This window comes from Nocardioides sp. YR527 (genome assembly GCF_900101045.1).
GTDB lineage: Bacteria > Actinomycetota > Actinomycetes > Propionibacteriales > Nocardioidaceae > Nocardioides.
This window is the reverse complement of the sequence record NZ_FNFN01000009.1, coordinates 1-112,112: the sequence shown is the minus strand read 5'-3', so window position 1 is coordinate 112,112 and position 112,112 is coordinate 1. Positions and strand designations below refer to the sequence as shown.

General features: G+C 68.6%; 113 protein-coding genes (1 of these 113 running past the window's edge). 46 read left to right on the top strand and 67 right to left on the bottom strand.

Going from position 1 to position 112,112, the window contains the following annotated elements; genetic code table 11:
* Together BLT25_RS24475 and BLT25_RS24470 are read right to left on the bottom strand one after the other, a co-directional pair.
* Window positions 1-959, bottom strand: the 5' portion of a protein-coding gene (locus BLT25_RS24475) for a DEAD/DEAH box helicase (protein WP_176884231.1). The gene continues 880 nt to the left of window position 1, outside the view; 959 of the gene's 1,839 nt are visible here — the first part of the coding sequence; the start codon lies at window positions 957-959; the stop codon falls past the left edge of the window.
* A complete protein-coding gene (locus BLT25_RS24470) occupies window positions 959-2,365 on the bottom strand; it encodes a hypothetical protein (RefSeq protein ID WP_091051702.1) in 1,407 nt (468 codons plus the stop codon). The genes BLT25_RS24475 and BLT25_RS24470 overlap by 1 nt, the downstream gene beginning before the upstream one ends.
* Before the next feature lie 137 nt (window positions 2,366-2,502).
* Here BLT25_RS24470 and BLT25_RS24465 point away from each other — a divergent pair, with 137 nt between their 5' ends.
* Window positions 2,503-3,198, top strand: coding sequence for a hypothetical protein (locus BLT25_RS24465; protein WP_218131472.1), 696 nt, complete (start codon window positions 2,503-2,505; stop codon window positions 3,196-3,198).
* A gap of 126 nt (window positions 3,199-3,324) precedes the next feature.
* On the top strand, window positions 3,325-4,269 hold the full coding sequence (locus BLT25_RS24460) for a NaeI family type II restriction endonuclease (protein WP_091051697.1): 945 nt from the start codon (window positions 3,325-3,327) through the stop codon (window positions 4,267-4,269).
* A 48-nt stretch (window positions 4,270-4,317) separates the two neighbouring features.
* Here BLT25_RS24460 and BLT25_RS24455 read toward each other — a convergent pair whose 3' ends face one another.
* The 3 genes from BLT25_RS24455 to BLT25_RS24445 form a co-directional block, all read right to left on the bottom strand.
* A complete protein-coding gene (locus BLT25_RS24455; RefSeq protein WP_091051695.1) occupies window positions 4,318-4,764 on the bottom strand; it encodes a very short patch repair endonuclease in 447 nt (148 codons plus the stop codon).
* A 152-nt stretch (window positions 4,765-4,916) separates the two neighbouring features.
* Window positions 4,917-6,176 carry a DNA cytosine methyltransferase gene (locus tag BLT25_RS24450; protein WP_091051693.1) on the bottom strand — a complete coding sequence of 420 codons (1,260 nt, stop codon included), beginning with the start codon at window positions 6,174-6,176 and terminating at the stop codon, window positions 4,917-4,919.
* 275 nt (window positions 6,177-6,451) lie between these two features.
* Window positions 6,452-7,171 carry a TetR/AcrR family transcriptional regulator gene (locus BLT25_RS24445; RefSeq protein WP_256328769.1) on the bottom strand — a complete coding sequence of 240 codons (720 nt, stop codon included), beginning with the start codon at window positions 7,169-7,171 and terminating at the stop codon, window positions 6,452-6,454.
* A gap of 246 nt (window positions 7,172-7,417) precedes the next feature.
* Between BLT25_RS24445 and BLT25_RS24440 the strand changes: the two genes are divergently transcribed.
* From BLT25_RS24440 to BLT25_RS24415, 6 genes are all read left to right on the top strand, one after another.
* Entirely contained in the window at window positions 7,418-8,836 is a 1,419-nt protein-coding gene (locus tag BLT25_RS24440) for a helix-turn-helix domain-containing protein (protein ID WP_143033844.1), read from the top strand.
* Between the two features lie 22 nt (window positions 8,837-8,858).
* Entirely contained in the window at window positions 8,859-9,341 is a 483-nt protein-coding gene (locus tag BLT25_RS24435) for a TrmO family methyltransferase domain-containing protein (RefSeq protein ID WP_218131471.1), read from the top strand.
* Window positions 9,342-9,481: 140 nt separating this feature from the next.
* Entirely contained in the window at window positions 9,482-11,818 is a 2,337-nt protein-coding gene (locus BLT25_RS24430) for a DNA/RNA non-specific endonuclease (RefSeq protein ID WP_176884227.1), read from the top strand.
* The gene (locus BLT25_RS24425) at window positions 11,760-12,236 is read left to right on the top strand and encodes a hypothetical protein (RefSeq protein WP_091051687.1); all 477 of its coding nucleotides are present in this window, start codon (window positions 11,760-11,762) and stop codon (window positions 12,234-12,236) included. Before BLT25_RS24430 ends, BLT25_RS24425 begins: the two co-directional genes overlap by 59 nt.
* Before the next feature lie 457 nt (window positions 12,237-12,693).
* On the top strand, window positions 12,694-13,137 hold the full coding sequence (locus BLT25_RS24420; protein ID WP_143033843.1) for a hypothetical protein: 444 nt from the start codon (window positions 12,694-12,696) through the stop codon (window positions 13,135-13,137).
* The gene (locus BLT25_RS24415; RefSeq protein ID WP_091051681.1) at window positions 13,134-13,583 is read left to right on the top strand and encodes a hypothetical protein; all 450 of its coding nucleotides are present in this window, start codon (window positions 13,134-13,136) and stop codon (window positions 13,581-13,583) included. Before BLT25_RS24420 ends, BLT25_RS24415 begins: the two co-directional genes overlap by 4 nt.
* Window positions 13,584-13,589: 6 nt before the next feature.
* Here BLT25_RS24415 and BLT25_RS24410 read toward each other — a convergent pair whose 3' ends face one another.
* Window positions 13,590-13,946 carry a hypothetical protein gene (locus BLT25_RS24410; protein WP_091051679.1) on the bottom strand — a complete coding sequence of 119 codons (357 nt, stop codon included), beginning with the start codon at window positions 13,944-13,946 and terminating at the stop codon, window positions 13,590-13,592.
* Window positions 13,947-14,038: 92 nt separating this feature from the next.
* Window positions 14,039-14,914, bottom strand: coding sequence for a helix-turn-helix transcriptional regulator (locus BLT25_RS24405; RefSeq protein WP_256328766.1), 876 nt, complete (start codon window positions 14,912-14,914; stop codon window positions 14,039-14,041).
* Window positions 14,915-15,009: 95 nt separating this feature from the next.
* On the opposite strand from BLT25_RS24405, the gene BLT25_RS24400 reads away from it, so the two are divergent.
* From BLT25_RS24400 to BLT25_RS24375, 6 genes are all read left to right on the top strand, one after another.
* Complete coding sequence (locus BLT25_RS24400; protein WP_091051677.1) at window positions 15,010-15,699, top strand: class I SAM-dependent methyltransferase; 690 nt, start codon at window positions 15,010-15,012, stop codon at window positions 15,697-15,699.
* Between the two features lie 49 nt (window positions 15,700-15,748).
* On the top strand, window positions 15,749-17,506 hold the full coding sequence (locus BLT25_RS24395) for a DUF429 domain-containing protein (protein ID WP_091051674.1): 1,758 nt from the start codon (window positions 15,749-15,751) through the stop codon (window positions 17,504-17,506).
* Window positions 17,507-17,625: 119 nt separating this feature from the next.
* Entirely contained in the window at window positions 17,626-19,167 is a 1,542-nt protein-coding gene (locus BLT25_RS24390; RefSeq protein ID WP_091051673.1) for a molybdopterin-dependent oxidoreductase, read from the top strand.
* Window positions 19,168-19,245: 78 nt separating this feature from the next.
* Entirely contained in the window at window positions 19,246-19,887 is a 642-nt protein-coding gene (locus tag BLT25_RS24385; RefSeq protein ID WP_091051670.1) for a fasciclin domain-containing protein, read from the top strand.
* A 37-nt stretch (window positions 19,888-19,924) separates the two neighbouring features.
* Window positions 19,925-20,524, top strand: a complete 600-nt coding sequence (sigK, locus tag BLT25_RS24380; RefSeq protein WP_091051666.1) for an ECF RNA polymerase sigma factor SigK — start codon at window positions 19,925-19,927, stop codon at window positions 20,522-20,524.
* Entirely contained in the window at window positions 20,521-21,270 is a 750-nt protein-coding gene (locus tag BLT25_RS24375; RefSeq protein WP_091051664.1) for an anti-sigma factor, read from the top strand. Before sigK ends, BLT25_RS24375 begins: the two co-directional genes overlap by 4 nt.
* A 26-nt stretch (window positions 21,271-21,296) precedes the next feature.
* Here the strand turns inward: BLT25_RS24375 and BLT25_RS24370 are convergent, their stop codons facing one another.
* Window positions 21,297-22,073 (bottom strand): NPP1 family protein, encoded by a 777-nt coding sequence (locus tag BLT25_RS24370; protein WP_091051661.1) that lies wholly within the window; start codon window positions 22,071-22,073, stop codon window positions 21,297-21,299.
* Window positions 22,074-22,209: 136 nt separating this feature from the next.
* Here BLT25_RS24370 and BLT25_RS24365 point away from each other — a divergent pair, with 136 nt between their 5' ends.
* Window positions 22,210-22,656, top strand: coding sequence for a TY-Chap domain-containing protein (locus BLT25_RS24365; RefSeq protein ID WP_091051659.1), 447 nt, complete (start codon window positions 22,210-22,212; stop codon window positions 22,654-22,656).
* Here BLT25_RS24365 and BLT25_RS24360 read toward each other — a convergent pair.
* The 12 genes from BLT25_RS24360 to BLT25_RS24305 form a co-directional block, all read right to left on the bottom strand.
* A complete protein-coding gene (locus tag BLT25_RS24360; protein ID WP_091051657.1) occupies window positions 22,634-23,311 on the bottom strand; it encodes a hypothetical protein in 678 nt (225 codons plus the stop codon). The genes BLT25_RS24365 and BLT25_RS24360 overlap by 23 nt on opposite strands.
* A gap of 4 nt (window positions 23,312-23,315) precedes the next feature.
* Window positions 23,316-25,082 (bottom strand): M91 family zinc metallopeptidase, encoded by a 1,767-nt coding sequence (locus BLT25_RS24355; RefSeq protein ID WP_091051655.1) that lies wholly within the window; start codon window positions 25,080-25,082, stop codon window positions 23,316-23,318.
* Complete coding sequence (locus tag BLT25_RS24350) at window positions 25,082-25,453, bottom strand: hypothetical protein (protein ID WP_091051654.1); 372 nt, start codon at window positions 25,451-25,453, stop codon at window positions 25,082-25,084. Before BLT25_RS24350 ends, BLT25_RS24355 begins: the two co-directional genes overlap by 1 nt.
* Window positions 25,454-25,565: 112 nt before the next feature.
* On the bottom strand, window positions 25,566-26,012 hold the full coding sequence (locus BLT25_RS24345) for a hypothetical protein (RefSeq protein ID WP_091051652.1): 447 nt from the start codon (window positions 26,010-26,012) through the stop codon (window positions 25,566-25,568).
* On the bottom strand, window positions 26,009-26,434 hold the full coding sequence (locus tag BLT25_RS24340) for a hypothetical protein (protein ID WP_143033842.1): 426 nt from the start codon (window positions 26,432-26,434) through the stop codon (window positions 26,009-26,011). The genes BLT25_RS24345 and BLT25_RS24340 overlap by 4 nt, the downstream gene beginning before the upstream one ends.
* A 2-nt stretch (window positions 26,435-26,436) precedes the next feature.
* The gene (locus tag BLT25_RS24335) at window positions 26,437-26,799 is read right to left on the bottom strand and encodes a hypothetical protein (protein ID WP_091051647.1); all 363 of its coding nucleotides are present in this window, start codon (window positions 26,797-26,799) and stop codon (window positions 26,437-26,439) included.
* A gap of 7 nt (window positions 26,800-26,806) precedes the next feature.
* On the bottom strand, window positions 26,807-28,009 hold the full coding sequence (locus tag BLT25_RS24330; RefSeq protein ID WP_091051645.1) for a WXG100 family type VII secretion target: 1,203 nt from the start codon (window positions 28,007-28,009) through the stop codon (window positions 26,807-26,809).
* Entirely contained in the window at window positions 28,009-28,311 is a 303-nt protein-coding gene (locus tag BLT25_RS24325) for a hypothetical protein (protein ID WP_091051636.1), read from the bottom strand. Before BLT25_RS24325 ends, BLT25_RS24330 begins: the two co-directional genes overlap by 1 nt.
* 53 nt (window positions 28,312-28,364) lie before the next feature.
* On the bottom strand, window positions 28,365-30,377 hold the full coding sequence (locus BLT25_RS24320; RefSeq protein ID WP_176884225.1) for an MDR family MFS transporter: 2,013 nt from the start codon (window positions 30,375-30,377) through the stop codon (window positions 28,365-28,367).
* A gap of 72 nt (window positions 30,378-30,449) precedes the next feature.
* Complete coding sequence (locus BLT25_RS24315) at window positions 30,450-31,499, bottom strand: hypothetical protein (RefSeq protein ID WP_091051631.1); 1,050 nt, start codon at window positions 31,497-31,499, stop codon at window positions 30,450-30,452.
* 214 nt (window positions 31,500-31,713) lie between these two features.
* Window positions 31,714-31,974: a metal-sensitive transcriptional regulator gene (locus BLT25_RS24310; RefSeq protein WP_091051628.1), complete on the bottom strand. Its 261-nt coding sequence runs from the start codon at window positions 31,972-31,974 to the stop codon at window positions 31,714-31,716.
* Window positions 31,958-32,377: a DUF302 domain-containing protein gene (locus BLT25_RS24305; protein WP_091051626.1), complete on the bottom strand. Its 420-nt coding sequence runs from the start codon at window positions 32,375-32,377 to the stop codon at window positions 31,958-31,960. The genes BLT25_RS24310 and BLT25_RS24305 overlap by 17 nt, the downstream gene beginning before the upstream one ends.
* Window positions 32,378-32,485: 108 nt before the next feature.
* Between BLT25_RS24305 and BLT25_RS24300 the strand changes: the two genes are divergently transcribed.
* Both BLT25_RS24300 and BLT25_RS30035 read left to right on the top strand, forming a co-directional pair.
* Entirely contained in the window at window positions 32,486-32,875 is a 390-nt protein-coding gene (locus tag BLT25_RS24300; RefSeq protein WP_091051623.1) for a carboxymuconolactone decarboxylase family protein, read from the top strand.
* Between the two features lie 36 nt (window positions 32,876-32,911).
* The gene (locus tag BLT25_RS30035; protein ID WP_176884223.1) at window positions 32,912-33,082 is read left to right on the top strand and encodes a hypothetical protein; all 171 of its coding nucleotides are present in this window, start codon (window positions 32,912-32,914) and stop codon (window positions 33,080-33,082) included.
* Window positions 33,083-33,253: 171 nt separating this feature from the next.
* On the opposite strand, the gene BLT25_RS24295 is transcribed toward BLT25_RS30035, so the two are convergent.
* The 3 genes from BLT25_RS24295 to nrdR all read right to left on the bottom strand — a co-directional run bounded on the left by BLT25_RS24295 (window position 33,254) and on the right by nrdR (window position 37,480).
* The gene (locus tag BLT25_RS24295; protein ID WP_091051621.1) at window positions 33,254-33,811 is read right to left on the bottom strand and encodes a GrpB family protein; all 558 of its coding nucleotides are present in this window, start codon (window positions 33,809-33,811) and stop codon (window positions 33,254-33,256) included.
* A gap of 82 nt (window positions 33,812-33,893) precedes the next feature.
* Window positions 33,894-36,815, bottom strand: coding sequence for a vitamin B12-dependent ribonucleotide reductase (locus tag BLT25_RS24290; protein WP_091051619.1), 2,922 nt, complete (start codon window positions 36,813-36,815; stop codon window positions 33,894-33,896).
* Window positions 36,816-36,979: 164 nt separating this feature from the next.
* Complete coding sequence (gene nrdR, locus BLT25_RS24285; protein WP_091051617.1) at window positions 36,980-37,480, bottom strand: transcriptional regulator NrdR; 501 nt, start codon at window positions 37,478-37,480, stop codon at window positions 36,980-36,982.
* A 398-nt stretch (window positions 37,481-37,878) separates the two neighbouring features.
* On the opposite strand from nrdR, the gene BLT25_RS24280 reads away from it, so the two are divergent.
* The gene (locus tag BLT25_RS24280; protein WP_091051615.1) at window positions 37,879-38,778 is read left to right on the top strand and encodes a hypothetical protein; all 900 of its coding nucleotides are present in this window, start codon (window positions 37,879-37,881) and stop codon (window positions 38,776-38,778) included.
* A 114-nt stretch (window positions 38,779-38,892) separates the two neighbouring features.
* Here the strand turns inward: BLT25_RS24280 and BLT25_RS24275 are convergent, their stop codons facing one another.
* Window positions 38,893-39,270 carry a LysM peptidoglycan-binding domain-containing protein gene (locus tag BLT25_RS24275; protein WP_091051613.1) on the bottom strand — a complete coding sequence of 126 codons (378 nt, stop codon included), beginning with the start codon at window positions 39,268-39,270 and terminating at the stop codon, window positions 38,893-38,895.
* Between the two features lie 182 nt (window positions 39,271-39,452).
* On the opposite strand from BLT25_RS24275, the gene lexA reads away from it, so the two are divergent.
* The 3 genes from lexA (at window position 39,453) to BLT25_RS24260 (ending at window position 43,631) form a co-directional block, all read left to right on the top strand.
* The gene (gene lexA, locus BLT25_RS24270) at window positions 39,453-40,220 is read left to right on the top strand and encodes a transcriptional repressor LexA (RefSeq protein WP_091051610.1); all 768 of its coding nucleotides are present in this window, start codon (window positions 39,453-39,455) and stop codon (window positions 40,218-40,220) included.
* Window positions 40,221-40,307: 87 nt separating this feature from the next.
* Window positions 40,308-41,978 (top strand): alkaline phosphatase D family protein, encoded by a 1,671-nt coding sequence (locus BLT25_RS24265; protein ID WP_091051608.1) that lies wholly within the window; start codon window positions 40,308-40,310, stop codon window positions 41,976-41,978.
* A gap of 96 nt (window positions 41,979-42,074) precedes the next feature.
* On the top strand, window positions 42,075-43,631 hold the full coding sequence (locus tag BLT25_RS24260; protein ID WP_143033841.1) for an MXAN_6640 family putative metalloprotease: 1,557 nt from the start codon (window positions 42,075-42,077) through the stop codon (window positions 43,629-43,631).
* 27 nt (window positions 43,632-43,658) lie between these two features.
* Here the strand turns inward: BLT25_RS24260 and BLT25_RS24255 are convergent, their stop codons facing one another.
* The 9 genes from BLT25_RS24255 to miaA form a co-directional block, all read right to left on the bottom strand.
* Entirely contained in the window at window positions 43,659-45,653 is a 1,995-nt protein-coding gene (locus tag BLT25_RS24255; protein ID WP_091051603.1) for an ATP-dependent DNA helicase, read from the bottom strand.
* 10 nt (window positions 45,654-45,663) lie between these two features.
* Window positions 45,664-46,416, bottom strand: coding sequence for an SGNH/GDSL hydrolase family protein (locus BLT25_RS24250; RefSeq protein ID WP_091051601.1), 753 nt, complete (start codon window positions 46,414-46,416; stop codon window positions 45,664-45,666).
* Between the two features lie 87 nt (window positions 46,417-46,503).
* Window positions 46,504-48,012, bottom strand: a complete 1,509-nt coding sequence (gene hflX / locus BLT25_RS24245; protein ID WP_091051599.1) for a GTPase HflX — start codon at window positions 48,010-48,012, stop codon at window positions 46,504-46,506.
* Window positions 48,013-48,084: 72 nt separating this feature from the next.
* Entirely contained in the window at window positions 48,085-49,713 is a 1,629-nt protein-coding gene (locus tag BLT25_RS24240; protein WP_091051597.1) for a VWA domain-containing protein, read from the bottom strand.
* A 103-nt stretch (window positions 49,714-49,816) separates the two neighbouring features.
* Complete coding sequence (locus BLT25_RS24235; protein WP_091051594.1) at window positions 49,817-50,593, bottom strand: SDR family NAD(P)-dependent oxidoreductase; 777 nt, start codon at window positions 50,591-50,593, stop codon at window positions 49,817-49,819.
* Window positions 50,594-50,653: 60 nt separating this feature from the next.
* Complete coding sequence (gene dapF, locus BLT25_RS24230) at window positions 50,654-51,505, bottom strand: diaminopimelate epimerase (protein WP_091051593.1); 852 nt, start codon at window positions 51,503-51,505, stop codon at window positions 50,654-50,656.
* Complete coding sequence (locus BLT25_RS24225) at window positions 51,505-52,134, bottom strand: pyridoxamine 5'-phosphate oxidase family protein (protein ID WP_091051590.1); 630 nt, start codon at window positions 52,132-52,134, stop codon at window positions 51,505-51,507. The genes dapF and BLT25_RS24225 overlap by 1 nt, the downstream gene beginning before the upstream one ends.
* Window positions 52,135-52,186: 52 nt before the next feature.
* A complete protein-coding gene (locus tag BLT25_RS24220; RefSeq protein WP_091051587.1) occupies window positions 52,187-53,116 on the bottom strand; it encodes a helix-turn-helix transcriptional regulator in 930 nt (309 codons plus the stop codon).
* Window positions 53,113-54,045 carry a tRNA (adenosine(37)-N6)-dimethylallyltransferase MiaA gene (gene miaA / locus BLT25_RS24215; protein ID WP_091051584.1) on the bottom strand — a complete coding sequence of 311 codons (933 nt, stop codon included), beginning with the start codon at window positions 54,043-54,045 and terminating at the stop codon, window positions 53,113-53,115. Before miaA ends, BLT25_RS24220 begins: the two co-directional genes overlap by 4 nt.
* 119 nt (window positions 54,046-54,164) lie before the next feature.
* On the opposite strand from miaA, the gene BLT25_RS24210 reads away from it, so the two are divergent.
* Window positions 54,165-54,359, top strand: coding sequence for an antitoxin (locus BLT25_RS24210; RefSeq protein ID WP_091051581.1), 195 nt, complete (start codon window positions 54,165-54,167; stop codon window positions 54,357-54,359).
* A gap of 65 nt (window positions 54,360-54,424) precedes the next feature.
* On the opposite strand, the gene BLT25_RS24205 is transcribed toward BLT25_RS24210, so the two are convergent.
* Both BLT25_RS24205 and miaB read right to left on the bottom strand, forming a co-directional pair.
* A complete protein-coding gene (locus BLT25_RS24205; protein WP_091051578.1) occupies window positions 54,425-55,357 on the bottom strand; it encodes a zinc metalloprotease in 933 nt (310 codons plus the stop codon).
* Window positions 55,358-55,463: 106 nt separating this feature from the next.
* Window positions 55,464-56,966: a tRNA (N6-isopentenyl adenosine(37)-C2)-methylthiotransferase MiaB gene (gene miaB, locus BLT25_RS24200; RefSeq protein WP_091051575.1), complete on the bottom strand. Its 1,503-nt coding sequence runs from the start codon at window positions 56,964-56,966 to the stop codon at window positions 55,464-55,466.
* 123 nt (window positions 56,967-57,089) lie between these two features.
* Here miaB and BLT25_RS24195 point away from each other — a divergent pair, with 123 nt between their 5' ends.
* The 4 genes from BLT25_RS24195 to BLT25_RS24180 all read left to right on the top strand — a co-directional run bounded on the left by BLT25_RS24195 (window position 57,090) and on the right by BLT25_RS24180 (window position 60,474).
* Window positions 57,090-57,866 (top strand): amino acid ABC transporter ATP-binding protein, encoded by a 777-nt coding sequence (locus BLT25_RS24195; protein WP_091051573.1) that lies wholly within the window; start codon window positions 57,090-57,092, stop codon window positions 57,864-57,866.
* A gap of 76 nt (window positions 57,867-57,942) precedes the next feature.
* The gene (locus BLT25_RS24190) at window positions 57,943-58,761 is read left to right on the top strand and encodes a glutamate ABC transporter substrate-binding protein (RefSeq protein ID WP_091051571.1); all 819 of its coding nucleotides are present in this window, start codon (window positions 57,943-57,945) and stop codon (window positions 58,759-58,761) included.
* 109 nt (window positions 58,762-58,870) lie between these two features.
* Window positions 58,871-59,560 carry an amino acid ABC transporter permease gene (locus tag BLT25_RS24185; RefSeq protein ID WP_091051568.1) on the top strand — a complete coding sequence of 230 codons (690 nt, stop codon included), beginning with the start codon at window positions 58,871-58,873 and terminating at the stop codon, window positions 59,558-59,560.
* Complete coding sequence (locus BLT25_RS24180; protein ID WP_091051566.1) at window positions 59,560-60,474, top strand: amino acid ABC transporter permease; 915 nt, start codon at window positions 59,560-59,562, stop codon at window positions 60,472-60,474. The genes BLT25_RS24185 and BLT25_RS24180 overlap by 1 nt, the downstream gene beginning before the upstream one ends.
* Before the next feature lie 64 nt (window positions 60,475-60,538).
* Here BLT25_RS24180 and BLT25_RS24175 read toward each other — a convergent pair whose 3' ends face one another.
* From BLT25_RS24175 to BLT25_RS24160, 4 genes are all read right to left on the bottom strand, one after another.
* Entirely contained in the window at window positions 60,539-61,006 is a 468-nt protein-coding gene (locus tag BLT25_RS24175; RefSeq protein WP_091051563.1) for a hotdog fold domain-containing protein, read from the bottom strand.
* A gap of 49 nt (window positions 61,007-61,055) precedes the next feature.
* The gene (locus BLT25_RS24170) at window positions 61,056-61,322 is read right to left on the bottom strand and encodes a metal-sensitive transcriptional regulator (RefSeq protein WP_008362591.1); all 267 of its coding nucleotides are present in this window, start codon (window positions 61,320-61,322) and stop codon (window positions 61,056-61,058) included.
* Window positions 61,323-61,471: 149 nt separating this feature from the next.
* Entirely contained in the window at window positions 61,472-61,852 is a 381-nt protein-coding gene (locus BLT25_RS24165; RefSeq protein WP_091051561.1) for a VOC family protein, read from the bottom strand.
* Window positions 61,849-62,646, bottom strand: a complete 798-nt coding sequence (locus tag BLT25_RS24160) for a methyltransferase domain-containing protein (RefSeq protein ID WP_091051558.1) — start codon at window positions 62,644-62,646, stop codon at window positions 61,849-61,851. The genes BLT25_RS24165 and BLT25_RS24160 overlap by 4 nt, the downstream gene beginning before the upstream one ends.
* A gap of 108 nt (window positions 62,647-62,754) precedes the next feature.
* Between BLT25_RS24160 and BLT25_RS24155 the strand changes: the two genes are divergently transcribed.
* A complete protein-coding gene (locus BLT25_RS24155) occupies window positions 62,755-63,243 on the top strand; it encodes a MarR family winged helix-turn-helix transcriptional regulator (protein ID WP_091051555.1) in 489 nt (162 codons plus the stop codon).
* Window positions 63,244-63,360: 117 nt separating this feature from the next.
* Here BLT25_RS24155 and BLT25_RS24150 read toward each other — a convergent pair whose 3' ends face one another.
* Window positions 63,361-65,154, bottom strand: coding sequence for an ABC-F family ATP-binding cassette domain-containing protein (locus tag BLT25_RS24150; RefSeq protein WP_091051552.1), 1,794 nt, complete (start codon window positions 65,152-65,154; stop codon window positions 63,361-63,363).
* A 107-nt stretch (window positions 65,155-65,261) separates the two neighbouring features.
* Between BLT25_RS24150 and BLT25_RS24145 the strand changes: the two genes are divergently transcribed.
* Both BLT25_RS24145 and BLT25_RS24140 read left to right on the top strand, forming a co-directional pair.
* On the top strand, window positions 65,262-66,524 hold the full coding sequence (locus BLT25_RS24145; protein ID WP_091051550.1) for a TetR/AcrR family transcriptional regulator: 1,263 nt from the start codon (window positions 65,262-65,264) through the stop codon (window positions 66,522-66,524).
* Between the two features lie 219 nt (window positions 66,525-66,743).
* A complete protein-coding gene (locus BLT25_RS24140) occupies window positions 66,744-67,556 on the top strand; it encodes an IclR family transcriptional regulator (protein WP_091051548.1) in 813 nt (270 codons plus the stop codon).
* A 147-nt stretch (window positions 67,557-67,703) separates the two neighbouring features.
* Here the strand turns inward: BLT25_RS24140 and BLT25_RS24135 are convergent, their stop codons facing one another.
* The 3 genes from BLT25_RS24135 to BLT25_RS24125 form a co-directional block, all read right to left on the bottom strand.
* Window positions 67,704-68,606, bottom strand: a complete 903-nt coding sequence (locus tag BLT25_RS24135) for a 4-(cytidine 5'-diphospho)-2-C-methyl-D-erythritol kinase (protein WP_091051546.1) — start codon at window positions 68,604-68,606, stop codon at window positions 67,704-67,706.
* Window positions 68,603-69,472: a 16S rRNA (adenine(1518)-N(6)/adenine(1519)-N(6))-dimethyltransferase RsmA gene (rsmA, locus tag BLT25_RS24130; RefSeq protein ID WP_091051543.1), complete on the bottom strand. Its 870-nt coding sequence runs from the start codon at window positions 69,470-69,472 to the stop codon at window positions 68,603-68,605. Before rsmA ends, BLT25_RS24135 begins: the two co-directional genes overlap by 4 nt.
* 141 nt (window positions 69,473-69,613) lie before the next feature.
* Window positions 69,614-70,774, bottom strand: coding sequence for a resuscitation-promoting factor (locus tag BLT25_RS24125; RefSeq protein WP_091051924.1), 1,161 nt, complete (start codon window positions 70,772-70,774; stop codon window positions 69,614-69,616).
* 480 nt (window positions 70,775-71,254) lie between these two features.
* Between BLT25_RS24125 and BLT25_RS24120 the strand changes: the two genes are divergently transcribed.
* On the top strand, window positions 71,255-73,585 hold the full coding sequence (locus BLT25_RS24120) for an immune inhibitor A domain-containing protein (RefSeq protein ID WP_091051541.1): 2,331 nt from the start codon (window positions 71,255-71,257) through the stop codon (window positions 73,583-73,585).
* 71 nt (window positions 73,586-73,656) lie between these two features.
* Here BLT25_RS24120 and BLT25_RS24115 read toward each other — a convergent pair whose 3' ends face one another.
* Complete coding sequence (locus BLT25_RS24115) at window positions 73,657-74,478, bottom strand: TatD family hydrolase (RefSeq protein ID WP_256328761.1); 822 nt, start codon at window positions 74,476-74,478, stop codon at window positions 73,657-73,659.
* Window positions 74,479-74,528: 50 nt separating this feature from the next.
* Window positions 74,529-75,371, bottom strand: a complete 843-nt coding sequence (gene rsmI, locus BLT25_RS24110; RefSeq protein ID WP_091051539.1) for a 16S rRNA (cytidine(1402)-2'-O)-methyltransferase — start codon at window positions 75,369-75,371, stop codon at window positions 74,529-74,531.
* Window positions 75,372-75,404: 33 nt separating this feature from the next.
* On the opposite strand from rsmI, the gene BLT25_RS24105 reads away from it, so the two are divergent.
* From BLT25_RS24105 to BLT25_RS24095, 3 genes are read left to right on the top strand one after another with little or no spacing between them, the layout of a single operon-like run.
* A complete protein-coding gene (locus BLT25_RS24105) occupies window positions 75,405-77,186 on the top strand; it encodes a dolichyl-phosphate-mannose--protein mannosyltransferase (RefSeq protein WP_091051537.1) in 1,782 nt (593 codons plus the stop codon).
* On the top strand, window positions 77,177-78,301 hold the full coding sequence (locus BLT25_RS24100) for an N-acetylglucosamine-6-phosphate deacetylase (RefSeq protein ID WP_091051534.1): 1,125 nt from the start codon (window positions 77,177-77,179) through the stop codon (window positions 78,299-78,301). Before BLT25_RS24105 ends, BLT25_RS24100 begins: the two co-directional genes overlap by 10 nt.
* A gap of 23 nt (window positions 78,302-78,324) precedes the next feature.
* Window positions 78,325-78,744, top strand: a complete 420-nt coding sequence (locus tag BLT25_RS24095; RefSeq protein WP_256328760.1) for a DUF3054 domain-containing protein — start codon at window positions 78,325-78,327, stop codon at window positions 78,742-78,744.
* A gap of 160 nt (window positions 78,745-78,904) precedes the next feature.
* Here the strand turns inward: BLT25_RS24095 and BLT25_RS24090 are convergent, their stop codons facing one another.
* From BLT25_RS24090 to BLT25_RS24075, 4 genes are read right to left on the bottom strand one after another with little or no spacing between them, the layout of a single operon-like run.
* Window positions 78,905-79,657 (bottom strand): energy-coupling factor ABC transporter ATP-binding protein, encoded by a 753-nt coding sequence (locus BLT25_RS24090; RefSeq protein WP_091051530.1) that lies wholly within the window; start codon window positions 79,655-79,657, stop codon window positions 78,905-78,907.
* Window positions 79,654-80,265, bottom strand: a complete 612-nt coding sequence (gene cbiQ / locus BLT25_RS24085; protein ID WP_091051527.1) for a cobalt ECF transporter T component CbiQ — start codon at window positions 80,263-80,265, stop codon at window positions 79,654-79,656. Before cbiQ ends, BLT25_RS24090 begins: the two co-directional genes overlap by 4 nt.
* A 4-nt stretch (window positions 80,266-80,269) precedes the next feature.
* Window positions 80,270-80,602, bottom strand: coding sequence for a PDGLE domain-containing protein (locus BLT25_RS24080; protein ID WP_091051526.1), 333 nt, complete (start codon window positions 80,600-80,602; stop codon window positions 80,270-80,272).
* Window positions 80,599-81,291 carry an energy-coupling factor ABC transporter permease gene (locus BLT25_RS24075; protein ID WP_091051524.1) on the bottom strand — a complete coding sequence of 231 codons (693 nt, stop codon included), beginning with the start codon at window positions 81,289-81,291 and terminating at the stop codon, window positions 80,599-80,601. The genes BLT25_RS24080 and BLT25_RS24075 overlap by 4 nt, the downstream gene beginning before the upstream one ends.
* Window positions 81,292-81,451: 160 nt before the next feature.
* Between BLT25_RS24075 and BLT25_RS24070 the strand changes: the two genes are divergently transcribed.
* The 4 genes from BLT25_RS24070 (at window position 81,452) to BLT25_RS24055 (ending at window position 86,086) form a co-directional block, all read left to right on the top strand.
* A complete protein-coding gene (locus BLT25_RS24070; RefSeq protein WP_091051521.1) occupies window positions 81,452-82,678 on the top strand; it encodes an acetyl-CoA C-acetyltransferase in 1,227 nt (408 codons plus the stop codon).
* Between the two features lie 49 nt (window positions 82,679-82,727).
* Window positions 82,728-83,516: a CoA transferase subunit A gene (locus tag BLT25_RS24065; RefSeq protein WP_091051518.1), complete on the top strand. Its 789-nt coding sequence runs from the start codon at window positions 82,728-82,730 to the stop codon at window positions 83,514-83,516.
* A 3-nt stretch (window positions 83,517-83,519) separates the two neighbouring features.
* Complete coding sequence (locus tag BLT25_RS24060) at window positions 83,520-84,170, top strand: CoA transferase subunit B (RefSeq protein WP_091051517.1); 651 nt, start codon at window positions 83,520-83,522, stop codon at window positions 84,168-84,170.
* 92 nt (window positions 84,171-84,262) lie between these two features.
* The gene (locus BLT25_RS24055) at window positions 84,263-86,086 is read left to right on the top strand and encodes a CocE/NonD family hydrolase (protein ID WP_091051515.1); all 1,824 of its coding nucleotides are present in this window, start codon (window positions 84,263-84,265) and stop codon (window positions 86,084-86,086) included.
* Window positions 86,087-86,115: 29 nt separating this feature from the next.
* Here BLT25_RS24055 and BLT25_RS24050 read toward each other — a convergent pair whose 3' ends face one another.
* The 4 genes from BLT25_RS24050 to BLT25_RS24035 all read right to left on the bottom strand — a co-directional run bounded on the left by BLT25_RS24050 (window position 86,116) and on the right by BLT25_RS24035 (window position 88,881).
* A complete protein-coding gene (locus BLT25_RS24050; RefSeq protein ID WP_176884222.1) occupies window positions 86,116-87,336 on the bottom strand; it encodes an MFS transporter in 1,221 nt (406 codons plus the stop codon).
* Between the two features lie 69 nt (window positions 87,337-87,405).
* The gene (locus BLT25_RS24045) at window positions 87,406-87,879 is read right to left on the bottom strand and encodes a MarR family winged helix-turn-helix transcriptional regulator (protein WP_091051512.1); all 474 of its coding nucleotides are present in this window, start codon (window positions 87,877-87,879) and stop codon (window positions 87,406-87,408) included.
* Window positions 87,880-87,989: 110 nt separating this feature from the next.
* Window positions 87,990-88,523, bottom strand: coding sequence for a glutathione peroxidase (locus BLT25_RS24040; protein WP_091051511.1), 534 nt, complete (start codon window positions 88,521-88,523; stop codon window positions 87,990-87,992).
* Window positions 88,524-88,578: 55 nt separating this feature from the next.
* On the bottom strand, window positions 88,579-88,881 hold the full coding sequence (locus tag BLT25_RS24035; RefSeq protein WP_091051508.1) for a hypothetical protein: 303 nt from the start codon (window positions 88,879-88,881) through the stop codon (window positions 88,579-88,581).
* Window positions 88,882-89,067: 186 nt separating this feature from the next.
* On the opposite strand from BLT25_RS24035, the gene BLT25_RS24030 reads away from it, so the two are divergent.
* On the top strand, window positions 89,068-89,892 hold the full coding sequence (locus tag BLT25_RS24030; protein ID WP_091051505.1) for a metal-dependent hydrolase: 825 nt from the start codon (window positions 89,068-89,070) through the stop codon (window positions 89,890-89,892).
* A gap of 15 nt (window positions 89,893-89,907) precedes the next feature.
* On the opposite strand, the gene BLT25_RS24025 is transcribed toward BLT25_RS24030, so the two are convergent.
* The 3 genes from BLT25_RS24025 to BLT25_RS24015 all read right to left on the bottom strand — a co-directional run bounded on the left by BLT25_RS24025 (window position 89,908) and on the right by BLT25_RS24015 (window position 95,218).
* Window positions 89,908-91,965, bottom strand: coding sequence for a protein kinase domain-containing protein (locus BLT25_RS24025; protein ID WP_176884220.1), 2,058 nt, complete (start codon window positions 91,963-91,965; stop codon window positions 89,908-89,910).
* Between the two features lie 82 nt (window positions 91,966-92,047).
* Entirely contained in the window at window positions 92,048-93,655 is a 1,608-nt protein-coding gene (locus BLT25_RS24020) for a serine/threonine-protein kinase (RefSeq protein ID WP_091051500.1), read from the bottom strand.
* Window positions 93,656-93,745: 90 nt separating this feature from the next.
* Window positions 93,746-95,218: an AAA-type ATPase lid domain-containing protein gene (locus BLT25_RS24015; RefSeq protein WP_091051498.1), complete on the bottom strand. Its 1,473-nt coding sequence runs from the start codon at window positions 95,216-95,218 to the stop codon at window positions 93,746-93,748.
* Window positions 95,219-95,372: 154 nt separating this feature from the next.
* On the opposite strand from BLT25_RS24015, the gene BLT25_RS24010 reads away from it, so the two are divergent.
* Genes BLT25_RS24010 through BLT25_RS23990 form a run of 5 tightly spaced genes read left to right on the top strand, consistent with a single transcriptional unit; the run spans window position 95,373 to window position 99,043 of the window.
* Window positions 95,373-96,416 (top strand): amidohydrolase family protein, encoded by a 1,044-nt coding sequence (locus BLT25_RS24010; protein WP_091051495.1) that lies wholly within the window; start codon window positions 95,373-95,375, stop codon window positions 96,414-96,416.
* Window position 96,417: 1 nt separating this feature from the next.
* The gene (locus BLT25_RS24005) at window positions 96,418-97,188 is read left to right on the top strand and encodes an iron-sulfur cluster assembly protein (RefSeq protein ID WP_091051493.1); all 771 of its coding nucleotides are present in this window, start codon (window positions 96,418-96,420) and stop codon (window positions 97,186-97,188) included.
* Window positions 97,185-98,219, top strand: coding sequence for an NAD(P)-dependent alcohol dehydrogenase (locus BLT25_RS24000; RefSeq protein WP_256328757.1), 1,035 nt, complete (start codon window positions 97,185-97,187; stop codon window positions 98,217-98,219). The genes BLT25_RS24005 and BLT25_RS24000 overlap by 4 nt, the downstream gene beginning before the upstream one ends.
* Before the next feature lie 12 nt (window positions 98,220-98,231).
* Window positions 98,232-98,720 carry a DUF1097 domain-containing protein gene (locus BLT25_RS23995; RefSeq protein ID WP_091051490.1) on the top strand — a complete coding sequence of 163 codons (489 nt, stop codon included), beginning with the start codon at window positions 98,232-98,234 and terminating at the stop codon, window positions 98,718-98,720.
* Complete coding sequence (locus BLT25_RS23990; protein ID WP_091051488.1) at window positions 98,717-99,043, top strand: putative quinol monooxygenase; 327 nt, start codon at window positions 98,717-98,719, stop codon at window positions 99,041-99,043. The genes BLT25_RS23995 and BLT25_RS23990 overlap by 4 nt, the downstream gene beginning before the upstream one ends.
* Window positions 99,044-99,099: 56 nt before the next feature.
* Here BLT25_RS23990 and BLT25_RS23985 read toward each other — a convergent pair whose 3' ends face one another.
* From BLT25_RS23985 to BLT25_RS23940, 10 genes are all read right to left on the bottom strand, one after another.
* Window positions 99,100-100,107 carry a hypothetical protein gene (locus tag BLT25_RS23985; RefSeq protein WP_091051485.1) on the bottom strand — a complete coding sequence of 336 codons (1,008 nt, stop codon included), beginning with the start codon at window positions 100,105-100,107 and terminating at the stop codon, window positions 99,100-99,102.
* Window positions 100,104-100,718 carry a DUF2867 domain-containing protein gene (locus tag BLT25_RS23980; RefSeq protein ID WP_091051483.1) on the bottom strand — a complete coding sequence of 205 codons (615 nt, stop codon included), beginning with the start codon at window positions 100,716-100,718 and terminating at the stop codon, window positions 100,104-100,106. Before BLT25_RS23980 ends, BLT25_RS23985 begins: the two co-directional genes overlap by 4 nt.
* Window positions 100,719-100,793: 75 nt before the next feature.
* Complete coding sequence (locus BLT25_RS23975) at window positions 100,794-101,465, bottom strand: response regulator transcription factor (RefSeq protein WP_091051480.1); 672 nt, start codon at window positions 101,463-101,465, stop codon at window positions 100,794-100,796.
* Window positions 101,462-102,652, bottom strand: a complete 1,191-nt coding sequence (locus BLT25_RS23970) for a sensor histidine kinase (RefSeq protein WP_091051479.1) — start codon at window positions 102,650-102,652, stop codon at window positions 101,462-101,464. Before BLT25_RS23970 ends, BLT25_RS23975 begins: the two co-directional genes overlap by 4 nt.
* A gap of 67 nt (window positions 102,653-102,719) precedes the next feature.
* Window positions 102,720-103,673 (bottom strand): fumarylacetoacetate hydrolase family protein, encoded by a 954-nt coding sequence (locus BLT25_RS23965; protein ID WP_091051920.1) that lies wholly within the window; start codon window positions 103,671-103,673, stop codon window positions 102,720-102,722.
* A gap of 28 nt (window positions 103,674-103,701) precedes the next feature.
* On the bottom strand, window positions 103,702-104,826 hold the full coding sequence (locus BLT25_RS23960; RefSeq protein WP_091051476.1) for a VOC family protein: 1,125 nt from the start codon (window positions 104,824-104,826) through the stop codon (window positions 103,702-103,704).
* Entirely contained in the window at window positions 104,823-105,806 is a 984-nt protein-coding gene (locus BLT25_RS23955) for an amidohydrolase family protein (RefSeq protein WP_091051473.1), read from the bottom strand. Before BLT25_RS23955 ends, BLT25_RS23960 begins: the two co-directional genes overlap by 4 nt.
* Window positions 105,806-107,512, bottom strand: coding sequence for a bifunctional 3-(3-hydroxy-phenyl)propionate/3-hydroxycinnamic acid hydroxylase (locus BLT25_RS23950; protein ID WP_091051470.1), 1,707 nt, complete (start codon window positions 107,510-107,512; stop codon window positions 105,806-105,808). Before BLT25_RS23950 ends, BLT25_RS23955 begins: the two co-directional genes overlap by 1 nt.
* Window positions 107,509-108,504: a VOC family protein gene (locus BLT25_RS23945; protein WP_091051469.1), complete on the bottom strand. Its 996-nt coding sequence runs from the start codon at window positions 108,502-108,504 to the stop codon at window positions 107,509-107,511. Before BLT25_RS23945 ends, BLT25_RS23950 begins: the two co-directional genes overlap by 4 nt.
* The gene (locus BLT25_RS23940; protein WP_091051466.1) at window positions 108,501-109,355 is read right to left on the bottom strand and encodes an alpha/beta fold hydrolase; all 855 of its coding nucleotides are present in this window, start codon (window positions 109,353-109,355) and stop codon (window positions 108,501-108,503) included. Before BLT25_RS23940 ends, BLT25_RS23945 begins: the two co-directional genes overlap by 4 nt.
* Window positions 109,356-109,448: 93 nt before the next feature.
* On the opposite strand from BLT25_RS23940, the gene BLT25_RS23935 reads away from it, so the two are divergent.
* Window positions 109,449-110,090 (top strand): TetR/AcrR family transcriptional regulator, encoded by a 642-nt coding sequence (locus BLT25_RS23935; RefSeq protein WP_091051918.1) that lies wholly within the window; start codon window positions 109,449-109,451, stop codon window positions 110,088-110,090.
* Between the two features lie 74 nt (window positions 110,091-110,164).
* Here BLT25_RS23935 and BLT25_RS23930 read toward each other — a convergent pair whose 3' ends face one another.
* Window positions 110,165-111,175 (bottom strand): TerC/Alx family metal homeostasis membrane protein, encoded by a 1,011-nt coding sequence (locus tag BLT25_RS23930; protein WP_091051465.1) that lies wholly within the window; start codon window positions 111,173-111,175, stop codon window positions 110,165-110,167.
* 256 nt (window positions 111,176-111,431) lie between these two features.
* Between BLT25_RS23930 and BLT25_RS23925 the strand changes: the two genes are divergently transcribed.
* Window positions 111,432-111,962, top strand: coding sequence for a flavin reductase family protein (locus BLT25_RS23925; RefSeq protein ID WP_176884218.1), 531 nt, complete (start codon window positions 111,432-111,434; stop codon window positions 111,960-111,962).
* A 46-nt stretch (window positions 111,963-112,008) separates the two neighbouring features.
* Window positions 112,009-112,112: superoxide dismutase [Ni] (locus BLT25_RS23920; protein WP_218131477.1), on the top strand; the 104-nt coding region annotated here is incomplete at its 3' end.

Genomic DNA, 112,112 nt, shown 5'->3' with positions numbered 1-112,112 from the left:
AACAGTGGCCGGAGGGCACGGCTCGCCGCAGCGAGGTCGCCCCCAGCGACAGCGCGCACCACGCTTTGTCGCCCTGTTCCCGGCCATACGAACCCGAAGAGGTTCTCCAGATCCTTCACTCCGTTCGGCGCAGGCGTTCCGGTAAGGATCAGTCGACGCCTGGCACGGGTACCCAGCGCAAGACATGCAGCTCCGTAAGTACCTTCCGCACCGAGCTTCATACGGTGCGCCTCGTCGAGCAAGAGCATCGACGGGCGCTCAGTGAGCCAGCGCCCGATCATGTTGACGGTGCCCTGGACCCGCAACTTCTCGTAGTTAACGATTATGGCCTCGGCACCGCTCGATAAGGCTCCATCGAGGACCGCCAGGTCGAGTGGAGACCGGAGACAACTCTGGTTCTCCTCCTGCCACGCGCCGTAACTCGACTTGGGCCCTACCACCACAAGCCGCTCGAGGCCGGCCGTCTGACGAAGAGCCTGGAAAACGGCCAGGCCTACGCGGGTCTTGCCGGCTCCAGGGACCGAGAAGTTCGCACCGTGCCTCAGCGAGAGGAGCTTCGCGATGTCGCGCCTTTGGAACGACGTCAGGTCGCCCACCCACTCCGGTCCGAGCGTGTCACTGAGACTCCCTGGAGCGCTCTCCGCCCCTTGGGGCCCACTCAGCTGCGTGGAAACGGTCTGCGCATCTTGAAGCGAGTCGACGACCAGTGCCTGGAGCTGCTGGTCCCAGATCACGTCACCCTCACCTCGATACGGCCAGCTGTTCAGCGCTGCGAGGTTGGTGAGCAGGTCGTCAAGGTCAACCTCGACACTGGCCGGGGAGCGTTGTGCGCTCGACTGGAAGCCCAGTGCAAGGCGGCGCAGATCTCCTTCAAGACCTGTCTGTGCCTGAAGACGTGCCCGCGTGACGTCTGCTCCGAAGCCGATCGACAGGCTGGGAGCGCTCTGATCGGTATCCACTACTTGGTCCGAGCGGCCTCGAGAAGCCACGCGACGCCCTCACCTGGTGCCGTGAAAGCCCGCCCTGCCTGGCGCGCCAGCACCTCGAGACTCTCTCGGAGCACGATGAGAGCGTCGTCGAATGCTTCTTCGTCCAATGCACGCTTGGCCCTCGCTTCTGCGAACTCGCTGGCGCATTGGTTGACATAGTCCGCTGCGTCGGTGAGCCGCTCGGGAACGGCAGTCTGGCGCTTGACCAGCTCGGCGTTCTGCCCAGCTAGCTTCACCGCGACGTCGAAGGTCTCACGGGCCTTCTTCATTAGTGACGACGCCTTGAGGACCGCGTCCGGACTCGAGCTGGCCCCGTCGCTAGACACTGCCTTGGCACGAAGAAGCTGGTTCGTCAGTTCTTCGGCTGCGTGGGAGTCGGTGCTTGCGGCAGGCAGAGTTACGCCAGGGATCCCGACTATGCCCACCGGAGCCGAGGCGGAAGTGGTCGGCTTGAGCTCACTGGGGAGCCGCGCGTCAAGGTACCGAGAATGGAAGTCCTCTGCCGCGAGACGCAGCGACGTCTTGGGGTAGTCAAGCAGAACCATCGCAAGCCGGGACTGCATCAACCGGTTGGCAGCATCAGAGTCCGTCTTGGCGAGTTTCGTGTAGTCGCGGTGTAGCTCTCGTAGCTTCTCCTGGTGCTGCTCAAAGTCGATGAGGCGGAGAGCGGCCCCGCCCTCTGTCTTGCTGCGGTCGATCGCATTGAGAATCAGGCCATACACCCAGCGGTCGCGCTGGAGCGTGGCCAACTTGATGTTGAAGTCTTTGGCAACGTCCGTCTCGGAACGACCTCGTGCAAGTTCCTCGTCGACCGCGATCAGCCGGTTGATGTAGGAATAGTCACGACGGCGGTCCTTCCGAAGCTGGAGAGACAGCTCGACATTGTTGATGTCCTGCCGGGAAGTGTCGTCAGGCAGCACACCGACACGGATGTTTTGCTCCCCGAGGTCGCGGAGCGCCGCGGCGCGAGTGTTGCCATCCACGAGAATGCCGTACGGGCTCACGATCCCTGGCTCACGCTGGCCAACGTCGTCAAGCTCGTCCATCAACGCGGTGTAGTCCGGGTCGGTCTGGTCGGGATTCGACGGCCGCTGCCGGAGCAAGTCGTGGAGGTAAGACTGGGCGGATTCGCCCCACGGGTCTGCCTCGATGGCATGGTTGCGCTCAGGGTTGAGCGTGCGCTGGGCGCGAATCCGGTGGGTGTCGGGGTTGTAGTAGAGCATGTCCACCGGCATGGAGATCACGTAGAGGTGGCGGGGTTCGCCCCGCCAGTCGATAGTGACCTTCGCTCCGGCTTCGGCGATCGCCTGATTCAGACGCTGGCTGATGAGGGACTTGATCTCCTCGCCTTGAGGCGGGATACCGAACCCGGACATGGGGTTACGCTCCTTAGTTGGTGTCCTGTCTTGGGGGGTGAGGTAAAACACCCTTCGCGAGCATCATTGCACCTACCTCCGACACTTGTCGGAGCTTCACCTACCGAACGTCCAACTACCAGATGAGAGGCCAAAACGTGGACCTGCCTGCATGGAACGACCCAGCTTCGTCGGCCGGAACCATGATCCGAGGAGCACTGTGGCTGGTGCAGGTTGTGGGCGAGGGCAACACCTTCACAAAGAACCAGCTCAGAGAGGCGTTCCCTGGTGTTTCGCAGGTAGACCGGCGGATTCGGGACCTGCGCGACTTCGGGTGGGTTGTCTACTCGAGCGCCGAGGACGCGTCGCTTCTCGCCGAAGACCAGAGATTCGTCAAGATGGGTGTTCCGGTCTGGGACCCGAAGGCTCGCAAGGACGCCGCTCCGCAGAAGGCGATACCGAGCAAGGACCGACAGGCGATACTCGCTCGGGACGGATACATGTGCACGCTCTGCGGCATCTCCGGCGGCGAACCATACCCGGATGACGCCGTGATGACGGCGGTGCTCGCCGTGTCCCGCCGAACTGTGACCACCGAACATGGACACGAGAAAGTCGTCTTGGTGACCGAGTGCAAACGCTGTCGCGCCGGACACAACGACGCCCCGATACCGGCGTCCGAGGCCGTTGCCGCTGCCCTCGAGCTCGACTCTCGGGACCTCCGACGGCTCCTACGCTGGATTGAGCGGGGGCGACGCGGCACAACAGATCTAGATCGCGCTTGGGCTACCTACCGCCGCGTGCCGACTGACATGCAGGGCGAGCTTTTGGACCGCATCAAGATGGCCGAGTAGGCACACGGGGTTCTTAGCGGCCACGGCGGGCGGATTCGATGCACTGCCATGCAGCTATGCCCACAACCGTTGACATGATCTCGATGAACGGACCCTGGTTTGGCGCCGGTGCGCTAGCGTCGGCTTGTGTCTCCAAGAGTGCCGGTCGTCCAGCCCGGCTCAACATGCCAACCTGACACCCGCAAGGGAGTCGCGCCACCGGCCCACCAGATCGTACATCCGGACAACGACGCCGACCTTCAGGCCGTCCACAAGTGGCTACTCGCCCAGCCAGTCACCGACCTACTCCGCACCGCAACAGACGACGCAGTCCGGTATATCCTTGACGGGGCGCGCACCTGGAGATTCGACCTGTTGGATCCCAAGGTCGACTCAGACGAGCGTTCCGCCGTTGGCACCAAGCTCCAGTACCACATCATCGAGCGCCTCGGGTTGAAGAAGGTTCCACCACTCGATACCGAGATCGTCGACGTGGCCGTCGAGATCAAGGGGACCGTGCGCGACGGCTACGTGTGGATGATCCCGCGGGAAGGTCAATGCCAAGTCACCCTTCTTGTTCGGATTGACCCGAAGAACCACAGGTTCGCCGCTTGGCTCATGCGCACCCACCGTGTCTGGCTCACCGGCGGCGACGGCAATCAGGACAAGAAGCGCTCAACGCTCGCCGGACCCGTCCGTGCATTCGCTATGCCGGTGGTCAGTTGGACGGACTTACCACCGGAGCCCCTGAGGCTCCTCAACCTCGACCAACTCGAAGTGGTATTTGGAGACGCTGGTCTGCGTAAGCGTGCAACCGCGCTGTTCACATACCTGCCTGAGACAGTGATCCCCCGCTCCTCACTGGTTACGGTCGGAGCTGGTCTACATGACCCGATGAAGCGGATTCGTGAGGCCAAGGTTCCTCTCCGAAACGACCATGACCTCATCGTGCTGGTGGGCACGTGGGTCGACGAGCGGCAGACAGCACGAGCTTTCGGACACGATCTCGGCGAAGAAGGCTGGGTAGCAGTGCCCCGATCGCGCTTCGCTGAGGTTGGCGTCACCGTTCCACCATTGCGTACTCACGACTGACAACTTCACGGCGGGACTAAGCGAGACCGCGATGAACAGGGTCGCTACTCACTCGGGCGCCACGTGCTCCGCCGCCTTGGCTGTTCCGGCTGCCATGACCAGCGAAGCCGCGTGGGCCACGTCCTCACGGATGGCATGCTCCCAGACGCGTACTGCTGTCCAGCCGAGCGCTTGCGCCGTCTCAACCGCACGGCTGTCCCGTTCACGGGTCCGTTCCATCTTCGCTCGCCACATCTCGGCGTTGGGACCGGTGAACGGTTTGCTTCGCCCATGCTCCGGACATGAATGCCAGTAACAGCCATCGACCCATACGGCGACGCGCCGCCTAGGTAAAACGAAGTCGGGCGTGCAGGTAGGAGCGAGTTTGCGATGCAGGCGGAACCTTATCCCCCTGGCGTGCAGCTCACGCCGAAGCGCAAGCTCAGGAGCAGTGTTCTGACTCTTACGCCCGGAGAGGCTTGGACTCGACGCAGTTGGGACCCATCGCTCGGCCACAGTTGCAGGGTATCCGGTCGACCATGGAGTCGCGACGTGCTAGCCGGACTCGCGCCCACCGCACGTGCCTGTCGTTAGCCCGATCCCCCTGACCGAGCCGAGCCGCCGGGGAGTCCAATTTGGCCGAGCCGCAAAATCACGCAACGGGATGCTCAGCTGATGGTAGATCTCGCCGCTTGAAACGCGAGATGCCGGAGATGGTCCTCTTGCCCGACAAAGCCCTTGAATTCGCCGAGCACGTAGGTCCGCTCCTCCCCTTCGCCATCCTCCTTAATATGGAAGTCGCGCGAGAGTCGCCCTATACGCTGTTCGATCTCACGGGCATCAATCGCACCTCGTGACGACCGCACGATTTGCCTGATCGTCAGCGGCTTGGTCGCCTCTTTCAAGGCAACGTAGACCGGGTCGTGCATCACCTCGACGACAGTCTCGCTGAGATCACGGGGCGTACCCTCGTGATTGAGCGCGGCAGCGATGGCAGCACCGACCGCGCGAGCGACCGGAGGCGGGAAGGCATTGCCAATTTGCCGGTATCGGCTGGTTTTGCGTCCGGTGAACTCCCACCGGTAGTCGTCGCTCCCGTGCCACCCCTGGATCCTTGCGACCATTTCTGTCGTCAGTTTGGGAACGAAGTTCTCAGGGTAGTCAGCCTTTGGCGGCTCGTCAGCGACACCCATTGCGTCCACACCAAGTTCAGCCCATGCTCGCTTTGCTCGTGTTGGCCCGAGGTCTGCCCCGCCGTGCCTTTTGGAACCGCCAACGATGGTTGGAGCGATGCCGTTCGCGCGCTCAGCCCATGCATCGGCGCCGCGCCAGCCCCCTTGGGCCATCAGATCGCGGAGCGCTGTGCCTACCGTACCGGCGTAGGGCGTTGGCTCGGGCCAGTCGAAGTACCTAGCGTCTTCTTCGCGAAGACCAACCAGAATGAACCTCGGCCGAAGCTGTGCGACGCCAAAGTCTCGAGCCTCAAGCATCTTCCAGTCGGACCAGTAACCCAGTTCGGCTAGCCGATCCTTAACGTGCTGCCGGTACGCGGCGAAGCGCGGCATGGATAGGCCTCGGACGTTCTCCAGCAGTACAGCGCGCGGTTGCATGCGGCCCACAAGCTCAACAGCCCATGCGAAGAGGTCCCTCTCATCGCTTGCGCCCAACTGTTTGCCGGCGATTGAGAACGGCGGGCACGGTACGCCCCCGGCCAATAGATCGAGGCCCTCGGCGTACTCCATCGGCTCCCACACGGACGGATCAGCTACGTCGCCCACAGCAACTTCCCAATCCCGGTTTGCCTTGAGGGTTGCAGCAGCGTTCTCATCGAGCTCAACAGCCAAACGGTGCTGGAAGCCAGCCAGTTCGAGCCCAAGGGACTGCCCCCCGGCGCCCGCACAGATCTCAACAACCGTTAGATCGCCCATAGCAACACCTCACATACCTCAACTTACTGTGATGACCAGTTCGATCCGGGGCGCCACACCAAGCGGACCCCGAAAGGTTAGTAGACGGGCGACCCTGCAACCGCTTCGGCGGGAATCTCCTCACCGCGCACCGAAGTCTTCGGCCTATATTCGAACATTTGAACGAGTTTATGTCAAGTCCCACTTCTGACGTGCCGGCGCATTCCCAGCCGCGTTCCGGTAGAAGGTGATTGGCCCGGCCTGACCGCCGCCAAGGGAGCGGCCCGGCCGGGAGACTATGTGAACTGGCCGACCAAGTGCTCCGAGGCAAGGGCGGCGGTCCAGATCTGTTCTTCGGGTACATCGCAGATTCGGAGTGCGGAGGCTGCGATGGCGTGGCGTTTGATGTCGGTGAGTGTGTCGCCTGCGCGGCGGATGCTGATGACGACCTCTACAAGCTGGAGCAGCACGTTGCCCAGGTGGAGGTCCCGTTGGCGACGGTCGTCGGTGAGGTGTGAGGCAATCCGGTCGTAGGCGTCGATGAGCTGGCGTCGTACGGCCTTGGAGCGCTCGAACAGCGGCTGCCTTGTCACGTCGGGCAACCTCGGGAGCATGCCTGCATTGTGCGGAGCGACGGCGAGCGTGTGGACGTCGAGGAGGATGAGGACGTATAGGACGGTTGCCCAGTCGTGCTCGGCGGCGAGCCGTTCGATCTCCTCGACCTTGTCGATCGTGGGGCGGATCGTCTGCTCGAGCAGTTCGCTGAGGATCTCGCCTTTGTCTGCGAAGTGGTAGTAGAGCGAGGACTGCCGGATGCCGACGGCCTCGGCGATGTCTCGGGTGGAGGTGCCTGCGTAGCCGCGACTCGTGAACAGACGCGCGGCGTGGTCGAGGATGTCCTCGCGCGCCGATCCGGTTGCGATCTGGCCGGTGTGGCGGGGACGTCCAGGCCCTCCGGGCCTACCAGTGCGAGTCATGGTTGCTGGCATCTCGATCTCCGTGATCTGGCGCGGCATGGATGCCGCGGCTTGACCCGACCAGCGTGCTGGAGCAAGCCGGTCAGGCTCCCACGCGGAACGGCAACTTTCTGGACCGTGGCCTAACAGGCACGTGACCTGCGTATTTGGATGGTGGCTACTTGAGATCTTGTACCTGGATGCAAGTTTCTGCGCCGCGGTCGTGCATCGGTGGCTGCCTATCCGAACCGCGGATACGATCGCGTCAGATAGAGCCGCAGAAGACGATCGGGCGAGGTATTCGACGTGGCACGTAGCGAGAGGGCAGCGCGTGAGCAGCTGCGCATGCGCTTGGCCGCCGAGGATCGCTCGGTGGCGCAGATCGCTGCGCAGATGCAACAAGCTTTCGGCGACCGCCCGCGGCGGGCCTGGCGGGCAGCTCTGGGGTGGACGCAGTGGAAGGCGGTCCAGCAGTACCGGACGGTCAACCCGGATGCTCCGATCGATGACTCCCGGCTCTCGCGGTGGGAGAACTGGCCCCACGGGGGTTCGCGTCCCGCGCTGGAGGACCTCGCACGTCTGGCTCGCGCCTTCGGGAACGGCTGCACGGTCCTCGACCTTCTTGATGACGTCGATCACGAGCACCTGCCACCGGCTCAGCAGGACCTGCTTCGGCAGCTGCGAGCCCCAAGGGCTCCGACCGCTCAGCCGGCCCGGGACAATGGTGGCGTGGACCTGACTCGACGTGAGGCACTCGGTGCGGCCGCGGCAACCGTGGTGTCGTGGGGCTCGCCGCCGACAGCGGGGCGACGCTACGGCGCCACCGATGTCGCACGGGTCTACTCCACGGCCGCCGGGTTCGCTCGAGCCGACCAGAAGCACGGCGGCGGTAGTGCACTCGATCAGGTAACCGCGTACCTGATGAACGACGTGCAACGCATGGTCGCCGGAGTTTTTCCGAATGAGTCAGTCAGATCCGCGATGTTCGCGGCTGCCTCCGAGGTCGCCTACGTCGCAGGGTGGATGGCATTCGACGATGCCCGCCACGGCCAGGCACGTCGCTTGCTCACTACGTCGGTCAAGCTCGCTGACGAAGCTGACGACTCAGCACTCGCCGGTCATGCGCTACGGGCGCTCGCGCACCAGGCGATCGAGCTCGACAAACCCAACGACGCCCTCGCTCTCGCGGAAGCATCCGTAGACGGTGACCGCTACCGCACCGCATGCCCGCGCGAGCGCGCCCTGATCGGTGTCGTCCATGCTCGAGCGCTTGCAACCGCCGGACTCGGTGGTGCCTCCGCGGCGGCGCTGTTGCGCGCGGAGAAGGATCTCGCCGCAGCGAGCAGTGGCGACGAAGAACCCAGCAGGGTGTTCTTCTTCTCCCAGGCATCACTCGCCCACGAGACCGGCCGCACGCTCTATGCCAGCGGTGACCTGAACGGTGCCGAGACCGCGCTGACCCGCAGCGTCGAACTGCGTGGCAAGGAGTTCGTACGGACCCACGCAGTCACCCTCGGCTACCTCGGCGAGATCCAAGCTGCCCGCGGCCACCTCGACCGCGCCAGCGCGACCTGGTCGACCGCGTTGGACGCGACCACCGGCGTTCGGTCCGGCCGTGTACGCGACATGGCCGCGACCGTCCGCCAGGTTCTCCATCCTCTTCGCTCCACCAGCGAGTTCGCCGACCTCGACCAGCGCGCCGCCGCCTACCTCGCAACAGCCTGACCCCCGCACCCAAGGAGCATCCGTGGAAGCCATCCCCATGACCCCCATCGCCCAGGTCATCGGCGGCCGCACTGAGCCGACCGACGACTACTGGGGCGGCACCCAGGCGATCATCCGCTTGGACCCCGACGTGTACCCGGTCGAGGCGACCCAGGGTCTGGAGGAGTTCTCCCACCTCGAGGTGGTCTTCTTCTTCCACCTCACCGACCAGACCGACCTCAACCTCGGCCTACGCCGCGCTCGCGACAATCCCGGCTGGCCCGAAGTCGGCAACATCGGCCACCGCAACATGCGCCGCCGCAACTGGCTCGGCATCTCCCGCTGCAAGCTCATCAAGGTCGACGGCCTCGACCTCCACGTCGAAGACCTCGACGCCGTCGACGGCACCCCCGTCCTCGACGTAAAGCCATGGTTCGCCGAGTTCGGTACGCGAGGCGAGACCCACCAGCCGGCCTGGGTCACCGAGATGCTCGGCGACTACTTCGCCCCATCGACCGAGGCCTAGCCAACGAGACGGTAAACGGTGGCAGCCCTCGGCACCGTGGGCGAAACTGCTGTTCGGTTTCGGGAGCATCGGGGGACATGGAGTTGGGTGGTCGGGCACCACTTCGAATACGCCGAACGGGCGGGCGATCGCGCCTGCTCGTGGCGTTGCTCGCTCTGACCTTCGTCGTCATCGGATCGGTCGTGGCCGGTTCGCCGGCTCACGCGGCCGATCTCGCGTGCAACAACGACGACGCGCCCATTCCTGCCTCCCCGCACGGCGCGGGATCGTGGATCGTCCAGCTCGGCGAGAGCCCGAAGAACGATGATCCTTTCGACGACGACGGCGTGACCCTGGAATCGACCTACGGCACGACCCCGCAGCTGTGGACCTACGACAACGGTTGCACCGGCCAGTTCGTAGCAGGCGCAGGGACGGCGATCGGAAACATCCTGCTCCAGGTCTCCGGCACGATCCCGAACTGGACCCACGCGCTGCTCGACGCCGTCGTCGACCCGGACTCTCCGGTCCAGGCCCTAGACAACCCGGTCGTCGACGCCACCCGCGCCGTCACCGAAGGTGTCTGGCGCCCATGGATCACCATCGCCGTGCTTCTCGTCGCCGCGACCGCGATCTGGCGCGCACGCACCGGACACATCGCTGGATCTGCAACCGCCGTCGCATGGGCTGGTGTCATACTAGTTGCGACGACTCTGCTGATCTCCTACCCCGCCGAGTCGGTCCGCCTGGTCGATGACGGTGTACGCAACACGGTCACGCTGATCGCGACCGGGTTCGAGGACCACCCGGCTCCTGGCGAGGATCCGGCGGTGGCTGCGATCAACGGCCAGATGGACGAGCTCGTACGGTCCACCCAATACCGCACCTGGCTCACCGGCGCCCTGGGCGATGCCGACTCCGCCACTGCCCGCGCGCACGGACCAGATCTGTTCCGGGCGACCCACTTCACCTTCGACGAATACGAGACCTACCGGTCCGACCCCGAAGGTGAGGGCAAAGCGATCGTCGAAGAGAAGCAGGACGCGTTCAAGGCGATCGCCGAGCAGATCGACCGTGAAGACTCGGTCGCCTACGAATACTTCAAAGGTGAGCACTGGGGTCAGCGCGCCACCGCAGGCATCGTCAACCTGGTCGCGGTGATCGTGACCTGCGGCTACTTGCTGATCGCTGGATTGGCGATCCTGCTCGCGTTCGTGCTCATCCGCCTCATCGTCCCGTTCGCACCCGCGGCCGGGATCCTGTTCATGTTCGACCGCACCCGCGACCTTGCCGTGGGCTGGCTGCATCGCGTGATCGGCCCGCTGGTCATGGGGCCGATCTACTTCGTCGTGGCTCTGTGTCTGCTCCGGTTCTTCAGTGCAGTCCTGACCAGCGCCCAGGTGCACTACACCCTCAAGCTCGCCATCTGTGCCGTCCTCACCTACATCGCCTGGCGCTTCACCCGACCCGCTGCCTACGGAGTCGGTCACGTCTGGGGTGCTGCAGGGTTCGCTTGGGGGATGGCCACCGGTTGGCGTCGCCAAGTCGTACCCCACTCCGAACCGGCACCCCAAACACCTCCTGCCCTCGCCGGACCTACGCGCCAACCGCCCGAAGTGGCCCGACCTCGAGAGGTTAACCACCAAGTCGCCATCACGAAGCCCCCTGCGCTCGGCCCCGCTAGCCCATCCGCCTCCGCGCCAGGGATCGTTCCGGCAGCGGCGATGATTCCTGTTCCTGGGTCGATGTCAGCGATCCGCATCCAAGAACGATGGCCAGCGCCCGAGGTAGTCAGCCGTGTCGCGGTGGGACCACTCGGACCTCGAACGAAGTTCCCGCCACGAGGGCTGACTCTCGAACCCAACACCGCCTACGACGTCACCGGCCGGGGGACCTTCTTCACCGACGATGACGGCAAACTGACTCACATCGACACTGAGTACGGAGAGAAGGGCAGTCTCAATCCAGATCTCAACTCGCCAGTTCCCTCGGCGACCTTCGTCGTGAGCAACATCCACGTGTTTCGCACCGACCCACAAGCGCGAACAGTCGAAGCCAACGACCCCCACTTTGCACTCCGGGACGCCACCCGATCGGAGCATGTCCAGGGCGTCGTCGGTCGCTCCGGCGGCCCTGGCTACCAGGGAGGCCACCTGCTTCAAAAGGCGAGCGGAGGCGGCCCCGACCGAATCAACATCATCGCGATGCTCGCAGAACTCAACGAGTCGGTCGCTGCAGGACCCACGAAGGTGAGCGACAACTTCTACGATATGGAGAAGCAGCTCCGCGATTGGGTGGGCACCCACGCCGAAGACGGGAACCCTGCCTACGACATTGCCCTCAAGCTCGTTCCGAGGTACGAAGGGGACCAGAAGGTCCCGTCAAAGATCCATGCCGTCATGACCGTGAACGGCAAGCGCAGAGAGAGGACGTTCACCAATGTCCGCCCCGAACCCGCAGGGCCCGAACCTGACTCGCCAGGGGGAGCTGATCAGTGAGATCTCCGCGCTCATCCCGACCGAGGTCACCGGTCCCTGGCGCAGCCTGACCTTCAACCGCAGCGCCCTCTCCATGTTGTCCGAGCACGAACTCATCGTCGAACGACCCGACGGCACCATCGACGAGTCCGAGGGGGTCCCCTTCGAGGTCGATGACCTCCTCAACGAACTCCGCAAGGTCATGTACACCCCCGGCGCCGGTACCTGGATGTCAGCCCAATGGACCATCACCGACCTAGGCGACGGCCACGCCGACGCACGCGCGACGTTCAACTACGACGACGAGCCACGATGGAGCATGCCGGTCCGCGCGTTCAACTACGCCATCGACGTTCGCGACTTTCCGCGAGACGCCGAGAATGTCCCCGAGTGGCTCGGTAAGCGCCTCGACGAGGCCGCCCGCACAGCATCGGCGTGATGCCGCGTGTCCGATGGACGCCAATCGACAATCGTGACGAACCCCGAGCAGCGATGGGTTCCGGAGAACCGGAACGGTTCACTTCCCAAGAACTGTAGGCGGCATCTCTACAACTGCACCCACTTCTTCGAGAAGGTGGACAAGCACACCTACTCCGACCAAGAGATAGCGGCGCGGCTTTCCGCCGACCCGAACGACAAGGTCTCGTTTGTTCGCGAAGCAACACCCGACGAGATGCGACGAGTGCCGCCGTGTAGCAAGTGTGGCGTGGTCAAGGCGGAACCGACATTGGTTAGGCACTGTCCGCGTTGCTTCCGCCAACTGCCCGCCGCGGGCGAATGCGACTGTGACTCCTGAGGACGGTCGTCCATCCAATACCGACCTCGATCGGTAATGCCGGAGTGATGACCTGAGGGTCCCCACAGACGCCTCGACCATTGTTGCGCTTTCTGCACCCGTGCCCGCCGTGTGGGCGGTGAAGATAGACCTGACCATAGATATCCGGCCAGAAGAAGAAGGGAGACTCTCGACGATGACTGACGGCGCAATCGTCTACTCACCCGATGGCGTGCTCCCGACCTCACGCGACACGCTCATGGCAGCCGCTCGCCGTCAGTGGCCGAACGTCGAGGTCATAGACCTCGATGACGAGCTGACGCTACGCATCACCGACGGCGGCGGGCGCTTCCAGATCTTCGACCTCGGCGATGGCATGTTGTCCACCGACGGCAACCACAACCAGCAGCTCGAGTTCGCGGCTTGGGCTAGGACCCTGGCTCCCGAGGCAACGGCGGGCCGAGTCGTACTTCTCAACAAAGACGCCTCCGTCGCCGCCTACCTGCGTTCGGGGATGACACCTGAAGACATCGACGCCGCTTGGAATGCGGAGCCCCCAGAGTGACAGACACGACGGAGCGCAGACAGGGTGAACTGATCATCGAGATCGCCGGACTGGCCGCCGATGCTGTCCAAGGTGAGTGGACGATCTTGGTCTACGCCCCTCGAGTACTCACGATGTACGCCGAGATCGAACTGCTTGCTCATCGGCCAGACGGCACGATCGAACGCGTCCCGGGACCCGATGCACTTGATGCGATCGAGGAGCTTCGCGACGTCATGTATCGGCCCGGTGCCGGAACGTGGTTCTCATCGCGGTGGACCGTCACCAACAACGATGGACAGTGGGCCACAGAGGTCGAGTTCAACCACGACGCCGAGCCCGAGTGGAGCAGGCCCGTCGACCCGGGACTCTACGGGCTCGATCTGGAGGAATTCCCACGCCGCGATGACCTCATCCCCGACTGGCTCACTGCAAAGCTGGAGGAGGCCCGCGCTCGCGCAAAGTGAGCGCTGTCAGCGTTCGTAGGAGAGCGTGATCGGTCTGGTGGAAGTGACGACCACGCCGGGTAGGTGGGCCAGGGCCGCACAGACAAAGGAGGAGCGCTTCACGTTGAGGTCGTCGGTGGCGACGAGTTCCTTATACGTGAGTACGCGCCGAGCAGTCAGACGTTCCCAAGCCTTCGTCAGCATCTCGGCAGGAACACGCTCGGGATCGACACCACGGCCTCTGGAGCGCTCGGTCTCCACGTGGATCCCCTCGGGCGCGATCCTGATGATCCAGTTTGGTCGCTGCGAACCAAGCGTGTAGATCGCCTCGCCGAGTGGGAGATTGTCGGAGAGGAGCCGGAGTAGGCCGTCGTCGAGCGACATGCGATGAGCATCTCATGCATCGGCCTGGCTTGCAGACGCTCACGGAGCTTCTTCGCACCGACACCAGGAGCCAAGGGCGACCATCACGGTGCTCACGCCTCCCGGCGCCAGCGGTCGGGGGTGGTGCCGTACCGGGCCTTGAAGCGGCGTACGAGGTAGCCGGGGTCGGTGAGGCCGGTGCGGGTGGAGATGACCGACAGGGGCAGGTCGGTTTCGCGGAGGAGGCGGCGGGCTTCGGTGAGGCGGCGTTCGGTGAGCCAGTCAAGGAGGGTGCGGCCGGTGCGTTGGCGGACGACGGTGGTGAGGTGGCCGGGGGTGTAGCCCAAGGTACGGGCCAGGTCGCCGGCGGAGACCTTGGTGGCGTACGTCCTCTCGATCTCGTCGAAGACCCGACTGACCAGCGGGTCCGGGGCGATAGGAGCACTGGGAGCGAGACGCGCGGACGCGACGAGGAGCCGGGTGAGGATGGCGGTGACGGTGTCGTGGGAGCCGAGGCGTTCGGGGTGGCGTAGCTCGTCGTCGAGCTCGGTGAGCCAGGCCTGCCAGCGCGGGCGCTCGGCCTCGGGGACCACGGCGTGGCGAGCCTCGGTGGCAAAGAGGGCCAGCAGCGGATGGTGGGACCAGGTGAGCGGCGAGATGGAGGCGAGGGATGGGATGGCGTCGGGGGTGAACGCCACCGACCAGGCTCGGGCGTGGGTGAGATCGGCGACCGACTCGGCGGCCACGACCTCGCCGGGGGCCGCCGCGTGGACCTCGCCGTCGCGCAGCTCCACCTGCTTCCCGTCGAGGCCGACGGCGCCGCCGCGCTCGACGTAGGCCAGGACCCAGAAGTCGTGGGCGTGCCGGTTGTCGGGAGGCAGGTGCTCGCCCTCGCAGTCGGGGTCGAGGGGGACGACCCTGACCGGAGGTACGCCGGGGCGCTGGTCCCAGCGGTAGACAGGGGTGCCGTCGGCGCGCACCGTGCGCACCCGGCGCGTGTCAACCGAAGCCGAATCCGAAGAACGTCCCATGGTGACCGACTTCCCTCCCACCGCTGATCCGCAAGATGTCCCATCGTGGATGTATGACCACCATACAGATCATCGACGGCCGCGCCGAGAGCGATCGGGGCCGCGACTTCCTTCCCGGCATGGGCCGCACCTGGCTCCTCCCCCTCTACGACCTCTTCACCCGGTTCGCCCGCGTTCGCGCACTCCACGAGCGGACGGTCGAGCTCGCCCGCATCGAGCCCGGCCAGAGCGTCCTCGACGTCGGCTGCGGCACCGCCAACCTCTCCTTCGCGGTGCTCCGGTCCGTCCCCGGGGCCGTCGTCACCGGGCACGACCCGGACGCCGGCGCGTTGCGGATCGCCGCCAGGAAGGCGGGCCGGAGGGGCGTACGTCTCTCGCTGGTGCAGGGGTACGCCGACCGGTTGCTCCCCGAGGACGGCAGCGTCGACCACATCGTCTCCTCGCTCGCGCTGCACCACGTCGACGACGCCGGGCGCGAGGGGTTCGGACGGGAGGCCCACCGGATCCTCCGGCCCGGCGGGCGGGTGACCATCGTCGACTTCGGCGCCCCCGACCACGGCCCCGGAGGACACGGACACAGTCACGAGGGCCACCGGCACCGCGGGATGAACACCTACACCGAGCGCAACCTCGACAACGCGATCGTCAGCCTCCTGACCGACGCCGGGTTCACCGACGCCCGCGAGATCGAGCACATCGAGCACCGGTTCGGGCCGATCACGATCGTGCAGGCGACTCGCTGAGGACCTCGGGGGTTGGTCCTGCGCCTCCCGGACCGGGCAGTCTGACCCCATGTACTTCATCGGAGTCGACCTCGCCTGGGGCGTTCGCAGGCCCACGGGCCTGGCCGTCCTGGACGAGGAGGGCCGTCTCGTCCACGTCTCGGCCGCGAAGACCGACGACGAGATCGTCGCCGCCCTGGAGCCGTACGTCGCCGACGACTGCCTGGTTGCGATCGATGCTCCCCTGATCGTCACCAACCCCACCGGGAACCGGCCGGCCGAGGCCGCGCTCAACAAGGACTTCGCTCGCTTCGACGCGGGCGCGCACCCCGCCAACACCAGCAAGCCGGAGTTCAGCGAGCAGCCTCGCGGCGCCCGGATCGCGGCCCGCCTCGGGCTCGACCTGAATCCTCGGTCCGGCCGGCGGCGCCGGGCGATCGAGGTCTACCCCCACCCCGCGACGGTCGCCCTCTTCCGTCTCGGCCGGACGCTGAAGTACAAGCACAAGTCCGGGCGTGACATCGACCAGCTCCGTGCCGAGCTGGTCGTGCTGCTCGGCCTGCTCGAGGGTCTCGCGAGCGCCGACCCGCCGCTGCTGCTCGACGACCCCGCCTGGCTCGCGCTGCGAACGGCCGCCGAGAGTGCCGTACGCAAGAGTGAGCTGCGCGTCGTCGAGGACCAGGTCGACGCGGTGCTGTGCGCCTACATCGGCCTGTTCGCGACCCGCGCACCGGACCGGACCACCACCTACGGAGACTTCGCCACCGGCTACATCGTCACGCCCACGCTGCCCGACGACCTCCGCCCGACACCGCGTGGGCGTGCCGGCGCGAGGATCCAGGACCCGGCGAGCGCGGTCCGTGAGTACGCCGCGATCCAGCCGATCCTGCAGGAAGCAGCCGAACAGTACGTACAGCTGGTGACCTCGATCCTCGACGACGCCGGCATCAACTACCTCACCGTGACCTCGCGCGCGAAGTCGGTCGCGTCGTTCGCGGCCAAGGCGGCGCGCACTGTCGATGGCCGGCAGGTCTTCACTGACCCGCTCCGCCAGATCACCGACCAGATCGGGCTGCGGGTGATCACCTACGTCCACAGCGACGTCCAGGCCGTCGCCGACCTCCTCGACGACCAGGTGGTGGTCCTCGACGACCGTGACATGGGCGAGGAGACCGCGAGCGAGGGCCGGTTCGGGTACGCCAGCCGCCACCTGCTCGTCAGTCTCGACCCCGCGCGGGAGGGCCAGGCGGCGTACGAGCTGCTGCGGGGCCGCCAGGCGCAGATCCAGATCCGCACCGTGCTGCAGCACGCCTGGGCCGAGTTCGAGCACGACATCCGCTACAAGGGCACCATCCCCAGCGAGCACGTCCCCGACTTCGACCGACGGTTCACGCTCGCCGCCGGGCTGCTCGAGCTCGCCGACCGCGAGTTCTCCACGATCAGGGATCGGCTTCGGCAGGGTGTGACCAGCGCCAGCACCGAGGCCGTCGACGACGACCCGCGGATCAGCCCCCGTGAGCTGGCGGCATTCCTGGCCGGGCAGTACGCCGACGCCGGCTGGTCACGCACCGACCACTACGGATGGATCTCCGGCGTCATCCTCGAGCTCGGCATCACCTCCCTGACCGAGCTCGGCGACGCGTTGCGCTCGGTCGACGAGGAGACCCTCATGGCACGGATGGACTACCGCTACCCGCCGGGCGCCGTGCGGCGGCTCGACGACGCACTGCTCTGGGTCTACGGCGACACCTATGTCGAGCTGCGTGCCAATGCGCACCGTGCGCCCGGGCTACGGGCCAGGCTCGCCAGGATGCGCGACTCCGACTGAGTCGATCGCCCGTGTAACACGCTGTTCGTAGGACTATCCGGTCGTTCTCATAGGGCGAGTAGTCCTACGAACAGCGTGTTACACGAAATCCGCTCCGTCTCCGGACGCGAACCACCCCCATGAGACGTCTGGATCGTCACACCCTCGCCCATGCCGCCGCCGGTGTACTCGCCGGAGCGGTCGGCATGTCCGTCGCGCACCTGACGGCCGCGCTGCTGACACCGGCCTCGTCCCCGGCGCTCGCGGTCAGCACCGCGGTCATCGACGCGACGCCCACCCCGGTCAAGGAGTGGGCGGTACGCGAGCTCGGCACCGCGGACAAGCCGATCCTGATCGGCAGCGTGCTGCTGGTCACGATCGGGTTCGCCGCAGTGATCGGCGTCGTGGCCCGCAGACGCCTGAGACTCGGCGTCGGGCTGATGGCGGGCCTGGTCCTGCTCGCCGGAGCCGCCGTGGTCCGGCAGCCGCTGTTCAAGATCACCGATCTCGTACCCACCGTGGTGGCGCTCGTCCTCGGACCCGGCTTGCTGGTCCTGCTGACTCGCGCTCTGACCGCTGAGCGAACACCGCGCGACCGGCAGGACGCCCCGAGCGAGGGCGCGGCCACCCGCCGGAGCGTCCTGATCGGGTTCGGGGCCCTGGCCCTGCTCTCCGCCGCGGCCGCGACCGGCGGGCAGCTGATCGTGCGCGGCCGTACGGCACTCGCCGACATCATGCTGCCGCGCGTCCGCGACCCGTTGCCGGCGTTGCCGGCGGGGCTGGAGGAGACCCACCAGGGGATCTCCCGGTTCATCACCCGCAACCGTGACTTCTACCGGGTCGACACCAAGCTGGCCGTCCCGATCGTCGACCAGAACAGCTGGTCGCTGACCATCGACGGGGACGTCGAACGCGAGCTCACCTTCAGCTACGACGACCTGCGCGAGCGGGGAAACGTCGAGCACGACATCACCCTGACCTGCGTCTCCAACGAGGTCGGTGGCAAGCTCGTCGGCGCGGCGCGCTGGACCGGCGTACCTCTCCGGGCGTTGCTCGAGGAGGCCGGAGTCGGGAAGAACGCCGACCAGATCCTCTCGACCGACGTCGAGGGCTTCACGATCAGCACCCCGCTCGAGGCCGCGATGGACGGTCGCAACGCGATCATCGCCCTCGGGATGAACGGCGAGGTCCTCCCCCGCGCCCACGGCTTCCCGGCCAGGCTGGTGGTGCCCGGCCTCTACGGGTACGTCGGTGCCACCAAGTGGGTCACCAGGCTCACCCTGACCCGCTACGACGAGGCGACGGCCTACTGGACCGACCGCGACTGGGCCATCGACGCCCCGATCAAGCTGTCCAGCCGGATCGACACACCCCGCCCGCTGAGCAACATCCCCTCCGGCCGCACCGTGATCGGCGGCGTCGCCTGGGCCCAGCACCACGGCGTCGCCACGGTCGACGTACGCATCGACGGCGGCCGTTGGCAGCCGGCCGAGCTCGGCCCGGACGCCGGGATCGACTACTGGCGCCAGTGGTTCCTGCCCTGGGACGCCCAGCCCGGCAGCCATCAACTGGCCGTTCGGGTCGTCGATCGCGACGGCAACGTGCAGAGCGCGGAACGGGCCACCCCGTTCCCCGACGGGTCCAGCGGCATCCAGGAAATCGTCGTCACCGTCACCGAATGAAAAAAGACGAAATCCGATACGACCACCGTGCCGAAGCCCTCATGACAGCAAGAGACCAACCCTCGAAAGGCTCTCCCAATGAAGCTCAACACGATCACCCGCACCGGCAGCGTCGCCGCGTCCATGGCGCTCCTGCTGGGTCTCGGTCTCTCGGCATGTGGCTCCGAGGACACCGCTTCCGGCAGCGAAGGCGGGTCCAGCACCTCCGAGTCGACCGAGGCCGCTCCGGAGGAGGACATGGAGGCCGGTGCGCAGACCTTCGGTGAGGGCTGCAAGCTGATCCCCGCCGACGGCGCCGGCTCGTTCAACGGCATGTCGACTGCGCCGGTCGCCTCCGCTGCGAGCGCCAACCCGCTGCTCAAGACGCTGGTCTCGGCCGTCGGCCAGGCCGAGCTCGTCGACACCCTCAACAGCGCCGACGCGCTGACCGTCTTCGCCCCGACCGACGACGCCTTCGCGAAGATCCCGAAGGCCGACCTGGACGCCGTCCTCGCCGACAAGGAGACGCTGACCAAGGTCCTCACCCACCACGTGGTGGCCGGTCAGCTCGGCCCGGACGAGGTCGCCGGTGAGCACGAGACCCTGGCCGGCGACATGATCACCGTCGAGGGCGAGGGCGAGGAGTTCACCGTCGGCAAGGAGAACGCCAAGGTGCTGTGCGGCAACATCCCGACCGCCAACGCCACGGTGTACGTCGTCGACACCGTCCTGATGCCCTGATCGGGACATCGGACCGGATATCCGCGAGGATCGATACATGAGACCGCTCAGCTCAGTCCCCTCCGGCGACTCGTCGCCGGAGGGGGCCGGGTCCCCGGGGCTCGCCGAGCTCCTCCGTCGCGTCGCCCGAGGCGACGAGGCCGCCTTCGCCAGCCTCTACGACGCGACCGCCGCCCGTGTGCACGGACTCGTGCTGCGGGTGGTGCGTGACCCGGCTCAGGCCGAGGAGGTCACGCAGGAGGCCTTCCTCCAGGTGTGGCGCCAGGCCAGCCGGTACGACGAGAGCCTGGGCAGCGCCCATTCGTGGCTGCTGACACTGGCCCATCGTCGTGCGGTCGACCGGGTCCGATCCGCGGAGTCCGCCGGCCGCAACGACACGGCCTATCACGGGACCACCCAGACCCCACCACATGACACGACGGCCGAGGCCGTGGAGACCTCCCTGGAGGCTCGCCGCGTCCACGCCGCCCTCGAAACCCTGACGGCAGTTCAACGCGAGGCGCTACAACTGGCGTACTTCGGCGGTTACACCCACACTGAGGTCGCCGCCATGCTCGATCTGCCGATAGGCACTGCAAAGACCCGTATCCGGGACGGACTGATCCGGTTGCGCGACGCGATGGGAGTGAGCCGATGACCGCGCATGACATTCACGCCCTCTCCGGCGCCTACGCCGTCGACGCCCTCGACGACATCGAGCGCGCCCGGTTCGAGGAGCATCTCGCCGTCTGTGCCGACTGCCGCGACGAGGTGGCCAGCCTGCGCGACACCACCTGGATGCTCGGCGGCCTGACCGACACCGCTCCCTCGCCGGAGCTGCGCGACCGCCTGCTCGCCGGCATCAAGGAGATCCGCCCGCTCCCGCCCGAGACCACGACGATCCGCGAGAACGCTCCAGTCCCGTCGGACGCGTCATCCAGCAGTCGACGGTTCGGGTGGCGTACGTTCGCCGCCGCTGCCGCGGTGCTGGCCGTCGTCGGCACCGGCACGGTCGCCGCCGTCGAGCTGATCGGCGACGACTCCAGCCAGACCATGACGACCGCGGAGCGGGTGCTGAGCGCGAAGGACGCCACGACCGTGGCCGTCGACCTGCCCGGAGACGCCCGGGCCCGCGTGGTCCGCTCGGTCTCGGAGAACAGGGCGGTGCTGGTCACCTCCGACATGCCGGCCGCGCCGGACGGCAAGGTCTACGAGCTCTGGCTCCAGCACGACGACGTCATGGTCCCCGCCGGCCTGATGCCCGCCGGCAGCGACCAGACCGTCGTCCTCGAGGGTGACGCCGGGGATGCGAGTGCGGCCGGGATCACCGTCGAGCCCGAGGGAGGCTCCGACGAACCGACCTCGGCCCCGATCGCGCTGTTCGACTTCGCGCAGGCCACCTGACCTGCGCGAACGGGAGGCCGGCCGGCTCAGGCGTAGGGGTCGAGGGAGACCCCGGCCGGCTTCCCGGTCGCCAGTGCGTTGCCGAAGCGCGCGTCGGTGAGCTTGAAGGTGGCGGCGCCGAAGTCGGCCGCGACGAGGCGGTCGCGGATGCCGGCCGGGTAGTTGTCCCAGCCGACCAGGCCCTTGACCTGCCAGACGCCCTCGTGGTTCTCGGGCGGCTCGTCCCCGCCACCGGTCTTGGGGAAGCGGAAGCAGTGGGTGCTGCCGCCGTCCTTGTGATAGACGGCCTTGGGGTGCGTACCGCCCTCGAACTGCAGCTCCGACTCGGGCTTGATCTGGTAGCCGGAGTGCTGGGAGACCGACATGTAGCGCGCGTGACCGTCCTGAACCCACACGATGATGTGCTCCCAGTCGTGCCGGTGGCCGGCCGAGCCCGGACCCCACGAGACCTGGTCCTTCTCGAAGTAGTAGCCGTAGAGGTACGCACACCAGCCGTTGTTGCACTTCGAACGGGAGTAGACGTTGGTGCTCTGCAGGTCGGAGAGGTCGCGGCACTGGCCGTTGACCGTGCCGCCCATCGCCAGGCCGCCGTTGAGCGTGCCGTCCGGGCCGATCGCCGGGGTGCTGTAACAGCCGTCGGTGTCGAAGTCGAGCGCCGGCTGCCAGGTGCGGTCGGCCTCCGGGGCCGCGGCCGGCAGCGCCGGGGGCGGGGCGGCCCAGGCGGCCGCCGGGACGAGGGAGAGAAGTGCGGCGAGCGGAAGCGCGAGGGCGAGCTTGCGCGTGAGTCGTTTCCCGAGAGTCATGTGGGGTCCCTTGATCGTGGGGGAAGGGCGTGCACCGATGGAACCAGTGCCACGATCGCGTGACAACCCCTTGCGTGTGAACGCACCGGTAACGCCGCTCGCCGACCCTGCGCGTCGGCCCTGGTTGGATGGACCGGTGGACGCAACGCAGTGGCAGGAACGGATCACCTCCGAGCTCGCCGGCCTCGGTCAGCAGGAGTTCGTGATCATCAAGGAGCCGGAGCCTTCGGTGCCGGAACCGACGGGCTTCCTGGCCCGGCTCAGGGCGAAGTCGTCACGGTCGGCCGCGCCGTCGCGCTGGGGCCAGGTGCTGTGCGTGGACGAGGTGCTCTCCGCCGAGTTCGCGGGTACGCAGCACATCGGCGGCTCCTGGGAGGCCTCCGCCGAGCAGCACGAAGCGCTTCGCGCGGCCGGCTGGTTGACCCCTGACGAGACCGACCCGATCGCCCCTGCGCCGGGGTTGCCGCACTACTGGCGGACCGTGCCCCAGGCGGAGGCCGAGCTCGTCGCCGGGCTCCTCGTCGACGCCTTCCGCATCCTCGGCGCCGACCTCGCCACCCTCACCCTCGAGCGGGATCGGTAGCCAGCGGCTCGGTCCGGCTGCAGAACAGGTGCTGTGCCTCGTGCGCGGCATTGCCGTGCGCGAAGGTGAGCGCTCCCGCTCCCGCGTCCTGCGTCTGCAGCGCGGGCGGGATCGGCGAGGCGGTGACGCCGAGGCAGAAACGTACGGCCACCGGGTCCTCGGGCAGCGTGATCTTCCCGTGGCCCAGGTCGTCGCCGAACGGCTGGTTGCGGGTCGCCGGGAGGTCGACGCCGGTCTCGACCGTCACCGTCTCGCCAGGGGCGAGCAGCTGACCACCACCGGTGGGCGCGACGGCCAGGTTGATGCCCGGCGGCCACGGGAACGCCCGGTGCGACAGCACCAGGACCGGACCGTCCTCGCCGTTCTCGGCCGTGACATAGGGGGCGGTCGACAGCTTCGTCCCCGCCCCCGACGGCACCAGCGTACGGTCGGCGACGAACACGTCCGTCGGCTCGTTGTTGGTGACCGTGTAGGTCACCGTGACCGAGTCCGCGGTGGCCGCGACGTCGGCCGAGAAGTCGACCGCCGGAGCGGTCGCCGACGGGCTCGGGTCGGGCGGCTCGCCCCCGTCCTCGAAGTCGGGCACGGCCGACCCGCAACCGCTCAGCGCGGCGACGAGGGCGGCGATCATCGAGCACATCTGCAGCTTCCTCATCGGCTCAGTAGTGCGGCCTGTTCGGCGCACCCATCTCCTCACGTAGTCCGTTCTCCGTCAGATCGTAGGAGTGGTCCGGGTCGATCCGCTCCGGGGTGCTGGGGTCGTTGTCGTGGTCGACCGGCAGGCCCACGGCCACCCGCTCGCCCTGCTCGACGCCGTGGTTGGCCGTGTCGTCCCCGGAGTACTCCGTGCGGTCGAACTGGTCGTGGCGGAAGTCGTACGCGTGGGCCATCTCGTGGAACAGCACCACCACCGGCGGCCCCTCCTCGATCCAGTCGATGCGGGGTGAGTAGTTGATCCGCTCGCCGCTGGGCTCGGCGGTGCTGTTGCTGTTGTCGTCGTACTCCGCGATCGTCAGGCCCTGCTTGTTGAAGCCCAGGAACCCGGAGTCGTCGTACGTCCTCTGGAAGTCGGCCAGCATCTGCTGCCCGCGCGGGGAGGCCGCCAGCAGCTCCAGATCGGCCCGCACCCGGGCCTGGAACTCCGGGCTTCCCTCGATCTTGATGAACTCGGGGATCTCGTCGATCTCCACCTTCACCGTCTTCTCGGTCCCGGTGCCGGTGTCGCCGCTCTCGGCGTAGGCGGTGTCGTCGCCCGAGCCGCCGGCGATCGTGTCCGAGCCCGTTCCGGCGTACGCCACGTCGTCGTCGCCACCGCCGGTGATCCGGTCGTCGCCGGAGCCACCGGAGAGGGTGTCGGTCCCGGCGCCGCCGATGATCCGGTCGTTGCCGCCACCGCCCTCGAGGAAGTCTTTGCCGTTCTCACCTGCGACGACGTCGTTGCCGTCGAGGCCGTAGACCGAGTCGTTGCCCTCGCCGCCGTAGAGCCGGTCGTCGCCGGTCTGGCCATCGATGTAGTCGCGGTCCGCGCCGCCGCTGACCCGGTCGGAGCCCGCGCCGGCGTCGACGTAGTCGTGGCCGTCGAGGCCGTAGGCTCGGTCGTCACCGTCTCCGCCGTGGAGGACGTCGTTGCCCTCGCCACCGATGAGGGTGACATCCAGGTCGACCCCCTTCGGCACGCCGATGCGGTCGTTGCCGCCGCCTCCGCGCAGGATCAGCTCCTGGCCGGCAGGCACGCGATAGACGGTCTCGCCGCTGCTGTTCTTCACGACGACGATCTGCTCGCCGGTGGTGGGGTCGATGAAGACGGTCACCTCGTCGTCGCCGTCGCCCGTGCTGATCACGGTCTGGTCGCCGGAGGTGATGATGCCGGTCCCCTGCGCCCCCGCGGGCAGCTCGAACCCATCGTCGGTGCCCTCCGCCACGGCCTGCCACACCCGGGCGATCTCCTGCCAGCGGGTGGTCGCCGCGTCGAGAGCGTCGCGATCGGTGGCGAGCTCGGAGTCGAGGCCCTTGCGGATCTCGTTGGCAGCGCTGATCGCGTCGTCGACCTGCTGGGACTCCTCCGGTGTCGACGGCCGGAAGATCACCTCGCCACCGACTCCCCTGGAGTGGGGCACGCCGACCACCGTCGCCCAGGACTGGTCGAGACGACCTTGGGCGATGCGTACGGACCCCGCGGAGCGGGCCAGCACGCTCGCGACCTTCTCGGCCAGGCCTGCCGCGGTGTCGAGATCGGTCATGATCTTCTTGCGGTGCTGGTCGTAGGAGTCGGCCGTCTTCCCCTCCCAGTCCGCGGCCCGGACCCGGCGGGAACCCGAGTCGACCGCGTCGCTGGAGTCGGTGAGGGCGGTGCCGAGCGATGCCCAACGGCCCGACGCGCGGTCCAGCTGGCCGGCGTCCTCGTCCAGATCCCACAGGCTGCTCATCAGCGGCCACCGTCGTAGACGGACCAGTCGACGGTCGGGTTGTAGGGGAAGATGCCGCCGATGCGAGGTACGTCGGAGCGCATCTGCTCGGCCGCGTTCTCGTCCGTGGTCGCGAACAGGAACGCGCAGGCATAGATGTCGTCCATGTCCTGCTCGAGCACGCCGGCCAGGCGACCGACAGCGGTGCTCGCGGCGTCGCTGACGCTCACGTGGGCGGCGACCAGGCCGGGCCCGCCGGAGGAGTTGCCGGCCGCGGTGCCCGGGATGTCCAGCTCGGCCACGTTGTCGGTGAAGCCGTCTCGTGCGGTGTCCGCTGCCGTACGCAGGTCGTCGGCGAGCGTGGTGAGCGATTCGGGAATGCTGATGGTCATGCGGTGTCCCCCGGTTCAGCCAGAAGTGGTCCCGTGTAGGTCCTTCCCCGATCCGGCCGCCGCTAAACCGATCTGCCCGATATTTTACCTATCCGGGCTCGCTCGGTAGGCGTCAGTAGGCGCCGAGCTGCTGGCACAGCAGCCGGTAGAACGCGGTGTTGGTCAGCGGGGTGAGCCGGTCCTCCAGCGCGAGGTGGACACCGTCGGGACCGTTGATGCCGGCCAGCGTCCACGAGCCGACCGTGATCGACCAGGCGGTGCGGGCGCCGAGCTCTGCGAGGACCGCGTCGCGAGCCTCCTGGTCCTCGCCCACGAGCTCGGCCATCCGGGCGGTCAGGAACGGGCGCACCGACCCGGCCGCGCCCTTGACCGGGCGGATCTTCAGCGTGCGCACCAGGCTCGGGACCAGGTGACCTCGCGGGGCCTCGAGGGGCTGCGTACGGGTGCCGTCGACGCCGAGCTCGAGGTGGATGCCCTCGGGGGCGACAGCAGCGCGGTGCTCGAGGCGTCCGCCCGGGCCGGCGAGGACCCAGACCACCTCTGCGGACGCGGCACTCATGCCGGGCTCCAGGTGGCGGCAGCGGCGTCGATCTGGGCGGCCCAGGTCGCATAGTCGCTGGTCAGCACGGTAGCGGTCAGGGTGTGGCCGACTCCGTCGATCGCCACGAACCACTGCTCCATGGTCAGCGCGGAGCCGCCCGGCCCGTCGTACATCGCCAGCCGCCGCCCCGCCTCCTGCCCGGCGATCGTGAGCCGCTCGAGGTCGATCGGCGTGTAGCCCGGCATCATCTCGGTGAACGCCATCTCGGAGCCGACCTGCCAGTCGCGAAACCCCAGGTCGCCGTTGGTCTGGGCGGTCACCGTGAGGTTGGAGCGGAAGGTGCCGCTCTCCGGCGCGAGCGCCAGGAAACGTACGCCCTCGGGTGGCTCGACACTCTCCCAGCCGGCCGGGAGGGTCAGGGTCGTCCGGTGATCAGACACGGTCACTTCTTCTTTCCCGCGGTGCGCTTCTTCGCCGGGCGCGACTCGCGATACCACTTCGGCTTGATGAACGGCGGGGTGGGCACGATGACCAGCACCGGGTAGACGAGGCAGGTGAGCAGGAAGAGCCCACCGATGATCGTCCACGCCGCGGTCTGCTCCGGCACCAGCCCGAACGCCGTCGAGCCGGTGATGGCCAGCGCGGAGATGCAGGGCAGATGGATGAGCACGACGTCCTCGCCCACACCGCCCCGGTTCCATGCGGTCGCCCAGGAACGGGCACGAGCGGAGAGCCCGAGATGCTGCCAGATGCTGACCCCGGCGCCGATGACGCCGACGGCGAGGATGAGTGCGGCCCAGATCATTGCGGTCCTAGTCCCAGAAGGTGATGGCGTCGCCGACATCGGAGGCTACCTCGCCGGCGCCCTCCGCGAAGTCGCTGACCCCGTCGACCACTGCCTCACCGAGCTCGCCGGCCTCGTCGACCACGAAGTCGGCCGCCTTGCCGGCCAGCCCGGAGCCGATCGCACCACCGATCACACCGCCCACGACACCGCCGATGACCGTGCCCGGGCCGGGGAAGATGCTGCCGATGGCGGCACCGGCCTGAGCACCGGCCCAGGCCCCGCCCGCGGCGCCCGCGGTCGTGATCGCGGAGGTGCTCACCGTCCGGCTCACCCGCTCCGTCGTCGACAGCGACGGGTCATCGGCGTCCTTCTGCCACTGCTCCCACGCCGAGGTGCCGGCCGTGACCACCCAGCCGGCCCGGGTCGCCCATTTGCCCGCGGTCAGCCACTTGCCGCGTACGGCTGCCTGGTTGGCCTTCGCGTGCCAGTTCTTGTCGTTGAGCACCTTCGCGGCGCGCTCCAGCTTCGTCAGGCTCGACGGACTGGCGAACCGGCCGTTCACCCGCGGCTGGAACGTGCCGTAACGGCTCTTCACCATCCAGTCGACGCCGGCACCGGCTCCCAGACCGGCCAGCCCCAGGGCGTACGCACCGATCTGCATGCCGTCGGAGAAGTCCTTCGGCAGCAGGCCCAGGTCCTCGAGGCGGTCCTCGATCCAGCCGTCGCCGGTCGACTTCGAGATCGCCTTGCCGAGGTCCTCGTGCGCGTTGTCCTCGTCCTTGCGAGCCGTCTCGACCCGGCTGACCAGGTCATTCCACTTCTCGACCTTGGTGTTGTGGGCGTTGACGTCGTCCTCGGAGGCATCGTCGCCGGGGTCGGTCGGCGGCGAGATCATGGTGCCGCTGACCGTGAGGCCCGCGCCGCCGGCCTCGGTGCGGATCGTCGACATCTTGGTCTCGACCGCCTTGAGGTCACCCGAGAAGGTCGAGAGGCCCTTGCCCATGGCCTCGATGCGCGACTCGAGCTGGCGCAGGTCGCTCTTGCGTCTCTCCGCCTTCGACTCGAAGGCGGCGCCGGCCTGGCCCTTCCACGAGCCGGCGGTCTTGATCGCCTTGCCGAGATCGTCGAGGACGTCGCCGACCGCGTCCTTGGCGGTCGTGCACGCGTCCGCCGCGGTCTGAGCCTCCGACGCGTCGCCGTAGACCTTCGTGTCCATCGCCTCAGCCATCAGTTGCCCCTCACCCTCTGCTCGTGGCGCCGGCCCGCGTCGCCGGCCGCGTCATCGGTCGTGGTCGCATGGTCGAGAGCGTTCTGTACGCCGTCGCTGAGTGTCCCGAGGCCTTCCGCCATCCCTCCGACAGCCGCCGCCAGCGACGCGAGCGCGGTCGCGACCTCGGAGGACGACTCGCCCACGTCAGGCGTCTTCTGCAACGGCTTGGCCTGCTTGAAGAGGTCTCCGCCGGCGGTGTCGAGCGTGCTCTTGATGGACCTGAGATCGTCGGGATTGACGTGCATGTCGTCGTCACTCATGCCTTCGTCCTACCCGCTTTCGCCGATTTCAAACATGACGAAACCAAAATGCCCTATACGGCCGTCTCAGCCGGGCTCCGCACGTCCTGTTCGCCCTCGACGATCTTGCGGGAGAGCACAGCGAGCGCCGCATCGAGCTTGGCGTCGTCGGCACCCCAGTCGGCGAGCTCGGTGATCAGCCACTGCTTGAACGCCGCGACCAGCTTGTCGAGCTCCTCCTTCCCCGCCTCTGTCAGTGCGTACGCCGTCTCGTCGCCGTAGAGGTAGCCCTCGGCCGCGGCGGTGGCGAATGCCGGTGCCAGCACCGCACCCGGCATCCCGAGGCGGTGACCGATCGCGACCAGCGAGGTCTCACCGCCGACCCACTCACGGATCCCGATCTGGCGTACGCACCACGCGGTCGCGGCGTCGAGGTCGACCGCCGTCTCCCGGAGCATGGTGAAGGTCTCCGGCGGCTGGCGGCGGACGAGCTGGGCGACGGCGACGTCGAGGCGCATGGCGCTGTCGGAGGAGTTGGGCATGGCGAAGCCGTCGCCCGGGTCGGTCGCGGCCGCCCTCGAGCTGTCACGCAGGGGCACTTCCTTGAGGAAGAGCGCGAGGAGGAACGCCAGCCCGGCGACGGGGACCGCGGCGAGGAAGACGACGTGCAGCGTGTCCGCGTAGGCAGTGATGATCGGCGCGCTCTGGGCGTCGGGCAGCGCGTGCAGGAGAGTTGGTGTCGCGACCTCGTCCGGGGAGACGCCGGCCGTGGCGAGAGCGGCGGGGAGCCGGTCGGCGAGCCCGTTGGCGTAGACGGTGCCCATGATGGATGCGCCGAACGAGCTGCCCATCGTCCGGAAGAACGTCACGCCCGAGGTCGCGACGCCGAGATCCTCGTAGGCTGCCGTGTTCTGCACGATGATCGTCAGGATCTGCATGCTCAGGCCGACACCCATGCCCATGATCAGCAGGAACAGCGACATCATCAGGGTGCTGGTGTCGGCGTCCATGGTCGAGAGCAGGTAGAGCCCCAGCGCCATGATCAGCGCACCGGCGACCGGGAAGATCTTGTAGCGGCCCGTCCGGCCCACGATCGAACCCGCCAGCGTCGACGTCACCAGCAGACCGACGACCATCGGCAGGGTTCGGATCCCGGACGACGTCGCGGAGACACCGTGCACGTACTGCATGTAGGTCGGCAGGTAGGTCATCGCGCCGAGCATCGCGAAGCCGACGATGAACGAGAGCACGACGCTGACGGTGAACACCCGGTCGCGGAACAGTCGCAGGGGCAGGATCGGAGAGACCGCCCGCGACTCCACCCAGACGAAGATCGCGAACGCGACCGCCGAACCGATGAACAGGCCGATGATGGTCGCCGATCCCCAGGCGTACTCGGTCCCGCCCCAGCTGACGGCCAGCGTCAGCATCGAGGCGCCGAGGCCGACGAAGAGGATGCCGAGATAGTCGATCGAGGGTCGCTTGCCGCGGGCGATCTGCGGCAGCGTCAGGCTCGCGATCGCGATCACGGCGATGCCGAGCGGCAGGTTGATGTAGAACGCCCAGCGCCAGGAGAGGTGGTCGGTGAAGAGACCGCCGAGGAGCGGCCCGAGGACGGTGGTCGCACCGAAGACGGCGCCGAGGGCGCCCTGGTACTTGCCGCGGTCGCGCAGCGGGATGATGTCGCCGATCAGCGCCGTCGCGGTCACCATCAGGCCACCTGCACCGATGCCCTGCACGGCTCTCGCGCCGATCAGCCAGGCCATGTCGGTCGCGAACCCGCACGCGGCCGAGGCGAGGATGAAGAGCCCGGCGGAGACCTGCAGCATCAGCTTGCGGCCGAAGAGGTCACCGAACTTGCCGGCGAGCACGGTCGCCACCGTCTCGGCCAGAAGGTAGGACGACACCACCCACGACAGGTGGCCGGCACCTCCGACGTCGGCCACGATCGTCGGCAGCGCGGTCGACACGATCGTCTGGTCGAGCGCCGCGAGCAGCATGCCGAGGAGCACGGTGCCGAAGATGAGATTGATCCGGCGCCGGCTCAGCTGAGGCTCGGTCTCCGATGCCGCCTGCGGTGCTGCCATTCCGACCCCCACGTCTCGACTGGGATCAAACTAAGCCAAACCGCAGGTTTGGGCGAGAGGCCTCGCGGAGTGTCAGGCAGCCTCCTCGTGGTGGTCGGCCAGGTCGCGGATGAGGCTCGCGGCCGGCTCGTGGACGAATTCTGCGAACCCGCGGAGCGCAGCGAGGCCGTCGAGCGGCACGCCGGCGCCGAGCGCCGCGATCGTCTCCGGTCGCGCCAGCCAGGCGGCCAGGCACGCGGGATAGTCGGCCGGATGGTTGAACAGCTCGTCCAATTCGTCCAGCTCTTCGTCATCCGGGTTCATGAACGCGTGCAGGCCCGCGTCCATGGCGAGGTTGACCAGCCCGTACGGGATATCGGTGAGCAAGCCGTAGTCGCGCAGCCCGCGGTGGGTCCAGATCTCTCCCGGCACGCGATCCGGCGCCCCGGTCCTGTCACGCAGTGCGTCGACCCACCGCTCCGGCTCATCCGCGACGGCGTACGCCACTTCCTCAGGCACCCGCAGCGGCGCAGTCTCGAACATCAGACCGTCGTCGATCGGCACGATCCGGCCGATCACGCACTCCCCGTCGTCGACGAGCAGACCGGCACCGATGTTGATCGTCGTCACCTGCTCCCCGGTCCTCGGATCCTCCCAGAACAGGTGGCGCGGCGCGCGCCCCTGAAGCCGGAGGCCACGCATCGGCGCCCGCACCCACTCCCAGATCCGGTCGGCTCCGGCGATGAGGTCGCCCGAAGCGTGGTGGCGCAGGAACGCCTCGAGCCCGCCGAGCTCGTAGAGGAATGTCTGGCGATAGACCCAGTCACGGTCCAGGATCTGGATCCGTTCGTCCTCCCGGTCACGTCCGGGGTCGGGGCCGCCACGGACGTCCAGGGCGACACGGATCGCCTTCGACATCCGCCACTGGTTGCGCGCATGGGTCCCCTGCATCGCCTGCGCGAGGATCCATCGCGAGTGCGCCCACCTCGGCATCAGCGCCTCGAGCAGCCGCAGCTGTTCCAGCCGCTCGACGCGCGACGGATGCCAGAACTGCTCCTTGTCGAGCTGGGCGCTGGTCGTGTGGATGATCTCCAGGGCCGACTTCACATCCCCACGAGCCTCGGCATCGTTCACCGCGAACATCGCCGGCCAGTAAGGACTGTCGACGACCTTCTCGACGAACGACCGCCGCCGCGGATCCCCGGGCCTGTTCGGTGGACGGGGTGACTTCTCACGCTTCTTTCGTTTGGGCATGACCCCAGCAGACCCCGGAACCGTACGCCCCGCCAGCGCCTATCACCGGGCTGTGGATAACCCCGTCCCGAAGATCACCTGTGGACAGTGATCGGCCCGCTGGTCAGGCAAGAGCGAGGAAGAGCTTCTCCATCTTCTTGGTGTCGACGCTGTCGCGACCACCCTCGGCGAGGCACTTCTCCAACCCGGTGGCGACCAGCGCGTAGCCACCTCGGCTGACCGCCTTGTTGACCGCCGCGAGCTGGGTCAGCGCGTCCTCGCACTCCGAGCCCTCCTCGAGCATCCGGATCACGGACGCGAGGTGTCCGTTGGCCTTCTTGAGTCGGGTGATGATGGCCTTGATCTCGTCAGGCTCGAGCTGCATCGTCGTCCTTCTTTCCAGTAAGTGCTTCCAACATGCCACCGAGACGCCGACGCGCGTCCGCCGCGACCTCGGCGACGCCCGCGTCCGAGCTGAACGAGGTCATCGCGGCCGGGTCGAAGATCTCCACCCGGGTCTCCTCACCCTCGTCAGCGACCACGACATTGCACGGCAGCATCGTCGCGATGCGCGGATCTGCCGAGAGCGCGCGATGTGCGAGCTGAGGCATGCAGGCTCCGAGGATCACCTGCTGTGGGACGTCCACGCCCAGCTTGGCCCGCAAGGTGGCAGACAGGTCGATCTCGGTGAGGACGCCGAATCCGGCGTCACCGAGAAGTTCTCGTACGCGCGGCAAAGCCTCCGCGTACGGCACGGGGACGGTGGCGCTCAGGGTGAAGTTGGTCATCAGTTCTCCTTCTCACAGCGATTCTATAACCCCCCGGGGGGTTATGCTACCGTCGTCAGTGTAACCCCCCGGGGGGTTACCTCGATCGGCAACTGAAAGGAGCCACCCATGACCACCACGACCGACCAGGCATCACCCCACGGCAAGAGCGTCCTGCGCGACCTCGGGCCGCTCCACCAGGAGCTGCGCCGCGCCATCCCCGACGTCTACAAGGGCTGGGGCGGGCTCTCCAAGGCGGCCTTCGCCGACGGTGCGCTCGACCGTAAGACCAAGGAGCTGATCGCCTTCGCGATCGGCGTGGTCGAGGGCTGCGACGGCTGCATCGCCTCCCACGGCCAGGCCGCCGCCCGAGCCGGCGCAAGCCCCCAGGAGGCAGCCGAGGCCATCGGCGTCACCTTCCTCATGCACGGCGGTCCCGCCACCATCCACGGCGCACGAGCCTTCGACGCGTTCTGCGAGTTCGTCGACGCCCTCGACGCCGGCGAACCTCCCGCCTGACCACCGACCAGATCCACTGAAGCAGGAACCGAAACCATGTGTCGCCCCGTCCGCTGCAAGAAGTGCAAGAAGACCACCTGGGCCGGCTGCGGCCGCCACGTCGCCGCCGTCAAAGCCTCCGTACCCACCGGGCAGTGGTGCTCCGGGCACTCCGCCGACCCCAAGGACCCCAACGGCACCTGGCTGGCGCGCATCCTCGGCCACTAACCCTGGACGCGCATCCGTTCAGGCTCGACGCCCGCCGCTGTGGACGTACACGTGGAGGTGTGTGGAGTCTTGGTACGCACCCAGGTCGGTCAGGACCGCGCGGCCCCGTGCTCGAGCTCGATCTCTCGGGCGATCGCCTGGACGAACCCCAGCAGGTCACGTACGTCGGCCTCACCGCTTCCGCGGCGTCACCGGGACCTCGTTGGAGTTGATCGAGTCCCGCTCGGTCTCGCTCATCCCAGCCGCGGCGAGGATCCGCTGAACCATGTCGTTCTTGCCCCCGCCGTACTCATAGATGTCGGCGGCCGTCGCACCGACCCTCTTCTTCACCTCGCCGTACTCGTCTCGCAACGACGGATCCGAACGGAGTACGTCACGGACGGCGAGGTGATTGTGGAGGGCGAGAGACCCTTCGACGATCACGTAGGTGTTCGTGCCCACGAGCCGGGCGGGCTCCCAGAAGGCCCAGCGCTGCGGAATGCCGAGCTCGCCCCGGGCCTCGAAGCCCAACGAGACCAGGACCGCCGAGGCCGCTTCGACGTGCTCGGCCCGCACGACGATGTCGCAGTCGATGATCGGCTTGGCCGCGAGACCCGGCACCGCCGTGCTGCCGACATGCTCGATCGCGACGACCGGGACTCCCGCTTCAGATAGCGCAGCGGCGTACTCCTCCCGGAGCGCCGCGAAGCGGTCCGCCCAAGCCGGGTCGTAGTCCGAGACTTCGATCACGGGGGTCGACTGTAACGGCTCGGAAACGAGTCCGGTCCCGCACCCGAGATGGGTGCGGGACCGGACTCAGTCACTCAGAAGCTCAGCTGCAACCGGAGGTCGAGCCGCAGCCCTCGCAGACGTAGCAGGAGCCGGCGGGGCGCATCTTGGTGCCGCAGGTGAAGCAGAGCGGGCTGTCGATGGCCATGCCGCTGATCGACTCGAGCAGCTCGGCGGTGGTGTGGGCGGTGGCCTTCGGCGCCTCCTCGACGACCTCGGCCTCCTCCTCGACCTCGGCCTCGACCGCCTCGACGACCGGAGCGGCCTTCGGGGCCGGAGCCGGCTTCTGGACGAGCTCGGCGGCGGTGGTGCCGTTGCCGAGCTGCTCGTAGGAGCCGGTCTCGAGGTAGCGCTGACGCTCGTCGGCGGAGTAGATGCCGAGAGCCGAGCGGTCCTCGAAGGACATGTAGTCCAGCGCGAGGCGGCGGAAGACGTAGTCCATGAGGGACTGCGCCATGCGTACGTCCGGGTCGTCGGTCAGACCGGCGGGCTCGAACTTCAGGTTGGTGAACTTGGAGACGTACGTCTCCAGGGGCACGCCGTACTGAAGGCCGACGGAGACCGCGATCGAGAAGGCGTCCATGACACCGGCCAGGGTCGAGCCCTGCTTGCCGAGCTTGAGGAAGACCTCACCGAGCTCGCCGTCGGCGTGGGCACCGGAGGTCATGTAGCCCTCGGCGCCACCGACGGTGAAGGAGGTGGTGCGCGAGACGCGGGACTTCGGCAGGCGCTTGCGGGTCGGCGCGTAGACGATCTTCTCGATGATCTTCTCGACGACCTCGGGCGCGACCTCGGCCTCGGCGGCCGGAGCGGCGGCAGCGGTGGAGAGACCCTGGTCCTTCTTGGCGTTCTCCGACTTGCCGTCGGCCAGCGGCTGGCCGACCTTGCAGTTGTCGCGGTAGATCGCGGTGGCCTTCAGGCCCAGCTTCCACGACTCCATGTAGACCTGCTCGATCTCCTCGACCGTCGCGGTCTCGGGCAGGTTGACGGTCTTGGAGATCGCACCGGAGAGGAACGGCTGGGTCGCCGCCATCATGCGTACGTGGCCCATCGGCTGCAGCGCACGCTTGCCCATCGCGGTGTCGAAGACCTCGTAGTGCTCCTGGCGCAGGCCGGGGGCGTCGATGACATGGCCGTGCTCGGCGATGTAGGCGACGATCGCCTCGATCTGCTCGGGCTGGTAGCCCATCTTCTTCAGCGCGCGCGGGATCACCTGGTTGACGATCTGCATCGAGCCGCCACCGACGAGCTTCTTGAACTTGACCAGCGAGAAGTCGGGCTCGATGCCGGTGGTGTCGCAGTCCATCATGAAGCCGATGGTGCCGGTCGGCGCGAGCAGCGAGGCCTGGGCGTTGCGGAAGCCGTTGACCTTGCCGATCTCGACGACGTCGGACCACACGCGGGTGGCGGCGTCGATGATGTTGCGGTCGACCGGGTTGATCGAGCGGACCGCGTCGTTGGCGGCCTGGTGCTTGCGCATGACCCGCTGGTGGGCCTCGGCGTTGCGGGCGTAACCGGCGTACGGACCGACGACGGCGGCCAGCTCGGCCGAGCGCTTGTAGCCGGCACCGGTCATCAGCGAGGTGATGGCGGCGGCCATCGTGCGGCCACCCTCGGAGTCGTAGCCCAGACCCATCGCCATCAGCAGCGCGCCGAGGTTGGCGTAGCCGATGCCGAGCTGGCGGTAGTCGCGGGTGGTCTCGCCGATCGCCTCGGTCGGGAAGTCGGCGAAGCAGATGGAGATGTCCATCGCGGTGAAGACGACCTCGCAGGCCTGCTGGAAGCGCACGGCGTCGAAGGTGTCGTCGTCCTTGAGGAACTTCAGCAGGTTCAGCGACGCCAGGTTGCAGGAGGAGTTGTCCAGCGACATGTACTCCGAGCACGGGTTGGAGCCGGTGATCCGGCCCGTCTCCGGGTTGGTGTGCCAGTCGTTGATGGTGTCGTCGTACTGCAGACCCGGGTCGGCACACTCCCACGCGGCGATCGAGATCTTGCGGAACAGGTCGCGGGCGTCGATCTCCTCGATGACCTCACCGGTCGTACGCGCCCGGAGGCCGAACTTCTTGCCCTCCTCGACAGCGCGCATGAACTCGTCGGAGACGCGCACGGAGTTGTTGGCGTTCTGGTACTGCACGGACGAGATGTCCTTGCCGCCCAGGTCCATGTCGAAGCCGGCGTCGCGCAGCGCGCGGATCTTGTCCTCCTCGCGCGCCTTGGTCTCGACGAACTCCTCGATGTCGGGGTGGTCGACGTCGAGCACGACCATCTTCGCCGCGCGGCGGGTGGCGCCACCGGACTTGATGGTGCCCGCGGACGCGTCGGCGCCGCGCATGAAGGAGACCGGACCGGAGGCGGTGCCGCCGGAGGACTTCAGCAGCTCCTTGGAGGAGCGGATGCGGGAGAGGTTGAGACCGGCACCGGAGCCGCCCTTGAAGATCAGGCCCTCCTCCTTGTACCAGTTCAGGATCGAGTCCATGGAGTCGTCGACCGAGAGGATGAAGCAGGCCGAGACCTGCTGGGGGGACTCGGTGCCGACGTTGAACCAGACCGGCGAGTTGAAGGCGAAGTGCTGGTTGACCAGCAGCCAGGTGAGCTCGCGACCGAAGAGGTCCGCGTCGGCCTCGGAGGCGAAGTAGTCGTTCTCCTTGCCGGAGGCGACGTAGGTGTTCACGACCCGGTCGATCAGCTGCTTCAGGCTCTGCTCACGCTTGTCGGTGCCGATGGCGCCGCGGAAGTACTTCGTCGTCACGATCGTCGAGGCGTTGATCGACCAGAAGTCGGGGAACTCGACTCCGGTCTGCTCGAAGACGGTCTCGCCGGTCTTCCAGTTCTTCTGGACGACGTCGCGACGCTCCCAGGTGATCTCGTCGTAGGGGTGGACGCCCTCGGTGCTGAAGATCCGCTCGATCTTCAGCCCGGCGCCTGCCTTCGCCGATGCCTGTGCCTCTGCTGCCGTGTCTGTCATTTCGTTCCCCCTGTTGTCATCGATCGCTGTGCCGTACTGCTGGTCGGTGCTGATGGTGGAGTCCTTGCTCTGTTCTATCTGTTTCCGCTGGCTGTGCCGTTGATTGGCCCGAGCAGGTCGCTTCCCCACGGCCTGCCCGGGCCGGTCTATGTGTCCCGTGGGACCTAGTCGGAGCCCACCGGGGCCTCGACCGGATGTTCTGCCTCGAAGTCCTGGACTTCCCGTTCCGTACGCAGCATCTGGATCTCACGCTCGAAGTCGGCCGCCGAGCCGAAGGCCCGGTAGACGCTCGCGAAGCGCAGGTAGGCCACCTCGTCGAGCTCGCGCAGGGGCGCGAGGATCGCCAGCCCCACCTCGTTGCTGGGAACCTCTGCCAGCCCCTGGCTGCGCAGCGCCTGCTCGACCTCCTGGCCGAGGCAGGCGAGCTGGTCCTCGGTGACCGGCCGGCCCTTGCACGCCTTGCGTACGCCGTGGACCGCCTTGTCGCGGCTGAACGGCTCCGCTGCGCCGGAGCGCTTGGCCACCATCAGCTGCATCTGCTCGACGGTCGTGAACCGCTTCCCACACTCCTGGCAGACCCGGCGGCGCCGGATCTGGCCACCGTCCTCGGCCACGCGGGAGTCGAGCACCTTGGTGTCGCTGTGTCGGCAGAACGGACAGTGCACGGTCGAGCCCCTCTCGTGAGACCTGTGGATCCAGGCCGTCTCAACGGCGGCCCGAGCCTGTGGAACCTGTGGATATGAGCGTGAGTCCCTGTGGAACAACACCCCCATCGCTGTGGGCCATCCGCCTGTTCATGTGAACTAGATGTGGATAACTACAGCGGTGTAACTACTAGATGTAGTGGTAACCGTACGCCCGCCCCCACGACGATGCAAGCGAGCGTCGCGTTTCCCCGCGCGTCCGGCGTGTCGCGGGCCAAACACCGAAAGATTCCGGTTCAGCGGCGCCGGACTGGGCTGGATGAGTAAGAATGGCCCCCGTGACAAACATCTCCGGAGGAAATCGCGTCGGGTCGCGGAGAGGCACGCGGCCCAGAAGCGGTCCCCGGCCATCGTTCATCTTGCCTGCGATCGCGACACTGGCCTTCCTCGTCATCTGGGGAGTGCTCGTGTGGGTCGCCGTCGGTTTCGGGGCCGACGCACGGGGAGGCGATTCCGGCGCCTGGGCGAAGCTCGCCGTCGCGGCGGTCGTTGCAGTCGCCTGCCTCTTCTTGACCTTCACCTTCGCCGGGAAGGCCTGGCGGGCCTTCTCCGGCTCCCCGACCACGCCACCCACCGACGACTACACCGGCAGCCACTCCAACGCCTACGTCGAGGAGCAGGACTACTCGGACACGACCTACTCCGACCAGCAGGTCTACTCGGAGCAGGCCTACCCGGAGCAGGACTACTACGGCACCGGTTCCTACGGCTACGACGACACCGGCTCCTACGGCCGGCACAGCTCCGACACCGGGAGCCAGCCGCCCTACGGCGACACCGGGAACCTCTCGTCCTACACCGACACCGGATCCCAGTCGCCCTACGGCTATCCCAGCAGCGATCAGGGCTACGGCAACACCGGCAGCCGGGCCGCCTACAGCACATCGTCCTACCTGCCGCCGACCAGCCCGCCACCCTCCCCGCAGCCCTACTACTCGAGCCCGCCGACGCCGACGTCGACGCCACAGAGCACTTCGGGGTACAGCTCGCAGGGATACGGCACGGACAGCTACCCCACCCAGCAGGCCGGGTCCGGGCAGTATCAGTCCGGCACCTACCAGACCCCGACCAGCTACGAACAGACCGGATCGAGGGCTCGGCTGACCCAGGACCCTGCCGCGACCCAGGCGATGCCCGCTCAGCGCCAGCCCCAGAGCACGCCGGTCGAACCGGACGACGAGTGGCCGCCGCGTCACAACACACGCAACAAGCAGTGGCCGCCGGCCGAGCCGGACACCCCCTACCGCGGGCGCCACTGACGAAGACACAGCGAGAGTGCTGCAGACGCTTCCCATCGTCTGCAGCACTCTCACTCTTTCCCCGGTCGCCGGCTGCCAAGGGTCGAAGGTGCAGCCGGACATCTATGGCGGCCCTTACGGCGCGGTCGGGATGATCAGGGTCTGACCGGACACGAGCATCGAGGACTCGAGACTGTTGAGCTCCTTGATCGTCTGCTCCATCTCCCGAATCGAGGCGTCGCTGCCGGCGACGGCCTTCGAGGAGATGTCCCAGAGCGTGTCGCCATCACTGACGACCATCGTGTGGGCGGAGGGAGCGGGGCTTTTTTCGGCACCACCCTCCACGGCGAACGCCACCCGCGCTCCGATGAACGCGATCCCGAAGAGCACGACGAGCGCGAATGCGAACACGACGACTCGTCCGCGACGAGTGAGCCGCACGGTCGAGCGACGCACCTCCCGCACCGGACGGGGCGGCTCGGCTACGGGCAGCACATAGACTGTTGCACTCATCTCACGGCCTCCTGATCACAAGTCTCTCGATCACGTGTTCGATCGAGCACATGTTCGAAGGTAGATCACGTGTTCGAACAACGCAAGTAGCGACGCCCAGAATTTTCGAACGCCGACACGCGCCACCCGTGAGGTCGAACAAATGTTTGATGTCGTGGTGCCAGAGGGACTAATGTGGTGACATGACCACGCAGAAGACAGGCACCGGATCAGGCGGTTCGAAGAAGAGCCGCGTCCGCGAGCTGCCCGACGGGCCGCCGGACGCGACCGGGCTCACGCCGCGTCAGCAGCGCATCCTCGCTCACCTGCGCGACAGCATCGAGCAGCGCGGTTACCCGCCCAGCATGCGCGAGATCGGCGCCGCGGTCGGGCTGACCAGCACCAGCAGCGTCGCCCACCAGCTCCGCGCGCTGGAGCAGCGTGGTCTGATCCGCAAGGACCCGAAGCGGCCGCGCGCCCTCGAGGTCTTCCTCCCGGAGGTGATGGCCCACCGCAAGGCCATGTCCGGCGAGGAGCCCGACTCGACGATCAGCGCCGAGGCCGACATCAACCCCAACCCCGACGCCGCCATGGTTCCCCTGGTCGGGCGGATCGCGGCCGGTGGCCCGATCCTGGCCGAGGAGACCTCGAGCCAGCAGAGCGTCGAGGACGTCTTCCCGCTGCCCAAGCAGCTGGTCGGCAACGGCGACCTCTTCCTGCTCTCGGTCTCCGGTGACTCGATGGTCGACGCGGCCATCTGCGACGGCGACTTCGTGGTCGTGCGCCAGCAGCCGACCGCCGAGAACGGCGAGATCGTGGCCGCGCTGATCGACGGCGAGGCCACGGTCAAGACGCTCTCCCGCAAGGACGGCAAGGTCTGGCTGCTGCCGCACAATGCTGCGTACGAGCCGATCGACGGCACCCACGCGACGATCCTCGGCAAGGTGACCGCGGTCCTGCGCAGCCTCTGAGCCCGCCCCGGGGACCAGCCCGGGAACACTGCGTGAATTCAGCCGCCGGCCCATGACAGGGCCGGCGGCTGCGTCGTTCCATACAGCGTGACCCAGACGCAGATCGACCGCCGCACCCTCATCGCCGCCGGGCTGGCGACCGCCGCCGGAGCGGGAGCCATCGCCCTCCCCGAGCCCGCCGAGGCCGCCGGCGACTCGCTCAACCACTTCCAGCACGGCGTCGCCTCCGGCGACCCGCTACCGGACCGGGTGGTCATCTGGACCCGGGTCACGCCGACCGCCGACGCGACCCCCGGCTCCGGCACCGGCGAGCAGGTCCTGGTCCGCTGGGAGGTCTCGCCCACCGCGGACTTCGGCCGCGTCACCGCCAAGGGATCCCAGCAGACCGGCCCCGACCGCGACCACACCGTGAAGCTCGACGTCACCGGCCTGGCCCCGGAGACCTGGTACTTCTACCGCTTCACCTACGACGGCCAGACCAGCCGCGTCGGGCGTACCCGCACGGCTCCGGCCGCCGACGCGGCCCCTGAGAACGTACGTTTCGGGGTGGTCTCCTGCTCCAACCTGCAGGCCGGCTGGTTCGCGTCCTACCGGCACCTGGCCGCCCGCGACGACCTGCACGCGATCCTCCACCTGGGCGACTACCTCTACGAGTACGGTCCCGGCGAGTACGGCTACGGCATGGCCAACGAGGACGTCCGCCCGCACGAGCCCGCCCACGAGATGCACACGCTGGCCGACTACCGCATCCGGCACGCGCAGTACAAGCGCGACGTCGACCTCTCCGCCGCTCACGCCCGGCTGCCCTGGATCGTCACCTGGGACGACCACGAGTCGGCCAACGACGCCTGGCTGCTGGGTGCCGAGAACAACGAGCCCGGCGAGTACGACTGGATCGACCGCAAGACCAACGCCAACCAGGCCTACGACGAGTGGATGCCGCTGCGCGTGGACGGCACGGCGACCGTGGAGACCGACGGCCACCTCCACGACCAGATCTACCGGCGGCTGCGTTTCGGCACCCTGCTCGAGCTGAGCATGCTCGACCTGCGCTCCTACCGCTCCCAGCAGGTCGCGCGCACCGACCTCGCCGGAGTCGACGACCCCGACCGCACGATCACCGGCGACGAGCAGCTGGCGTGGCTCAAGGACGGCCTGCTCACCGACGCCCGGTGGAAGCTCGTCGGCAACCCGGTGATGATCGCGCCGGTCACCTTCGGCGCGCTCCCGAAGAGCCTGATCGCGCCGGTCAACGACGTCACCGGCCTGCTGCCCGACAACGGCATCGCCTACAACGTGGACCAGTGGGACGGTTACACCGCCGACCGCACCGAGCTCTTCGAGCACATCCGCGACAACGCGATCACCGACACCGTCTTCGTCACCGGCGACATCCACTCGGCGTGGGCCTGCGACCTGCCGTACGACTCCGCCGTCTACCCGCTCGGCAAGACCGCCGGTGTCGAGTTCGTGGCCACGTCGGTGACCTCGAACAACCTCAAAGACATCCTCGGCGCCCCGCGCCGCACGGTCAGCCTGACGGTCGAGGGCATCATCCAGACCGCAAACCGCCACGTCCGCTACCTCAACTTCGACGACCACGGCTACTCCGTCCTCGACGTGACCCCCACCCGCGCCCAGATGGACTGGTACGTCATCGGCGATCGCAAGGACTCCAACGCCACGGCCACCTGGACCAGGTCGTACGCCACCGCAACCGGAAGCAACAGGCTCCATCGCGTCACTGCGCCGGTCTAGGGCCGGTCTAGGGCCGGTCTAGGCCGTGTCCGCCGGACACAGCGGCGCTCTGCGCTTAGACTGCCCAGGTCTGCCTTCCCGAACGTCTGGTATCTCATGCGAAACATTGCCCGCCGGATCAACCGGAAACAACGCTCCCTCGTCTTGATCGCAGGCATGGTCGTCGCGACGTTCGTCGCCACCATGCCCGCAACCGGTTCGACCCCGGCGACCTCGGTGAGGACCGGCGGTGACACCAGCGCCGAGCAGCCGGTGACGGAGAAGGTGGCCCGGGAGGCGCTCGCCGCGGCCAAGAAGGTCAAGCGCAACCAGTCGGTGCGCGGCGCCCGCCAGGTCGTGCCCGGGCGGCACATCGCCGGCCGGCCCGACGCGACCATCGCGCTGACCGACCTGTGGAACGCCAAGGACGCCCTGGACGGCTCCAACAAGGCGGCCGCGCGTGAGCTGCTCGCCCGCCCCCGCACCGCGACCCAGACCTGCAGCGACGTGGTCTGCGTCCACTACACGCCGGGCAAGGGCGGCGACCGCGCCTCGACGACGTACGCGACCCAGGTCCGTGACGTGGTCACGAAGGTCCACAACCTCTACGTGCAGGCGGGCTACCGCAAGCCCGCGGCCGACAAGTCGGTCACCCCGGGCAAGGTCGACATCTACCTGGAGAACCTCTACGACGAGGGCTACTACGGCTACTGCGCGCCCGAGACGAAGGTCTCCAAGACCGCCGCGACGGCCTACTGCGTCCTGGACAACGACTACGCCACCAGCGAGTACGGGTCCTACAACACGCCCACCGAGAACCTCCGGGTGACCGCCGCTCACGAGTACTTCCACGCGGTCCAGTTCGCCTACGACGCCGGCGAGGACCGCTGGATGATGGAGTCCACCGCGACCTGGGTCGAGGACGAGGTCTACGACAGCATCAACGACAACCGGCAGTACCTCGGCTACGGCCAACTCGAGGACCAGCGCAAGCCGCTGGACAACTCCTACGCCTCCAACCTCGGGATCTACGGCAACTGGATCTTCTTCCGCTACCTGTCCGAGCGCTTCGCCAAGGAGCGCGGGACGCTGCCGGAGGTGGTCCTCTCGATCTGGAACCGAGCGCCCTCGACCTACTCCACCACCGCCATCCGGCAGGCGCTCGCCGCCCGCGGCACCACGCTGAAGCAGCAGTACGTCCGCTTCGCCGCCGCCAACCTGGCCCCCTCGAAGACCTACAGCGAGGGCCACGCCTACTACCCGCCGGTCTACGACGGCCGCACGGCGCTGCCCGCCAAGCGACAGACCATCGACGGCAAGTTCACCCTCAAGCACCTGACGTACGCCTCCCAGCGCCTCGTCCCGAAGAAGGTGGGCAAGGGCTGGAAGCTGCGGGTGAAGGTCGACGTGGCCCGACCCAGCGCCAACGCCGCCGCGGTCAGCGTGTTCCGCACCGACGGCACCCGCAGCGTCTACTACCTCAAGCCCAACAGCAAGGGCATCGCCACCAAGACCATCGAGGGCTTCTCCTCGAAGCGAATCCGCAAGGTCGAGGTCACCTTCGCCAACGCGAGCAGCAACTTCACGTGTGGCCAGGGCACCGCGTTCTCCTGCCACGGCGTCGCTACCCCCGACAAGGCCACCCACCGCTGGTGGGCGAAGACCTACCGCTGACCCGACACCCCGCCGAGTCGGCGGGCGTCAGGCCGAGGCCATCTCCGAGAGACGCTTGAGCGCCTTTCGTACGACCTCGGGGTCGGTCGTGGCCCACATCGGCGGCAGGCTGGCCTTGAGGAATCCGCCGTAGCGGGCGGTGGCCAGGCGGGCGTCGAGCACGGCCACGACACCACGGTCGGTGGTGGTGCGGATCAACCGGCCGGCCCCCTGCGCGAGCAGCAGCGCCGCATGGGTGGCGGCGACCTGCATGAACCCGTTGCCGCCGGCCTTGTCGGCCGCTTGCTGCCGGGCCGACATCAGCGGGTCGTCGGGCCGCGGGAACGGGATCCGGTCGATGATCACGAGCTGGCAGGTGTCGCCGGGGACGTCGAGGCCCTGCCACAGCGACAGCGTGCCGAAGAGCACCGTGTGCGGGTCGGCGACGAACTGCGCGGCGAGCTCGGGCAACTGGGCGTCTCCCTGGGCCAGCGTGGTCAGGTGAGGCAGCTTCTGGCGCACGACCTCGGCGGCGGCCTCGGCGGCACGCCGGGACGAGAAGAGCCCGAGCGTACGCCCGTCGGCGGCGTCGACCAGGTCGACGATCTCGTCGAGGGTCTTGGCACCCATCCCGTCGCGCCCGGGAGGGGGCAGGTGTCGGGCGACGTAGAGGATGCCCTGCTTGCCGTAGTCGAACGGGCTGCCGACATCGAGCCCGATCCACGGCAGCACGTCATCGGTGCGCTGCGCCCCGGCGCCCACCTCGGTGCGCTCCTCCGCCTTGAGCCCGAGCGATCCGGCCACGGGACCGAAGTCGCCGCCGAGCTTGAGGGTCGCCGAGGCGAAGACGACGGTCTTCTCGGTGAGCAGCTTCTCGCGCATCTGCGCCCAGACCTGGAGCGGAGCCACGCAGAGCCGGGGCGGGATCCGCTCTCCGCCCTCGTTGAGCCAGATCACGTCGTGGTCGGAGGCGGCAGCCATCCGCTCGGCGGTGTTGAAGACCTCCTGCAGGCCGCCCTTGGCCTGCTGGAAGCCGGGGTCGGCACTGTCGGAGTCCTTCGGCTTCGGGAGCGCCGAGATCGCGGACCGCGCGGCGTCGCGCACCAGCACGAGCGCATCGGAGATGACCTCCGGCAGGGTCACGAACCGCCCGGGCGAGCTCTCGGTGATCGCGGCCCGCAGCGCGTCGGAGGCGTCTGCCAGGTCGTCGGCCTCGGAGCCCTCGATGTGCTTCTGGGCCCGCCGGGCGGCCCGTTCCACCTCGGCCGCGGTCAGCTCGTCGGTCGCCGCCTGGGTCACCCGGGCGACGAGCTCGTGGGCCTCGTCGATCACCACGGCGTCGTACTCCGGGATCATCGGCACACCCTCGATCGCGTCGATCGCGAGCAGGGAGTGGTTGGTGACGATCAGATGGCTCTTCTGGGCCTTGTCGCGAGCGACCTCGACGAAGCACTCCTCGCCGAAGGGGCACTTGGCGGCGCCGAGGCAGTCGCGGTGGTTGACGGAGACCTGGCGCCACTCACGGTCGGTGTGGCGGGGCGCGGAGTCACGCTCGCCACTGCCGCCCTTCTCCGCCTCCTTCTCGGCCCAGCTGCGCAGCTCGAGGACCTTCTCGGCCATCGGACCCAGCGGGACGTCGACCAGGGTGCCCTGGTCGTCGGGAGCTCCCTCGCGCACCCGATGGAGGCAGGCGTAGTTGGAACGGCCCTTGAGGACGGCATAGGACGCGTCGACGCCGGGACGCGAGCCGATCGCCTTGACCAGGCGCGGCAGGTCGCGCTCGACGAGCTGGTGCTGCAGCGCCAGGGTCGCGGTGGCGATCACGACCCGGCTGTCGTGGAGCAAGGAGGGGACCAGATAGGCCAGCGACTTCCCGGTGCCGGTTCCCGCCTCGACCAGCAGGTGCTCCTCGTCGACCAGGGCCTGCGCGACCGCGTCGGCCATCATCACCTGACCCTCGCGGGTGGCTCCGCCGAGGGTCGCGACCGCATCCGCCAGGGCTTCACGTACGGGCGTCTGGGAGGCGATCTCGGTTGATGTCACTCGGGCAACCTTAGCCGTGCGCGGGGACAGTCTCCGATCGGCTCTCCGCGATCCGCTGGGCGACGATCTCCCCGAACTGCATGTGACCCGCGACCGTCAGGTGGGTGTTGTCCTCGAGCATGGGCAGCTCGAGGTCGAAGACGTTGATGTACGTCACCCCGTACTCCGCCGAGACCCGCCGCATCATCTTGTTGACGGCCCTGATGGCCTTGGCCCGGGAGTTCACCTTCGGCGCACTGAGCACGACGACCTCATGGTCCTTCAGCTCGTCCAGGGTGGCCCGGAAGCCCTTCTCGACGTCGTCGAGATCGCTCTTGGAGTCGTTGATCCCGCCCTCGAGCACGACCAGGTCGGCCCCTTGCGCCACCGCGTCGGGGACGCGCTCGGGGAACGAGATCGGGCCGCACCGCTCCATCAGCGCGTGCGAGTAGCCGGTGCCGCCGAAACCGGAGACACGCACCTCACCGTCGAGATAGCGCGGCCAGGACAGACCGGGGTCGTCCAGCCCGAAGCCAGAGGCCCAGGAGTCACCGATCACCACGACGCGCTCGCCGGCACCGGTCACCACGGAGGCGCGGGTCACCGACTCGGCGGCCAGTCGGGTGCACAGGTCCTGGGTCACCTCGGACTGATGGCTGGCCTTCTGTCCCGGGAGCGCGCCCTCGTCCTGGCTGCCACAGCCTGCGAGCACGGCCACCAGGACAGCACCAGCCAGCGCGCTCACGACCGTGGCGCGCGCCGCGTGGCGTACCTCTGTCCGCATCCCTGCCCTCTCCGACGACTGATCGTCCCAAGTGTGAGGGACGAGCTCGGCATCGCCAATGTCGCAACGCCGGATCAGCCTCCGAGATCAGGCAGAGTGCGCGCTGCGCTCGCTCAGTTCGTACGCAGCCAGCTCACCGGCCAGGTCCGCGTTGGCGCGACCCTTGACGACGGTGCCTTCGGGCGTGTGCTCGAGGTGGTCGATCTCGCCGTGCTGGTGGATCCGGTTGACCAGGTCTCCCCGCTCGTAGGGAAGCAGCGCGGAGAACTCGACTCCCGGCCGCGGCAGGTCGGTCTCGACGGCCTTGATGGCCGCGTCGATGCCCTCGCCGGTCTTGGCCGAGACCGCGACCGAGTGGGGCTCGGCGCGCAGCAGCCTGGCGATCACCAGCGGGTCGGAGATGTCGGCCTTGTTGATCACGACCAGCTCCGGCACCTCGCTGGCACCGATCTCGGCGAAGACCTCGCGCACCGCCGCCAGCTGACCCTCGGGGTCGGGGTGGGAACCGTCGACCACGTGCACGACCAGGTCGGCGTCGGCGACCTCCTCCAGCGTCGAGCGGAAAGCCTCGACGAGCTGGTGGGGCAGGTGACGCACGAAACCGACGGTGTCGGACATCGTGTAGACGCGGCCGTCCTCGGTCGTCGTCTTCCGGGTGGTCGGGTCCAGGGTCGCGAAGAGGGCGTCCTCGACGAGCACCCCGGCGCCGGTGAGCCGGTTGAGCAGCGACGACTTGCCGGCGTTGGTGTAGCCGGCGATCGCGACCGCCGGGATGTGGTGGCGCTTGCGGTCGGCACGCTTGGTGTCGCGGGTGCCCTTCATCGCCTTCAGCTCACGGTTGAGCTTGGCGATCTTGGTGTTGATCCGGCGACGGTCGGTCTCGATCTTGGTCTCACCGGGACCACGGCCACCGATACCGGCACCGCCGGCGACACGGCCACCGGCCTGGCGGGACAGGTTGCCACCCCAACCACGCAGCCGCTGCTTCATGTAGCTGAGCTGGGCGAGCTCCACCTGCGCCTGGCCCTCGCGGGACTTGGCGTGCTGGGCGAAGATGTCGAGGATCAGCGCGGTCCGGTCGACGACCTTGACCCCGGTGCGGTCCTCGAGGTTCCTGAGCTGGCTCGGCGCCAGCTCGCCGTCGGCGATCACGGTGTCGGCGCCGGTCGCAGCGACGATCTCCTTGAGCGCCTCGACCTTGCCGCGTCCGATGTACGTCGCGGGGTCCGGCGCCTGGCGACGCTGGTAGATCGCCTCGAGAACCTCTGAGCCGGCCGTCTCGGCCAGGAGCGCGAGCTCGGCCAGGGAGTTCTCGGCGTCGGTCTGGGTGCCGCCGGCCCACACGCCCACGAGCACCACTCGCTCCAGGCGAAGCTGGCGGTATTCGACCTCGGTGATGTCCTCGAGCTCGGTGCGCAGGCTGGCGACGCGCTTGAGCGCGTGGCGCTCGGCGAGCTCCATCGCACCGACGGTGGGGTCGGTGTCCTCAGGATCCTCGTCGGCGTAGCCCGACTCGAAGCCATCGTCGAGCGCGTCCCAGTCCTCGGTGGCCTCGAGCTCGTCAGCGAGTGAGAATTCGTGTGCGTTGTTCGTCATATACCAACAAGGATACGGCGCCGCTCCACCCGGGGGACAATGCTTATCCGCGGGCTCGATCCGGGGCCGGTCTCAGCGCTGCTCGAGCGCCTCTCGCAGGACCTGTCCGACGTCCTCGGGCCGCTCGGCGACGTACGCAGCCCCGCCGGTCGCATCGGCGATCGCCTGCAGCGTGCCGAGGTCGGCGTCGGCGGTGATCCCGATCCCCAGGACGCGGACCGGCCGCCGCGGGTCGGAGGCAGCCCCCAGCTGGCGTACGAGCTCTGCCACGTCCATCGAGTCGGGATCGTCGTTGGTGCCGTCGGTGAAGAGCAGCACGTCGTTGGAGGCCAGCGGGTCGTAGGAGGCGACCGCGGCCTGGTACGCCGCGAGGGCGGTGTCGTGCAGGGAGGTACCGCCGCCGGTGCGCGCGGTGAGACCGGCGATCTCCGCGGTCAGCTGCGCGCGCTGGTCCTTCGAGGCCAGCTGCCGGGTGGGAACCAGCACCTTGTGGTCGCCGCCGAGCGTGCCTTCGGTCTTCTCGGAGAAGGCCCAGAGCCCGATCGCGGCGCTACCGGGAAGCAGACCCACGGCCTCCGACGCGGCCTCCTGGGTGAGCTGGAGGCGGGTGGTGGCGCTGTCGGGAGCGGACGGCCAGGCCATCGAGCCCGAGACGTCCATGACCGCGATCGCCCGCGTCGGCCGAAGCCTGGCGTTCCACTCCGAGGCCGTCTGCGCCACCGTGGCCGAGTCGACCCGGGTGTACGCGCCCACGTTGGGGGACGGCTTGCCGGCGCCGCTGGTGCGGAACCCGGCCCGGGTCAGCGCGGTGTCGGCGGCGCCGCTGTCGAGCACCCGGGCGAAGCTGGTGATCGAGGCTGCGATCGAGTTGCGGCGCGAGGAGTCGGCGGTGATCAGGACCGGGTAGTCGAGGACCACCGTGCCCTCCTTCGGCGCACTGGCCTTGAGCGCCGGTGCGTACGTCGACCACTGCTGCTCGCTGGTCGCGGTCACCCCGCTCATCACCGTCTGCAGCTCGGCCAGGCGCCCCGAGTCGGTCGGCCCGGCGCCCTCCTCCCCGGAGGCGATCCGCTCTGCGTACGGGTCCAGCTTGGCCTCGCTCTGGGGCTTGCCCCGGCTCGCGACGGCCGTGCCGAGCGCGCTCATCATCCGCTGGGGATCACCCATCAGCAGGTCGTCCTCGGCGAAGGCCTCGGCGAAGGAGGTGCGGGTCAGGCCATCACCGGAGACGAGCACGACCGGCGAGGAGGCCATCGAGGCCCGCAGTGTCACCGGCTCGGCGGCCGGGTCGATCCGGTCCAGCCAGAGCGAGGAATCGGGGATCCATACGTCGGGGAGATCGCCGTCGAGCGCCATCGGCTGGAGGACCTGGTCGGTCTTGGCCGCCTCCACGTCGAACTGGCCACAGCCGGCGTCCTCGAGGATGTTGCCCACGACGGTCGCCGCCTCGGGAGCCACCGCGACCGTCATCTGCGGGCCGAGGCAGGTCTGCTCACCGCTCGAGGCCGACTCGCCGCTGGCGACCAGCGCGGTCGCGATCAGGCATACGACCAGCACGCCGGCCGCACCGGCGATCACCCTGACCGTCTCCCGCGTCAGTCGTGGCTCGCGCGGGGACTCGCTCGCACCCGCCGGCCCCGCGGGGTCGGGCTCGATGATCGCGAGCGCCTTCGACGTACCGGTGTCCGCCTTATCGGACATGCGAACTCCCCTTGCTCCGACGTCCGCGGAACGGTCTGAAACGGGCCGCGGCTGGCGCACACATTAGCGGTGCGCCAGCCGTCGGGGTACTACTTGCCTCCAGTTACTTCGGTGGCATCCGGATGCCGCCGTCGACGCGGATCGTCTCGCCGTTCATGTAGTCGTTGGTCAGACACTCCACGACCATGCTGGCCAGCTCCGCAGGCTCACCGAGCCGGTGCGGGAACAGCACGCTCTCGCCGAGCTTGGCCTTGAACGCCTCCGACTCCGGGCCCTCGCCGTAGATCGGGGTGTCGATCAGCCCCGGGGCGACGGTGTTGACACGGATCCCGACCGCGGCGAGGTCGCGCGCGAGCGGGAGGGTGAGGCCGACGACGCCGCCCTTGGACGAGGAGTAGGACACCTGCCCGATCTGGCCGTCGAAGGCCGCCACGCTGGCCAGGTTGACGATCGCGCCCCGCTGCCCGTTGGCGTCCGGCTCGTTGCGGCTGATGTAGGTCGCCGCCTGGCGGCACATGTCGAAGGTGCCGATCAGGTTGATCGCGATGACCTTCTTGTACGCGTCCAGGTCGTGCGCCGACCCGATCTGACCGTCGCGGCCGATCGTCCGCTGTGCCCAGCCGATCCCGGCCGAGTTGACCACCGCCTTCAGCGGCGCGATCTCCACGGCCCTCTCCACGGCGTTGGTGATCTGGTCGGTGTCGGTCACATCAACGGGCACGAACAGCCCCTTGATCTCCTCCGCCAGGGCCTCGCCCTTGTCCTTCTGCATGTCCGCGACGATCACCGTCGCACCCTTGGCCGCCAGCGCCCGGGCGGTCGCCGCCCCGATCCCGCTGGCCGCTCCGGTCACGATCGCTGTGCTATCAGTCAACTCCATGGGCAGCACCCTAGACGTGACCACCCCCACGAGGGTGAATAACCGTTAACCGTCTCGCGGTCAGAGCGAGGTGGTGCCCTCGGCGATCAGGACAGCGGGCCCGGTGAGCAGGACTCGGTCGTCGGTCGTCCAGGTGACGTGGAGCGTGCCGCCGGGAACATCGACCCGGTACGTCACATCGGCATCGCGCGCGATCGCGAGGCCGTCGGCCTCGGCGGCCGCGACCATCACCGCGCACGCTCCGGTGCCGCACGAGCGGGTCTCGCCGGCGCCGCGCTCGAAGACCCGCATCGCGACGTGGCGCTCGGCGACGCGCGCGAAGAACTCCACGTTGACCCCGTGCGGGTAGACCGCCTCGTCGAAGACCGGGGAGTCGTAGAGGTCCCCGACGGGGCCGTGCGGGTCGATCGACTCGACCTCGGCGGCCGCGTGCGGGTTGCCCATGTCGACGTTGCAGGCCGACCAGAAGTGGTGGGCGACGGTGACCTGGGTCGACCCGAGCAGCTTCGGCGAGCCCAGGTCGGCGGTCCAGACGTCCCCGTCCGCGCGCAGGGTCTTGTCACCGGCCCGCGTCGCGAAGGTGACCTCGTCGCCGGCGAGACCGGCGGAGCGCAGGTACTCGGCGAAGACCCGGGTGCCGTTGCCGCACATCTCGGCCAGGGTGCCGTCGGCATTGCGGTAGTCCATGAACCACTCCGCGTCGCTGACCGGGCGGTCCTCACCGGTGTAGGCGGCGGTCCGGATCACCCGCAGGATGCCGTCGCCGCCGATGCCGGCCCGGCGGTCGCACAGCGCCCGCACCCGGTCGGCCATCTCGTCGTCCGGGAGGGCACCGTGCACCGAGCCGTCGAGGTCCGGCAGCAGCACGAAGTCGTTCTCCGTGCCGTGCCCCAACACGTAGGCGTAGGTCATCAGTAGAGGGACTTCGAGTAGGTGTCGGTGCGGTAGTAGTCCTCCATCTCCGCAAGCGTACGCGGGTCGTTCTCGACCTGCTTGGCGATGACCGCGCGCTTGGGAAGGTGGTCGGGGTCCCAGGTCTCCGGGTCCCACAGACCCGAGCGCAGGAACGCCTTCGCGCAGTGGAAGAAGATGTCGTCGATGTCGACGACCAGGGCGAGGATCGGCCGCTTGCCCTTCACGACCATCTCGTCGAAGAACGGTGCGTCCGAGACCAGTCGGGCACGGCCGTTGATCCGCAGCGTGTCGCCACGGCCCGGGATCAGGAAGTTGAGCCCGACGTGAGGGTTGGCGAGCACGTTGCGGTAGCCGTCGACCCGCTTGTTTCCCGGCCGCTCCGCGATCGCGATCGTCTTCTCGTCGATGACGTGCACCAGCGACCCGGCCGGGTCGCCCTTGGGCGAGGCGTCGCAGTTGCCGGCGGCGTCCGAGGTCGCGAGCACGCAGAACGGCGTCGCGGCGAGCCACTGCCGGTCGATGTCGAGGAGCGCGGGGCGCCCCTTGGTCACCGCGCGCTCGTTCGGGACGCCGACCAAGTCGACGAGCTCCTCGAGCGTGCTGATCTCAGTCCAGGTAGGGGTCACGGGCTCAGGGTACGAGGCGTGCCCGCGGGCGGCCGAATCATTTCGCGCTCGCTCAGACCGTCGGTACCTCGCCCCGGCGGGCCCTCAGCCACTCGATCGGGTCGCCCCGGTCGACCTCGACACCGGCCATCCGGAGCATCATCCGGACCAGCAGACGCCGATGGGCTGCGTACGTCAGGACGTGGGCGACCACCGACCCGATCTGGAAGCTCTCCGGCGGCTCGCACAGGGCGTCGATGAGCCGGTCCTCCCAGGCGCCGCGTCGCTCGATGTCACGCACGACCGCCAACCACCGCGCCGCCACGGCCTCGTGCCGCTCGACGAGCGCGACACCTGCGTCGGCACGGCTCCGGACCGGCATGGAGAGTCCCTCGATGGAGGCGACCCAGCACTCCTTGGCCCACACCGTCGCCTCCAGGACCTGCGTGATCGACTCCTCCGGACCGTCCCACTCCAGCACCTCGTGGCCGGCCAGCCGCACCTGGGTGAGCACCTCCGCGGGCAGGCCCTTGGCGAGGTCGAGCAGGGCTCTGGTGTCGTCGAGGTCGTGCATGACGAGCTGCTCGGTCAGCGGCGAGAGCACCCGCTCCTGGGAGTCGACCCACAGCGACTCCGGCGGATGGAAGTGGATCCCGTTCGGGGCCGGCAGCCAGTGGCTGACCGCTGCGGTGCTCGGCGGGTGCCCGAAGGCCTTCGCATAGGCCCGCGAGAACCCCTCCATGGACTCGTACCCGGCAGCCCAGGCGGCATCGGTCACCGTGCCACCTTGCCGCAGCTGCCACGCGGCGCGCTCCAGCATCACCCGGCGCCGCATCGCGACCGGTGGCTCGCCCGCACCCCGGGAGAGCAGCCGGTTGAAGTGATAGGGCGAGGTGTAGGCGTCGCCGGCCATCTGCGCCAGCGTGCGCGGCTCCCCGTCGTCGGCACCGTCGAGCACCGCGTCCAGCAGCTCCCGCAGCCGGTCACGCTCGTTGCCGCTCACACCGCCACCGCCCGCACCGCCGCGACCGCCTTCTCGAGACGGGACGGATCGTCGTAGGAGACCCATACGACCCGCGGATCCTTGCGGAACCAGGCATCCTGCCGCCGTGCGAACTGCCGGGTCTTGATCGCCGTCCGCTCCATGGCCTCCTCCAGCGTCGTCTCCCCCTCGAGGTAGGCGGCGACCTCCTTGTAGCCGATGGCCTTCGACGCGGTCCGCGACCGCCCCAGACCGGCCTCCAGGAGCCGGGCCACCTCGTCGACGAAGCCGGACTCGAACATCTCCGAGACGCGCTGCCGAATGCGTACGTCCAGTGCCTCCCGGGAGATGTCGACGCCGATCTGGATGGAGGCCGGGTCGTGGTAGACCTGCTCGGGCAGCCGTGCGCTGAACGGCTCGCCGGTCAGCTCGATGACCTCCAGGGCGCGTACGACGCGGCGACCGTTGTCGATCTCGATCCGCTCGGCCGCGACCGGGTCCAGTGCTCGCAGACGGTCGTGAAGTGCCTTCTCACCTGCGGTCTCGAGCTCCTTCTCCAGACGCTCCCGCACCTCGTTCGAGGTCCCGGGGAACTCGAACCGGTCCAGGATCGCTCGCGTGTAGAGAGCGCTGCCGCCGACCAGCACGGGGGTCTTCCCCTCATTGCGAAGCGTCGCGATCTCCTCGCGCGCCAGCGTCTGGAAGTCGGCGACGGAGGCCGGTTCGGCGATGTCGAGGAGGTCGAGGAGGTGGTGCGGGATCCCGCGTCGCTCGGCGACCGGCAGCTTCGCCGTCCCGATGTCCATACCGCGGTAGACCTGCATCGCGTCGGTGTTGATGACCTCGCCGCCGAGTGTCTCCGCGAGGTCGAGGGAGAGCGACGTCTTCCCTGCCGCGGTGGCTCCGACGACGGCCACGATCGGGGTGGCAGATAGGGGAAAAGATCCCAAGTCACGTAGTCCATGCGGCCCATCCGGGTCGCGTGTCCCCCTGTTGCTGTCGTACTCCATGCGGTTAGTCTGGCCGCAAGTTGGCTCATACGGGGAGCCACCGATCCAGAGGGGGAAGCATGAGCTTCTTGGACAAGGCAAAGGATCTCATCGGGCAGGGCGTCGACAAGGTCGGTGCCGACAAGGTCGGCGAGGGCCTGGACAAGGCCGGCGAGTTCGCCGACGAGAAGACCGGTGGCAAGTTCAGCGACCAGATCGACCAGGGCGTCGAGACCGCCAAGAACGAGGCAGAGAAGCTCGACGGCGGCAACTGAGCCATCCTCAGTCTTCGAGGCGGGGAGCAACCCAGACCGGGTTGCTCCCCGCCTCGCGTTTACGATCAGGCGCGGTACGCCACCCACCCGTCGATCATGCGCTGCACCTGACCCGGCGTGAACTCGTCCATGCACGCGTCCTCGGTGTAGTCCATGAAGTTGTGGATCGGGTCGAGACCCGGAGCGGTGCAGGTGTCGGAACCCTCCGGGCAGCCGAAGGCCGGCGCGGCCTCGGCCGGGGTGTCGGCGACCTGGTCACCCTTGCCGCGGCACCCACCCTGGAAGGTGTGGTAGAGGTGCAGCCAGTGGCCGACCTCGTGGGTGGCGGTGTCGCCCTCGTCGTACGGCGCCGCCGAGCCGCCGGGCAGCGACTCACCGAGGATGACCACCCCGTCCTGCGATCCGATGTTCTTGGTCGGGAAGGTCGCCCAGCCGAGCAGACCGTCGTCGATCTCGCCGATGTAGACGTTCAGGGCGTTGTCGCCGCCCTGGCGCAGCGTCGACTTCATGTCCCGCTCGCCGGCCGAGCCGGAGATGATCGGATACCAGGCCGGGTTGATCGTGGTCTCCTGGCCGGCCACCTCGAAGGAGAACGGCGTGCCGGCGTACGCCGCGTTGAGCACGTCGATCTGGGCGTCGATGTTCGCCTGCGGGACGGCGCCGGTGGTGGCGTCCTCCTGGATGACGTGGATGTAGGTCGGGATGGTCGTCGCGGCGAGGTTGGCGCTGCCGCCCTTCTTCCCCTGCGCGGCCAGCGCGCTGGAGAGTGCCTTCTCCTTGGCGTCGGCCTGCTTCGCGGTCAGATGGTTCGTGTCGCGGACCTGCTTGGCCCCTTCGGCGACGCGGGCGGCGCCGACCTCGTGCGGGTCGAAGCAGGCATCTCCTCCTGCGGACGCCTGCATGGCGCCCGCGGGCGCCGCGGCTGCCAGACCTGATGCCACGAGCACTCCGAGTGCGCTCATCGCCACTGCTCTGCCGGCCAGCTTGGGAATCGACATGGGGTATCCCTTCCTGAGACAAGTTGCCTCAGGCTAGAGCAGAAATACCCTCACGGGGAACGGCGTTACGGAGAATTTGCTGTTCGCGCAACCGAGTGCCGCAGGATCAGCCGCAGGCCGGGGCGACCGGTAGCGGAGCGGGTACGCCGACCGACGGCATGCCGAGCCCGACCGAAGCGGCCTCGGGCTCGGGACGGCCCTGACGCGCCTCCCAGGCGTCGCCGGAACGGGTGCGGCGTACCTCGAGCACAGGGTTGTCGGCGACCAGGTGGTGCGGGGCCGCGTAGGTGATCTCGACCTTGACCATGTCGCCAGGACGTACGTCCTCGGCGCCGGCCGCATTGAAGTGGACGAGGCGGTTGTCGGGAGCGCGACCGGAGAGCCGGTGGGTCTCGGAGTCCTTGCGGCCCTCCCCCTCGGCGACCATCAGCTCGAGCGTACGTCCGACGTTCTTCTTGTTCTCCTCGTAGGCGATCTCGTTGACGAGGTCGACGAGGCGGCCGTAGCGGTCCTTGACCACCTCTGGAGAGATCTGGTCGGGGAGATCGGCGGCTGGGGTGCCGGGACGCTTGGAGTACTGGAACGTGAAGGCGGAGGAGAAGCGCGACTCGCGGACCACGTCCAGGGTGCCCTGGAAGTCCTCCTCGGTCTCCCCCGGGAAGCCGACGATGATGTCGGTCGTGATCGCCGCGTGCGGGATCGCCGCCCGGACGCGCTCGATGATGCCGAGGAACTTGGTCGACCGGTAGGAGCGGCGCATCGCCTTCAGCACCCGGTCGGAACCGGACTGCAGCGGCATGTGCAGCGACGGCATCACGTTGGGCGTCTCGGCCATCGCCTCGATGACGTCGTCGGTGAACTCGGCCGGGTGCGGGCTGGTGAACCGGACCCGCTCCAGGCCCTCGATCTCGCCGCAGGCGCGCAGCAGCTTGGAGAAGGCCTGCCGGTCGCCGAACTCCACGCCGTAGGCGTTGACGTTCTGGCCCAGCAGGGTGACCTCGGTGACGCCCTCGGCGACCAGCGCCTCGATCTCGGCGAGGATCTCGCCCGGCCGCCGGTCCTTCTCCTTGCCCCTCAGGCTCGGGACGATGCAGAAGGTGCAGGTGTTGTTGCAGCCGACGGAGACCGACACCCAGGCGGCGTAGGCCGACTCACGCTTGGTCGGCAGCGTCGACGGAAAGACCTCGAGGGACTCCAGGATCTCGACCTGGGCCTCCTCCTGCACCCGCGCCCGCTCGAGAAGCACCGGGAGCGAGCCGATGTTGTGCGTCCCGAACACCACGTCGACGTACGGCGCCTTCTTCGTGATCGTCGCCCGGTCCTTCTGCGCGAGGCAGCCACCGACGGCGATCTGGAGGTCCGGGTTGGCCTCCTTGATCGGGGCCAGGTGGGAGAGGTTGCCGTAGAGCTTGTTGTCGGCGTTCTCCCGGACCGCGCACGTGTTGAACACGACCACGTCGGCCTGGGTGCCCTCGGTCGCCTTCAGGTAGCCGGCATCCTCGAGCAGACCCGAGAGGCGCTCGGAGTCGTGGACGTTCATCTGGCAGCCGTAGGTGCGGACTTCGTACGTACGGGCCGATGCGGAGCTCGAGGCGGTGGACACGGTCATAGCGTCCTCAAGAGTACGGCGATCAGGTGCAACGGCAGGAAATCCCGACCAGTTATCCGCTTGTAACCGATACCGGGGACCAATTCATGGATGTGCAATGCAGGATGTGGTTAGGTCTGCGGCATGACCGTGCTTGACACCGAACCCGCCAGCGCACCCTCGGGCGACGCCCTGGTGGTTCTTGACCACGTCGACAAGCACTACGGCGACCTGCACGTGCTCCAGGACATCAACATGGAGATCAAGCGTGGCGAGGTCGTCGTGGTGATCGGGCCCTCGGGTTCGGGGAAGTCGACCCTCTGCCGCACGATCAACCGGCTGGAGACGATCGACTCGGGGACGATCACGCTCGACGGCAAGGAGCTGCCCGCCGAGGGCAAGGGCCTGGCCAAGCTGCGGGCCGAGGTCGGGATGGTCTTCCAGAGCTTCAACCTCTTCGCCCACAAGACGATCCTGCAGAACGTCACGCTGGGCCCGATGAAGGTGCGCAAGCTGAAGAAGTCCGAGGCTGAGGCCGAGGCCAAGAAGCTGCTCGACCGCGTCGGCGTGGGCGCCCAGGCCGCGAAGTACCCGGCCCAGCTCTCCGGCGGTCAGCAGCAGCGCGTCGCGATCGCCCGGGCGCTGGCGATGAAGCCGCAGGTGATGCTCTTCGACGAACCCACCTCCGCGCTCGACCCGGAGATGGTCAAGGAGGTGCTCGACGTCATGGTCAGCCTCGCCAAGGAAGGCATGACGATGATCGTGGTCACCCACGAGATGGGGTTCGCTCGCGTCGCCGCCGACCGTGTCGTCTTCATGGCCGACGGCCAGATCGTCGAGTCCAACACCCCGGCCGAGTTCTTCGACAACCCGCAGTCCGAGCGCGCCAAGGACTTCCTCGGCAAGATCCTCAAACACTGAAACGTACGTCTCGGGTGAGCCGTTGGCTCGCAGACCCCTGCATGACACTCAACACTCATTCCAGAAGGTGGATTCGATGAAGTTCCAGAAGATCGCCGCGGTCGCGGGAGTCCTCGCGCTCGCCGGCTCGCTCGCTGCCTGTGGTGGCAACGACGACACCGGCTCCGACGCCGGCGGCGACAAGATCAAGATCGGCATCAAGTTCGACCAGCCGGGCCTCGGGTTCAAGGAGGCCGACGGTGACTACTCCGGCTTCGACGTCGACATGGCGGAGTACATCGCCGAGGGCCTCGGCTACGACGACGACCAGATCGAGTGGGTCGAGGCCGTCTCCGCCAACCGCGAGACGTTCCTCAAGGACGGCACCGTCGACATGATCCTGGCGACGTACTCGATCACCGACGAGCGCAAGGCCGAGGTCGACTTCGCCGGCCCGTACTACATCGCCGGCCAGGACCTTCTGGTCGCCGCCGACAACACCGACATCACCGGCCCCGAGTCGCTCGACGGCAAGAAGCTCTGCTCGGTGACCGGCTCGACCTCGGCCCAGAAGGTCAAGGACGAGTACTCCAAGGGCGTCCAGCTGCAGGAGTTCGACACCTACAGCAAGTGCGTCACCGCGATCGAGGGCGGCCAGCTCGACGCGATGACCACCGACGACATCATCCTGGCGGGCTACGCCCAGCAGTCGCCGGGCAAGTTCAAGATCGTCGGCGCTCCCTTCTCTGAGGAGAACTACGGCGTCGGCCTGCCCAAGGGCAGCGAGGACCGCGACAAGATCAACGACCTGATCGAGCAGTCCTTCGAGGACGGCGCCTGGGAAGAGGCGTTCAACGACAACCTCGGTGAGTCCGGTTACACGCTGCCGGAGCCGCCGGCCGTCGACCGCTACTGAGCAACGTCATGCCGAGCCGGCGCAATCGGCCCGCTGCGAAGCGAGGACCGCATTGCGCCGGCTCGGCGTGACCGAAGCAGACGCATTCTGAACCATCCTGGAAGGACCCATGGACCTCTTCTCCGAGTACGGGTCAGCCATCCTGACCTCGTTCGGGCTGACTCTGAGGCTTGCCGTCTACAGCGGCATCTTCGCGCTCATCCTCGGCACCGTGCTCGCCGTGTTCCGGGTGTCCCCGGTGCCGGTGCTGCGGTTCGTCGGTGCGGCCGTCGTCTACACGTTCCGCAACACGCCGCTGACGCTGGTGATGTTCTTCGCGCTCTTCGGGCTGGCTTATCAGCTGGGCTTCAACCCCGCACCTGACGACCTCTACGAGAACAACTTCCGTCTGGCGGTCCTGGCGCTGGGGATCTATACCTCGACGTTCGTGTGCGAGGTGCTCCGTGCGGGCATCAACACAGTGCCGCTCGGACAGGCGGAGGCGGCCCGCGCGATCGGACTCACCTTCACCCAGAACCTCAGGCACGTGGTTCTACCGCAGGCGCTGCGATCGGTGATCAACCCACTGGCCAGCGTGCTGATCGCGATGACCAAGAACACCACCGTCGCCGTCACCATCGGTGTCGTCACCGCGACGGGCGTCAACGAGGCATCGGGCCAGATGAAGACCATGATGGAGAACGAGTCCGACCAGATCCTGCTGATCTTCATCATCTTCGCGATCGGCTTCATGATCCTGACCCTGCCCATCGGCTTCGTCGCCAACTGGGCCTCCAAGCGATTCGCGGTGATCCGATAATGGCCGCCTCCGTCCTCTATGACGCACCCGGCCCGCGCGCCAAGGCACTCAACCGGGTCTACTCCGCCATCACGGTGGTGCTGCTCCTGGTCATCGCCTGGTTCGTCTGGGCAAAGTTCGACGAGACCGGCCAGTGGGATGCCGAGAAGTGGACACCGTTCCTCGAGGCACCCGCCTGGGAGAACTTCCTCATCCCCGGCATCATCGGCACGCTGAAAGCCTTCGCGGTCGGCTCGGTCCTCGCGCTCGCCTTCGGGTTCGTGTTCGCCGTCGGCCGGCTCTCCCAGAGCAAGCTCGTCAGCCTCCCTTCGGCAGTGGTCATCGAGTTCTTCCGCTCCATCCCGATGCTCCTGCTGATGATGTTCATCTACTTCATGCAGGCGCCGCTCGGATTCGACACCGACGTCTTCTGGGCGGTCGTCCTCGGCCTGATGCTCTACAACGGCTCCGTCCTCGCCGAGATCATCCGAGCCGGCGTCGGGGCGCTACCCAAGGGCCAGACGGAGGCAGGTGTCGCGGTCGGACTCTCGGACGGGCAGGTGATGCGTTCGATCCTGCTGCCCCAGGCGGTGCGCTCGATGCTTCCGGCGATCATCGCCCAGCTGGTGGTGCTCCTCAAGGACACCGCGTTGGGCTACATCCTCGCCTACAGCGAGCTGCTCAACCAGATCGTCAAGCTGGACGGCAACTTCAAGAACCTGATCCCGGCAGCGATCGTGGTCGCAGCGATCTACATCATCCTCAACACGATTCTCGGCCTCGCGGCGAACTACGCCGAAGCACGCACCCGGCGTGTGGCACGCACTGCGGCACCGGTCGGTCACGCCGGCGCGATCGACCCGGTCGCCGCCGAGGCCGAGCTCGTTCAGAAGGCGAACGCTGCCAACGCCGGTGGCGCCGGGCCCGGCGCCTGAGCATCCGGACAGACCAACGGCCCGCTGCCCCTCCTCGGGGCAGCGGGCCGTTGCGTACCTGCTCTTACTTCTTCTTCGGGGTCACCCAGAGGTTGATCGTGCCCTCGATGGCCACGGTGCCGTCCTCGCGGATGCCCTTGACGCGCACCGCGAGGTCTCCGTCGGCGGCGTCCCACTGCTCCTGGTCGGTCTCCGCGATGCACGTGATGTCGGTGGAGGCCTTGGCCGTGTAGGAGACGGTCATCCCCTTGGGGATCCAGCGCTTGTCGCGCGGGATGGTGACCTCCGCAAGGGCACCCATCGCCATCTCGAGACCGTTGCACAGCGCGATGGCGTGAACGGTGCCGATGTGGTTGTGGTTGCCCTTGCGGTTCGGGACGATGACCTCGGCGTAGTTGGGTCGCAGCTGGTTGACCAGCGGGTGGATGGACCCGAAGTAGGGCGCCTTCTTCGCGAACGCGACCGAGAATGCTCTCTTGCCTACAACGGGGACACGGTTGAAGGACTTCCAGAGGTCGTAGAGCTGGCTCATGGCGGTCAGGTTACCCGAGGGTAACCTCCTCCCCTCTCCTGGCCCGAGATCAGGAGAGGGAGAGGAAGACCTTCTCGAGCTCCTCGATCTGCTCCGGGCGATCTCCGTCGGCGTGCGCGCGGCGCAGCTCGTTGGAGAGCAGCGCGAAGGCCGCCTTGTCGAGGGCGCGGGTCACTGCCTTGAGCTGGCCGACCACATCGGCGAGCTCGCGGCCGTCTTCGATCATGCGGAGCACGCCGCCGAGCTGGCCCTGAGCCCGGCGGACTCGATTGACCACGCTCGTCGTCTCCGCGTCCCGAGGCTGGGGGACGGTCACGTCGTCAGTCAAAGTCTTGCCTTCCATCGTTTCTGGCATCATTCCTGGCTCGTTGTTGTATCCCCCGGGGGACAACGGTCCAGACCAGTGGGCGTTACGGTTCTTTTTGGTTGATTCCAGTTTTCGCCCACACGAGACCGAACTTCGTGCTAGTTGCCCGTCTGCCAGACGATCTCGACGCGGTTGCCGAACGGATCGCGGACATGGAAGCGCTGGAATCCGTCGGCGTTGTGGCGCTGGCTCCAGTCGACATCGAAGCCCAGGCTCGCCAACCTCGCGCCCGTGGCCTCGAGGTCCGCCTCGGTCTCGACCGCCAGGGCAGGATGGGCCTTGGCCTGCGGTCGGTGCGGGTCCTCGACACCGAGGTGGATCTCGGCGCCGCCCGGCGAGCGGAACCAGGCGCCACCGCGCTTGGCCAGCTCGGCCGGCTTCGGCACCTCGGACAGCCCGAGGCCGTCGGCATAGAAGGTCAGGGCCTCGTCCTCGCGGCCGGCAGGCATGCCGACCTGCACGTGATGGATGCGCATCATGCCTCCAGTCTGCGGGCGACCACGAAGACTCGGCGGAACGGGAGCAGGACGAAACTGTTTCCTACCGAATCGTTTCGTACGGGATAGGCCTGTGCCAGACGGTTCTTGAGCTCCTCGGCGAAGGGCTCGAAGAGACCGGCCTTCTCCAGAGCGGCAGCAGTGGGGCGGAGGCTCGTTCCAGAGATCCAGGTGAAGACCGGGTCCGCCCCGGTCAGCACGTGGAGGTACGTCGTCTCCCAGACATCGACCTCGAAGCCCTCCCGCACCAGCACGTCGTAGTAGTCGGCCGGGTCGTGCGACCCGGGCGCCTCGAGGTGACGGGCGTGCTCGGCGTAGGGCTCCTCGGCGGCGAGCTCCTCGCGGAGCCTGTGGCTGGGCTCGTCGAAGTTGCCCGGGACCTGGAACGCGAACCAGCCGCCCTTCCCGACCGCGCCGGCGAGCAACGGGAGCAGGTCCAGATGGCCGGGAACCCACTGGAGGGTGGCATTGGAGAGGAGTACGTCGACCGATCCCGGCACCACCGAGTCTGCCCAGTCGCGAAGGTCCGCCACCGCGAAGTCCACGCCGTCGATGGTCGCGCGTGCCTTGTCGATCATCGGCGCGCTGGAGTCGAGTCCGACGACCCTGGCCTCCGGCCAGCGGCCGGCCGCGAGGGCGGTCAGGTTGCCGGGACCGCAGCCGAGGTCGACCACCGTCTTCGGACGATCCGCGTCGATCCGGCGAAGAAGATCGACGAAGGGGCGGCCCCGCTCGTCGGAGTAGGTCAGATAGCGCTCGGGATCCCATGCGGTCATGGCGTACGTCCTCTCGATTTCTCTTGATGTCAAGATATCCAGATCGTCTCGCCGACTTGTCTCGATGTCAAGATTCTCGATGAGGCGAGTTTGGGCTAGGCTCTCGCCATGCGCGACGAAGTCGACGACCTGAGCGAGGCCTGGGCACACGAGCGGCCCGACCTGGACCTGGGGCCCGTCGAGATCTTCTCGCGTCTCTCCCGCCTCTCGCGTCACCTCGACCTCGCTCGACGCGACGCGTTCTCGGGCTCCGGGATCGAGTCGTGGGAGTTCGACGTGCTCGCCGCCCTGCGCCGAGCGGGCGACCCCTACGAGCTCTCCCCCGGCAGACTGCTGCGCGAGACCCTGGTGACCAGCGGCACCATGACCAACCGCGTCGACCGGCTCGCCTCCCGCGGACTGGTCGAGCGGCTGCCGGATCCGGCGGACCGACGGGGTGTCCTCGTTCGGCTCACCCCCGACGGCAAGGCGACCGTCGACAGCGCCTTCGAGGCTCTGCTCGCGGCCGAACGGGAGTTCCTCGACAGTCTCTCCGACGACCAGCAGAGCCACCTCACCGATCTGCTGCGCCGCCTGCTGGTCCCCTTCTCGTCCTGACCAAGAACCGCGCCGAGTCGGCTCATCCTGACCGAAATCCCCGCCGAGTCGGCGCGTTATGACGCGCCGACTCGGCGGTTGATCTCGTCAGTTTGCGCCGACTCGGCGCGCTGGTCCCTACTCCAGCACTTCAGCGGCCTCGAGCCACTCCAGCTCGAGGTCATCCTTCTCCGCGGCGAGCTGATCCAGCTCTGCACTGAGCTCGGCGAGGCGGGTGTAGTCGTTGACCGCCTCGGCCATCGCGAGCTCGAGCTTCTGCTGCTGCTCGCCGATCCGCTCGAGCTGCTTGTCGATCCTGGCGATGATCTTCTTCGCCGCCCGCTCGTCGGCAGAGCCGGGCTTGGCCTTCGACGGGCCGGGCGCTGCCGTCTCGGCCGACGCGGGCGACGCCTCGGCCTGCGGGGCCGACGTCTCGGCGGGGATGGGGAGGCGGCGCTCGAGATACTCGTCGACACCGCGCGGGAGCATCGAGATCTGGCCATCACCGAGAAGGGCCCAGACGGAGTCGGTGACCCGTTCGAGGAAGTAGCGGTCGTGGGAGACGACGATCAGCGTGCCGGGCCAGGCGTCGAGGAAGTCCTCGAGGACGTTGAGGGTCTCGATGTCGAGGTCGTTGGTCGGCTCGTCGAGCAGCAGTACGTTGGGCTCGGTCAGCAGCAGGCGCAGCAGCTGGAAGCGGCGGCGCTCGCCGCCGGAGAGGTCGCCGATGCGGGTGACCAGCTTGTCGCCGGTGAAACCGAAGCGCTCCAGCATCGAGGTCGCCGAGAGCTCCTGGCCGTCGGTCGTCTTGGTGACGCGCTTGATCGACTCGACGGTCGGGAGGACCCGTGCCTCCGGATCGAGGTCGTCGAGCTGCTGGGTCAGGTGCTGGAGGGCGATGGTGCGGCCGTGGCGTACCTTCCCCACCGCAGGCGGGAGGGAGCCGTCCAGCAGCGACAGCACCGAGGTCTTGCCGGCGCCGTTGACGCCGACGATGCCGATCCGGTCCCCCGGACCGATGCGCCAGGTGGCGTGCGACAGCAGCTGCCGCTCGCCGCGGAAGAGGTCGACGTCCTCGACGTCGATGACATCCTTGCCGAGCCGTTGGGCGGCGAACTTCTGCAGCTCGAAGCGGTCGCGCGGCGGAGGTACGTCCTCGATGAGCTGGTTGGCGGCGTCGATGCGGAACTTCGGCTTGGACGTACGCGCCGGGGCGCCGCGGCGCAGCCAGGCAAGCTCCCTGCGGACCAGGTTCTGGCGGCGTACCTCGGTGGCGGCGGCCTGGCGGGACCGTTCGGCCTTGGCGAGCACGAAGGCGGCGTAGCCACCCTCGTAGGCGTCGACCTGACCGTCGTGGACCTCCCAGGTGAACTGGCACACCGCGTCGAGGAACCAGCGGTCGTGGGTGACCACGACGAGGGCGGACGAGCGCGCGGCCAGGTGTGCAGCGAGCCAGGCCACGGCTTCGACGTCGAGGTGGTTGGTCGGCTCGTCGAGGACGATCAGGTCGTGCTCCCCGAGCAGCAGCTCGGCCAGGGCACAGCGCCGACGCTCACCGCCGGACAGCCCCATCACCGCCCGGTCCAGGTCGATCCCGGCCAGGAGCTGCTCCACGATCTCCCGCAGCGCCGGGACGCCGGCCCACTCGTGGTCGGACCGCCCGCCGAGCACCGCCTCGCGGACGCTGTGGGAGTCGACGAGCTGGTCTCCCTGGTGCAGGAACCCGACGAGCAGGCCACGCTGGCGCGAGACGCGGCCGGAGTCAGGTTCCTCGAGACCGGTCATCACCTGCAGGAGCGTCGTCTTCCCGTCGCCGTTGCGGCCGACGATGCCGACCCGGTCGCCGGCGTTGATGCCGAGGGAGACGTCGTCGAGGAGGGGCCGGATGCCGTACGCCTTGGAGACGTGCTCGAGGTTGAGGAGGTTCGCCATATCGCCTCCCATTGTCCCCGAGGGCGGTGAGGCAGCCCGCATCGCGGCGGCCATCCAGCGGCACACCGGGCGGACGAAGACCCGCTGACCTGCTTAGACTCGGTGCAATGGCCGAGAAGACGCTCCGCGAGCACACCCATGGCTCGCGTCAGATGATCCTCGAAGCAGCGCTGCGGCTGGCCGCCGAGCGCGGCTATGTCGGCACGACGATGGCGCAGGTCCGCCGCGCGACCGGCCTCCCGCCGTCCTCCCTCTACTGGCACTTCTCCAACAAGGACCAGCTTCTCGCCGAGGCACTCGAGCACGGCTACACCCGCTGGCACCACGTCGCCCCGCGGTGGGAGCCGGCACCGATCGACAACGACCTGCGCAAGGGCCTGCTGGCCAACCTACGGCGTACGACGTCGGACACCCACGGCGCCAAGGCCGACTGGTGGCGGATGGGCCTGATGCTCGCCCTCGAGTCCGGACCAACGGTCGGCGATGGTCCGCGCGAGCGCTTCCTCCAGATCCGCACCCAGACGATGGCCGAGTTCGAGCGGTGGTGGTCCGAGGCGGTCAACCTTCCGGCCCCGCACATCGAGACCCTCGCGCGGCTGACGCTCGCGGCGCACGACGGTCTCTTCATCCACGCCCAGACCGACGAGCAGGCCGACCTCGAGCCGCTCCGGCGACGGCTCGCCGACGGGCTGGCCGAGGTCGCGGACCACCTCCGGAAGCAGGACCCGGCGGCCGTCCCGGAGCCCGTGGACCTGCCCCCGGTGACGTACGAGGGCAGGAGCAGCAGCCGCGAGAAGCTCGTCGCGGCGGCACTGGAGGTCGCCGCGGAGAGCGGCTACGAGGGCGCCTCGATCAGCCGGATCTGCGCGGCGGCGGAGCTGCCGGCCTCCTCGGTCTACTGGCACTTCGCGAACAAGGACGACCTGTTCTCGGCCGCGGTGGACGACTCCTACCGCGCCTGGAGCAGCGCCCAGTCCTCGTGGCAGCCGCCGAGCGCGGACGGCGACTGCCCCACTGATCTCCCCCTGTTGCTGAGGCCGCTGGTGGCCAGCCTGCACCGGCTGCCCCCGTTCCTGCGGATCGGCCTGATGCTGGTGCTCCCGACGCGGCCCGAGCCGCTTCCCGGCCGCGACCGCTTCCTTGCCGTACGCCGCCAGTCACGAGACGACTTCGCCGGATGGTTCCGCGGAGCACTCGGCGACGACGGGCCCGCGCACGCCGACGAGATGGCGGCGCTGCTGCTCGTGATCGCAGACGGACTTCTCTTTGCCGAGGCGCTCGACAGCGCCGACATGCCACCGGCCACGACCTCGGACCTGCTGGCGCGACTGGTGACGGCGACGCCGTTTCATACACAGATCAGCCACTGACCTACTACCGTAGGTCCACAGAAGGTTTACGGCGCTAACGGACGGAAACGCATCGAACTGTATGTCGTGTCATCTATTTCCGCAGGTCAGGAATGAGATTTATCCAACATTTGCTCCACAACCTCCGGAACGATCGTTACAGTGACTGCTGTCACAGAGAGTTGGAGGCCCCAGATCCCCCCTTCGTGGTGCCTCCGTCTCATTAAGGAGATCCCCCCCATGAGCGTCACTGCTATCCCCACCCTGGCTAGTCAGCACGACCATGAAGGTGCCCCGAGGACGACCTCTTCGGCGACCCCGTCTGCGACGAAGGCCCTCCAGATCCTGGAGGCATTTCTCGGAGCCGGCCCCAAGCTCGGTGTCAGCGAGATCGCTCGCACCGCGGGCCTTCCCAAGTCGACCGCCTTCCGCCTCCTGCGTCACCTCGAGCAGAGCGGGTACGTCGAGCGCATCGGCCGCCACTACGTACTCGGCCGGCGGCTCTTCGAGCTCGGCAACGCGGTCCAGATCTGCCGCCCGCAGGGCATCCGCGAGACCGCGATGCCGCATCTGGCCGAGCTCTACGTGGCGACCGGCAAGACCGTGCACCTCGCCATCCTCGAAGGCACCGACATCGTCATCCTGGAGAAGATCACCGGACGCGGTGGCATCCAGCCGGACACGTACGTCGGCGGGCGAGCTCCCGCCGCCTGCTCCGCGCTCGGCAAGGCGATCCTCTCGTTCAGCGACCGCAACCACATCGCGGCCGTGCTCGAGTCCGGTCTGGTGCGGCGCACCCGCCACTCGCACGGCGACCCGGCGAAGTTCCTCGCCGAGCTCCGCCGCGCCAACAGCGAGCGCATCGCCTTCGACCGCGAGGAGGCCCAGCTCGGCATCGTCTGCGCCGCGGTCCCGATCATGATCGAGGGCCGTGCGATCGCCGCAGTCTCCGTCTCCGGCGGTGCCGCCGGCTTCAACGCCGCCAGCATCACCCGCCACCTGCGCCGTGCCGCCGCGGCGATCTCCGACGAGGTCGTCTCCAGCGCCGCCTGACCCTGGCCGAGGCGTCACGTACGTCGGCCGAGGCGTCGGTTTCGTCGGTCGAGAAGTCATGCGCTGACGTCTCGACCGACGTACCTGACGTCTCGGCCGACGGGGCTGACGTCTCGACCGACCGGGGTGACGTCTCGGCGGGGTGGGTCAGTAGGTGACCAGGTGGGCACCGGCGACCGGGCCCGGAGCGGTCCAGACGCGGTCGTACGCCTTGGCCTGCATCGATCCGGCGACCTCACGGGCGTGGGCGGCGTCGCGGCAGAGCATCAGGACCGTCGGACCCGAGCCGGAGAGCTGCACGGCCAGGGCGCCTGCCTCGGCGCCGTCTGCGAAGGTCTGGGCGAGGTCGGGGCGTAGCGCCAGGGCCGGCGCCTGCAGGTCGTTGGTGAGCGCCTCGGCGAGCAGCTCCGCATCACCCTTCTCCAGCGCCATGAGCAGGCTCTCGGGCACCTGCGGGTCGCCGACCCCGGTCCCGGCGTGCTCGTCGAAGGCGCGGTAGACCGACGGCGTCGACAGTCCCTGCTCGTTGCCGACCGCTACCCACCACCAGGCGCCGTTGTCGGTGACCGGCTCGACGATCTCGCCACGGCCGCCGCCGATGGCGGTGGCCCCGATGAGCGCGAAGGGTACGTCGGAGCCCAGCTGCCCCGCCAGGCTCAGCAGATCCTCGTCGGGCGTCTCCAGCGACCACAGCCGGTCCAGGGCGACGAGCGTCGCGGCGGCGTCGGCCGAACCACCGGCGAGTCCGCCGGCGACCGGGATGCCCTTGTGGATCGCGACCTTCGCGGCTTTGTCGATGCCGTGGTGAGCGGCGAGCGCTTTGCCTGCGCGCACGACGATGTTGTCGTCACCGGTCGGGACCTCCGCCAGCGCGATGTGGTCCTCCGCGGTGAGGGTGACCTGCCACCGGTCGGCCTCGCTCACGGTGACGTCGTCGTAGAGCCCGATCGCCTGGTAGACGGTCGCCAGCGGGTGGAACCCGTCCGCGCGGACCGGCCCGACGCCGAGGTGCAGGTTGAACTTCGCGGCCGCGCGCACGGTGATCGTCATGAGGGGACCTTCTGGAGCGATTCGGTGATGCGTACGAAGTCCGCGATGGTCAGCGCCTCACCGCGCGCCAGCGGGTCGATCCCGGCCGCCACCAGCGCCTTCTCGGCGGCGTCGGCAGAGCCGGCCAGAGGCTTGAGTACGCCGCGCAGCGCCTTGCGACGTTGCGCGAAGGCGGCGTCGATGACCGCGAAGACCTCTTCGCGCGAGACCGTCGTCGACGGCGGCTCGCGGTGACGCCAGTAGACGAGTCCGGAGTCGACGTTCGGCGCCGGCCAGAAGACGTTGCGGCCGATCGCGCCGGCGCGGCGCACCTCGGCGTACCAAGCGGCCTTGACCGACGGGACGCCGTAGACCTTGGAGCCCGGTGTCGCGGCGAGTCGGTCGGCGACCTCGGCCTGCACCATCACCAGCCCGTGGCGCAGCGAGGGCAGCAGGGACATCAGGTGCAGCAGGACCGGCACGGAGACGTTGTAGGGCAGGTTGGCGACCAGGGCCGTGGGCGGCGGTCCGGGGACGGAGTCGACCCGGAGGGCGTCCGCGCGGAGCAGGCTGAACGCGTCGGCCTGGTCGGGGGCGTACTCCTGGATGGTTCTCGGCAGCCGCTGTGCCAGGACCTCGTCGATCTCGATCGCGGTCACCTTCGCGCCGGTCTCGAGGATGGCGAGGGTGAGCGACCCGAGGCCGGGGCCGACCTCGACGACGACGTCGTCGGCACCGACTCCGGACTCGCGCACGATCCGGCGCACGGTGTTGGCGTCGATCACGAAGTTCTGCCCACGCTGCTTGGTGGGGCGCAGGTCGAGTTCGGCTGCGAGCGCCCGGACCTCCGCGGGCCCCAACATGCGAGTCGGAGTGCGGTCGGTCATGTCACACAGCGTAGGCCCCACACCGCCGAGTCGGCGCATCTGTCCCGCCCCACAACGCCGAGTCGGCGCGTCTGTCCCACGTTGCTGGGACAGACGCGCCGACTCGAGCCCGGATTCCGGGACAGATGCGCCGGGTCGCGGTTACTGCGGCAGGCCGAGCTGCTGCGAGCAGTGCGGCCAGGAGCCGTAGCCGCCACCGTTGGCGTCACGGAGCTTGGTCGCGACCGCGATCTGCGTCTCGCGGCTGTTCTCGCTCGGGAGCCCCGAGCCACCGTAGGCCTGCCAGGTCTGCAGGTTGAACTGCAGACCACCGTAGTAGCCGTTACCGGTGTTGATCGCCCAGTTGCCGCCGGACTCGCACTGGGCGAGCTGGTCCCAGACGGTGCTGCCGCCGGCGAAGTTGGCCGCGGGGGCCTCCTCCTTGGTGCCGACCTTGACAACGCGGGTCTCGGCCTTCTCGATGACGTTCTGGTCGAGGACCTTCCGGGAGACGGCCTCGCCGTTCTTGTAGAAGATGCGATAGGTCACCGAACGGACTCCGTCGGAGCCTTCCTCGACGACCTCGGTCTCACCCTTGGCCATCGAGGAGTCCTCGATCTCCTTGACCGGAGCCTCGACCGCCTCGCGGGCGACCTTCCGGTTCTTGGCGGAGAAGTCGGTGAAGACGATCTTCTGACCGGTCTTCAGAGCCTTGTCGGAGGCCGGGGAGACCTGGTCCCGAGGCTCGAGCTCGACACCGAGGTCCTCGAGCGCGTCGCCCACGGTCAGCGCGGTCACGCTGACCTTCTTGGTCTTCTTCCCCGCCAGCGCGACCTTGACGGCCTTCGGCGTGATGACGTCGAGCGACATCCCGTCGCGGCCGATGTAGGCGCCACGGCTGGTCGAGAGCTCGGCCCGGTCGTACTCACGGCCGAGCTCGGCGAGCGCGCCGCCGACGGTGGTCGCGGTGACCCAGTGGTCCTGGGACTTGCCGTCGACCTCGAGGCTCAGCTGACGGGCGTAGCGGACGCTGATCGCGCTGCCGTCCTCGATCTCGGTGTCGAGCGATGGGGCGACCGCGTCGCGGTCGCCGATCTCGATGCCCTCGGCCTCGAGGACCTCACCGACCGTGTCGGCGTTGACGCTGACGTCCTTGGCCTTGCCGTCGACCGAGACGACGACATCGGTCTGGGCGGTCTTGACCCCGTACGCTGCGCCGCCTGCGGCGACCACTGCGGCGGCGAGTCCGCCGACCAGAACGGCCTTACGGCGTCGGGTTGAAGCGATGTTGCGGAACCACGAGTTGGTGCTGCTGGGGGGCACGATGCTCCGATGTTCGGTGTCCCCGGGCACGGGCGAACGGTGTTGCGAGATCTGGTGATCTACGCGCTGAGGCCCACCCCCAACACCGTCCGGATCTGTCCCGATCCCGGCTATCTCGCCGGACAGCGGAACAAATACGGTCGGTTAAATGCAAGTCCCCTAACCGATCAGCAGGCAATTACAAGCATGCAATCTCGGCATCAAATGATGGCCAGGGAGCGCTGTCAATACCTGTCGTAGCGAATGACAGGTGTGCGATTCAACACGTCGAAATCGCTGGTCAAGCGGGTTGATCACGGCGCATGTCGTAATCCCGCCACGAAATATCGTGCCCGCTGGCCAATAGGCGACAAATCCTTTACAGGTAACTGCGTTGCTTGGTGTTGTACTCCGAAGCCATCTCTGTCGTGATGGCCCGTCGTGCCGGTCAGTTCTCGGGGAAGGCAGATGTGCGCGATGTCACCAGACTCCGGAGGAACGATGAACAGACGCGTTACCAGCGCGCTGGCCGCACTCGCGGTCGCAGGCGTGACGCCAGTGGTCCTCTCTCACTCGTCGGCGAGCGCCGTCGAGACCGAGGGAACCCCTGCTGCGGCGGCCGTCAAGCAGAAGGTCGACGACAAGCCCGACGCGCTCAACACCAAGCGCCGCGAGCTCAAGACCAACGCCGCCACCGCGGTTGCCACGGGCGAGAAGCAGACGGTCACCAAGAACGGCAGCCAGGTCGTCAAGATGGGCTCGGGCAAGAACACCCGCTGGGTGGAGCACGAGCCCACCGAGAAGTCCCAGCTGCTGAGCTTCCTGGTCGAGTTCGGCGAGGGCGGCAACCCGGCCTTCCCCGAGAACACCTCGGGCCCGCTCCACAACGAGATCGCCCCGCCCGCCGAGGACGACAACTCCACCTACTGGGAGGAGGACTTCTCCCGCGAGCACTACATGGACATGTTCTTCAACCAGAACAAGGGCGAGGAGTCGTTCCACAACGTCTACAAGGAGATGTCGAGCGGCCGCTTCGACCTCCAGGGTGACGTCAGCGACTGGGTGACCCTTCCGCACGCCGAGTCCTACTACCAGAGCGCGACCGGCGACGAGACCGCCACCGCGATGAAGAACTACGTCCAGGACAGCGCCAACGCCTGGTACGACGCGCAGAAGGCGGCGGGCAAGACCGACGCCGAGATCACCGCGTACCTCCAGGACTACGACATCTGGGACCGCTACGACCTCGATGGCGACGGCAACTTCAACGAGGCCGACGGCTACATCGACCACTTCCAGGCGATCCACTCCGGTGCGGGCGAGGAGGCCGGCGCCGACCCGTGGACCATCTGGTCGCACCGCTGGGCCGCGAACGCGTCCGGCTCCGACGGCCCGGCGAACTTCCCGAAGGCCGGCGGCGTCAAGATCGGTAACACCGACATCTGGATCCGCGACTACACCACCGAGCCCGAGAACGGCGGTCTGGGCGTCTTCGCGCACGAGTTCGGCCACGACCTCGGTCTGCCCGACTTCTACGACACCGCGGGCGGCGAGAACGGCACCGGCTTCTGGACCCTGATGAGCTCGGGTTCCTGGCTCGGCCACGGTGACGGCACCATCGGCACCACCCCGAACCACATGGGCGCCCCGGAGAAGCTCTTCCTCGGCTGGCTCAACTACGACACCGTCGAGGCCGGTACGTCCAAGAAGCTGACCCTGGGTCCGAGCTTCCACGACACCGGGTCGAAGACCCCGCAGGCACTCGTGGTCAACCTCCCCGACGGGGAGACGACCCACGACGTCGGCTCCGGCACGTCCGGCAAGTCCTTCCTCTACTCCGGCAAGGGCGACGACCGCACGGCCACCGCGGTCAGCCCGTCGATCACGGTGCCCGACGGTGGCACGCTCTCGGCCAAGGTGAAGTACGACCTGGAGGCGGAGTACGACTTCACCTTCCTGGAGGCCTCCACCGACGGCGGCACCACCTGGTCGACCCCGCTGGCGACGAACCTGTCCTCGGCCGAGTACAACAACGGCATCCACGGCACCTCGGACAGCACCTGTGACGGCAACTGCGCCGATCACAACCCGGAGGAGTACGTCGACCTGACCGCGGACCTCTCGGCGTACGCCGGTCAGAGCGTGAAGCTCCGCTTCCGCACCGCGAACGACGGCGGCGTCGCCTACTACGGCTTCGCCATCGACGACCTCTCGGTCGGCTCGGCCTACACGACGGACTTCTCGTCCTTCGCGGACTGGACCGTCAAGGAGTACCTGGGCATCACCGACGGCACCTACACCACGACGTACCCGCGCTTCTACATCGCCGAGAACCGGCAGTACAAGGGCTACGACAAGACGCTGGCCGAGGGCCCGTACAACTTCAGCTACGGGGTCACCGCGCCGGACAAGGTCGACCACTACGCCTACCAGGACGGCCTGCTGGTCTGGTACCAGAACGGCGCCTACGGCGACAACAACACCTCCGAGCACCCCGGTGGTGGCCAGGCCCTGGTCGTCGACTCCACCGCGAAGCCGAGCCTGTGGTCCAACGGCACCCTCGCCAGGAACCGGATGCAGGGCTACGACTCGACCTTCGACGTCGACCGTGCCGACGCCCTGCACCTCGAGGCCGAGGTCGCCGGTGGCGCCGACAACGTCCTGAACGTGCCGCGGCACAAGAGCGTGCCGACGTTCTACGACAGCTCCGAGACGGCCTACTGGGACGCGTCCAACCCGGCGCACTCCACCAAGACCGCCGGCAGCGGCGTGAAGATCCAGGTGCTCTCCTCGGACGAGCGCAAGGGCATCATGAGGATCAGCGTCTCCTGACCTGATCGATCAGCCCCGCTGGTCGAGCCCGCGAGCGCTAGCGAGCGGTGTCGACCAGCGGGGCTCGCGTTTTACCAAGTGCCGCCGAAGGCGGTCTCGGTGTTGGTGTTGACGGCGTTGCAGAGCGCCTCGAGGTCGTCGCCGCGTACGTCAGCCATCACCCGCATCGTCGCCGGGATCATGTAGCTGGAGTTGATCGCGCCGCGGTGCGGGTGGGGCGTCAGGAACGGGGCGTCGGTCTCGACCAGGATGCGGTCCTGGGGAGTGATCGCGAGGGCGTCGCGCAGGTATTGCGCGTTCTTGAACGTCACGGTGCCGGCGAAGGAGAGGTACGCGCCCCGGTCGAGGCACTGGCGGGCGAACTCGGGGTCACCGGAGAAGCAGTGCATCACCCAGCGCTCCGGCGGGCCGACGCTGTCGATCACCTCGAGCACCGCGTCGTGGGCGTCGCGGTCGTGGATCATCAGGGTCTTGTCGAGGCGCTTCGCGATGTCGATGTGGCGCCGGAACGAGTAGGCCTGGGTCTCGCGGCCCTCCTCGTCGGTGCGGAAGAAGTCCATCCCGGTCTCCCCCACCACGCGCACCTTGTCGTGCGCCCCGGCGAGCTTCTCGATCTCATCGAGAGCGGCCTCGAGGTCTGGCTGGCGAGGAGCGTCGTTGGGATGGAGCGCCACCCCGGCGACCATGTTGTCGTACGTCTGGGCGGCCTCGACCGCCCAGCGTGCACCCGGCAGGTCGCAGCCGATCTGCACCACCCTGGTCACCCCCACTGCCGCCGCCTGCGCCAGCGCCTCCTCGACCGGGAGGCTCTCCTCGCCGCGGACGATGTCGAGGTGGGTGTGGTTGTCGACGACCGGGGCGGGCAGTGGCTCGGGGATCGGTGGAAAGCTCACACGAGCATCGTACGGATCACGTGCCGGCTCCTCGGAACCCGCCGAGTCGGCTAGGCGTGGATCAGGTTGTAGACGTCGCGCTTGGGGACGCCTGCTCGCTTGGCCGCTTCCGCAATGGCTTCTTTCTTCGTCAGGCCGTCCGCCTGTAGGTCGGCCACCGCCGCTCGCAGGCTGTCGGGGTCGCTGCCGATCTCGGCGGAGGGGTCGGCGCCGGTGACGACGATGGTGACCTCGCCGCGTACTCCCTCGGCGGCCCAGTCGACGAGCTCGGCGAGGCCACCGCGACGTACTTCCTCGTGGGTCTTCGTCAGCTCGCGGCAGACGGCGGCGGCGCGGCCGTCGCCGAAGGCGTCGCGCATGGCGGCGAGGGCGGCCTCGGTGCGGTGGGGGGCCTCGAAGAAGACCATGGTGCGCTCCTCGTTGGCCAGGCTCGCCAGCCGCCGTGAGCGTTCGCCGGCCTTGCGGGGCAGGAAGCCCTCGAAGCAGAACCGGTCGACGGGGAGGCCGCTGACGGCCAGGGCAGTCAGGACGGCGGAGGGGCCGGGCACCGCGGTGACGCGTACGTCCTTCTCGACCGCAGCGGCGACGAGGCGGTAGCCGGGGTCGGAGACCGACGGCATGCCGGCATCGGTGACCAGCAGCACCCGGTTGCCGTCGAGGAGATCGGCGAGCAGCGTCGGCGTACGTGAACTCTCGTTGCCCTCGAAGTAGGAGACGATGCGGCCTTTGATCTCGACGCCGAGATCGGTCGTCAGCCGACGCAGGCGACGGGTGTCCTCAGCTGCGATGACATCCGCGACGGCCAGCTCCGAAGCCAAACGGGGTGGGGCATCCTCCACACGCCCGATCGGGGTTGCCGCCAAGATGAGCACGCCGTCCTCTGGATCTACCACCCCGATATTGTCGCAGGCCTATAAGGTGCCTTCGTGACAACGACGGTGACCAGGGCCGATGAGCCCATGGAGGGGTTGGGAAGCACCCCCTCGGGTCACCTGCTCCCGAACGCCTGGGAACGCGCCCGGCGCCGCATCAGTGGTTCGCCTCGCGCCGGCTGGCTGGCGACGATCGGGATCACCGCGCTCGCGTTCCTGCTGCGGCTGTGGCACCTGGGCACGCCGAAGGTCTTCGCCTTCGACGAGACCTACTACGCCAAGGACGCCTGGGCGCTGCTCGAGTTCGGCTACGCGCGCAACTTCATCGAGGGCGCCGACGAGAACATCCTGGCGGGCAACCTCGACGGGCAGTTCGCCGACGGGCCGTCGATGATCGTCCATCCGGATGTGGGCAAGTGGATCATCGCCCTCGGCATCAAGCTCTTCGGGATGGACCCGTTCGGCTGGCGGATCGCCTCGGTCGTGGTCGGCTCGCTGCTGGTGATGCTGACGATCCGGTTCGTACGCCGCGTCTCCGGGTCCATGCTGCTCGGTCTCGTCGGCGGCATCCTGATCACCTTCGACGGGCTCGCGTTCGTGCTCTCGCGCCTGGCCCTGCTCGATCTCTTCGTCGCCTTCTTCCTGCTGCTCGCGGTGCACCTGATGGTGATGGACCGCGACTGGTGCCGACGGCGGTTCTCCGCGCTCGCGCCCACCCAGCTCGCCGAGCCCGGCGCCTGGGGGCCCGTCCGCCAGATGCTGTTCCGTCCGTGGCTGCTCTGCTCGGGCATCGCGTGGGGTCTGGCGATCGGGTGCAAGTGGGAGGCGCTCTACCCGCTGGCCGCCTTCGGTCTCCTCTACGTGGCCTGGTCCGCCGGGATGCGGCGCTCCTTCGGCGTACGTCTCGCCTGGCTCCGTGCCTGCGTGACCGACGGCCCGACGGCGTTCGTGCATCTGGTGGGGGTCGCGCTCGCGGTCTACGTGATGACGTGGATCCCGTGGATGACCCACGCGGACGTCTACGAGGAGTCGCTCTCGGCGACGCAGTACACGCGCTACACCGGCGAGGGCCACTGCGAGAACAAGTCGTACGTCCCCGAGAACCTCAACGACAAGCGTTGGCCGACCGCCACGGAGCCGGACGCATCCGGCCTCGGCGAGGTCACTCAGTCGCTGCGCTCGCTCTGGTACTACCACCGCGACGTCTTCACCTTCCACACCCACTTCCTGGAGTGCGCGGAGCACACCTACGCGTCCCATCCGATCGGCTGGCTGGTCCTGAACCGGCCGGTCGGGGTCGCGGCCGATACCGGGATCCTGTCCGGCGCGAAGTCGCGCGGCGAGATGTGCTCGGCGACGCCGACGGCGGATCCCGACGGGGACGGGCCGGAGGAGGCCGGGACATGCCTGCGGCAGGTGCTGCTGCTGGGCACCCCGGTGCTGTGGTGGGGAGCGTTCGTCGCGCTGATCGTCTCCGCGTTCATGTGGGTCGCCGCGCGGGACTGGAGGTTCGGCGTCGCCGTCGTCGGCGTGCTGTCGACGTGGCTGCCATGGCTGCAGTACGCCGGGCGGCCGATCTTCTCCTTCTACATGATCATCGCGCTGCCGTTCCTGGTGCTCGGCCTGTGTCTGTGTCTGGGCAAGCTGCTCGACCGGCCACCGCCGCCGGCCGGCAGCGGCGTCGCAGGTCGCCGTCGGGTCGGAGGCGCGGTCTTCGGGGGCATCTTCATGGTGCTGGTGATCTGCAACTTCGCCTGGTTCTGGCCGATCTACACCGATGAGCTGCTCACCCGGCAGGAATGGCTGACGAGGATCTGGTTCAAGCGATGGATCTAGACGTACGCGGCCTGGTGCCGCGACCCGGCGGCTTCGACGACCTGGTCGTCAGCGTCGCGGACGGCGTGATCGGCGGGATCCGGCCGGCGACCGACGGCGATGCGGAGTCGGCGGGGATCCTGCTGCCGGGCCTGGTGGACATCCACAACCACGGCGGTGGCGGCGCGTCGTTCCACTCCACGTCCTCGGAGGAGATCGCGGTTGCTGCCGGGGTGCATCACGCCGCTGGTACGACGACGCTGCTCGCCTCGACCGTGACCGACTCGCCGTCCCGGCTGCTGTCGGTGGTCTCCGCCTTGGCAACCGCTGCGGAGGACGGGCTGATCGCCGGGATCCACATGGAGGGGCCGTTCCTGGAGCACTCCTGCCGAGGAGCACACGATCCCGACCTGCTGCTGGCTCCGGACGCCGGGCTCGCCCGTGAGCTCGTCGCCGCCGCCCGGGGACAGCTGAAGGTGATGACGCTGGCCGCCGAGCTCCCCGGAGCCGACGAGGTCGCCTCCGTGCTCACGTCGGCCGGGGTCGTGGTCGCGCTCGGGCACACCGCCGCATCGGCTTCACAGGCTCGCGCATTCCTGTCCGGGCCCGGGAGCCTGGTCACGCACCTGTTCAACGGGATGCCGCCCGCGCACCACCGCTCTCCTGGGCCGGTGCTCGGATCCCTGGGGGCTGCCGGGGTCGGAGACGCCTGCGTGGAGCTGATCGCTGACGGCGTACACCTCGACGACGAGACGGTCCGGGCGGTGATGTCGATGGTGCCCGGGTCGGTCGTGCTCGTCACGGATGCGATGGCGGCGGCCGGGATGGCCGACGGCGACTACCAGCTCGGCCCGCTGGCCGTGGAAGTGCGCTCCGGCGTCGCGCGGATCGCCGACGGGACCGGCAACGGGTCGATCGCCGGTGGCACCTCGCGACTCATGGATCAGGTGCGCCGCCATGCGGCCGCCGGGATCGACCTGGCCATGCTGATGAAGGCTGCCAGTCTCCGGCCCGCCGCCGTGGTGGGCCTCGACGCGGGCCGCCTCGAGCCCGGCGCCCGCGCCGACCTCGTGCTCACCGACGAGGCGCTGCAGCCGACCCGGGTGATGCGCGGCGGGGCCTGGCTCACCGCGTAGGCAAGGCTCGTATTCTGGGCACCATGTCCTCCACGATGTCGTCCTCCCCCCTCATCGCCGGGCTCGTGCCCAGATGGGCGGTCGCGGCCTTCGCCGCCGACGTCTTCTTCGTGCTCCTCTTCGCCTTCGCCGGACGCCAGTCGCACGACTCCGGCCCGGTGCTCGTCGTGCTCCGCATCGCCTGGCCCTTCCTGGTCGGGCTGGTCGTCGCCTGGGCCGTGCTGGCCTGGCGCCGCTGGCCCGCGGCCCGTGCCTGGCCGGCCGGTGTGGTCGTGTGGCTGGGGACGTACGTCATCGGGATGGTGCTGCGCGGCCTCACCGGCGGCGGCCTGGCACCGGCCTTCCTGATCGTCTCGATCCTCTTCCTCGGCCTCACCCTGGTCGGCTGGCGCGGCTACGTCAGCGCCAAGCTCCACTACCGCTCCCGTCGCCTCGCCGACTGACCCCAGCCGAAGCGTCAGTCAGGTCGGCCGAAGCGTCACGCAGGTCGGGCGAAGCGTCACGCCGGTCGGGCGAGCTGGCACAGCGTTGCCAACTCGGCCGACGTACCTGCCGACTCGGCCGACGTACCTGCCGACTCGGCCGACGTACCTGCCGACTCGGTTAGAGGGTGGCGGCTGCGGCTACGGGGTCGAAGCCGAAGGGGAGCTCGAGGCGGTGGGCGCGCATGAGGTCGGCGTTGGACAGGACATCCACCGTGCGGCCTTCGGCGGCGACGATGCCGCCGTCGAGGATGACCGAGCGCTCGCAGAGCTCGAGGGCGTAGGGCAGGTCGTGGGTGACCATCAGGACGGTGACGTCGAGGTCGCGGAGGATGTCGGCGAGCTCGCGGCGGGAAGCCGGGTCGAGGTTGGAGGACGGCTCGTCGAGGACCAGGATCTCGGGGTCCATCGCGAGCACGGTGGCGACCGCCACCCGGCGGCGCTGGCCGAAGGAGAGGTGGTGGGGCGGCCGGTCGGCATAGTCCTCCATGCCGACCTTCGCGAGCGCCTCGGTCACCTTCGCGTCGAGCTCCGAGCCGCGCAGGCCGAGGTTGGCGGGGCCGAAGGCGACGTCCTCGCGGACGGTGCCCATGAAGAGCTGGTCGTCGGGGTCCTGGAAGACGATGCCGACGCGGCGGCGGATCTCCTTGATGTTGGCCTTGGTCACCGGCAGCCCGCTCACCGCGACGGATCCGGCGCCGGCGAGGTGGATGCCGTTGAGGTGGAGGACCAGCGTCGTCTTGCCGGCCCCGTTGGGGCCGAGCAGCGCGACCCGCTCACCGCGGTGGACGTGCAGGTCGACGCCGAAGAGCGCCTGATGGCCGTCGGGATAGGCGAAGGCCAAGCCGCGTACGTCGAGGACTGGAGTGGTCACCGGGGCATTCTCCCTGTGTAGCCACGCGAGACCATGGCCAGGTGCACCCGCTCGCCGCGCTCGAAGGAACGGATGAACAGCGCGCCCACCGAGCGGGCCAGCACCGGCCAGTGGAGCGGGTTGCGGGCCTCGAAGCCGCGGGACGCGCGGGCGACCGCCATCCGGCGCATCTCGTCGGTCACCACCTCGAGGTAGCGGACCATGAACGCCATGATCTGTACCAGCTGCTGAGGCAGCCGCAGCCGCTCCAGGCCGTGGACCAGCTCCTGGGGCGTCGTCGTCGCGGCCAGCAGCAGCCCGGCGATCACGCCGAGCGTTCCCTTGACGAGCAGCCCCCACGCCGAGAGCAGACCGGACTCGCTCAGGCTCAGCCCGAGCACCTCGACCCGCGGCCCGTGCGCGATGAACGGCATCAGCACCGCGAAGACCACGAACGGCGTCTCGACCACCATCCGCTTGAGCACCCACCCCGGACGCACCCGAGCCACCGCGCCGACCGTGACCAGGACGGCGAGGAAGAAGGCATACGCCGCGAACCACTCCCGCGGGGTCGCCACCACGATGAGCATGAAACCGATCAGGGCGAGCACCTTCAGATGGGCGGGCACCGGATCAGGCCTCGTCGGACTTGGCGGAGCGACGGCGTACGACCAGGGCGAGACCACCGGCGAGGACGAGCACCACCACGGTGCCGATCACGCCGGCGAAGCCGCCGGAGAGTCGCTCGTTGTCGACGCCCTTGGTGCCGTAGTCAGCCAGCGGGCCGTCGGCCGCGCCGTGCTCCGAGGCGCTGTCGAGGAAGCCGGTCTTGCCGGCGACGTACTCGAGGCCGTCGGGGTTGGCGGAGGCGTAGTAGGAGACCACGCCCGCCAGGAGCAGGGCGACGACGGCGATGCCGAGGGCGACCCACTTGAACGGCACGGCCTTCTTCGACGCGGCGCTCATGCGACCGACTCCTTCGGCTTGATGACCAGGTCGCGCTCGGCGATCACGCCGCGCGCGGCGTAGACCAGGTCGGGGCGTACGGACAGGATCGCGCCGACCGCGAGGAAGGTGATCGCACCCTCGCCCAGCCCGATCACCGTGTGCCAGCCGAGCATCGCGGTGGCCAGCGTGGTCAGCGAGATGTCGGCGGTGCCACCGACCGCATAGAGCGCCGTGAAGACGGCCGCAGCCGCGGGGACGGAGAGGAAGGCGCCGATCGCCGCCGCGGGGGCGACCAGGCCGACCCGCTTCGGCAGCAGCTTGATCAGTACCCGGCTCACGAACCAGCCGACGACCACGGTGGTGACGGCCATGAGCAGGATGTTGGTGCCGAGCGCGGTGATGCCGCCGTCGGCGAAGAGCAGGGACTGCACGATGAGTACGACCGAGACGCACAGCACCCCGGTCCACGGCCCGACCAGCACGGCGGCCAGGGCGCCGCCCATCAGGTGGCCGCTGGTGCCTGCGCCGACGGGGAAGTTGAGCATCTGGGTCGCGAAGACGAACGCGGCCACGAGGCCGGCCAGCGGGGCGGTCTTGTCGTCGAGCTCGCGGCGAGCGCCGCGCAGCGCGACGCCGACCGCGACGACTGCGACAGCGCCGGTGGCGATCGACGTCGGAGCGTCGAGGAAGCCGTCGGGGACGTGCATGGTCACCTCTTGAATCTGCGAATGGGGGCTAACGCGAATTTATCGCAATAGCGTCGTTGGCGCACTGTCCGGTCGGATAGGAAGATCAAGACTTGACAGGTGTCAATCGACGTCAAATGAATACTTCTCAAGTCATGACTGCGCGCGTACCGTCGAGGGCATGAGCAGCGCCGCCAACGACATCGTCATCTGCGAGCCCCTCCGCACCCCGGTCGGCCGGTTCCTCGGCGCCCTGGCGCCGCTGACCGCGACCGACCTCGCCACGACGGTCCTGCGCGAGCTGGTCGAGCGCACCGGCCTGCAGGAGGGCGACGTCGACGACATCATCCTCGGCAACGGCTACGCGAGCGGCGAGAACCCGGCGATCGGCCGCATCGCGGCACTCGACGCCGGGCTCGGCAACGGCGTCCCCGGCCTGCAGATCGACCGTCGCTGCGGTTCGGGACTGCAGGCGATCCTGTACGCCGCGGGCTCGGTCGCCACAGGCGCCGCGAACCTCGTCGTGGCCGGCGGCGCGGAGTCGATGTCCAACGTCGAGCACTATGCGCTCGGGCTGCGCGGCGGGGTGAAGCAGGGCGGCATCGAGCTGCTCGACCGCCTCGACCGGGCTCGCGAGACCGCGGGCGGCAAGGACCACCCGATCCCGGGCGGAATGATCGAGACCGCCGAGAACCTGCGCCGCGAGTACGGCATCGGGCGCGAGGAGCAGGACGAGCTCGCGCTGCGCTCCAACCAGCGCGCCGTCGCGGCCCATGAGGCGGGCAAGTTCGCCGACGAGCTGGTCCCGGTGACCGTCCCCGGCGGCCGCCGCAAGCCCGATGTCGTCGTCGACCGCGACGAGCACCCGCGCGCCGACATCTCGCTGGAGAAGCTCGCCTCACTGCGCCCGATCCGACTGAAGGTCGACGAGGAGTCGACGGTGACCGCCGGCAACGCATCGGGCCAGAACGACGGCGCCGCGATGTGCGTCGTGACCACGCGCGCCGAGGCGGAGCGCCGCGGTCTCACGCCGCTCCTCGCGCTGAAGTCATGGGCGGTCTCCGGCTGCGAGCCCGAGCGGATGGGCATCGGGCCCGTCCTCTCCAGCAAGGCGGCCCTGTCCCGGGCCGGGCTCACCCTCGACGAGATCGACCTGATCGAGCTCAACGAGGCCTTCGCCGCCCAGGTCCTCGCCGTGCTGCGCGAGTGGAAGGTCGACGCCACCGACGAGCGGCTCAACCCCAACGGCTCGGGCATCTCGCTCGGCCACCCGATCGGCGCCACCGGCGCCCGCATCCTCGCCACCGCCGCCCGGGAGGCGCAGCGGCGCGAGGCCCGGTACGTCCTGGAGACGATGTGCATCGGCGGCGGGCAGGGGCTGGCGGCCGTGTTCGAGTCTGTGCGCTGACGCAGACGGCAGAGCGACGTACGAAATCCTTCGAGAGAGCAGAGAAGACATGGGTCTGGACAAGGTGGTCGGGTCGGCCGCGGAGGCGGTCGCCGACATTCACAGCGGGGCCAGCCTGGCCGTGGGCGGCTTCGGGCTGGTGGGAATCCCGTGGTTCCTGATCGAGGCGCTGCGGGAGCAGGGCGCGGACGACCTGATGGTCGTCTCCAACAACTGCGGCGTCGACGGTGCCGGCCTCGGGCTGCTGCTCGACGACCACCGCATCTCCCGGGTGATCGCGAGCTACATCGGCGAGAACAAGGAGTTCGGGCGTCAGTACCTGGCCGGCGAGATCACCCTCGAGCTCACCCCGCAGGGCACGCTCGCGGAGCGGATGCGCGCGGGCGGCAGCGGGATCGGCGCCTTCTACACCCCGACGGGCGTCGGCACGATGGTCTCCGACGGCGGACTGCCCTACCGCTACAACCCCGACGGAACCATCGCCGAGGCCTCCGAGCCGAAGGAGGTCCGCGAGTTCCACGGCAAGCAGATGGTGCTCGAGGAGGGCATCATCACCGACTTCGCGCTGGTCCGCGCGACCCGCGTCGACCGGGCGGGCAACGCGCAGTTCAACGCCTCCACGCGCAACTTCAACGTGCCGGCCGCGATGGCCGGCCGGGTGACGGTCGTCGAGGCCGAGGAGGTCGTCGAGGTCGGCGAGATCGCCCCGGCCGACGTCCACCTCCCGGGGATCTTCGTGAAGCGGATCGTCGCGCTGACGCCCGAGCAGGCAGCACGCAAGGACATCGAGAAGCGTACGACGCGCGGCGAGCGCCCGACCGACACGAAGGAGGCCTGAGCCATGGCTTGGGACCGCAACGAGATGGCCGCGCGCGCCGCGCAGGAGCTGCAGGACGGCGACTACGTCAACCTCGGGATCGGCCTGCCGACGCTGATCCCCGACTACATCCCGGAGACCTCGACGGTCGTGCTGCACGCCGAGAACGGCATCCTCGGCGTCGGTCCGTTCCCCTACGAGGACGAGGTCGACCCCGACCTGATCAACGCCGGCAAGCAGACCGTGACCGTGCTCGCGGGGGCCTCCTACTTCGACTCCGCGACCTCGTTCGCGATGATCCGCGGCGGCCACATCGACGTCGCCGTCCTGGGCGCGATGCAGGTCTCGACCAACGGCGACATCGCCAACTGGATGGTGCCCGGCCAGATGGTCAAGGGCATGGGCGGCGCGATGGACCTCGTCTCCGGCGCCGGGCGGGTGATCGTGCTGATGGAGCACGTCACCAAGAAGGGCGCCCCCAAGCTGCTCTCGGCCTGCGACCTTCCGCTGACCGGTCGCGGGATCGTGAAGCGGGTCATCACGGACCTCGGGGTTCTCGATGTCGCCGGCGAGGCGTTCGAGCTCGTCGAGCTCGCTCCCGGGGTGACGTACGACGAGGTCGTGGCGGCCACGGGCGCCCCGGTCGTCGACAGGACCGGCGCCCTGACTGCTTAGTCTCACTATTCAATACCGGAACGCCGTTTCGTAACTCGCGTTTGCACTCCGTCGTTCGAGGTGTGATACCCACCACATCTCTGGAGTGAGTCGTGAAACTCGGCAGACTGGCGTTCCTCTTCCCGTTCCTGGCTCTCGTCACGACCTTCCTCCCACCGGCGCTCGCCCCGAGCGCCGCCACGGCCGCGCCTGCGGTGGCCGCTCACGGGCCGCAGGCGCGGGTCGGGACGTGGAAGCCGCGGCCGGCGACGTACGGCGTGGTGGTCGAGAAGGACGTCCAGCTCACCATGTCCGACGGGGTGGTGCTGCGCGCCGACGTCCACCGCCCGGCGAAGGCCGACGGCACCGCGGCGCCGGGCCGGTTCCCGGTGATCCTGACGCAGAACCCCTACAACAAGAACGTCGCCGGGGGCGGCGGTGACTACTTCGTCGAGCGGGGCTACGTCTGGGTCCAGACCGACGTACGCGGCACCGGCTCCTCCGCCGGCCAGTGGGACGCGTTCGGCGACCGCGAGCAGAAGGACGGCCTCGAGGTGGCCAACTGGGCGACCTCGTCCAAGCGGACGTGGAGCAACGGCGAGCTCGGCCTGTGGGGTCCGTCCTACATGGCGATCAACCAGTTCTTCACCGCAGCACAGCACCCGCGCGGGCTGAAGGCGATGTTCCCGATCGTGCCCGCCGGCGACGTCTACCGTGACGTCGTCGCCTCCGGCGGCCAGGTCGACGCCGGGTTCATCCCGCTGTGGTTCGGGCTGGTCACGGGCGCCGGACTGGTGCCGCCGGCCGTCAACTCGACCCGGCCCGAGGCCACCCTCACCACGCTGCTGCAGCATGTCGGCGGCGCCCTCGGGTTCCAGGTGCCGATGCTCGCCAGCGCGCTGCTCGGCACCGACGCCGGCTACGACGGCCCCTTCTACCGGAAGCGGTCGCCGTTGAGCGTGGTCGACGAGATCGACGTACCGACGTTCGTGACGGCCGGGCAGTACGACATCTTCCAGCGCGGTACGCCGATGCTCTTCGACCGGATGCAGAAGAACGGCGTGGACACCAAGCTGCTCATCGGGCCATGGACCCACGCCGAGGCGTCCATGGGCGCCGGGCTGGAGGGCAGCGGGATCAACAGCCTGGCCGAGATGGCGCTGCGGTGGTTCGACACGCACCTCAAGGGCATGCCCGACGCCACCCTCGACCGCGACGTCGCTCCGGTGACCTACCACGAGATCGGATCCGGGAAGTGGCGCACGATGCGGTCGTGGCTCGGGAGCGAGGTCCAGGCCAAGACGTACGCCCTCGGGTCGGCCCTGAAGCCCGTCGGCGGCGACACCATCGTGCCGCTGCCGGTGCAGGGGCTGTGCTCGCGCAGCACCGCGCAGTGGACCGCCGGCGCCCTCGCGATCCCCGGCTGCGAGACCGACAACCGGATCAACGACGCGCTCGGGGTCTCCTACGAGACCGCGCCGGCGACGTCGGACCTGGCCTTCTCCGGCCCGCTCAACGCCGACCTGTCCGTCTCCACGACCGGCACCGACGGCCTGATCTCGGTCTCGGTCGAGGACGTCGCCCCCGACGGGTCCGTCGACCGCATCACCGGCGGCTGGCAGACCCTGCGCCACCGTGCCGTCACCGCGTCGAAGTCACGGACCCTGAACGGCCAGGTCGTCCAGCCGTGGCATCCCTTCACCCGCGAGACCGAGCAGGCGGTCAGGCCCGGGACGATCTATCGCGTGCCCGTCGAGGTCTTCCCGACCGGCGCGGTGATCAAGAAGGGCCACCGTCTCCGCGTCACCGTCAACTCCTACGACGTCCCCCACCTGCTCCCCAACGTGAAGCAGCTGGTCCGCGGCATCGCCGGCGTGGTCACGGTCCACCACACGAAGACGAACCCCTCGACGCTGGTCCTCCCTGTCCGGAGGTAACGCCGAGGGGCCTGTCCTGAGGTCAGGGATCAGAGACGGGCCGCCTCGTCCGGCACGCGCTCGGCGACCTTCGGGTCCCGGGCGCGTGCCGCGTCCACGAGCAGGTACGCGGCGATCGCGGCTCCCGCGGCCAACGCGACCGCGGCCGAGGCATAGGCGGCGCCGTAGCCGACCGTCGTGACCAGGCCCGCCGCGATCAGGGTGCCGAGGAACCCGCCGAGCTGCTGGGTGGTCGTGGTCAGGCCGGACCCGATCCCGGCGTGCTCCGGTGCCAGCGCACCCATCGCCAACGCCGTCACCTGCGGCATCGCGAGGCCGAAGCCGAGGCCCATCACGACCGCGCCGGGGAGAACGTCCAGGGGGAAGCCGCCCGCTCCGGGGAGGCGGACGAGGTAGACCATGCCGGCGACGAAGGCGAGCACGCCGACGAACAGGACGCGCTCGGACCCGAACCGTTCCGCCAGCGTGGCGCTGAAGCCGAGGCTGGCGATGGCGATCACCACGCTGACCGGGAGGAACGCCAGGCCGGTCGAGAGTGCTCCGAACCCGAGAGTGTCCTGCAGGTAGAGCGTCGTGACGAACTGGAACGTGAACCCGCCGAAGGTCAGGGTCAGCAGGATCAGGTTCGCGAGCGCGAACCTGCGCTGGGCGAACAGGCCGCGCGGGAGCAGCCCGCCCTTGGCGCCGGTCGGCGGCGTACCCTCCACCGCGCGGAGCGCGACGATCAGGGCGATGATCCCGAACGGCACGTTGATCAGGAAGGCCCAGCGCCAGGACGCGACGTCGGTGAGTACGCCACCCAGGACCGTCCCCACCGACGCACCGATCGAGCCGACGAAGGCCAGCACCGCGAAGGCGCGCAGGCGCTCACGGGGCTCGGCGTAGAGCCCGGCGATCATGCCGAGCACCACGGCCGAGGCGATGCCGCCACCGAGACCTTGCACGAATCGGGCGAGGACCAGGGAGATCGGGTCCCAGGCGAGGCCGCACCATGCCGAGGCGAGCGTGAAGATGCTCAGCCCCGCCAGGAAGACCGGGCGGGTGCCGAACGCGTCGCCCGCCCGGCCTGCCGGGAGCAGGACGAGCGCGAAGGCGAGCAGGAAGCCGTTGACCACCCAGGACAGCGAGGCGTCGCCGAATCCCAGGTCGTCGCGGATTGCCGGAAGGGCGACGGTCACCACCGTGCCGTCGAGGATCACCATCAGCTGAGTAGCTGCGAGGGTCGCGAGCGCGACTGTCTTGGTCGTCATAGATACGACCATAGAAGATTGTTTCTTATGAAACAATCTATTTCGGGATATTCAGTTGGAAACTTATCTCTAGCGGGACGAGGTGGGCGCCCGACGCCGCAGCGTCATCGTGTGCGACGGCGTCGCCCACGGCCCCTCGACGAGGTGCTGCAGCGCCTCGATGAACGCCTCCCCCTCGCTCGGAGCCAGACCCTCCAGCGCCTCGGCGACGGTCGCGTTGTAGGCCTTCGAGGCCTCCTCGAGCAGTTTCACGCCGGCCGGCGTGAGCGCGACGACGCGGGCGCGGCGATCGGTGGCCGAGACCCGCCGCTCGGCCAGGCCGCGGCGCTCGAGATTGTCGAGGGTGGAGACCATCGTGGTCTTGTCCAGCATCGCCATCTCGGCCACGGCGTTCTGGGTGTACTCCCCCTCGGCGGCCTTCATCAGCACGCAGTACTCCCGCACCGAGAGCTCCAGGTCGGCCAGCGCCTCGCCGACCTGGGCCGCGAAGGCGTGAGCAGACTGGTTGAGCAGGAACAACAGGTCGATACGCGGTCCGGTCATGAACTAGATCTTAACGAACCATCCGATACGGAACTATCTTCTGGCCAACTATCCAACCCAAACGGCGCCCGACCCCGCACACATCGGGATCGAGCGCCGTCCCGCGGGGCTCAGAGATACTGGGCGAGGTCCGCCTGGATCGCCTCGGGCGCCACCGGCGGCTCGTAGCGCTTGATGACCTCGCCCTCACGCCCGACGAGGAACTTGGTGAAGTTCCACTTGATGTCCCCGGGCTCGGTCGCGGGCGACAGGTCCTTGACCGCCTCGTAGAACTGCCCGAGGTGCGGGCCCCAGTCGCCGGGCGCCTCGGCCCGCAGGAAGTCGTAGAGCGGCGCGGCGTTCTCGCCGTTGACGTCCACCTTGGAGAGGACCGGGAAGGTCACGTCGTACGTCGTCTTGCAGAACTCCTGGATCTCGTCGTCGGTGCCGGGCTCCTGACCGAGGAACTGGTTGGTCGGGAACCCGATGACCTCGACACCGGAGTCCTTGGTGGCCCGGTAGAGCGCCTCCAGGCCCTCGTACTGCGACGTCAGACCGCACTTGCTGGCTACGTTGACGATCAGCAGCAGCTTGCCCTTGTAGTCGCTGAGCGAGACGGGGCTGCCATCCGCGGCGGTCGCTTCGAAATCGTACGTGGTGGTCACAGGTCTCTCCTCGATCGAGTTGTGGTGCAGGGGGACAACCTTGCTCGGCCCGAGGTTATGCCCCGCGCTGATGCGGAACCGACGAGGCTTCCTCCGCCAGCCGCCGGTCACGCGCGACCGTCATGATCGCGGCCGACATCCATTCCAGCGCCTCGGGCATCTCGTAGGCGATCTCCTCGAGCAGCGTCGGCATGTCGTGCCGGCCCACGGAGAGGAGCATCTCGCTGAGCGAGCCATCGGGTGCGGCGACCATGAACCGGAACTCGATCGCCTCGGGGGTCACCGTCGCGGCGCACCGACTGGTCTCGAACGTCCACGGCGCACGGCGGGCACCGCCGTGGGCACCGGATGTCGTCATGACCGGGCATCCTATTCAGGTTGCCGCCCCGACCGCACCCCTTTCACGCCTCGGCTCGACCCTCGAACAGTGATTCGAATCTCGTCGCCGGACACACCACCCCGACGCACGCCAAGCAGCCCGAGGACCGGTACGTTCGTCCGCGGCCATACAGCGGGGGAACACTGGAGAGGGACACAACTTCACATGATGGGCGGGCATCACGCGGCCTCTGGGGCTGCCGCGTGGATCGCAGTGACATCGTCGGCACCGATCGCGTTCGGGTGGTACCCGGGTGTCTCGGACATAGGCGTGATGACCGGCACCCTGGTGTGCGCCGGCGCCGCGCTGCTTCCGGACGCCGATCACCACAACGGCACGATCGCCCACTCGCTGCCACCGGTCTCCGAAGGCTTGACCAAGATCGTCGGACAGGTCTCCGGCGGCCACCGCAACGGCACCCACTCGATCCTCGGCGTGCTCGCCTTCACGGCTCTCGCCTGGGGCGCGGGGAAGCTCTCACTCGAGACCGAGCACTTCGGCAGCGTCCTGATCGGCCCGGGCATCATGTGCGTCCTGCTGGTCGCCTTCGCGATGGACGCGCTGAAGCTCACCCGCAAGGGCGTCCACTGGCCGTGGATCCCGGCCGTGGCGCTGGCGGCGGTGATTGCGATCTTCGCGCCCGAGGAGTGGTGGTGGATGCCGTTCTCGGTGGCCCTCGGCTGCGTCGTGCACCTGATCGGCGACTTCGTGACCACGATGGGGATCCCGCTGTTCTGGCCGATCGCACCGAAGCCGCCGAAGTGGGTGCGGCGCAACAAGTGGCTGCCGTTCGACAACATGTGGACTCGCGGCGGCAACTTCGCCCTCCCGGTCCTCGGCGACGCGGGCTCCATCCGGGAGTGGGTCGTGATGACCCCGATCAGCCTCTACGCCGTCGTCGGCTTCGGCTGGGCGCTGCTGAGCCAGATGGGCTTCGATGTCGAGAGCCGCTGGGAAGACCTGGTCTCGAGCCTCAGCACGCTGGTCTGACCCACGGCTCGCCGCTCAGCCGTCGACGGACCGCCGGCGCCCACGCAGCGGGCGCAGGACGAACATCCCGGCCAGCAGCGCGAGAGCCGCGAGGAGCGCCGCGACCGCGAGCACCCCGCTCAGGACGACCTTCGTCTGGATGCCGCGGTGCTCCTCGCCGACATCGTCGGAGACGATCAGCGTCATCGCCACGATGGTGTCCTTGAGGAGCTGGATGAACCGGGTCATGTCCTCGGACCAGACCTGCGCGGCCGGCCTCCCCGGGGCGTGGGTCTCCAGGTCTCGGACCGCGCCCGCGAGCGAGCCGTCGTTGATGACCTGGACGACCGCGTTCTGCGACACCAGGCCTCGCGACCCGTCGGCGAAGGTGCCGTCCGAGATCTTGTCCAGCGCCTTCTGGGTGGCCTTCGGGGCGTCGCCGTAGAACGAGCGCGAGGTGAGCTGCCAGGACGTACGCGCCTCGCTCATCGCCTCCAACGACTCCTCGTCGATCTTCCCGGTCATCAGCGCTGGCACCATCAACGTGCGCTCGATCCCCAGCGACTCGGACGCCGACCTGACGTACTTGAGGTTGGTGACCTGCTTGTAGATGTTCTCGTTGCGGATGTTGGGCATCTCGGTCGCGAAGTCGAGCAGCTCGTAGGCGGTGTCGGTGTAGGCGGCGACCGCCGCCTCCGTGCTCGCCTTGTCGCCGTCCTCGAGGTCGGTGCGGTAGGCGTCGATGCTCTTCAGGACCGTGTAGGTGCGCTCGACCCGTTCCCGCAGGCTCGGGGTGTCGGCGAGGTCGACCTTGGTGATGTCGTCGTGCCACGCCTCGATCGAGTCGTCGGTCACCTGGCGATAGGCCTGCCGGACCGCGGCCGGGACCTGGTCGGAGCTCAGCGCGTCCCGCTCGAAGATGAGGTCCATCCCGAGCTCATAGCTCTCCGGGAGCGCTCCGGCGATCGTCATCGCGCGGCTGGAGACGGACCGTTCCTCCAGCGCGTCGGCGAAGGTCAGCCCGCTGAAGACCAGGGCGATCAGCACCGGGACCAGCAGCACGGCGAACACCCGGGGGCGGAGGAACCTCGGCTTCGGGGCCGCATGGGACCGAGGCGTACGCTGCGCCGACTCGACCACGCCGGCGACCGCCGTCACCAACGAGACCGAGGGGGCTGAGGAAGCCGCGGACGACGAGGACGAGGACGACGGGAGCGCCAGGGGCTTGAGCCCGGCGGGCAGCTCGCGGCTGCCGACCGGAACCGCGGGCACGACCTCGGGCCGACGGGCGAAGGCGACGACCTCACCGGCGGTGGGCCGCCGGGAGGGGTCCTTGTCCATCATCGACGCCACGAACTCGTCGACATGGGACGGCACCGTGACCACGTCGTTGACATGCGGGACCGGCGCGGTCACGTGCTGGTAGATCATCGAGACCGGCTCGGAGCCGGCGTACGGAGCGCGTCCGGTGAGCAGCTCGAAGTACACGCAGCCGAGCGCATAGATGTCGCTCGGTGGGCCGACCACGTTGTCGGCAGCCTGCTCGGGTGAGATGTAGGGCAGGCTCCCCATCACGTGGCGAGTCGAGGTGAGCCGCTCGGCCTGGTGGCTGGCCAGCTGGGCGATACCGAAGTCGAGCACACGGATCCGGCCGTCGCCGTCGTAGACGAGGTTGGACGGCTTGATGTCGCGGTGGATGATCCCGGAGGAGTGGACCGCGGTGAGCGTACGCGCGACCTGGACCATCGCCTCGCTCGCCTCCTCGACGGTGAACCGCCCCTGCTTCTCGAGACGGTCGGCCAGCGTCGGGCCGGGAAGCAGCTCCATGACCAGGTAGACGATGCTGCCGTACTCGGTCTCCTCGACCCCGACGTCGTGCACCTGCACCGTGCCCGGGTGGCTGGCCGCCGTCGTCGAGAGCGCCTCACGCCGGAAGCGCTCGGTCACCTTGGGGTCGGCCGAGGTCTCCACGACCTTCACGGCGACCCAGCGTTCGAGCCTGATGTCGGCTGCCTGCCAGACCTCGCCCATCCCGCCGCGTCCAAGCAGTCGGTGCAGGCGGTATCGGCCTGCGATCGGGGGGCGCGTTCGCATGCGCATATGTTGTCGGACTCACACCCCGTGCGTCTCGTGTACGCACCGATGAAGTCCGCCGATCTTTGCTATTGTCGCCGGTTTACGCATCAACTGATCGCCCTCGCGCTCGGAGCAGCGCGATGCCGAGCGCGGCGAGCACCGCCAGCACGATTCCGGAGAAGACGCCCCAGGCGATCGTCTGGTTCTGGGCGTCCCTGTGCTCGCGCTCGATGTCGTCGGCGAGCCGGTTGGCGGCATGGACGACCACCTCCTTGAGGTCCTGGACGTAGCTGGCCGCATCGGCCATCCAGAGCTGGTCCACGGGCCTGCTGTCGCCACTGTCCTCCAACTGCCTGACGACGTCCTCGACGTCACGGGCGTTGAGCACCCGGATGACGGCACGCTGGGACGAGACCGCGTAGGACCCGAACTCGAACGACCGGCCCGAGATCCTGTCGAGCTGCTGCCGCGTCGCCGGATCGGCGCGCGAATAGATCGACTCCGAGTGGGTCGCCCAGGAGTCCTGGGCCGCGCTGAGGTCGGCGATGCCCTGGTCACTGATCCGCTCGTTGCGCAAGGCGTTCGCCATGATCCTCCGCTCGAGTCCGAGCACCTCCGAGACGGACCCGATCAGCTCCAGGTTCCGGGCCTGCTTGGCCAGCTCGTCGTCCCGGAACGACGGCAGCTCGACGGCGAGGTCGAAGAGCCCGTTGACCGCGTTCGTGTAGAGCCCGACGGCCGCCAGCTTGCCGGACCTGTTCCCCGCCCGGGCGGCCGCACGGATGTCCGAGAGCCGCTCGAGGGCGGCCGCCGACCTCTCCGTACGCCGCCGCAGACCCGGATCGCCGGCGGTGTCCAGCTTCTCGACCGCCACGGCCCAGGCGTCGATGGACCGGTCGGTGATCTGGAGGAAGTCCTCGGTCAGTGCCGCATCGGTCCGCAGCGCGTCGCGCTCGATCGAGAGGTCGAAGGCGAGCTGGAAGCTGGTCGGCAAGATGTCGGCCAGCGGTTCGGCGCTGCCGATGTCCGACATCTTGTCGCCGGCCCGGAGGGTGCTCCAGCCACCGAAGACCAACCCCGGCAGGATCAGGACCATCAGCACACCCAGCAGCGTGGGCGAGAGGCGTGGGCCCCGGATGTCGGTCGGACGCACGATCCGCTTCGGCGGAGCGGCGACCCCGCTCTCGAGCACGGTCGCCACCTCGTCGGCCCGGGGACGCTTGGCCGGGTCCGGGTCGAGCATGGCGGTCGTGATGCCGTCGAGGTGGCCGGGAACGGTCACCAGTGTGCCGACCCGCTCGGGCTCGATCCCTGCGTACGGTGGGCGGCCGACGAGCAGCTCGAAGAACACGGCGCCGAGGGAGTAGATGTCGCTCGCCGGTCCGATCCGTCGGCGGTCGATCTGCTCGGGGGACAGGTACGGCAGGCCCTCTCCGCCGCGCGGCGCGGGCGCGCCGACGAGAGCGATCCGGCCGTCCGGGGCGTACCCGATGGTGGCCGGTCTGATGTCTCCGTGCAGCTGCCCCGCGGCGTGGCCCGAGGCGAGGAGGCGTGCGACCTGCGCGACGATGCCCGAGGCCTCGTCAGGGGAGAACGGGTGCTGCTGGACAAGCCGGCCGGCAAGGTTCTGACCGCTCAGAGCAGGTCCGCCCTGTCCGGTCAGATGGTTCAAATGCTGGCGACCGGCGCGTGGGGGACGGATACGCATGGGTCCATAGTCCCTGGTGAGCACCCTTGACGCCCCGGCCTCAACCGAGAGTTTTCCTGGACTTGGCCAAGAGTTCGGCTCCCCCGCGGGCTACCCCGGCCGGAGCCGGATCCCGTACTGCTGCACCTTCCGGTAGACGGTGGCGCGCGACATCCCGAGCTCCGCGGCTGCTTCCTGCATGGTGATCCCCGGACGCGTCAGGACGCGGACGATCTCGCCTCGTTCGAAGGCGTCGATCCGGGACAACGGCCGCCTGGTGTCGGAGAGCACGTCGGCGGGAAGGTGGCGCAGATCGATCTGGTCACCGGCGCTCACGGCCCGCTGGACGACGTGGACGAGCTCGGTGACGTTGCCCGGCCAGCCGTGGTCGTGCAGCGCCCGCTCCGCGGCCGGGGTCAGCGCGACCTCGCGGCCCCGCACCCGCAGGCCCACCTGATGCGCCAGCGGAAGTACGTCCTCGGGCCGCTCCCGCAGCGGCGGCACCTCGACCACGGTGTCGACGAGGTCGGACAGGGCCGCCGGGATGCCGTCGAAGGTCTCGGCGGTCATCGCGAACGGCACTCCGGCGACCGCCCCGGGCGCCGCCTCGACGAGGAGGGCGTGCAGCCGCTCGGCCACCCAGGCCGGAAGCGTGTTCACGTCGCGTACGACCACGGCGGTGTCCTGCTTGGCGAGCTCCGGCGTCCACAGGGACAGCCAGGCCTCGGCGTCGGCCGGCTCCGGGGCGGAGGCGGCCAGGATCCGGTCGCGGGGCCGCAGGTCGCGGAACGCCTGGGCGACCAGGGTCGTCCGACCCACCCCCGGCTCTCCGACCACGGCGACCCGCCGGCCGACCCGGAGCGCGTCGCGCACGCTGCCCAGCGCCTCGCACCAGGCGGAGGAGAGGTCGCGGAGGCTGCCGGCGCCCGGCTCCAGCCGGGGCGCCTCGACCCGGAACACCTCGCCGCGGGGAGCCGGACGTGGGAACCGACCGTGGGCTCGGGCGAGCATGAGCGAGGCGGTGTTGCTGGCCGCCGACTGGGCCAGGGCGAGCAGCAGGTCGTGGGACGACTCCGACCAGGTGGTCAGGTTGACGCTGCCCTCCAGGCGTCCGCTGATCGGGTCGATCACCGGCGCGGCGGCGCAGGTGTAGCTGCACAGCGAGAGCGAGTAGTGCTCCTCGGCCCGGACCACGGTCGGGGTCCGGTCGGCCAGGGCGAGGCCGAGCCCGTTGGTGCCCGCCGCGCGCTCGGCGTAGCTGAACCCCGGCGCGAGGTGGACGGCGTCGAGGTCCCGGAGGAGCTGCTGGTCGCCGCTGAGCCGGTTGAGCACCAGACCGCCGGGGTCGGTGAGCATCAGGCTGACCGGCTCGCCGACGAGCGTCCGGTGGAGGTCGTCGAGCACCTCCTGGCCGCATTGGAAGAAGAGCGACTCCTGGTCGTAGGCGCCGGAGAAGACCGGGTCGACCTCCTCGACCGAGACCCCGTACTCCTGGCTGCGCTGCCAGGAGGCACGTACGCGCGGTGCCAGCGCCGACGCGTCGACAGCCGCGGTGCGCTGCGCGATGGGGTGGCGGCCGGTCATGTGATCGACGTTACATCCGGCGGGCGGCGGCGACGGCCGACGAGCGTCTCAGATTGAGACGGTCGAGGTCTCACATTGAGACGCCGCACCCCTGATCCGTGCGCCCCGGCCGCCCTAGCGTCCTGTGACGGAAGCCACAGATCGGAGAACCCTGATGTACACCAAGGACAACGAGTCGTACTTCATCGTCGACGCCCACGTCGCGCTCTGGGACGCCCGTCCGGAGAACCAGCGCAACATCCACGGCAAGCAGTTCATCGACTGCTTCTACGACTACCACCGCAACCTCTCCCCCGAGTCGGAGCACTGGTCCTACGAGGACTACCTCTACCAGGGCGGCGAGCGGCTGATGCACGATCTGTTCGAGGTCGGCTACGTCGACCACGCGATCTTCCAGCCGGCCCACCTCGGCGAGTTCTACACGAACGGGTTCGGGCAGACCGAGGAGGCCTCACAGCTGGCGGCGAAGCACCCGGACAGGCTGACGTACAACCACCACTTCGACCCCCGCAACGGCGAGGCCGGGCTCGAGCAGCTCCACGCCGACGCCGAGCGGTTCGGGCTCCGGGGCGTCAAGCTCTACACCGCCGAGTGGCACGGGGAGTCGCGCGGCTGGAAGCTGACCGACCCGTGGGCGTACCGCTACTTCGAGGCCTGCCGCGAGCTCGGGATCACCAACATCCACATCCACAAGGGCCCGACGATCCGGCCGCTGGACCGCGACGCGTTCGACGTCGCCGACATCGACCACGTCGCCAGCGACTTCACCGACCTCAACTTCATCGTCGAGCACGTCGGCCTGCCACGGCTCGAGGACTTCTGCTGGATCGCCACCCAGGAGCCCAACGTGCACGGCGGGCTGGCGGTGGCGATGCCGTTCATCCACACCCGGCCGCGCTACTTCGCGCAGATCCTCGGCGAGCTCGTCTACTGGATCGGCGAGGACCGGATCCAGTTCTCCTCCGACTACGCGATCTGGACCCCGAAGTGGCTGATCGAGCGGTTCGTCGACTTCCAGATCCCGGAGGACATGACGGAGTACGCCCCGCTCACCGTCGCGCAGAAGAAGAAGATCCTGGGCCTCAACGCGGCGAAAATGTACGACCTGGAGGTGCCCGCTGAGCTGCGGCTGCCCGAGGCGGACGAGACCGCGACGGGTCCCCGCGAGCCCGAGCGGGCAGATCTCGCGGCGGTGTGACATGACCTTGCTGACCTGCGAGAACACCCGCGAGAGCCAGGCGTACGCCGCGCTCCACGCCGTCGTCGACCCCGAGCTCGACGAGCCCATCACCGACCTGGGCTTCGTCCGGTCGCTGACCGCCTCCCCGACCGGGCCGGACTGCGAGACGGTCAGGGTCGAGGTCCACCTGCGGCTGCCGACGTCGTTCTGCTCGCCCAACTTCGCCTACCTGATGGCGAGCGACGCCAAGGACGCGCTGACCGCGCTGCCGTGGACCGACCAGGTGATCGTCGAGCTCGACGACCACCACGACTCCGACCTGATCAACGCCGGGCTGGCGGCCGATGCCGGGTATCTCGGCACATTCCGCCACGAGGCCGAGTCGTCCCTGGACGAGCTGCGGACCACGTTCCACCGCAAGGCCCACACGGCGGCCCTCGAGCGTTGCCTGACCCGGCTGTTGAGGGGGCAGCCGGACCTGGCCGAGGACGCCGTGGGCGAGGTCCGTCTCGGAGACCTGCCCGACGACGACTTCACCGCCTCACTTCGGCGGCGCCGAGCGGTCCTCGGGCTGCCCGACCTGCCGGAGGCGTACGTACTGGTCGACCACGACAACGAGCGGCCCAGCGACATCCCGCTGGCGCTGCGGAGGGCGCGTTCGACCCGGATCTCGATCGACGGCAACGCGCACTTCTGCCGTGGCCTGCTGGCGACGCGCTACGGCGAGGAGGTCACCTCGCCCGCCTTCGTACCCCTGACCGACCTGCACCGAGAAGGAGCATCATCATGAGCACCATGCGAGCCGTCCAGGTGGTCGGCTACCACCAGCCGCTGGCCATGGCCGAGGTCCCGGCCCCCGAGCCGACCGGACCGTTCGACGTCGTGGTCAGGATCGGCGGCGCCGGTGTGTGCCGCACCGACCTGCACATCCTGGAGGGGCAGTGGGCGGAGAAGTCCGGTGTCGCGCTGCCCTACACGATCGGCCACGAGAACGCCGGCTGGGTGCACGCGGTCGGTGACGCCGTCACCCACGTCGCCGAGGGCGACAAGGTGATCCTGCACCCGCTGATCACCTGCGGGCTGTGCCGGGCCTGCCGCTCGGGCGACGACGTGCACTGCGAGCTGAACCAGTTCCCCGGCATCGACACCGACGGCGGCTACGCCGAGTACCTGAAGACCTCCGCGCGCTCGGTGGTGAAGATCGACGACTCCCTGGAGCCGGCCGACGTGGCCGCCCTGGCCGACGCCGGTCTGACCGCCTACCACGCAGCCGCGAAGGCCGCCCGGCGGCTGACCCCGCGCGACCGGTGCGTGGTGATCGGCGCCGGCGGGCTCGGGCACATCGGCATCCAGGTCCTCAAGGCGCTCAGTCCGGCCGAGCTGATCGTCGTCGACCGCAACCCGGACGCGGTGAAGCTCGCCCTCGACATCGGTGCCGACCACGGCGTCGTCGCCGAGGGCACCCAGGTCGACCAGGTGCTCGAGCTCACCGACGGCGCCGGCGCGGAGGTCCTGGTCGACTTCGTCGGCGAGGGCGGTGCGACCGCCGAAGGGGTGCGGATGCTCCGCCAGGCGGGCGACTACCACGTCGTCGGCTACGGCGAGAACATCGATGTGCCGACGATCGACATCATCTCGGCCGAGATCAACTTCATCGGCAACCTGGTGGGTTCCTACAACGACCTGTGCGACCTGATGGCGCTCGCCGCCCGCGGGGCCGTCACGCTGCACACGCAGAAGTACGCCCTCGACGACTTCCAGACCGCGATCTCCGACCTCGACGCCGGCCGGGTCCGCGGCCGCGCGATCCTGGTCCCCTGAGGAGGCGACGACATGAAGAAGCTCCTCGGAATCGGCATCTCGGTCGGCGTGCTCGCCGGCATCTGGACCCAGGTGAGCATCGAGCTCGCCCTCATCACCTGGGTCGGGTTCGTCGCCTGGGCCTGCTACTTCGCCGCGGGAGGCGGTCGCCAAGGCTTCCTGAAAGGTCTCGCGGCCAACCTCGCCGGCGCACTGTGGGGGTACGGCGCGAGCCTGGTCTTGACGTACGCCACCTTCACCGGCGCGGTGGCCCTGGTGGTCACGCTCGTCGCGTTCATCCTGTGCCTGCAGGCGGCCGTGGATCTGCTGTCCTTCATCCCCGGTGCCTTCGCCGGGACGGCGGTCATCTTCGGCACCTCGTTCGACCTCGGCGGCACGCTCGTCGCGCTGGTGGTCGGGGCCGGGCTCGGGTGGCTCTCGGACATCGCCGGGCGGCGGATCCAGGACGCGGTCGAACGCTCCGGACAGCCCATCCCCTCGACACCAAGGAGAGCCCGATGATCTTCATCGCCGCCCGCTTCCGCATCAAGCCGGAGTACGCCGAGGACTGGCCGGTCATCTCCGGCCCGTTCACCGAGGCCACCCGGGCCGAGCCCGGCAACCTCTGGTTTGACTGGGCCCGCAGCCTCGACGACCCGAACGAGTACTTCCTGCTCGAGGCGTTCGCCGACGACGACGCCGGCGCCGCCCACGTCACCTCGGCCCACTTCAAGCAGGCCCAGGCCGACCTCCCGCGCCATCTCGCCGAGACGCCGCGGATCGTCAACACCAACGTCCCGGGCACGGAGTGGTCCGAGCTCGGCGAGCTCGCGGTCGCCGACTGAACCCACCGATCCCGCTTGACCTGGGTGCTCCCAGGTCAAGCGGGATCCGCACGTCATCACACCGCGGTGCGCCGCCCCAGGTAAGCCAGGCAGGCGACGGCGAGCGCGACGCCCCAGATCGGCCAGAGCATCTCCGGCGCCCATGCGCCCCAGTCCGAAGTGGCTCCGGGAACCTTCCAGAGGTCGTCCGCGATCGCCATCCGCCAGAAGGAGATCCCGGCGGACATCACCGTGCCGGCGACCAGGATCCCCGGCACGAGGGCCATCGCGACCGGGACCGGACGCCCTCCGATGCGGGGCACCCAGCGCCAGAACACCTCACCCCAGCGCGCCACCAACCCCCAGGTCAGGACCGCCCCGACCACGGCGAAGGCCGCGAGCCCGAAGCCGGCCCACTTCCCCGAGCCGAGGTCGTCCAGCATCTCGCGGCTGATCCCGAGCGGGATGTTCAGCGCCCAGGCGATCCGGGTAACGGCGTAGAGAAGAGGTACGACGACAGCGACCGCCACCGCAGGACGCCCCCAGCGCGCCCAGCGGCCCCAGTCCAGACGCCTGCCAGGCTCGGCCTTCCCGAGCAGGGTGACACCGGCGACGACCATGGCCAGCCCGCCGGCAGCATGCGCCAGAGCGACACCCGAGTCGACGAAAAGGCGCCACTCGAGCTGTCCGGCGCCCGGTCCGAGCCCGGCCATCGCAAGCAGGACCTGAGGCAGATAGCCGAGGAACATCAGCGCGCGGACGTCGGAGACGACCACGGCGACGACGAGCCCGAGAACGATCAGCAGCCACCCTGTCGCTCTCGTCGTACGCGGCGTCCGCACGTTCGCGACCGCGCCCCCGGCAACCAGGGCGAGGAGCGCGAGCACCGCGATCACCCAGGACATCTGGGTGCCGGTCAGAGCGCCGAGCGGCGAAGCGGCATCTGGGACCCACGGGTCCGGTGCCCTGCCCAGCAGGGCGAGCCCGACCAGGGCACCGAAGACGAAGGCCCAGGCGCCGGCCACCCAGGGCGCCGCGCGCAGCACGACGGAGCGGTGCTGCGTACGTTCCATCGTGATGCTCATCGGTCCACCCCCTGAGCGGTCTCCCAGCGTCGGCCGACCGTGCGCAGCAGCGCCGGGTAGACGACGAGGTAGCGGAACGGCTTGATGAACCTCATGTAGGCGTCCCCGAACAGCCCGTTGGGCCGCACCAGCACGCTCATCTGCGCGCTGTAGCCGTCGGGCGCGCTCTCGTCCTCGACCCAGCCGAGGTGCAGGACACCGTGCATCGTGCGGTTGGCGATCTCGGCGGCGTACTCCCGATCCGTCAGATAGAGCGGCTGGAACGGGCTGGCGTCGCGCGCGGGTGCGGGCTGGTCCCGGAGGTCGGACAGCCGGTCGCGCAGCGAGGTGACGCGGCGGCCGAGGCCGTGCTCGTCCGTGTCGGTGCCGAGCAGGCGGCCGAGCGTCCAGCGGGCAGCGAAGAGGAGGCGGTACGCCGCCGGGAAGTCGCGGTCCTCACCGCTCATCATGGCCTCGACGAAGGCCGGGAAGTCGTCGGGTCCGCCCTGAACGGGCAGGGCCCAGACGTCCTCGAGCTCGAAGTCGTGGGTGATCTCGTGGATGCGCCAGGACTGGCGCGAGTAGGCGCCCGAGGGCATCGGGCTCGTCCTGATGGGTGCGTGTGTGGTCATGTCTCCACACTCGTCCGCGCCCGGCGGCGGTTCGTCGCCCTCAGGTCGCGGGCCCCTCAGCCTCTGGGATGAGACTCAGCTGCGGGGACCGACCAACCCGGTCTCGTACGCCAGCACGACCGCCTGCACCCGGTCGCGCAGGCCGAGCTTGGCGAGCACGTGGCCGACATGTGTCTTCACCGTCGCCTCGGAGAGGTGGACGCGGCGGGCGATCTCGGCATTGCTGTCGCCGGTGGCGAGCTCGAGCAGCATGTCGAGCTCGCGGGGCGTGAGGGTGGCCCGGATGTCGGCGGCCCGACCGTTGTCGGGCGCAGGCGCGGTCGCGACGTGCTCCAGCAACCGGCGGGTGGTCGACGGCGCAACCACCGCGTGACCTGCGTGAACGGTGCGGATCGCTTCGACGATCTCCTCGGCTCGGGCGTCCTTGAGGAGGAAGCCGCTGGCGCCGGCCCGGATCGCCGGGAACGCGTAGTCGTCGAGGTCGAACGTGGTCAGCGCGACCACCCGTGTCGCCGGCAGCTCAGCCGTGATCGCGGCCGTCGCCTGGATCCCGTCGAGGCGGGGCATCCGCAGGTCCATGAGGACGACGTCGACCCGCTTCGTACGCACCAGGGCGAGCGCCTCGTGACCGTCGGCCGCCTCCCCGGCGAGCTCGAGGTCGGGCTGGCTCTCCACCATCATCCTGAGCGCCGAGCGCATCAGCTCCTGGTCGTCGACGATCGCGACGCGGATCGGGATCTCGCTCATAGCGGCATCATGGCGCGCACGCGCCAGCCCTCGCCGCTCGGCCCGGCCTCGAGGGTGCCGCCCACCGCGGTCACCCGTTCGCGCATTCCGCGCAGACCGCGGCCGGGCGGGCGCTGGATCCCGACGCCGTCGTCGCTGATCTCGACCGTCAGCTGGCCTCCGACACGGGTCACCGACACGGTCGCGACGGCACCTGAACCTGCATGGCGGGTGACGTTGGTGAGCGCCTCCTGCACGACGCGGTAGGCGGTCAGCCCGACGGCCGGCGCGACCTGACCCGGCTCGTCCACCTCCAGCCGGACCGTCAGCCCTGCCGCGCGCATCCGCTCGACGAGGTCGCCGACGTCGGCCAGCCCCGGTTGCGGCTCGGTCGAGGCGATGTATCGAGCTTGTCGAGATGACTCGCCACCGAGCACGCCGAGCAGGCCGCGCATCTCCATGAGGGCCTCCCGCCCCGTGGTCGCGATGGTGTCGAGGATGCCCGAGGCCCGTTCCGGCTGCTGTCCGACGACCATCCGGCCGGCCTCGGCATGGCTGACCACGACCGCCAGCGAGTGCGCGACCACGTCGTGCATCTCGCGGGCGATGCGCTGGCGCTCCTCGGCGGCGGCCCGGTCGGCGAGCTGGTCGATCCAGGCGGCCCGGGTCGCCCGGAACCTGCCGAGAGCCCACGCCGCCACCGTGGCCGCCACGGTGGCGGTGGCCACCATCAGCCACCACGTCCACCCCTGCAGACCGGTGCCGTCGAACCCCGACAGACGTACGACGGTCACCAGGCACCCCACGAGCCCGATCCCGAGCGCGATCCCCGGCCACGGTCGCCGGTCCTGCGCGCTCACCGCGTAGAGCAGCACGAAGAAGCACAGGCTGCTCGGCAGCAGCACCGGCCCGTACTCGCTCCCTGCGGCCGCTGCCGTCGGCCCGCCCAGGTCAGGAGCGGCGACCAGCACCAGCTCGGCCAGTGCCCCGACGACGTACGACGGCAGCGGCCAGCGCCGGGCGGTGGCCACCGCGGCGTGAAGAGCCGCCAGCGCCACCAGCAGCGCGATCTCCCACGCCGTGCTGACCTCACCGTCGACCACCGAGGTCCACCCGACCGGTAGCAGCACCAGCGCGAGCGCCCCGGCCAGCACGACCTGTCCGGCATCCCCGAGCCAGCGGGGTCCGGGAGCAGGTGTCTCGGTCATGCGCTCACCCTAGGCCGACGGCGTCGTGCCAGCCACGGATATCGTCGAGCGCCGAAGAGACAGGAGGTCACGTCCTCGTGCCGGCGGCGAACCGCACCCGGTTTCGTTGCCGTCCCAGATCCACCCGGCCGTCCACCGTGGACACCGCCGCCTCGATGAGGTCGCCATCTCGAAGGTAGCGACGGTTGCCCGCCTGTCTGCGGAAGAAGAGGCGCCACTTGGTGGCGGGCGGGAGCAGCGACCCGAGGATCTCGATCACCTTCGGCGGTGCGGAGAGGGCGGTACCGACGGGTGTGCCGGTGAGAATGAGGTCGCCGGGGGCGAGATCCTGGAAGCGAGCCAAGGACTGCAGCGCCTCGAGCGGCTTGTAGATCATGTCCTCACCGACGCACATGTCCTGACGAAGCTCCCCGTTGACCCAGAGGCGGAGCCGGAGGCCGTCGAAGCAGTCGATCTCGTCCGCGTCCAGCACCACGAGCGCGGGACCGACCGGGGTGAAGGTCGGGTAGGACTTCGCCTCGTAGAACTGGGTCTGCGGAAGCTGGACGTCCCGGGCGGAGATGTCGTTGGTGACCACGAGACCGGCGATGTACGAACGGTGGTTCTCCGGCGTGATCTCGGTGCCGACGGGGATCGGGCGTCCGATGACGACCCCGACCTCGACCTCGTAGTCGAGCAGGGTCACATGGGCTGGACGGACGATGTCCGCGACAGGACCGCTGACCGAGGCCGAGGACTTTCGGAAGAACGTCAACGGGACCGTGGCCGGGTTCATGCCGGCGTCCTTCGCGTGGGAGCGGAAGTTGGTCATCTGCGCGACGACCCTGCAGGGCGTGGTGACCGGCGAGAGCAGGTCGAGGGTTTCGACCGGGACGGTGTCGGTGGCCGAGGCAGCGGCGGTGATCGCGCTCCGGGACGACAACAGCTCACCTGTGGTCGTGGCATCGGTGTCGATCCGGGCGGCTCCCCGTGGGGTGCTCACCCACCAGGCGTCGGCGGTGCGGAGGACTGACAGAGGCATGAGCGCGGGTTCCTTGTCGGAGAAGGGATCAGGTGCGAGCCACGGCAAGAAGGCCGCGAAGCCGGTGCAGGTCGAACTCGTTGCGGCTGCCCAGGGCGATCCCGATGGAGGTCAGCTCGCGGAAGGAGTCCAGTCGTCGAGGCGAGACGCCCATGAAGTCGAGCGAGGCGGGCGGTCCCCACTGGGCAAGCCCGGACGCGGTCATCTCCGACCAGCCTGTCTCGAGCGTGTCGTCGAACAGGTCGCCGTCGGTGAAGTGCTCGACGAGAAGGCCGTCGGGATCGCGCCAGTAGTCGAAGATCTGGCTGCCCTCGACGTGCCGTCCGATGCCCCACGAGCGGTCGTATCCCCTGTCCAGGAGATACGCCCCTCCGGCGGCGAGCGCGTCGAGATCGCTGACCTGGTACGCCGAGTGCACATAACGGTTCCGGGGACCGAGGGTCATCGCGAGCGTGTGGTGGTCCGCCGGAACAGCGCCGCGGTCGCAGCGGATGAAGCTCATCACGGGGCCGCGCTCTCGCTGACCGGCGTAGAACTTGAAGTCGCTGACGATCATGCCGAGGTGCTCGAGGTACCAGTCGAGGGTCTCGAGATATCTCGTCGTCTGCAGCACGACGTGTCCGAGTCGCTGCACCCGTGCCGGCTCCCGAGGCGGGCGCTGAGCGACGTTCGTGCGCGGCGTCGCCGCTCCGGTGTTCATCGTCAGTGGGGCCTGCGGTGCCAGCGCCGGGAGCTCGTGCGTCCCGGAGACCACCCTGACCTGCGCCCCGCTCGGGTCGACCAGGTCGGTCGTCATGCCGCCGAGGTGGGCGGGCAACGGGCGTACGGCTGCACCGGTGGCATCGGCAAGGCGAACGAGGTCCGTGGCATCCGCGGCCTTGAAGGCCGCGCCGAGGTACTTCGAACGCGGTCCCTTCCGCACGATCACGGCCGGCGTGCCGGGGTCGGCGCCGCGCAGGACCAGCTCCGTCTCCGTCCTGCTCACGGTGCTGAACCCGAAGGCGTGAGCGAAGACCTGGGCACGCCGCAGGTCGGGCTTGGCGAGCTCGAGCCAGGCGAGGTCGGTGACCTTGATGACGGGACTCCGTGCTCGCCCGGGGTGCTCCCCGGCCAGCCGGCCGGGATCGGCGTGCAGATCTTGGTGGGTGGTCATCGACGCCCCTCCGCCAGCCGGGGGAACAGGGCATGGGCGTTGCGATGGTCGATGGCGACCCTGAGGTCGGCGTCGACGGCCGTGTCCTCGTACTCCTGCCGCATGAAGCGCACCGCAGGCGCTGGAGCGAACGGGAAGTCGCTGCCGTAGAGCAGCCGGCTCGGGTCGGCGAACGCCGTCAGGCTCGGCAGGGCCGTCGGACTCGAGGCGAGCGCGACGTCGAAGTAGAACCGGCGCAGCAGGTCGAGCCGACGCTTCGTCTCGCGCCTGCGGTCGACCATGGCCTTCGCCTGGGACAGCCTGTGCTCGCCGCGAAGCATCGTCAGCAGGATCCGATGGCTGACGTACGGCAGGAAGCCGCCCGCGTGGGCAAGGATCCAGCTGATGCCGTCGTACTTCTCCATGGCACCGCTGAGGGCCAGGCCGGACGCCGCCCGCACCGTCTCGAGCAGGAAGTCGGCGGTGAACGAAGGAATGCCCGGCGCCGGCTCCGCCGGCAGCTCCCCGGGATGCAGGAAGACCACGGCCCGCCGATCGTGCAGGTACGCGAGCAGCGGCTCGAAGGCGGGATCGTAGACATAGCGACCCGCAGCGCTGCTGAGCAGCACGACGCCATCGGCACCGAGGACGTCGAGGGAGTGCTCGGCCTCCGCGATCGCTCCCTCGACGTCGGGCAGCGTGAGGGTGGCGAAGAAGCCGAAACGCGCCTGGTTGTCATCGAGGACGCCGGCGCAGAACTCGTTGAGCCGGCGAGCCAGAAGACGGGCCTGCCGGTCGTCCCCGAGCCAGGCTCCGGGCGTGGAGACGGACAGGATGCTCGTCGCGATGTCGTTGCGGTCCATGACGCGCAGTGACTTCCCCGGTGTCCAGTCCGGTACGGCCACTCCCCCGGGCCGCAGCCCACGTTCCTCCAGCAGACGTCGATAGAACGAGGGGACCGCATGGTGGTGCACGTCGACTCGACCAGGTCGCCGGCGCATCAGATCGCCTCGGCGGGTTGCGCGACGAGGCTCCGTTCGGACAGCCCGAGACACTGCCGCAGGCCCACGGTCAGGGCGGATGCGTCGCTGCCCGCGCCGAACACGACCTTGTCCGGGCGCAGGACCACCACGTCACCGGAACGGATCCGATGGCGACCGAGCCAGCGTCCCATCTCCCCGGTGGTGTCCTCGAGGTCGACCAGTCCGACCCGGCGACGGCCGTCGCCCACCGATCCCTGCGGACGTGCGCCCGGAGCGAACACCGTCGTGAACGACGCTCCCACCTGCTCCCAGGTAGCGACGTCGTTGCCGAGCGTCTCGCGTGGGTCGACCCCGATGCCGATGACGGCCCAGCCGATCCCCACCGCATCGTCGAATCGGACGGGACGGCCGTCGAAGCGGCGTACGACTGGTTGTGGGGCGAGCGTTCCCTCGGCGCCCAGGACACCCCGGGGCATCCCGAGATACCTGCCTCGAGCGAAGCGGGGTTTCGGCTTCATGCCGGCCCGCTCGATCCAGCTGCCGAGCCAGGGGATCCGCAGCGCCGTCCACATCGCGGCGTCGCGGGCCTTCGCCGCGATCGGTTGCTTGATCGAGACCAGCGACTTGTTGAAGACCGAGAGCGCGATCATCGCCATGGCGTGCGGCTTCCGCTCCGTCTCGTACGTGTCGAGGATCGCCGGGTCCGCGCCGTGCCGCACGACCGCCTCGAGCTTCCAGGAGAGGTTGTCGGCGTCTCGCACGCCGGCGTTCATCCCCTGACCGATGAACTGAGGGGTCATGTGCGCGGCGTCGCCCGCGAGGAGCACCCTGCCCTCGCGCCAGCGGTCGGCGGTGACGGCATTGAACGTGTAGACGAGCTGACGTTTCACCTCGACCTGGTCCAGCTCGACGTACGTGCTGACGAGCCGGCGAACGATCTCGTCGGACTCGAAGTACGCCTTGTCGTCGGCATCGTCGAGCGCGAACTCGAACCTGTGGTGACCACCCGGCTGCGGGCAGCTGACCGTCGGCATGTCCGGGCTGCAGACGAAGTCGAAGTACGGCAGGTGACGGAAGGCGTCGGTGCTCGCACCCCCGGTTGCGTCCTTGCCCTCGAGGTCGACGACGAGCCAGCGTTCGGGAAAGCTCTTGCCGGACATCTCGATGCCGAGCTGGGTCCGCACCACGCTGCGTCCCCCATCAGCGGCGATCAGGTACGCCACGCGCGCTGTCTCGTCAGCGGTTTCGTCGACGACGTTCTCACGCTTGCCGTACCGGCTCCCGCTGGCAGCGGCATGCCGGACGGTGACACCGGCGTCGTCCTGGGTGAACCCGAGGACCTCACGCCCGCGGCGTACCTCGACGTGGGGGTAGCGGTCGAGCAGCGCCTCGAGCTTGGTCTCCAGATAGGGCTGGTAGAGGAAGTTCACGACCGGCCACCACAGGGGCCGCTGGGTCTCGCGGAACTGGACCAGGGTCGTTCCGTCGGACTTCACCCACTGCACGGCGGAGTCGACGTTCATGTCCTGATGGATCTCGTCAGCCACCCCCGCGGTCTGGAAGACCCGCAGTGCCTCGTCGTCGGTGTAGACGGCCCGCGCGTTGCCGTAGAACTCCGGCTCGCGCTCCAGGACGAGCACGGACAGGCCGCGCCGGCCGAGCAGATGGGCAAGCGTCAGGCCGGTCGGGCCGAGACCGACGACGGCGATGTCGTAGGTGTTCATGCAGGTGCTCCACTCAGGGCAGGGACGGTGATCTCGGGCCGCAGCAGATGGCTCGCTGCTTGGCGGAGCTGGCCGAGCTTGTCGACGATGCCGGGGTCGACCGTCTGGTGGCCCCAGATGCTGATGCCCTGATGAGTGGCGACCTGCCAGGCCTCCTCGAGCTCCGGCGTGATGACGATCGGGTTCCAGCCGACCTCCACCTCGAAGCCCGACGGACTCACGCAGTAGAAGGACAGCTCCTTGTCGTTGGTGTGCTGTCCGATGGACCAGGCCATCTTGAAGCCGAGGTCGAGGACACGGCGGTACGCACCCACCATGTCGTCGAGCGTCCCGGCCTGGATGTTGACGTGCTGGCAACGCGTACGAACCGGCTCGATCTTCAGGCCCTGGACGTTGGCGACCGCGATCGAGTGGTGCCGCTCGTTGACCCGCAGGAACCGGATCCTGAGCGTCAGCCCCCCGATGTTCTCGTCGATGTAGTCGGTCAGCCGGGAGTCGAAGACCGTGTCGTAGTAGCGATGGATCGCGAGTGGCTCCCGCGAGGTGATCGCGACGTGGCCCATGCCGCTGTCGCCGGTGACGAACGCCGAGGTCGTCATGCGCAGCGGATCCGGAGAGTCGCGGGCGACGGTGAAGATCTCCTGGACGATCCCCTTGGGCCCCGGGAAGCGCCACAGTCGCTCGACCCCCCGCAGGGCCGCCTCCTCCGGCGCACCCTCGACGACCGGGACACCCCGGTCCGTCACCCGGCCGATGACGCGGTCGAACGTCTCGTGGTCGGTGATGTGCCAGCCGATGGCCATGAGGTCCTCGGCGGGACCACGCTGGATCAGGAAGCGGCACTCGCGCTCATCGAGACGGAATCTCATCGTGTCGGCGCCGAGCTCGTCGACGTGCAGTCCGATCGCGTCGGACCCGAAGCTCCGCCACTCATCGAAGCGCTGCGACTCGACCACCAGGTAGCCGAGCTGGACCTTGCCGAAGACACTCACGACAGGAACGCCCTCGCCAGCTCGTTGAACAGCGCGGCCTGCTCCCACTGGACCCAGTGGCCGGTGTTGGCGGCCAGGTAGACGTCACAGCTCGGCATGGTGCGGGCGAGCAGCTGCGCACCGGAGGGACGGTTGACCCGGTCGTCGCGGCCCCAGATCACCAGCGTCTTCGCCTGCACCTCGGCCAGGCGGCGGTCACGGGACAGGTCCATTCGCCACAGCGTCCGCAGCGCGGAAGGGCCGGACGGTCGGCGCAGCGGCGGGTTGGCGACCACCTCCGGCTGGATGCTGGCCTGATAGCGCAGCTCGATCAGCTCGTCGGGCACGGCAGCGCCGTCGAACACCAGGTAGTCGCGGATGAACGTCGTGAGCTTCTCTCGAGTCGGCCCCTCGCCTCCGTAGTAGTCGAGCAGAGCGTTGAGGCCCTTGGTCGGCAGGCCCCGGGTGGTGCCGATGCCGCCGGGCCCCATCAGGATGAGTCGATCGACCTTGTCCTGGGTCTCCATCGCCAGGCGGAGAGCCGCCGCACCGCCGTACGAGTTCCCGACCAGGTGGGACCGGTCGATGTCGAGCTCGTCGAGGAGGCCACGGACGGCTGACGCGAGGTCACCGAAGGGATCCTCGTGGTCGATCTCCTTCGTCGAGCGCCCGTAGCCGGGCATGTCCGGGACGATCACGCGGAAGTGCTCGGCCAGGGCGTCGATGTTCCGTCCGTAGTTCGACGCGCCCGTCGCGCCGGCGCCGCCACCGTGGAGGAGCACCACGGGAGGACCCGATCCGGCCTCGGTGAGGAAGATGTCGCGGCGTCCGACACGGACGGTGCGCTCGGTGAGGTCGTTCACGGTGGGCATCAGTCTCCTTCGACAGTAACTGATGAGATCATCACTAACGATGGTTCCATCTGTCAAGAGTTTCTGATGACATCATCAGTTATGCTCCGGTCCATGACCTCGGAACCGACGTCGCCACCGTCGCGGATCGATCGACGCAAGGAACGCACGCGAAACGCGTTGCTCCAGGCCGCGACGACCTTCCTCGCCAACCGCCAACCCAACGTGAGCATCCAGCAGATCACCGATGCGGCCGACGTCGGCTTCGGCAGCTTCTACAACCACTTCGACAGCAAGGAAGCGCTCTTCGAAACCGCCGTCGCTCGCGTCCTCGAGACCTATGGCACCCTGCTCGAGGACCTCGTCGCTGCGTACGACGATCCGGCCGAGGTCTTCGCGGTCAGCTTCCGCATGACCGGGCGTCTCCAGCGGCAGCTGCCCGAGTTCGTACGCGTCATCCTCAACGAGGGCATGCGCGTGCTCATCCACGACCGCGGACTGGCCCCCAGGGCCCTGCGGGACATCGAGGCGGGCGTCGCCGCCGGCCGGTTCGACATCGAGAACCTCCAGCTCGCCCTCATGACCGCCGGCGGCGCACTCCTCGGCCTGCTCCAGCTGCTCGAGACCGAGCCGAACGCGGACGCCGGAGCCCTGTCCGACCAGATGACCGAACGCCTCCTGCGAGCCTTCGGGATGAGCAAGCAGGAGGCCACGGACCTGTGCTCGCGGCCATTGCCGCCGCAGCCCGAGCTCTGAGAACGACCGCAGGCCCGCTCCGATCGGAGCGGGCCTGCGGGCTGTCCCGGCTCAGCCGGGCTGTCGACGAAGCGTCACATGCTGCGCGGGCCGGTGGCGTCGTCGCGTTCCTTCGCGGTCATACTGCGCGACTTCAGCAGGCTCAGGATGGTGGTGATGGCCAGGATGCCGACGATCACGGTGAGGGAGACCTCGATGGAGACCTCCGGGGCCCACTCGACGTGCTCGCCACCGTTGATGAAGGGCAGCTCGTTCTCGTGGAGCGCGTGGAAGACGAGCTTGAGGCCGATGAACCCGAGCAGGATCGCCAGGCCGTAGGACAGGTAGACCAGCCGCTCCAGCAGGCCACCGATGAGGAAGTAGAGCTGGCGCAGACCCATCAGCGCGAAGATGTTGGCGGTCAGGACCAGGTAGGCCTCGTTGGTCAGACCGTAGATCGCCGGGATCGAGTCGAGCGCGAACAGCAGGTCGGTGGTGCCGAGGGCGCAGATGACCACGAACATCGGGGTCGCGACCCGCTTGCCGTTCTCACGGATGAACATCTTCGCGCTGGTCCACTGCGAGGTCAGCGGGATGCGGCGCTCGAGGAACTTCACCACGGCGGGCTCCTCGTACTCGTCCTCGTCCTCGCCACCCTCCATGGCCAGCTTGACCGCGGTGTAGATCAGGAACGCACCGAACAGGTAGAAGACCCAGCTGAAGTTCTCGATCGCCGCCGCACCCACCGCGATGAAGATGCCGCGGAAGATGAGCGCGAGGATGATGCCGATCAGCAGCGCCTTCTGCTGGTACTGCCTCGGCACCGCGAACTTCGACATGATGATGATGAAGATGAACAGGTTGTCGACCGAGAGCGAGTATTCGGTCACCCAGCCCGCGAAGAACTGCGTGCCGAACTCATGGCCCGCGAACACGTAGACCCCGATGCCGAACAGGATCGCCAGGCCGATGTAGACGCTCAGCGCGACGATCAGCTCCCGACGCGAAGGCTCGTGCGGTCGTCGGCCGATGACGAGCACATCGAAGAGCAGCACGGCACTGGCGATGCCGATGGTCAACCACCAGATGAGCGGGGAGACGTCCACGAAGGGACTCCTTAGATCGTGAGGCAGAGCGGTTCTTGGGGAAGATTAGGCGACCGAGGTCCAAGCCTCGAAGTCGTAGCAGGCCAACCCCAGGTTGTATGACAAGCGCTTAACTAGTCTAACAAGTAGCACTCCCGACCCCTCCAGATGATCTCAGCCGCGGACAAACGGATGAGTCGGCGATCACACCGTGGATGACTGGACCTCAACTGGACTTGATGTTTTAGCGTCACTGCCAACAGAGAGAGGAGGGGGTGTGAGCGACACACTCACCGACCAGTTCAAGGCCGGCTTCCGTCGATACCCCACCGGCGTGGCCATCGTCGCCGCCTCGACCGAGACGGGACCCGTCGGAGCGACGGTGTCGAGCGTGGCCTCGGTCAGCGCGAACCCGCCGATGCTGTCGTTCTCGGTCTCCCGGTCCGGCCGTTCCGGGCCGGCACTCACCGGGAGCGACCGCCTCGCGGTGCACGTCCTGACCGAGTCCCAGGCCGATGTGGCCGCAGCCTTCGCCGACCGCACCGCGCCCCGCTTCACCCTCGCCCAGGGCTGGACGCTCCCACCCGGGGAGCCGCCGGTCCTGAACGACGCCGCGGCCAGCTTCACCGGCCGCGTGGCCCGAGTCGTCCCCGCCGGCGAGGCGTGGCTGGTGCTGCTCGAGATCGACGCGGTCGACCTCGGCGAGTCGGCCGACCCGCTCCTGCACCACGACCGGCGCTACTGGTCGCTCGGCCCGTCCGTCAGCACCCTCCCGCTCGACCGCATCCTGCCCGAGAAGGCTTCCTGACCGTCGACCTCGACGGTCTCTCCACCACATCACGAGAGGCACCACCATGCGTCTGTTCGCTCCCACCATCGAGGTCTCGGCCCACTGCGACCTGCCCTGCGGCGTCTACGACCCCGCCCAGGCCCGCATCGAGGCCGAGTCCGTCAAGGC

Excerpts from the sequence above, each read along its gene's own strand:
- BLT25_RS24470 (WP_091051702.1), bottom strand. The coding sequence starts at position 2,365 with ATGTCCGGGTTCGGTATCCCGCCTCAAGGCGAGGAGATCAAGTCCCTC.
- BLT25_RS24450 (WP_091051693.1), bottom strand. The coding sequence starts at position 6,176 with ATGGGCGATCTAACGGTTGTTGAGATCTGTGCGGGCGCCGGGGGGCAG.
- BLT25_RS24445 (WP_256328769.1), bottom strand. The coding sequence starts at position 7,171 with ATGCCGCGCCAGATCACGGAGATCGAGATGCCAGCAACCATGACTCGC.
- BLT25_RS24425 (WP_091051687.1), top strand. The coding sequence starts at position 11,760 with ATGTCCGCCCCGAACCCGCAGGGCCCGAACCTGACTCGCCAGGGGGAG.
- BLT25_RS24410 (WP_091051679.1), bottom strand. The coding sequence starts at position 13,946 with ATGTCGCTCGACGACGGCCTACTCCGGCTCCTCTCCGACAATCTCCCA.
- BLT25_RS24400 (WP_091051677.1), top strand. The coding sequence starts at position 15,010 with ATGACCACCATACAGATCATCGACGGCCGCGCCGAGAGCGATCGGGGC.
- BLT25_RS24395 (WP_091051674.1), top strand. The coding sequence starts at position 15,749 with ATGTACTTCATCGGAGTCGACCTCGCCTGGGGCGTTCGCAGGCCCACG.
- BLT25_RS24390 (WP_091051673.1), top strand. The coding sequence starts at position 17,626 with ATGAGACGTCTGGATCGTCACACCCTCGCCCATGCCGCCGCCGGTGTA.
- BLT25_RS24385 (WP_091051670.1), top strand. The coding sequence starts at position 19,246 with ATGAAGCTCAACACGATCACCCGCACCGGCAGCGTCGCCGCGTCCATG.
- sigK (WP_091051666.1), top strand. The coding sequence starts at position 19,925 with ATGAGACCGCTCAGCTCAGTCCCCTCCGGCGACTCGTCGCCGGAGGGG.
- BLT25_RS24375 (WP_091051664.1), top strand. The coding sequence starts at position 20,521 with ATGACCGCGCATGACATTCACGCCCTCTCCGGCGCCTACGCCGTCGAC.
- BLT25_RS24370 (WP_091051661.1), bottom strand. The coding sequence starts at position 22,073 with ATGACTCTCGGGAAACGACTCACGCGCAAGCTCGCCCTCGCGCTTCCG.
- BLT25_RS24360 (WP_091051657.1), bottom strand. The coding sequence starts at position 23,311 with ATGAGGAAGCTGCAGATGTGCTCGATGATCGCCGCCCTCGTCGCCGCG.
- BLT25_RS24355 (WP_091051655.1), bottom strand. The coding sequence starts at position 25,082 with ATGAGCAGCCTGTGGGATCTGGACGAGGACGCCGGCCAGCTGGACCGC.
- BLT25_RS24350 (WP_091051654.1), bottom strand. The coding sequence starts at position 25,453 with ATGACCATCAGCATTCCCGAATCGCTCACCACGCTCGCCGACGACCTG.
- BLT25_RS24345 (WP_091051652.1), bottom strand. The coding sequence starts at position 26,012 with ATGAGTGCCGCGTCCGCAGAGGTGGTCTGGGTCCTCGCCGGCCCGGGC.
- BLT25_RS24335 (WP_091051647.1), bottom strand. The coding sequence starts at position 26,799 with ATGATCTGGGCCGCACTCATCCTCGCCGTCGGCGTCATCGGCGCCGGG.
- BLT25_RS24330 (WP_091051645.1), bottom strand. The coding sequence starts at position 28,009 with ATGGCTGAGGCGATGGACACGAAGGTCTACGGCGACGCGTCGGAGGCT.
- BLT25_RS24325 (WP_091051636.1), bottom strand. The coding sequence starts at position 28,311 with ATGAGTGACGACGACATGCACGTCAATCCCGACGATCTCAGGTCCATC.
- BLT25_RS24320 (WP_176884225.1), bottom strand. The coding sequence starts at position 30,377 with ATGGCAGCACCGCAGGCGGCATCGGAGACCGAGCCTCAGCTGAGCCGG.
- BLT25_RS24315 (WP_091051631.1), bottom strand. The coding sequence starts at position 31,499 with ATGTTCGCGGTGAACGATGCCGAGGCTCGTGGGGATGTGAAGTCGGCC.
- BLT25_RS24310 (WP_091051628.1), bottom strand. The coding sequence starts at position 31,974 with ATGCAGCTCGAGCCTGACGAGATCAAGGCCATCATCACCCGACTCAAG.
- BLT25_RS24305 (WP_091051626.1), bottom strand. The coding sequence starts at position 32,377 with ATGACCAACTTCACCCTGAGCGCCACCGTCCCCGTGCCGTACGCGGAG.
- BLT25_RS24300 (WP_091051623.1), top strand. The coding sequence starts at position 32,486 with ATGACCACCACGACCGACCAGGCATCACCCCACGGCAAGAGCGTCCTG.
- BLT25_RS30035 (WP_176884223.1), top strand. The coding sequence starts at position 32,912 with ATGTGTCGCCCCGTCCGCTGCAAGAAGTGCAAGAAGACCACCTGGGCC.
- BLT25_RS24290 (WP_091051619.1), bottom strand. The coding sequence starts at position 36,815 with ATGACAGACACGGCAGCAGAGGCACAGGCATCGGCGAAGGCAGGCGCC.
- BLT25_RS24275 (WP_091051613.1), bottom strand. The coding sequence starts at position 39,270 with ATGAGTGCAACAGTCTATGTGCTGCCCGTAGCCGAGCCGCCCCGTCCG.
- lexA (WP_091051610.1), top strand. The coding sequence starts at position 39,453 with ATGACCACGCAGAAGACAGGCACCGGATCAGGCGGTTCGAAGAAGAGC.
- BLT25_RS24260 (WP_143033841.1), top strand. The coding sequence starts at position 42,075 with ATGCGAAACATTGCCCGCCGGATCAACCGGAAACAACGCTCCCTCGTC.
- BLT25_RS24250 (WP_091051601.1), bottom strand. The coding sequence starts at position 46,416 with ATGCGGACAGAGGTACGCCACGCGGCGCGCGCCACGGTCGTGAGCGCG.
- hflX (WP_091051599.1), bottom strand. The coding sequence starts at position 48,012 with ATGACGAACAACGCACACGAATTCTCACTCGCTGACGAGCTCGAGGCC.
- BLT25_RS24240 (WP_091051597.1), bottom strand. The coding sequence starts at position 49,713 with ATGTCCGATAAGGCGGACACCGGTACGTCGAAGGCGCTCGCGATCATC.
- BLT25_RS24235 (WP_091051594.1), bottom strand. The coding sequence starts at position 50,593 with ATGGAGTTGACTGATAGCACAGCGATCGTGACCGGAGCGGCCAGCGGG.
- dapF (WP_091051593.1), bottom strand. The coding sequence starts at position 51,505 with ATGACCTACGCCTACGTGTTGGGGCACGGCACGGAGAACGACTTCGTG.
- BLT25_RS24210 (WP_091051581.1), top strand. The coding sequence starts at position 54,165 with ATGAGCTTCTTGGACAAGGCAAAGGATCTCATCGGGCAGGGCGTCGAC.
- BLT25_RS24205 (WP_091051578.1), bottom strand. The coding sequence starts at position 55,357 with ATGTCGATTCCCAAGCTGGCCGGCAGAGCAGTGGCGATGAGCGCACTC.
- miaB (WP_091051575.1), bottom strand. The coding sequence starts at position 56,966 with ATGACCGTGTCCACCGCCTCGAGCTCCGCATCGGCCCGTACGTACGAA.
- BLT25_RS24195 (WP_091051573.1), top strand. The coding sequence starts at position 57,090 with ATGACCGTGCTTGACACCGAACCCGCCAGCGCACCCTCGGGCGACGCC.
- BLT25_RS24190 (WP_091051571.1), top strand. The coding sequence starts at position 57,943 with ATGAAGTTCCAGAAGATCGCCGCGGTCGCGGGAGTCCTCGCGCTCGCC.
- BLT25_RS24185 (WP_091051568.1), top strand. The coding sequence starts at position 58,871 with ATGGACCTCTTCTCCGAGTACGGGTCAGCCATCCTGACCTCGTTCGGG.
- BLT25_RS24180 (WP_091051566.1), top strand. The coding sequence starts at position 59,560 with ATGGCCGCCTCCGTCCTCTATGACGCACCCGGCCCGCGCGCCAAGGCA.
- BLT25_RS24175 (WP_091051563.1), bottom strand. The coding sequence starts at position 61,006 with ATGAGCCAGCTCTACGACCTCTGGAAGTCCTTCAACCGTGTCCCCGTT.
- BLT25_RS24165 (WP_091051561.1), bottom strand. The coding sequence starts at position 61,852 with ATGATGCGCATCCATCACGTGCAGGTCGGCATGCCTGCCGGCCGCGAG.
- BLT25_RS24160 (WP_091051558.1), bottom strand. The coding sequence starts at position 62,646 with ATGACCGCATGGGATCCCGAGCGCTATCTGACCTACTCCGACGAGCGG.
- BLT25_RS24155 (WP_091051555.1), top strand. The coding sequence starts at position 62,755 with ATGCGCGACGAAGTCGACGACCTGAGCGAGGCCTGGGCACACGAGCGG.
- BLT25_RS24150 (WP_091051552.1), bottom strand. The coding sequence starts at position 65,154 with ATGGCGAACCTCCTCAACCTCGAGCACGTCTCCAAGGCGTACGGCATC.
- BLT25_RS24145 (WP_091051550.1), top strand. The coding sequence starts at position 65,262 with ATGGCCGAGAAGACGCTCCGCGAGCACACCCATGGCTCGCGTCAGATG.
- BLT25_RS24140 (WP_091051548.1), top strand. The coding sequence starts at position 66,744 with ATGAGCGTCACTGCTATCCCCACCCTGGCTAGTCAGCACGACCATGAA.
- BLT25_RS24135 (WP_091051546.1), bottom strand. The coding sequence starts at position 68,606 with ATGACGATCACCGTGCGCGCGGCCGCGAAGTTCAACCTGCACCTCGGC.
- rsmA (WP_091051543.1), bottom strand. The coding sequence starts at position 69,472 with ATGACCGACCGCACTCCGACTCGCATGTTGGGGCCCGCGGAGGTCCGG.
- BLT25_RS24120 (WP_091051541.1), top strand. The coding sequence starts at position 71,255 with ATGAACAGACGCGTTACCAGCGCGCTGGCCGCACTCGCGGTCGCAGGC.
- BLT25_RS24100 (WP_091051534.1), top strand. The coding sequence starts at position 77,177 with ATGGATCTAGACGTACGCGGCCTGGTGCCGCGACCCGGCGGCTTCGAC.
- BLT25_RS24095 (WP_256328760.1), top strand. The coding sequence starts at position 78,325 with ATGTCCTCCACGATGTCGTCCTCCCCCCTCATCGCCGGGCTCGTGCCC.
- BLT25_RS24080 (WP_091051526.1), bottom strand. The coding sequence starts at position 80,602 with ATGAGCGCCGCGTCGAAGAAGGCCGTGCCGTTCAAGTGGGTCGCCCTC.
- BLT25_RS24075 (WP_091051524.1), bottom strand. The coding sequence starts at position 81,291 with ATGCACGTCCCCGACGGCTTCCTCGACGCTCCGACGTCGATCGCCACC.
- BLT25_RS24070 (WP_091051521.1), top strand. The coding sequence starts at position 81,452 with ATGAGCAGCGCCGCCAACGACATCGTCATCTGCGAGCCCCTCCGCACC.
- BLT25_RS24065 (WP_091051518.1), top strand. The coding sequence starts at position 82,728 with ATGGGTCTGGACAAGGTGGTCGGGTCGGCCGCGGAGGCGGTCGCCGAC.
- BLT25_RS24060 (WP_091051517.1), top strand. The coding sequence starts at position 83,520 with ATGGCTTGGGACCGCAACGAGATGGCCGCGCGCGCCGCGCAGGAGCTG.
- BLT25_RS24050 (WP_176884222.1), bottom strand. The coding sequence starts at position 87,336 with ATGACGACCAAGACAGTCGCGCTCGCGACCCTCGCAGCTACTCAGCTG.
- BLT25_RS24045 (WP_091051512.1), bottom strand. The coding sequence starts at position 87,879 with ATGACCGGACCGCGTATCGACCTGTTGTTCCTGCTCAACCAGTCTGCT.
- BLT25_RS24035 (WP_091051508.1), bottom strand. The coding sequence starts at position 88,881 with ATGACGACATCCGGTGCCCACGGCGGTGCCCGCCGTGCGCCGTGGACG.
- BLT25_RS24030 (WP_091051505.1), top strand. The coding sequence starts at position 89,068 with ATGATGGGCGGGCATCACGCGGCCTCTGGGGCTGCCGCGTGGATCGCA.
- BLT25_RS24025 (WP_176884220.1), bottom strand. The coding sequence starts at position 91,965 with ATGCGAACGCGCCCCCCGATCGCAGGCCGATACCGCCTGCACCGACTG.
- BLT25_RS24020 (WP_091051500.1), bottom strand. The coding sequence starts at position 93,655 with ATGCGTATCCGTCCCCCACGCGCCGGTCGCCAGCATTTGAACCATCTG.
- BLT25_RS24015 (WP_091051498.1), bottom strand. The coding sequence starts at position 95,218 with ATGACCGGCCGCCACCCCATCGCGCAGCGCACCGCGGCTGTCGACGCG.
- BLT25_RS24010 (WP_091051495.1), top strand. The coding sequence starts at position 95,373 with ATGTACACCAAGGACAACGAGTCGTACTTCATCGTCGACGCCCACGTC.
- BLT25_RS24005 (WP_091051493.1), top strand. The coding sequence starts at position 96,418 with ATGACCTTGCTGACCTGCGAGAACACCCGCGAGAGCCAGGCGTACGCC.
- BLT25_RS24000 (WP_256328757.1), top strand. The coding sequence starts at position 97,185 with ATGAGCACCATGCGAGCCGTCCAGGTGGTCGGCTACCACCAGCCGCTG.
- BLT25_RS23995 (WP_091051490.1), top strand. The coding sequence starts at position 98,232 with ATGAAGAAGCTCCTCGGAATCGGCATCTCGGTCGGCGTGCTCGCCGGC.
- BLT25_RS23990 (WP_091051488.1), top strand. The coding sequence starts at position 98,717 with ATGATCTTCATCGCCGCCCGCTTCCGCATCAAGCCGGAGTACGCCGAG.
- BLT25_RS23985 (WP_091051485.1), bottom strand. The coding sequence starts at position 100,107 with ATGAGCATCACGATGGAACGTACGCAGCACCGCTCCGTCGTGCTGCGC.
- BLT25_RS23980 (WP_091051483.1), bottom strand. The coding sequence starts at position 100,718 with ATGACCACACACGCACCCATCAGGACGAGCCCGATGCCCTCGGGCGCC.
- BLT25_RS23975 (WP_091051480.1), bottom strand. The coding sequence starts at position 101,465 with ATGAGCGAGATCCCGATCCGCGTCGCGATCGTCGACGACCAGGAGCTG.
- BLT25_RS23970 (WP_091051479.1), bottom strand. The coding sequence starts at position 102,652 with ATGACCGAGACACCTGCTCCCGGACCCCGCTGGCTCGGGGATGCCGGA.
- BLT25_RS23965 (WP_091051920.1), bottom strand. The coding sequence starts at position 103,673 with ATGCCTCTGTCAGTCCTCCGCACCGCCGACGCCTGGTGGGTGAGCACC.
- BLT25_RS23960 (WP_091051476.1), bottom strand. The coding sequence starts at position 104,826 with ATGACCACCCACCAAGATCTGCACGCCGATCCCGGCCGGCTGGCCGGG.
- BLT25_RS23955 (WP_091051473.1), bottom strand. The coding sequence starts at position 105,806 with ATGCGCCGGCGACCTGGTCGAGTCGACGTGCACCACCATGCGGTCCCC.
- BLT25_RS23950 (WP_091051470.1), bottom strand. The coding sequence starts at position 107,512 with ATGAACACCTACGACATCGCCGTCGTCGGTCTCGGCCCGACCGGCCTG.
- BLT25_RS23940 (WP_091051466.1), bottom strand. The coding sequence starts at position 109,355 with ATGCCCACCGTGAACGACCTCACCGAGCGCACCGTCCGTGTCGGACGC.
- BLT25_RS23935 (WP_091051918.1), top strand. The coding sequence starts at position 109,449 with ATGACCTCGGAACCGACGTCGCCACCGTCGCGGATCGATCGACGCAAG.